The 115343-nt window shown below is 72.3% G+C and carries 99 protein-coding genes and 1 riboswitch (2 of these 100 only partly in view); of the genes, 57 read left to right on the top strand and 42 right to left on the bottom strand.

Features of this window, described 5'->3' with window-relative positions; all coding sequences use genetic code 11:
- The 6 genes from IE248_RS18305 to pulA form a co-directional block, all read left to right on the top strand.
- Positions 1 to 340: the end of a carbohydrate ABC transporter permease gene (locus IE248_RS18305; protein WP_037795276.1), read on the top strand. It extends 698 nt beyond the left edge of the window; the window shows 340 of its 1038 coding nt (coding positions 699-1038); the start codon falls outside the window, past its left edge; the stop codon is at positions 338 to 340.
- Complete coding sequence (locus IE248_RS18300) at positions 337 to 1194, top strand: sugar ABC transporter permease (protein ID WP_008743696.1); 858 nt, start codon at positions 337 to 339, stop codon at positions 1192 to 1194. Before IE248_RS18305 ends, IE248_RS18300 begins: the two co-directional genes overlap by 4 nt.
- Before the next feature lie 95 nt (positions 1195 to 1289).
- Complete coding sequence (locus tag IE248_RS18295) at positions 1290 to 2900, top strand: glycoside hydrolase family 13 protein (RefSeq protein WP_037795274.1); 1611 nt, start codon at positions 1290 to 1292, stop codon at positions 2898 to 2900.
- Positions 2888 to 3898 carry a LacI family DNA-binding transcriptional regulator gene (locus IE248_RS18290; RefSeq protein ID WP_100583898.1) on the top strand — a complete coding sequence of 337 codons (1011 nt, stop codon included), beginning with the start codon at positions 2888 to 2890 and terminating at the stop codon, positions 3896 to 3898. Before IE248_RS18295 ends, IE248_RS18290 begins: the two co-directional genes overlap by 13 nt.
- Positions 3899 to 4068: 170 nt before the next feature.
- The gene (locus IE248_RS18285) at positions 4069 to 5781 is read left to right on the top strand and encodes a carbohydrate-binding module family 20 domain-containing protein (protein WP_190031159.1); all 1713 of its coding nucleotides are present in this window, start codon (positions 4069 to 4071) and stop codon (positions 5779 to 5781) included.
- 94 nt (positions 5782 to 5875) lie between these two features.
- The gene (pulA, locus tag IE248_RS18280; RefSeq protein ID WP_373301538.1) at positions 5876 to 11239 is read left to right on the top strand and encodes a pullulanase-type alpha-1,6-glucosidase; all 5364 of its coding nucleotides are present in this window, start codon (positions 5876 to 5878) and stop codon (positions 11237 to 11239) included.
- A gap of 100 nt (positions 11240 to 11339) precedes the next feature.
- Here pulA and IE248_RS18275 read toward each other — a convergent pair whose 3' ends face one another.
- The 8 genes from IE248_RS18275 to IE248_RS18240 form a co-directional block, all read right to left on the bottom strand.
- The gene (locus IE248_RS18275) at positions 11340 to 11957 is read right to left on the bottom strand and encodes a hypothetical protein (RefSeq protein WP_190031158.1); all 618 of its coding nucleotides are present in this window, start codon (positions 11955 to 11957) and stop codon (positions 11340 to 11342) included.
- Between the two features lie 156 nt (positions 11958 to 12113).
- Positions 12114 to 12638 carry a GNAT family N-acetyltransferase gene (locus IE248_RS18270; RefSeq protein ID WP_008743690.1) on the bottom strand — a complete coding sequence of 175 codons (525 nt, stop codon included), beginning with the start codon at positions 12636 to 12638 and terminating at the stop codon, positions 12114 to 12116.
- Positions 12639 to 12662: 24 nt separating this feature from the next.
- On the bottom strand, positions 12663 to 13361 hold the full coding sequence (locus tag IE248_RS18265) for a TetR/AcrR family transcriptional regulator (RefSeq protein ID WP_037797498.1): 699 nt from the start codon (positions 13359 to 13361) through the stop codon (positions 12663 to 12665).
- Positions 13362 to 13435: 74 nt separating this feature from the next.
- Positions 13436 to 14482 (bottom strand): PDR/VanB family oxidoreductase, encoded by a 1047-nt coding sequence (locus IE248_RS18260; RefSeq protein WP_190031157.1) that lies wholly within the window; start codon positions 14480 to 14482, stop codon positions 13436 to 13438.
- Positions 14479 to 15375, bottom strand: a complete 897-nt coding sequence (locus IE248_RS18255; protein ID WP_100583877.1) for a metal-dependent hydrolase — start codon at positions 15373 to 15375, stop codon at positions 14479 to 14481. Before IE248_RS18255 ends, IE248_RS18260 begins: the two co-directional genes overlap by 4 nt.
- Positions 15376 to 15439: 64 nt before the next feature.
- Positions 15440 to 17371, bottom strand: a complete 1932-nt coding sequence (locus tag IE248_RS18250) for a hypothetical protein (RefSeq protein WP_373301537.1) — start codon at positions 17369 to 17371, stop codon at positions 15440 to 15442.
- Positions 17372 to 17427: 56 nt separating this feature from the next.
- Complete coding sequence (locus IE248_RS18245) at positions 17428 to 18222, bottom strand: tyrosine-protein phosphatase (protein ID WP_073796189.1); 795 nt, start codon at positions 18220 to 18222, stop codon at positions 17428 to 17430.
- Between the two features lie 39 nt (positions 18223 to 18261).
- The gene (locus IE248_RS18240) at positions 18262 to 18861 is read right to left on the bottom strand and encodes a rhomboid-like protein (protein ID WP_229895374.1); all 600 of its coding nucleotides are present in this window, start codon (positions 18859 to 18861) and stop codon (positions 18262 to 18264) included.
- 177 nt (positions 18862 to 19038) lie between these two features.
- Here IE248_RS18240 and IE248_RS18235 point away from each other — a divergent pair, with 177 nt between their 5' ends.
- The gene (locus tag IE248_RS18235) at positions 19039 to 19836 is read left to right on the top strand and encodes a hypothetical protein (RefSeq protein ID WP_190031156.1); all 798 of its coding nucleotides are present in this window, start codon (positions 19039 to 19041) and stop codon (positions 19834 to 19836) included.
- Between the two features lie 85 nt (positions 19837 to 19921).
- Positions 19922 to 21430, top strand: coding sequence for a PepSY-associated TM helix domain-containing protein (locus tag IE248_RS18230; RefSeq protein ID WP_190031155.1), 1509 nt, complete (start codon positions 19922 to 19924; stop codon positions 21428 to 21430).
- 54 nt (positions 21431 to 21484) lie between these two features.
- Here IE248_RS18230 and IE248_RS18225 read toward each other — a convergent pair whose 3' ends face one another.
- Together IE248_RS18225 and glnII are read right to left on the bottom strand one after the other, a co-directional pair.
- Positions 21485 to 22102 carry a winged helix-turn-helix domain-containing protein gene (locus tag IE248_RS18225; protein ID WP_190031154.1) on the bottom strand — a complete coding sequence of 206 codons (618 nt, stop codon included), beginning with the start codon at positions 22100 to 22102 and terminating at the stop codon, positions 21485 to 21487.
- A 524-nt stretch (positions 22103 to 22626) separates the two neighbouring features.
- On the bottom strand, positions 22627 to 23646 hold the full coding sequence (gene glnII, locus IE248_RS18220) for a glutamine synthetase (RefSeq protein WP_037797490.1): 1020 nt from the start codon (positions 23644 to 23646) through the stop codon (positions 22627 to 22629).
- Between the two features lie 252 nt (positions 23647 to 23898).
- Here glnII and IE248_RS18215 point away from each other — a divergent pair, with 252 nt between their 5' ends.
- On the top strand, positions 23899 to 24792 hold the full coding sequence (locus tag IE248_RS18215; RefSeq protein WP_073796194.1) for a Gfo/Idh/MocA family protein: 894 nt from the start codon (positions 23899 to 23901) through the stop codon (positions 24790 to 24792).
- Positions 24793 to 24821: 29 nt separating this feature from the next.
- Here IE248_RS18215 and IE248_RS18210 read toward each other — a convergent pair whose 3' ends face one another.
- Complete coding sequence (locus tag IE248_RS18210; protein ID WP_078899678.1) at positions 24822 to 25367, bottom strand: hypothetical protein; 546 nt, start codon at positions 25365 to 25367, stop codon at positions 24822 to 24824.
- A 116-nt stretch (positions 25368 to 25483) separates the two neighbouring features.
- Complete coding sequence (locus IE248_RS18205; protein ID WP_037797485.1) at positions 25484 to 25855, bottom strand: ArsC/Spx/MgsR family protein; 372 nt, start codon at positions 25853 to 25855, stop codon at positions 25484 to 25486.
- A gap of 131 nt (positions 25856 to 25986) precedes the next feature.
- Here IE248_RS18205 and IE248_RS18200 point away from each other — a divergent pair, with 131 nt between their 5' ends.
- A complete protein-coding gene (locus IE248_RS18200) occupies positions 25987 to 26247 on the top strand; it encodes a hypothetical protein (RefSeq protein ID WP_190031153.1) in 261 nt (86 codons plus the stop codon).
- A gap of 27 nt (positions 26248 to 26274) precedes the next feature.
- On the opposite strand, the gene IE248_RS18195 is transcribed toward IE248_RS18200, so the two are convergent.
- Entirely contained in the window at positions 26275 to 27366 is a 1092-nt protein-coding gene (locus IE248_RS18195; protein ID WP_073796196.1) for a PP2C family protein-serine/threonine phosphatase, read from the bottom strand.
- A 77-nt stretch (positions 27367 to 27443) separates the two neighbouring features.
- On the opposite strand from IE248_RS18195, the gene IE248_RS18190 reads away from it, so the two are divergent.
- The 3 genes from IE248_RS18190 to IE248_RS18180 all read left to right on the top strand — a co-directional run bounded on the left by IE248_RS18190 (position 27444) and on the right by IE248_RS18180 (position 30737).
- Positions 27444 to 28157, top strand: coding sequence for a VIT1/CCC1 transporter family protein (locus tag IE248_RS18190; protein ID WP_047960555.1), 714 nt, complete (start codon positions 27444 to 27446; stop codon positions 28155 to 28157).
- 261 nt (positions 28158 to 28418) lie between these two features.
- On the top strand, positions 28419 to 29321 hold the full coding sequence (locus IE248_RS18185; RefSeq protein ID WP_190031152.1) for a TIGR01777 family oxidoreductase: 903 nt from the start codon (positions 28419 to 28421) through the stop codon (positions 29319 to 29321).
- 159 nt (positions 29322 to 29480) lie between these two features.
- Positions 29481 to 30737, top strand: coding sequence for an NAD(P)/FAD-dependent oxidoreductase (locus IE248_RS18180; protein ID WP_037797481.1), 1257 nt, complete (start codon positions 29481 to 29483; stop codon positions 30735 to 30737).
- A gap of 45 nt (positions 30738 to 30782) precedes the next feature.
- Here the strand turns inward: IE248_RS18180 and IE248_RS18175 are convergent, their stop codons facing one another.
- On the bottom strand, positions 30783 to 32222 hold the full coding sequence (locus IE248_RS18175; RefSeq protein ID WP_037797480.1) for an NsdA family TPR-like regulatory protein: 1440 nt from the start codon (positions 32220 to 32222) through the stop codon (positions 30783 to 30785).
- 172 nt (positions 32223 to 32394) lie between these two features.
- Between IE248_RS18175 and IE248_RS18170 the strand changes: the two genes are divergently transcribed.
- From IE248_RS18170 to IE248_RS18150, 5 genes are all read left to right on the top strand, one after another.
- Complete coding sequence (locus IE248_RS18170; RefSeq protein ID WP_073796198.1) at positions 32395 to 32682, top strand: hypothetical protein; 288 nt, start codon at positions 32395 to 32397, stop codon at positions 32680 to 32682.
- A 77-nt stretch (positions 32683 to 32759) separates the two neighbouring features.
- Positions 32760 to 33557, top strand: coding sequence for a lipoyl(octanoyl) transferase LipB (gene lipB / locus IE248_RS18165; protein ID WP_073796199.1), 798 nt, complete (start codon positions 32760 to 32762; stop codon positions 33555 to 33557).
- A gap of 121 nt (positions 33558 to 33678) precedes the next feature.
- The gene (gene lipA, locus IE248_RS18160; protein ID WP_008743282.1) at positions 33679 to 34626 is read left to right on the top strand and encodes a lipoyl synthase; all 948 of its coding nucleotides are present in this window, start codon (positions 33679 to 33681) and stop codon (positions 34624 to 34626) included.
- 239 nt (positions 34627 to 34865) lie between these two features.
- The gene (locus IE248_RS18155) at positions 34866 to 35063 is read left to right on the top strand and encodes an SCO2195 family GlnR-regulated protein (protein ID WP_008743281.1); all 198 of its coding nucleotides are present in this window, start codon (positions 34866 to 34868) and stop codon (positions 35061 to 35063) included.
- Between the two features lie 10 nt (positions 35064 to 35073).
- Positions 35074 to 35772, top strand: coding sequence for a DUF4191 domain-containing protein (locus IE248_RS18150; protein ID WP_190031151.1), 699 nt, complete (start codon positions 35074 to 35076; stop codon positions 35770 to 35772).
- A gap of 116 nt (positions 35773 to 35888) precedes the next feature.
- On the opposite strand, the gene IE248_RS18145 is transcribed toward IE248_RS18150, so the two are convergent.
- Positions 35889 to 36356 (bottom strand): RDD family protein, encoded by a 468-nt coding sequence (locus IE248_RS18145; RefSeq protein WP_100583883.1) that lies wholly within the window; start codon positions 36354 to 36356, stop codon positions 35889 to 35891.
- 183 nt (positions 36357 to 36539) lie between these two features.
- On the opposite strand from IE248_RS18145, the gene glnA reads away from it, so the two are divergent.
- On the top strand, positions 36540 to 37949 hold the full coding sequence (glnA, locus tag IE248_RS18140; protein WP_008743278.1) for a type I glutamate--ammonia ligase: 1410 nt from the start codon (positions 36540 to 36542) through the stop codon (positions 37947 to 37949).
- 78 nt (positions 37950 to 38027) lie between these two features.
- On the opposite strand, the gene IE248_RS18135 is transcribed toward glnA, so the two are convergent.
- Positions 38028 to 38693, bottom strand: coding sequence for a TetR/AcrR family transcriptional regulator (locus IE248_RS18135; RefSeq protein WP_190031215.1), 666 nt, complete (start codon positions 38691 to 38693; stop codon positions 38028 to 38030).
- Positions 38694 to 38776: 83 nt separating this feature from the next.
- On the opposite strand from IE248_RS18135, the gene IE248_RS18130 reads away from it, so the two are divergent.
- On the top strand, positions 38777 to 39547 hold the full coding sequence (locus IE248_RS18130) for an SDR family NAD(P)-dependent oxidoreductase (protein WP_100583892.1): 771 nt from the start codon (positions 38777 to 38779) through the stop codon (positions 39545 to 39547).
- Positions 39548 to 39559: 12 nt separating this feature from the next.
- On the opposite strand, the gene IE248_RS18125 is transcribed toward IE248_RS18130, so the two are convergent.
- The 9 genes from IE248_RS18125 to IE248_RS18085 form a co-directional block, all read right to left on the bottom strand.
- On the bottom strand, positions 39560 to 40078 hold the full coding sequence (locus tag IE248_RS18125; RefSeq protein ID WP_037794884.1) for a DUF4240 domain-containing protein: 519 nt from the start codon (positions 40076 to 40078) through the stop codon (positions 39560 to 39562).
- A gap of 123 nt (positions 40079 to 40201) precedes the next feature.
- Positions 40202 to 42886 (bottom strand): pyruvate dehydrogenase (acetyl-transferring), homodimeric type, encoded by a 2685-nt coding sequence (gene aceE, locus IE248_RS18120; RefSeq protein ID WP_190031150.1) that lies wholly within the window; start codon positions 42884 to 42886, stop codon positions 40202 to 40204.
- 253 nt (positions 42887 to 43139) lie between these two features.
- Positions 43140 to 43763, bottom strand: a complete 624-nt coding sequence (locus tag IE248_RS18115) for a GntR family transcriptional regulator (protein ID WP_008743273.1) — start codon at positions 43761 to 43763, stop codon at positions 43140 to 43142.
- Between the two features lie 108 nt (positions 43764 to 43871).
- Positions 43872 to 44570 (bottom strand): CHAT domain-containing protein, encoded by a 699-nt coding sequence (locus tag IE248_RS18110; RefSeq protein ID WP_190031149.1) that lies wholly within the window; start codon positions 44568 to 44570, stop codon positions 43872 to 43874.
- The gene (locus tag IE248_RS38205; protein WP_190031148.1) at positions 44567 to 49594 is read right to left on the bottom strand and encodes a caspase family protein; all 5028 of its coding nucleotides are present in this window, start codon (positions 49592 to 49594) and stop codon (positions 44567 to 44569) included. Before IE248_RS38205 ends, IE248_RS18110 begins: the two co-directional genes overlap by 4 nt.
- Positions 49587 to 50978, bottom strand: a complete 1392-nt coding sequence (locus IE248_RS18100) for an esterase/lipase family protein (RefSeq protein WP_190031147.1) — start codon at positions 50976 to 50978, stop codon at positions 49587 to 49589. Before IE248_RS18100 ends, IE248_RS38205 begins: the two co-directional genes overlap by 8 nt.
- A 115-nt stretch (positions 50979 to 51093) precedes the next feature.
- Positions 51094 to 52845, bottom strand: coding sequence for a 2-oxoglutarate dehydrogenase, E2 component, dihydrolipoamide succinyltransferase (gene sucB / locus IE248_RS18095; protein ID WP_190031146.1), 1752 nt, complete (start codon positions 52843 to 52845; stop codon positions 51094 to 51096).
- 54 nt (positions 52846 to 52899) lie between these two features.
- Entirely contained in the window at positions 52900 to 54288 is a 1389-nt protein-coding gene (gene lpdA / locus IE248_RS18090; RefSeq protein ID WP_073780988.1) for a dihydrolipoyl dehydrogenase, read from the bottom strand.
- Positions 54289 to 54575: 287 nt separating this feature from the next.
- The gene (locus IE248_RS18085) at positions 54576 to 56117 is read right to left on the bottom strand and encodes a leucyl aminopeptidase (RefSeq protein ID WP_008743266.1); all 1542 of its coding nucleotides are present in this window, start codon (positions 56115 to 56117) and stop codon (positions 54576 to 54578) included.
- A 357-nt stretch (positions 56118 to 56474) separates the two neighbouring features.
- On the opposite strand from IE248_RS18085, the gene IE248_RS18080 reads away from it, so the two are divergent.
- From IE248_RS18080 to IE248_RS18060, 5 genes are all read left to right on the top strand, one after another.
- Positions 56475 to 58502 (top strand): hypothetical protein, encoded by a 2028-nt coding sequence (locus IE248_RS18080; RefSeq protein ID WP_073799000.1) that lies wholly within the window; start codon positions 56475 to 56477, stop codon positions 58500 to 58502.
- Between the two features lie 107 nt (positions 58503 to 58609).
- Entirely contained in the window at positions 58610 to 60151 is a 1542-nt protein-coding gene (gene pelF / locus IE248_RS18075; RefSeq protein WP_190031145.1) for a GT4 family glycosyltransferase PelF, read from the top strand.
- Positions 60148 to 61701, top strand: coding sequence for a hypothetical protein (locus tag IE248_RS18070; protein WP_190031144.1), 1554 nt, complete (start codon positions 60148 to 60150; stop codon positions 61699 to 61701). Before pelF ends, IE248_RS18070 begins: the two co-directional genes overlap by 4 nt.
- Positions 61702 to 61717: 16 nt before the next feature.
- Positions 61718 to 62398 (top strand): spherulation-specific family 4 protein, encoded by a 681-nt coding sequence (locus IE248_RS18065; RefSeq protein ID WP_229895373.1) that lies wholly within the window; start codon positions 61718 to 61720, stop codon positions 62396 to 62398.
- Positions 62395 to 63219, top strand: coding sequence for an endo alpha-1,4 polygalactosaminidase (locus tag IE248_RS18060; protein WP_073798998.1), 825 nt, complete (start codon positions 62395 to 62397; stop codon positions 63217 to 63219). Before IE248_RS18065 ends, IE248_RS18060 begins: the two co-directional genes overlap by 4 nt.
- 6 nt (positions 63220 to 63225) lie before the next feature.
- On the opposite strand, the gene IE248_RS18055 is transcribed toward IE248_RS18060, so the two are convergent.
- The 5 genes from IE248_RS18055 to IE248_RS18035 all read right to left on the bottom strand — a co-directional run bounded on the left by IE248_RS18055 (position 63226) and on the right by IE248_RS18035 (position 69570).
- A complete protein-coding gene (locus IE248_RS18055) occupies positions 63226 to 64455 on the bottom strand; it encodes a sensor histidine kinase (RefSeq protein WP_100583292.1) in 1230 nt (409 codons plus the stop codon).
- Positions 64456 to 64565: 110 nt separating this feature from the next.
- Positions 64566 to 65291, bottom strand: a complete 726-nt coding sequence (locus IE248_RS18050) for a hypothetical protein (protein WP_037797476.1) — start codon at positions 65289 to 65291, stop codon at positions 64566 to 64568.
- Complete coding sequence (locus IE248_RS18045) at positions 65288 to 67150, bottom strand: phosphatidylglycerol lysyltransferase domain-containing protein (RefSeq protein ID WP_079196356.1); 1863 nt, start codon at positions 67148 to 67150, stop codon at positions 65288 to 65290. Before IE248_RS18045 ends, IE248_RS18050 begins: the two co-directional genes overlap by 4 nt.
- Before the next feature lie 80 nt (positions 67151 to 67230).
- Positions 67231 to 68286 carry a nicotinate-nucleotide--dimethylbenzimidazole phosphoribosyltransferase gene (gene cobT, locus IE248_RS18040; protein WP_190031214.1) on the bottom strand — a complete coding sequence of 352 codons (1056 nt, stop codon included), beginning with the start codon at positions 68284 to 68286 and terminating at the stop codon, positions 67231 to 67233.
- A gap of 78 nt (positions 68287 to 68364) precedes the next feature.
- On the bottom strand, positions 68365 to 69570 hold the full coding sequence (locus tag IE248_RS18035) for a bifunctional adenosylcobinamide kinase/adenosylcobinamide-phosphate guanylyltransferase (protein WP_073798997.1): 1206 nt from the start codon (positions 69568 to 69570) through the stop codon (positions 68365 to 68367).
- 116 nt (positions 69571 to 69686) lie between these two features.
- Here IE248_RS18035 and IE248_RS18030 point away from each other — a divergent pair, with 116 nt between their 5' ends.
- Positions 69687 to 69899 (top strand): hypothetical protein, encoded by a 213-nt coding sequence (locus IE248_RS18030; protein WP_008738859.1) that lies wholly within the window; start codon positions 69687 to 69689, stop codon positions 69897 to 69899.
- A 104-nt stretch (positions 69900 to 70003) separates the two neighbouring features.
- Here the strand turns inward: IE248_RS18030 and IE248_RS18025 are convergent, their stop codons facing one another.
- On the bottom strand, positions 70004 to 70711 hold the full coding sequence (locus tag IE248_RS18025; RefSeq protein ID WP_008738858.1) for a class I SAM-dependent methyltransferase: 708 nt from the start codon (positions 70709 to 70711) through the stop codon (positions 70004 to 70006).
- A 116-nt stretch (positions 70712 to 70827) separates the two neighbouring features.
- Complete coding sequence (locus IE248_RS18020; RefSeq protein ID WP_008738857.1) at positions 70828 to 71466, bottom strand: DUF3043 domain-containing protein; 639 nt, start codon at positions 71464 to 71466, stop codon at positions 70828 to 70830.
- A 266-nt stretch (positions 71467 to 71732) separates the two neighbouring features.
- On the opposite strand from IE248_RS18020, the gene IE248_RS18015 reads away from it, so the two are divergent.
- Both IE248_RS18015 and pspAA read left to right on the top strand, forming a co-directional pair.
- On the top strand, positions 71733 to 72527 hold the full coding sequence (locus IE248_RS18015) for a PspA/IM30 family protein (RefSeq protein ID WP_073780919.1): 795 nt from the start codon (positions 71733 to 71735) through the stop codon (positions 72525 to 72527).
- 13 nt (positions 72528 to 72540) lie between these two features.
- A complete protein-coding gene (pspAA, locus tag IE248_RS18010; protein ID WP_008738854.1) occupies positions 72541 to 72819 on the top strand; it encodes a PspA-associated protein PspAA in 279 nt (92 codons plus the stop codon).
- 71 nt (positions 72820 to 72890) lie between these two features.
- Here pspAA and IE248_RS18005 read toward each other — a convergent pair whose 3' ends face one another.
- The gene (locus IE248_RS18005) at positions 72891 to 73664 is read right to left on the bottom strand and encodes a hypothetical protein (RefSeq protein ID WP_008738853.1); all 774 of its coding nucleotides are present in this window, start codon (positions 73662 to 73664) and stop codon (positions 72891 to 72893) included.
- A gap of 85 nt (positions 73665 to 73749) precedes the next feature.
- On the opposite strand from IE248_RS18005, the gene IE248_RS18000 reads away from it, so the two are divergent.
- From IE248_RS18000 to IE248_RS17990, 3 genes are all read left to right on the top strand, one after another.
- On the top strand, positions 73750 to 74571 hold the full coding sequence (locus IE248_RS18000) for an adenosylcobinamide-GDP ribazoletransferase (protein WP_073798995.1): 822 nt from the start codon (positions 73750 to 73752) through the stop codon (positions 74569 to 74571).
- 42 nt (positions 74572 to 74613) lie between these two features.
- Positions 74614 to 75315, top strand: a complete 702-nt coding sequence (locus IE248_RS17995; RefSeq protein WP_079196355.1) for a response regulator — start codon at positions 74614 to 74616, stop codon at positions 75313 to 75315.
- A 123-nt stretch (positions 75316 to 75438) separates the two neighbouring features.
- The gene (locus IE248_RS17990; RefSeq protein WP_190031143.1) at positions 75439 to 78567 is read left to right on the top strand and encodes an efflux RND transporter permease subunit; all 3129 of its coding nucleotides are present in this window, start codon (positions 75439 to 75441) and stop codon (positions 78565 to 78567) included.
- Positions 78568 to 78620: 53 nt separating this feature from the next.
- On the opposite strand, the gene IE248_RS17985 is transcribed toward IE248_RS17990, so the two are convergent.
- Complete coding sequence (locus IE248_RS17985) at positions 78621 to 79289, bottom strand: hypothetical protein (protein WP_124288709.1); 669 nt, start codon at positions 79287 to 79289, stop codon at positions 78621 to 78623.
- 109 nt (positions 79290 to 79398) lie between these two features.
- Positions 79399 to 80586 (bottom strand): quinolinate synthase NadA, encoded by a 1188-nt coding sequence (gene nadA, locus IE248_RS17980; protein ID WP_073798991.1) that lies wholly within the window; start codon positions 80584 to 80586, stop codon positions 79399 to 79401.
- 316 nt (positions 80587 to 80902) lie between these two features.
- On the opposite strand from nadA, the gene erpA reads away from it, so the two are divergent.
- Entirely contained in the window at positions 80903 to 81259 is a 357-nt protein-coding gene (gene erpA, locus IE248_RS17975; protein WP_008738845.1) for an iron-sulfur cluster insertion protein ErpA, read from the top strand.
- 82 nt (positions 81260 to 81341) lie between these two features.
- Here erpA and IE248_RS17970 read toward each other — a convergent pair whose 3' ends face one another.
- Together IE248_RS17970 and IE248_RS17965 are read right to left on the bottom strand one after the other, a co-directional pair.
- A complete protein-coding gene (locus IE248_RS17970; RefSeq protein WP_190031142.1) occupies positions 81342 to 82775 on the bottom strand; it encodes a hypothetical protein in 1434 nt (477 codons plus the stop codon).
- 89 nt (positions 82776 to 82864) lie between these two features.
- Positions 82865 to 83083 carry a hypothetical protein gene (locus IE248_RS17965; protein ID WP_008738843.1) on the bottom strand — a complete coding sequence of 73 codons (219 nt, stop codon included), beginning with the start codon at positions 83081 to 83083 and terminating at the stop codon, positions 82865 to 82867.
- Between the two features lie 132 nt (positions 83084 to 83215).
- On the opposite strand from IE248_RS17965, the gene IE248_RS17960 reads away from it, so the two are divergent.
- Positions 83216 to 84190, top strand: a complete 975-nt coding sequence (locus IE248_RS17960) for a carbohydrate kinase family protein (RefSeq protein ID WP_073798989.1) — start codon at positions 83216 to 83218, stop codon at positions 84188 to 84190.
- A 57-nt stretch (positions 84191 to 84247) separates the two neighbouring features.
- On the opposite strand, the gene IE248_RS17955 is transcribed toward IE248_RS17960, so the two are convergent.
- A complete protein-coding gene (locus IE248_RS17955; protein ID WP_190031141.1) occupies positions 84248 to 85630 on the bottom strand; it encodes a cysteine desulfurase/sulfurtransferase TusA family protein in 1383 nt (460 codons plus the stop codon).
- Between the two features lie 283 nt (positions 85631 to 85913).
- Between IE248_RS17955 and ctaC the strand changes: the two genes are divergently transcribed.
- From ctaC to IE248_RS17935, 4 genes are all read left to right on the top strand, one after another.
- Positions 85914 to 86888, top strand: coding sequence for an aa3-type cytochrome oxidase subunit II (ctaC, locus tag IE248_RS17950; RefSeq protein WP_008738840.1), 975 nt, complete (start codon positions 85914 to 85916; stop codon positions 86886 to 86888).
- On the top strand, positions 86885 to 88615 hold the full coding sequence (gene ctaD / locus IE248_RS17945) for an aa3-type cytochrome oxidase subunit I (RefSeq protein WP_008738839.1): 1731 nt from the start codon (positions 86885 to 86887) through the stop codon (positions 88613 to 88615). Before ctaC ends, ctaD begins: the two co-directional genes overlap by 4 nt.
- Entirely contained in the window at positions 88612 to 89010 is a 399-nt protein-coding gene (locus IE248_RS17940; RefSeq protein WP_008738838.1) for a cytochrome c oxidase subunit 4, read from the top strand. Before ctaD ends, IE248_RS17940 begins: the two co-directional genes overlap by 4 nt.
- 123 nt (positions 89011 to 89133) lie before the next feature.
- The gene (locus IE248_RS17935) at positions 89134 to 90381 is read left to right on the top strand and encodes a L,D-transpeptidase (RefSeq protein WP_008738837.1); all 1248 of its coding nucleotides are present in this window, start codon (positions 89134 to 89136) and stop codon (positions 90379 to 90381) included.
- Positions 90382 to 90532: 151 nt separating this feature from the next.
- On the opposite strand, the gene IE248_RS17930 is transcribed toward IE248_RS17935, so the two are convergent.
- Positions 90533 to 90937, bottom strand: a complete 405-nt coding sequence (locus IE248_RS17930; RefSeq protein ID WP_073780928.1) for a DNA-binding transcriptional response regulator — start codon at positions 90935 to 90937, stop codon at positions 90533 to 90535.
- A gap of 187 nt (positions 90938 to 91124) precedes the next feature.
- Here IE248_RS17930 and ctaE point away from each other — a divergent pair, with 187 nt between their 5' ends.
- The 6 genes from ctaE (at position 91125) to IE248_RS17900 (ending at position 98397) form a co-directional block, all read left to right on the top strand.
- Positions 91125 to 91745, top strand: coding sequence for an aa3-type cytochrome oxidase subunit III (gene ctaE / locus IE248_RS17925; RefSeq protein ID WP_008738823.1), 621 nt, complete (start codon positions 91125 to 91127; stop codon positions 91743 to 91745).
- A 76-nt stretch (positions 91746 to 91821) separates the two neighbouring features.
- Positions 91822 to 92631 carry a cytochrome bc1 complex diheme cytochrome c subunit gene (gene qcrC / locus IE248_RS17920; RefSeq protein WP_008738822.1) on the top strand — a complete coding sequence of 270 codons (810 nt, stop codon included), beginning with the start codon at positions 91822 to 91824 and terminating at the stop codon, positions 92629 to 92631.
- Entirely contained in the window at positions 92628 to 93686 is a 1059-nt protein-coding gene (gene qcrA / locus IE248_RS17915; protein WP_008738820.1) for a cytochrome bc1 complex Rieske iron-sulfur subunit, read from the top strand. The genes qcrC and qcrA overlap by 4 nt, the downstream gene beginning before the upstream one ends.
- Positions 93683 to 95311 carry a cytochrome bc1 complex cytochrome b subunit gene (gene qcrB, locus IE248_RS17910; protein ID WP_037791543.1) on the top strand — a complete coding sequence of 543 codons (1629 nt, stop codon included), beginning with the start codon at positions 93683 to 93685 and terminating at the stop codon, positions 95309 to 95311. The genes qcrA and qcrB overlap by 4 nt, the downstream gene beginning before the upstream one ends.
- A gap of 155 nt (positions 95312 to 95466) precedes the next feature.
- Positions 95467 to 96531: an anthranilate phosphoribosyltransferase gene (trpD, locus tag IE248_RS17905; RefSeq protein ID WP_008738818.1), complete on the top strand. Its 1065-nt coding sequence runs from the start codon at positions 95467 to 95469 to the stop codon at positions 96529 to 96531.
- 122 nt (positions 96532 to 96653) lie between these two features.
- Positions 96654 to 96770: riboswitch (SAM riboswitch) on the top strand.
- A gap of 217 nt (positions 96771 to 96987) precedes the next feature.
- Positions 96988 to 98397 carry an aminotransferase class V-fold PLP-dependent enzyme gene (locus IE248_RS17900; protein ID WP_229895372.1) on the top strand — a complete coding sequence of 470 codons (1410 nt, stop codon included), beginning with the start codon at positions 96988 to 96990 and terminating at the stop codon, positions 98395 to 98397.
- A 19-nt stretch (positions 98398 to 98416) separates the two neighbouring features.
- Here the strand turns inward: IE248_RS17900 and IE248_RS17895 are convergent, their stop codons facing one another.
- Both IE248_RS17895 and IE248_RS17890 read right to left on the bottom strand, forming a co-directional pair.
- Complete coding sequence (locus IE248_RS17895; protein ID WP_008738815.1) at positions 98417 to 98698, bottom strand: Lrp/AsnC family transcriptional regulator; 282 nt, start codon at positions 98696 to 98698, stop codon at positions 98417 to 98419.
- The gene (locus IE248_RS17890; protein WP_037791588.1) at positions 98695 to 99417 is read right to left on the bottom strand and encodes a rhomboid family intramembrane serine protease; all 723 of its coding nucleotides are present in this window, start codon (positions 99415 to 99417) and stop codon (positions 98695 to 98697) included. The genes IE248_RS17895 and IE248_RS17890 overlap by 4 nt, the downstream gene beginning before the upstream one ends.
- A 137-nt stretch (positions 99418 to 99554) precedes the next feature.
- On the opposite strand from IE248_RS17890, the gene IE248_RS17885 reads away from it, so the two are divergent.
- The 8 genes from IE248_RS17885 (at position 99555) to IE248_RS17850 (ending at position 108439) form a co-directional block, all read left to right on the top strand.
- Entirely contained in the window at positions 99555 to 99794 is a 240-nt protein-coding gene (locus IE248_RS17885) for a hypothetical protein (RefSeq protein WP_008738811.1), read from the top strand.
- Between the two features lie 39 nt (positions 99795 to 99833).
- Positions 99834 to 101198 carry an NYN domain-containing protein gene (locus IE248_RS17880; RefSeq protein ID WP_037791540.1) on the top strand — a complete coding sequence of 455 codons (1365 nt, stop codon included), beginning with the start codon at positions 99834 to 99836 and terminating at the stop codon, positions 101196 to 101198.
- A 265-nt stretch (positions 101199 to 101463) separates the two neighbouring features.
- Complete coding sequence (locus tag IE248_RS17875; protein ID WP_008738808.1) at positions 101464 to 102504, top strand: C40 family peptidase; 1041 nt, start codon at positions 101464 to 101466, stop codon at positions 102502 to 102504.
- A 265-nt stretch (positions 102505 to 102769) separates the two neighbouring features.
- The gene (locus tag IE248_RS17870; RefSeq protein WP_190031140.1) at positions 102770 to 103834 is read left to right on the top strand and encodes a C40 family peptidase; all 1065 of its coding nucleotides are present in this window, start codon (positions 102770 to 102772) and stop codon (positions 103832 to 103834) included.
- Between the two features lie 48 nt (positions 103835 to 103882).
- A complete protein-coding gene (locus IE248_RS17865; protein ID WP_190031139.1) occupies positions 103883 to 105007 on the top strand; it encodes a hypothetical protein in 1125 nt (374 codons plus the stop codon).
- 43 nt (positions 105008 to 105050) lie between these two features.
- Complete coding sequence (locus IE248_RS17860; protein WP_190031138.1) at positions 105051 to 105488, top strand: glutaredoxin domain-containing protein; 438 nt, start codon at positions 105051 to 105053, stop codon at positions 105486 to 105488.
- Positions 105489 to 105583: 95 nt separating this feature from the next.
- Positions 105584 to 106726, top strand: a complete 1143-nt coding sequence (locus IE248_RS17855) for a glycosyltransferase family 4 protein (RefSeq protein ID WP_037791538.1) — start codon at positions 105584 to 105586, stop codon at positions 106724 to 106726.
- Between the two features lie 96 nt (positions 106727 to 106822).
- Positions 106823 to 108439 (top strand): GMC oxidoreductase, encoded by a 1617-nt coding sequence (locus IE248_RS17850; RefSeq protein WP_229895371.1) that lies wholly within the window; start codon positions 106823 to 106825, stop codon positions 108437 to 108439.
- Positions 108440 to 108470: 31 nt separating this feature from the next.
- Here the strand turns inward: IE248_RS17850 and IE248_RS17845 are convergent, their stop codons facing one another.
- Positions 108471 to 110267, bottom strand: coding sequence for an AMP-dependent synthetase/ligase (locus IE248_RS17845; protein WP_073798982.1), 1797 nt, complete (start codon positions 110265 to 110267; stop codon positions 108471 to 108473).
- 229 nt (positions 110268 to 110496) lie between these two features.
- Here IE248_RS17845 and IE248_RS17840 point away from each other — a divergent pair, with 229 nt between their 5' ends.
- The 6 genes from IE248_RS17840 to IE248_RS17815 form a co-directional block, all read left to right on the top strand.
- Positions 110497 to 111288 carry a metallophosphoesterase family protein gene (locus tag IE248_RS17840; RefSeq protein WP_073798981.1) on the top strand — a complete coding sequence of 264 codons (792 nt, stop codon included), beginning with the start codon at positions 110497 to 110499 and terminating at the stop codon, positions 111286 to 111288.
- A gap of 142 nt (positions 111289 to 111430) precedes the next feature.
- Positions 111431 to 111874, top strand: a complete 444-nt coding sequence (locus IE248_RS17835) for an SRPBCC family protein (RefSeq protein WP_008738785.1) — start codon at positions 111431 to 111433, stop codon at positions 111872 to 111874.
- 259 nt (positions 111875 to 112133) lie between these two features.
- The gene (locus IE248_RS17830; RefSeq protein WP_190031136.1) at positions 112134 to 113339 is read left to right on the top strand and encodes an ArsA family ATPase; all 1206 of its coding nucleotides are present in this window, start codon (positions 112134 to 112136) and stop codon (positions 113337 to 113339) included.
- Between the two features lie 76 nt (positions 113340 to 113415).
- Positions 113416 to 113904 carry a DUF5304 domain-containing protein gene (locus tag IE248_RS17825; protein ID WP_073798979.1) on the top strand — a complete coding sequence of 163 codons (489 nt, stop codon included), beginning with the start codon at positions 113416 to 113418 and terminating at the stop codon, positions 113902 to 113904.
- A 61-nt stretch (positions 113905 to 113965) separates the two neighbouring features.
- Positions 113966 to 114907 (top strand): ROK family glucokinase, encoded by a 942-nt coding sequence (locus tag IE248_RS17820; protein ID WP_008738780.1) that lies wholly within the window; start codon positions 113966 to 113968, stop codon positions 114905 to 114907.
- A gap of 78 nt (positions 114908 to 114985) precedes the next feature.
- Positions 114986 to 115343, top strand: partial view of an endonuclease/exonuclease/phosphatase family protein gene (locus tag IE248_RS17815; RefSeq protein ID WP_073798978.1) — the 5' portion only. Its footprint extends 404 nt past the window's final position; the window shows 358 of its 762 coding nt (coding positions 1-358); its start codon is at positions 114986 to 114988; its stop codon lies beyond the right edge, outside the window.

Raw genomic sequence — 115343 nt, 5'->3', positions numbered from 1 at the left:
CCCCGGCGAGCTCTACGAAGCCGCCGAGATGGACGGGGCCTCCGCCTGGCAGCGCTTCCGGCACATCACCGTGCCCGGGCTGCGCTCGGTGAGCATGACGGTGATCCTGCTCTCCACCATCTGGACCTTCAACATGTTCCCGGTGATCTTCCTGCTCACCCGGGGCGGTCCGGGCGACGCCACCGAGATCCTGGTGACCCAGGCCTTCAAGGAGGCCTTCATCTCCAGCCCGCGCGACTTCGCAGGCTCCGCCACCTGGGGCGTGCTGATCCTCGCCCTGCTCATGATCTTCGCGCTGGTCTACCGGCGCTCGCTGCGCAAGCAGGGAGAGGTGTGGTGACCGTGACCACTCGTACGTCGCCGCCCGCGCGCGGCAAGCGCTCCCCGCTGGCCTCCGCCGGCCTGCACACCACCCTGCTCGCGGCCTCCGTGATCGCCGTCTTCCCGGTGCTGTGGGTCGTCCTGACCTCGCTCAAGCCCGCGAAGCACGCCATCACCACGGACTTCGTCAAGGAACCCACCTTCGACAACTACCGGTACCTGGTGGAGGAGACCTCCTTCTTCACCTGGTTCGGCAACTCCGTCCTGGTCGCCGGCATCACCACCGTCCTCGGCGTGTTCATCGCGGCCACCACCGGGTACGCCGTCAGCCGGTTCAAGTTCCCCGGCATGAAGCCGCTGATGTGGACCCTGCTCATCACGCAGATGTTCCCCATGGCCATCCTCATCGTCCCGCTCTACAACCTCATGGGACAGATGGGGCTGCTCAACCAGCCGCTCGGCCTGATCATCACCTACCTCACCATCGCGGTGCCGTTCTGCGCCTGGATGATGAAGGGGTTCTTCGACACCATCCCGGTCGAGATCGACGAATCCGGCCGGGTCGACGGGCTCAACCCCTTCGGTACCTTCTGGCGCCTCATCCTCCCGCTGGCCAAGCCCGGCCTCGCGGTCACCGGCTTCTACTCGTTCATCACCGCCTGGGGCGAGGTCGCGTACGCCTCCGCCTTCATGGTCGGCGACGAGAACCTCACCCTGGCCGGGGGCCTGCAGACCTTCGTGACCCAGTACACCGCCAACTGGGGTCCGATGACGGCCGCCTCGGTCCTCATCGCGATCCCCGCGGCGCTCTTCTTCCTCTTCGCCCAGCGTCACCTCGTCGCCGGGATGACGGCAGGCGCGACCAAGGGCTGACCCCCTTCGGGCGAGCGCCGACCGGCCGCTCGCGACCAGGGCTGACCTCCCTGCCTGCCCCCTCTCACCCCCGGCCCGATCTCTTCAAGGACGACATGACCCAGCACCTCGCCGACGCTCTTCCCACCACGACCGGCACCCGGCCCGGCTGGTGGAGAGAAGCGGTGATCTACCAGGTCTATCCGCGCAGCTTCGCCGACAGCAACGGGGACGGGATGGGGGACCTCGAAGGCGTCCGGCGCCGGCTCCCCTACCTCAAGGAACTGGGCGTCGACGCCGTCTGGCTCAGCCCGTTCTACGCCTCCCCGCAGGCCGACGCGGGCTACGACGTCGCCGACTACCGGGCCATCGACCCGATGTTCGGCACCCTGCACGACGCCGACGCGGTGATCCGCGAAGCCCATGCCCTGGGCCTGCGGATCATCGTGGACCTCGTCCCCAACCACTGCTCCGACCAGCACGAATGGTTCAAGCAGGCGCTGCGCGAAGGCCCCGGCACCCCGCTGCGCGAGCGCTTCCACTTCCGCCCGGGCCGGGGCGCCGACGGCGCCGAGCCGCCCAACGACTGGGAGTCCATCTTCGGCGGCCCCGCCTGGACCCGCGTCGCGGACGGCGAGTGGTACCTGCACCTGTTCGCCCCCGAGCAGCCCGACTTCAACTGGGAACACCCCGCCGTCCAGGACGAGTTCCGCTCCATCCTGCGCTTCTGGCTCGACCTCGGCACCGACGGCTTCCGCATCGACGTCGCCCACGGCCTCGTCAAGGCCCCCGGGCTGCCCGACCTCGGCCGCGACGAGCAGCTCAAGCTGCTCGGCAACCAGGTGCTGCCCTTCTTCGACCAGGACGGCGTCCACGAGATCTACCGCTCCTGGCGCACCGTCCTCGACGAGTACGCCGGCGACCGCATCGGCGTCGCCGAGGCCTGGACGCCGAGCGCCGACCGCACCGCGCTCTACCTGCGCCCCGACGAGCTGCACCAGGCGTTCAACTTCCACTACCTGAACACCGGCTGGGACGCCGAGGCGCTGCGCGCGGCGATCGACGAGTCCCTCGACGCGATGCGGCCCGTGGGCGCCCCGACGACGTGGGTGCTCTCCAACCACGACGTCGTACGTCACGTCACGCGCTACGGGGGCGGAGAGCAGGGGCTGGCCCGGGCGCGGGCGGCCGCGCTGCTGATGCTGGCGCTGCCCGGTTCGGCGTACGTCTACCAGGGCGAGGAACTCGGCCTGCCCGAGGTCACCGACCTCCCCGACGAGGTGCGCCAGGACCCCTCCTTCTTCAAGGAGAACGGCCAGGACGGGCTGCGCGACGGCTGCCGGGTGCCGCTGCCCTGGTCCGGCACCGAGGCCCCGTACGGCTTCGGCGACGGCGGCAGCTGGCTGCCCCAGCCCGCGCAGTGGGCCGGGCTGAGCGTCGAGGCCCAGACGGGCGACCCGGCCTCCACCCTGGAGCTGTACCGGGCGGCGCTGCGGATCCGCCGGGAGCGGGCGGACCTGGGCGCGGGCGACGCGGTGGAGTGGCTGGCGGCGCCGGCCGGCGTGCTGGCCTTCCGCCGGGGCGACTTCGTCTGCACCGTCAACACCACGGCCGAGGCCGTCCGTCTCACCCCGCCCGGGACGGCCCTCCTCGCCAGCGCCGCCCCGGCCGACCCGGCCGATCCCGCGGTCCTCGGGGCCGACACGGCGGTGTGGTGGCAGGTGTGACCTCCCCGCTACGGCTGACGGACATCGCCGCGCAGGCCCAGGTCAGCGAGGCGACCGTCAGCCGGGTGCTCAACGGGAAGACGGGCGTCGCGGCCGGCACCCGGCACAAGGTGCTGGCCGCGCTCGACCTGCTCGGCTACGAACGGCCGGTGCGGCTGCGCCGCCGCAGCAACGGCCTGGTGGGCCTGCTGATCCCGGAGCTGACCAACCCCATCTTCCCGGCGTTCGCGCAGGTCATAGAGCAGGCGCTGGCGGGCCACGGCTACACGCCGGTGCTGTGCACGCAGACCCCGGGCGGGGCCACCGAGGACGAGCTGGTGGAGCAGCTGGTGGAGCGGGGGGTCACCGGGATCATGTTCCTGTCCGGGCTGCACGCGGACTCGGCGGCGGACCCCTCCCGCTACCAGCGGCTCTCCTCCCGGGGCATCCCCTTCGTCCTGATCAACGGCTTCAACGAGCAGGTCAACGCCCCGTTCATCTCCCCGGACGACCGGGCGGCCGCGGACATGGCGGTACGTCACCTGGCGGACCTCGGGCACCGGCGGATCGGCCTCGCCATCGGGCCGACGCGGTACGTCCCCTCGGCCCGCAAGGAACAGGGCTTCGTGGCGGCCGTCCCCGGGGCGGAGGCCGAGGGGCTCATCCAGCGCACCCTGTTCACGGTGGAGGGCGGCCACGCGGCGGGCGGCGCCCTGCTCGACCGAGGCTGCACGGGCATCGTCTGCGGCAGCGACCCGATGGCCCTCGGCGTCATCCGCGCGGCCCGCGAGCGGGGGCTGCGGGTGCCCGAGGACGTCTCGGTGGTCGGTTTCGACGACTCCCCGCTGATCGCCTTCACGGATCCCCCGCTGACCACCGTCCGCCAGCCGGTCCGCGCGATGGCGACGGCCGCGGTCGGCGCCCTCCTGGAGTCGGTCGCGGGCACCCCGGTCCAGCGCACGGAGTACGTCTTCCAGCCGGAGCTGGTGGTCCGGGGATCCACGGCGCAGGCGCCGTAGCCCCCGGGCAGCCCCCGGCCCGTTGCCCGCCCGGCCGCCCCGGGCGGGGCCGAGGGGAGGGGATACGCCTCGGAAACAATTCTGCAATCTCTTGCGCAAAGTCTTGCAGCGCTCCTACCTGGCCCCTACGGTCGCTCCAATCCCCACCTCTTCCGCCAGGAGGCCCCCGCATGCCTGCCAGACCTGTCAGAGCTGCGACCCTGTTCGCCGCCACCGCACTCGTCTGCGCCACCCTGACCGCTGCCGGGCCGCAGGCCGTTGCCTCGCCGCCCGGGGAGAAGGACGTCACCGCCGTCCTGTTCGAGTGGCGCTTCGACTCCGTCGCCAAGGCCTGCACCGGCTCCCTCGGGCCCGCCGGGTACGGGTACGTACAGGTCTCGCCGCCGCAGGAGCACGTACAGGGCGGACAGTGGTGGACCTCGTACCAGCCCGTCAGCTACAAGATCGCCGGGCGGCTCGGGGACCGGGCCGCCTTCAAGGCGATGGTCGACACCTGTCACGCCGCCGGGGTGAAGGTCGTCGTCGACTCCGTCGTCAACCACATGGCCGGCCCGGCGGACGCGGGGGCCACCCTCACCGGGACCGGGGGGTCTTCGTACACGAAGTACGGCTACCCGGGGCTCTATTCGGGCGCCGACATGGACGACTGCCGGGCCACGATCTCCAACTACCAGGACCGCGCCAACATCCAGAACTGCGAGCTCGTGCAGCTCGCCGACCTGGACACCGGCGAGGACTACGTGCGCGGGCGCATCGCGGGATACCTGAACGACCTGCTCTCGCTCGGCGTGGACGGCTTCCGGATCGACGCCGCCAAGCACATCCCCGCCGCCGACCTCGCCAACATCAAGTCCCGGCTCACCAGCCCGGGCGCGTACTGGAAGCAGGAGGCGATATTCGGAGCCGGCGAGGCCGTCTCGCCCGGCGAGTACCTGGGGAACGGGGACGTACAGGAGTTCCGGTACGCCCGGGACCTCAAGCGGGTCTTCCAGAGCGAGGACCTCGCCCACCTGAAGAACTTCGGGGAGGCCTGGGGCTACCTGCCGAGCGCGCAGGCCGGGGTCTTCGTCGACAACCACGACACCGAGCGCGGGGGCGACACCCTCAACTACAAGGACGGTTCCGCCTACACGCTGGCCAGTGTGTTCGCGCTGGCCTGGCCGTACGGGTCGCCCGACGTGCACTCCGGCTACGAGTGGAGCGACAAGGACGCCGGACCGCCGAACGGGGGCACGGTGAACGCCTGTTACACTGACGGCTGGAAGTGCCAGCACGCCTGGCGGGAGATCTCCTCCATGGTCGGCTTCCGCAACGCGGCCCGCGGCCAGTCCGTCACCAACTGGTGGGACAACGGCGGCGACCAGATCGCCTTCGGGCGCGGCACCAAGGCGTACGTGGCGATCAACCACGAGGGTTCCGCGCTGACCCGGACCTTCCAGAGCTCGCTGCCGGGCGGCGACTACTGCGACGTGCAGAGCGGGCGGACCGTCACGGTCGGCTCCGGCGGGCAGTTCACCGCCACCCTCGGCGCCGGGACCGCCCTCGCCCTGCACACCGGGGCCCGTACCTGCGCCGGCACCCCGGCGGGGTCCGCGGGGGCCGCCTTCGGAGTCAGCGCCACCACCGTTCCCGGGCAGAACATCTACGTCACCGGTGACCGCGCCGAGCTCGGCGGCTGGAACACCGGGAGCGCCCTGAAGCTCGACCCGGCGGCCTATCCCGTCTGGAAGCTCGACGTGACGCTCCCGGCCGGCGCCGCGTTCTCGTACAAGTACCTCCGCAAGGACGCCGCCGGAAACGTCACCTGGGAGAGCGGGGCCAACCGCACCGCCTCCGTGCCCGCGAGCGGCAGGGTCACGCTGACCGACACCTGGCGCGGCTGAGCCGCCGCCCCACCGACCAGGGCCGCCCGGCACCATCATCCCCGCCACGCCGGGCGGCCCTCATCCGTGCGACACGTACACAAGGAGACCCGCCTTGATACGCCCTGCCGCAGGAGTGCTCGCCGCCGCCCTGGCCGTGACGCTCCTGCCCTCCCTCCCCGCCGCGGCAGCGGCCGCGGCGGCCCGGCCGCCCGCACCGCCCTCGGACGCGAAGCTGGCCGCGGAGCCGGCCCGGCACGACCTGACCCGGGAGCAGTTCTACTTCGTCCTGCCCGACCGGTTCGCGAACGGCGACCCCCGCAACGACCGGGGCGGGCTGACCGGCACCCGGCTGGAGACGGGCCTGGACCCCACGGACAAGGGCTTCTACCAGGGCGGTGACCTCAAGGGGCTGACCGACCGGCTCGACTACATCAAGGGGCTCGGCACCACCGCCATCTGGATGGCGCCGATCTTCAAGAACCAGCCGGTGCAGGGGAAGGGGGCCGATGCCTCCGCCGGGTACCACGGGTACTGGATCACCGACTTCACGCAGGTCGATCCGCACTTCGGCACCAACGCCGACCTGGAGCGTCTGATCGACAAGGCGCACGGGAAGGGGATGAAGGTCTTCTTCGACGTCATCACCAACCACACCGCCGATGTCGTGGACTACCGCGAGGCGTCCCACTCGTACCTGTCGAAGGGGGCGTTCCCCTATCTGACCAAGGACGGCGTGCCCTTCGACGACGCCGCGTACGCGGAAGGCAAGGGGAAGTTCCCCCGGACCGACGCCGGCTCCTTCCCGCGCACCCCCTTCGTCCCCGACGCGAAGAAGGACCTCAAGGTCCCGGCCTGGCTCAACGACCCGACGATGTACCACAACCGGGGTGATTCCACCTTCGCCGGGGAGTCCTCCGAGCAGGGGGACTTCGCCGGCCTCGACGACCTGTGGACCGAGCGTCCCGAGGTGGTGAGCGGGATGGAGAAGATCTACGAGAAGTGGGTCAAGGACTACCGCATCGACGGCTTCCGGATCGACACGGTCAAGCACGTCGACACCGGCTTCTGGACCCAGTGGGCGACGGCCCTCGACAAGTACGCCGCGCAGCGCGGCCGGAAGAACTTCTTCATGTTCGGCGAGGTCTACTCCGCCGACACCGCCGTCACCTCCCCGTACGTGACGCGCGGGCGCCTCGACGCCACCCTCGACTTCCCGCTCCAGGACGCGATCCGCGCGTACGCCTCCCAGGGCGCGGGAGCCGGCCGGCTGGCCTCCGTACTGGGCGAGGACTACCGGTACACCACCGACAAGGCCAACGCCTACGAGCAGGTGACCTTCCTCGGCAACCACGACATGGGCCGCTTCGGGACCTTCCTGAAGCAGGACCGGCCGGGGGCGGGGGAGCCCGAGCTGCTGGACCGCTACCGGCTCGCCAACGAGCTGATGTTCCTCTCCCGGGGCAACCCGGTGATCTACTCCGGTGACGAGCAGGGGTTCACCGGCGCGGGCGGCGACAAGGACGCCCGCCAGCCGCTGTTCGCCTCCCGGGTCGCCGACTATCTGGACGACGACCAGCTCGGAACGGCGCGCACCCACGCGAGCGACGCCTACGATCCGCGGCACCCGCTCTACCGGCAGATCAGTGCTCTCTCCCAGCTGACCAAGGAGCACCCGGCCCTGCGCGACGGCGTCCAGAGTGAACGTTTCTCCGATGGCTCGGTCTACGCCTTCGCCCGCACCGACAGCCGCACCGACACCCGCGGCCGCACCGAGTACCTGGTCGCCGCCAACAACGCCTCCGAGTCCCGGACCGTCGAGATCGACGCCCCGGCCGGCGCCCAGTACCGCACCCTGTACGGCGGCACAGCCCTGATCCGCGCCTCCGCCGCCGGCAAGCTCACCGTCGTCGTCCCCGCCCTCGGCTCGGTGGTCCTCCAGGGCCTCGCCCCGCTCGCCGTCCCCGCCACCGGGCCCGCCCTCACCCTGAAGGCCCCGGCGGCGGCCACCGGCACCGTCGAACTCTCCGCCGACGTCACCGCGGGCGGCCTGAACCGGGTCGTCTTCGCCGCCCAGGCCGGCAACGAGCCCTGGCAGGTGCTCGGTTCCGCCGACCACGCCCCGTACAAGGTCACCCAGCACGTCACCGCCACGGCCGGCACCGCCCTGCGCTACAAGGCCGTCGTCATCGACGCCGCCGGCCGCACCGCGAGCGCCCTCGCCGCTTCCGTCGCGGGCCAGACGCCGCCCGTCCCCGTCCCCACCGCCACCCAGCGCGACTACGCCGTCGTCCACTACAACCGCCCCGACGGCGACTACGCGAACTGGCGGCTGTACGCCTGGGGAGACATCGCCGACGGCGAATCCACCCCCTGGCCCGAGGGACACGGCTTCACCGGCCGCGACGCCTACGGCGCCTTCGCCCACGTCAAGCTCAAGCCCGGCGCCTCCTCCGTCGGCTACCTCGTCATCGACAAGGACGGCGCCAAGGACGTCGCCGCCGACCGTGCCATCGACGTCACCCGCACCGGCGAGATCTGGCTGGAGCAGGGCAAGGAAGCCGCCCGCACCGACCGCCCCGCCACCCCTCCGGCCGACCCGACCAAGGCCGTCCTGCACTACCAGCGCCCCGACGGCGCCTACGACGGCTGGGGCCTGCACGTCTGGACCGGCGCCGCGAACCCCACCGACTGGTCCAAGCCGCTGCCGCCCACCCGCACCGACTCCTACGGCGCGGTCTACGAGGTCCCCCTCGCCGCCGGCGCCACCAGCCTGAGCTACATCCTCCACAAGGGCGACGAGAAGGACCTCCCCTCCGACCAGTCCCTCGACCTGGCGGCCACCGGCCACGAGGTCTGGATGCTGGGCGGCCAGGCCGCCTACCTCCTCCCGCAGCCCGCCGGCTCCTCCGCCGCCCTGGACCTCACCAAGGCCCAGGCCGTCTGGATCGACCGCGACACCCTCGCCTGGAACGCCCCCGCGGCCGCCGCCTCCGTCCAGCTCCTGGCCTCCCGCGAGGGCACGGTCAAGGCCGCGAACGGCACCCTGACCGGCGGCGAGAGCGCCCGGTGGCTGCGCCTGTCCAAGTCCGCGCTCACCGAGGCGCAGCGGCGAAAGTTCCCGCACCTGGCCTCGTACACCGCCTACACCGTCGATCCCCGCGACCGGGAGCGCGTCCGCGAGGCCCTGCGCGGCCAGCTCGTCGCGAGCGCCCGCGCCGCGAACGGCGCCGTGCTCGCCGCGACCGGCGTCCAGCTCGCCGGCGTGCTCGACGACCTGTACGCGACGAACGCCCGGCTCGGCCCGGTCTTCGAGGGCGGCCGCCCGACCCTCTCCGTCTGGGCCCCCACGGCCCGGCAGGTCTCCCTCGAACTCGACGGCCGCACCGTCGCGATGCGCCGCGACGACGCCACCGGCGTCTGGTCGGTGCGCGGCGAGCGCGGCTGGAGCGGAAAGCCCTACCGCTACGCCGTCACCGTCTGGGCCCCGAGCACCGGGCAGACCGTGCGCAACCTGGTCACCGACCCGTACTCCACGGCCCTGACCACGGACTCCACGCACAGCCTGGTCGTGGACCTCGCCGACCCGAAGCTCGCCCCGCCCGGCTGGCGCGACCTGCGCAAGCCCGCCGCCGTCCCGTTCGCCTCGGCGCAGATCCAGGAGCTGCACATCCGCGACTTCTCGGTCGCGGACCGCACGAGCGGGCACCCCGGCCAGTACCTGGCCTTCACCGACACGGACTCGGCGGGCATGAAGCACCTGCGCTCGCTGGCCGCCTCCGGCACCTCCTACGTCCACCTCCTGCCGGCCTTCGACATCGCCACCGTCCCGGAGAAGCCCTCGGACCGCACCGAACCCGCCTGCGACCTCAAGGCGTACGCGCCGGACTCCGAGGAGCAGCAGGCCTGCGTCACCGCCGCCGCGGCGAAGGACGCGTACAACTGGGGTTACGACCCGCTGCACTACACCGTGCCCGAGGGCTCGTACGCGAGCGACCCGAACGGCACCGCCCGCACCGTCGAGTTCCGCAGGATGGTCCAGTCGCTGAACGGCGCCGGACTGCGGACCGTCATGGACGTGGTCTACAACCACACCGTGGCCTCGGGCCAGGCGGACAAGTCGGTCCTGGACCGCATCGTGCCCGGCTACTACCAGCGGCTGCTCGCCGACGGCAGCGTGGCCACCTCCACCTGCTGCTCCAACACCGCGCCCGAGAACGCCATGATGGGCCGGCTCGTCGTGGACTCCGTCGTCACCTGGGCGAAGGAGTACAAGGTCGACGGCTTCCGCTTCGACCTGATGGGACACCACCCGAAGGACAACATCCTGGCCGTCCGCGCCGCCCTGGACGCCCTGACCCTCCGCAAGGACGGGGTGGACGGCAAGAAGATCGTCCTCTACGGCGAGGGCTGGAACTTCGGCGAGGTCGCCGACGACGCCCGCTTCGTCCAGGCCACGCAGAAGAACATGGCCGGCACCGGCATCGCCACCTTCTCCGACCGGGCCCGCGACGCGGTGCGCGGCGGCGGCCCCTTCGACGAGGACCCGCGCGTCCAGGGCTTCGCCTCCGGGCTGTTCACCGCCCCGAACTCCTCGCCTGCCAACGGCACCGCGCAGGAGCAGCGGGCCCGGCTGCTGCACGACCAGGACCTGATCAAGGTCGGGCTGTCCGGGAACCTCGCCTCGTACGTCTTCACGGACACCTCCGGCCGCCGGGTCAAGGGCTCCGAGGTGGACTACAACGGCGCCCCGGCCGGGTACGCGGCCGCTCCCGGCGACGCGCTCGCCTACACGGACGCCCACGACAACGAATCCCTCCACGACGCCCTGACCTACAAACTGCCGCAGGGCACCCCGGAGGCCGACAAGGCCCGCCTGCAGGTGCTGGCGATGGCGGTGAGCACGCTCTCGCAGGGCCCGTCCCTGTCCCAGGCGGGCACCGACCTGCTGCGCTCGAAGTCCCTGGACCGCAACTCGTTCGACAGCGGGGACTGGTTCAACGCCATCCACTGGGACTGCGGCGACGGCAACGGCTTCGGCCGGGGCCTGCCGCCGGCGGCCGACAACCGGGCGAAGTGGCCGTACGCCAAACCCCTGCTGACCGGCCCCGCACCCGCGTGCGCCGACATCACGGCCGCCTCGGCGGCCTACCGGGACCTGCTGCGGATCCGTACGACGGAACCCGCCTTCGGCCTCACCACGGCGCAGGCGGTCCAGGCCGCCCTGGGCTTCCCGCTGTCCGGCAAGGACGAGACCCCGGGCGTGATCACCATGAGGCTGGGGGACCTGGTGGTGGTCTTCAACTCCACGCCCGCCGCCGGGCGCCAGCGCGTACCGGACCTCGCGGGCCGGGCCTACGCCCTCCACCCGGTCCAGGCCGCCGGCGCGGACGCCGCCGTGAAGCGGTCCGCCTACGACACCGCGACGGGGGAGTTCACCGTCCCGGCCCGTACGGTCGCGGTCTTCAAGCGGTCCTGATCCGAAGGACGCAGCGGCGGCGGCCATGGTCCGCCGCCGCTGCGTCACGGGCCGTCCCGCCGCCCGATGCCCTCGCCAGGTGGGGCATCGGGCCGGGGCGTCAGGCCCAGATGCGGACGGCCTCCATCTGGAGCGACTGGCCCGTGCTCCCCACGTACACCGGGTTGCCGGCCGCCGAGTTCAGCCAGCCGTAGTTCGCGATGTGCGCCTGCGCGGCCACGCCGCCGGAGCCGACCTGCACCCCGAGGGCCTCCATCCGCCGCGACTGACCGGTGGTGCCGACCGTCACGGCCGCGCCCTCACCGGCGCAGGCCCAGCCCTGCCAGCCGACTTCGGCGAGGTGGGCGTTGGCGCAGACGCCGCCGACCCCGCGCGTCGCGATCACGACGGCCTCCATCCGCCGGCCCTGCCCGGTCGTCCCGGCGACCTGGCCGTCGCACACCGCCGCCTGCCAGCCGATGTCCTGGACGTGCGCGGAGTAACAGACCACGCGGGCGTTCGGCGCGAACGCGTGCTGCCGCGCCGTCGCCGCCTCCACCTGGGCGATCACCGAGGCCGGCGCCCGTACGGCGGAAGGCCCCGCGACCGCCGTGCCGGCCGGAGCCGGAGCGGGCACCGACGGCAGCGCCTGGGCCTGCGCCACACCCGTGGCCCCCAGCACACCCGCCAGCGCCAGCCCTAAGACGGCGCCCGCGGCCTTGCTCATGGAATTCTTCACGGCATTCCCCTCCTGGTACCGACTGGTCGCGACCATCTGTACCGGCGGCGCGGAGCGGGGGGCAACAGATGGGGGGCGGCACGGCCGAGAGGGGACCCGACATGGCGCGCGCCGGGGGCTTGCGCGCGCTCCGGGACCTGTGCGTGCGACGGCCGGTCAGACGTCGAGACGGCGCTCCAGCAGGATCACGCCGTAGACCTTCCCGTCCTGGCCCTTCTTCGACGGAAATTCTCCGACGACCCGGTAGCCCGCGCCCTGGTAGTAGTCGACCAGCCGGGGGTTGGAGGAGACGCAGTCCAGCCGCGCCCGCTCCCGCCCGGTCCGGGCGATCCGCCACTCGGCGTGGTCGAGTATCCGGCGCCCCGCGCCCGCGGGCGCGGCCTCGCGCTCCACCATCAGCCGGTGCACGTAGCCCGCGACGGGCGGCTGCACGCCCCAGGCCTCCTCGTCGGACCACCAGAGTTCGTACGCCCCCACGACCCGGCCGTCGGCGTCCTCGGCGAGCCACACCTCGCCGTCGCGCATCCTCGCGCGGAAATGGGCGGTGTCCTTACCGCCCGGCTTCCACTGGTCGATGCCGTTCGCCCGCATCCACCGGGCCGCCTGGTCGTACAGCTTCACCAGCGTGCCGGCGTCCTTCTCCACGGCCTGCCGGAACAACATCCCGTCGTCAATGATCACGCGGGCATTATCGCGTGGGCACGCTCAGGCGGGCCCCGGAATCAGCGCCGCCATCCGCCCGACCAGCACCCCGAAGGGCCCGTCGGCGGGCTCGTCGGCGAGGATCCGCACCAGGATCTGGGCCATCTCCTCGTCGTACGCGGCGCTGACGGCAGCCAGCGCGGCGAAGTCGTGCACCAGCTGCAACTCCAGCTCGGCCCGCGGGATCTCCCGGCCGTCGAGCCAGATCAGCGCCGTGGACTCGGCGAGCGACACCCACGACCGCACGACGAGCGCGAGCCGCGCGGGCGGCCGCTCGATGCCGATGTGCTTGAGGATCTGCTCGTACGCCGCCTGCCGGACCTCGTCGATCAGCGCGTTGGCCCGGCTGCTCCCGGCGGCCGGCCCCCCGCGCATCAGCGCCGAGAAGCCCGGGCCGTGATCGTCGACGAACGCGAAGAACCGCCCCATGACCCGGAGCAGCCGCGATCCGAGCGGCCCCTCATGGGGCTCCACGAACCGCTGCGCCAGGTCGTCGGCCGCCCGGCGCAGCGCGGCCTCGTACAGGCTGAGCTTGCCCGGGAAGTAGTGGTAGACGAGCGGCCTGGATATCCCGGCCGCCGCCGCGATCTCGTCGATCGACACATCGTCGGGCGACCGGTGGCTGAACAGCTCCAGGGCTACCCCGATCAGCTGCTGCCGCCGCTCCTCGACACCCATCCTGCGTCGCACCCCGGTTGTCATGCGGACACCCTACTTCGCCCCTCCCCACCTCTGACCAGGGCGGCGCCCGCCGAATGCCCTCGGTGGCGGGGCCGTTACAGGTCCAGGGTCAGGTGGTCCGACGCGGCCCGGGAGACGCACAGCAGCATGGAGTCCTCGCGCTCCGCGTCCGTCAGGAGCTCGTCGCGGTGGTCCACCTCGCCCGCCAGCACCCGGTGTTGGCAGGTTCCGCAGAAGCCCTGCTCACAGCTGTACGGGGTGTTCGGGAGCTCCCGGCGGACGGCCGCGAGGGTGGTTTCGTCCGCCCCGACCCGGACGGCGGCGCCGCTGCGGTGCAGGGTCACCGTGAACGGGCGGGCGGGGCCGGCGGCCGCCGCCGGGGCGAAGCGTTCCAGGTGGACCGAGGCCGGGTCCGGGGCCGCCGCCAGGACCGCCGCCATCAGCGGTTCGGGGCCGCAGCAGTAGACCGGGGTGCCCGGCGCCACCCGGGCGAGCGGGCTCAGGTCGGGCAGGCCCGTCTCGTCCTGGGGGAGGACGGTGACCCGGTCCCCGTAGGCCGCGAGTTCGTCGAGGAACGGCATCGAGGCGCGGCTGCGGCCCCCGTACAGCAGGGACCAGTCCGCGCCGGCCGCCGTGGCCGCCCGGAGCATCGGGAGGACCGGGGTGATGCCGATGCCGCCCGCGACGAACACGTACGAGGCCGCCGGGACCAGCGCGAACCGGTTGCGCGGCGGGCGCAGTTCGAGGTCCGCGCCCTCCACCAGCCGCGCGTGCGCCTCGCGGGAGCCGCCGCGGCCGTCCTCGACCAGGCGGATCGCGATCGTGTACCGGCCCGCCTGCGACGGGTCCCCGCACAGCGAGTACTGCCGTACCAGCCCGGACGGCAGGACGACGTCCACGTGCGCGCCCGGGGTCCAGGCCGGCAGGTCCGCCGCCTCCAGCACCAGCCGCAGCACCCCTTCGGCCGGCTGGGTGCGCGAGACGATCCGGGCCCGCAGCCGCCGCCGCGGGGAGTGGCCCGAGACCGGGGTCTCCAGCGCCGGCAGGGGCCACAGCGGGGAGCGCCCGATGCGCCGGCGCAGGGCGCGCCGGGTCCAGAACGCGGCGCCCGCCACCGCCGTCACGGTCAGCGCGCGCCTCATGCCCGCACCCCGCCGTTCGCACCGGGGGAGGAGGCCAGGTAGGCCACCGCCTGGGCCGTGGAGCCCTCCTGCGAGGGGTGGTACGTACGGGAGAGGTACGTCGGGATCGAGCGCAGCATCGCTCCCGCGGAGGGCAGCACGCCCTGCTGCCCCGCCCGGAAGAACTGCCCCAGGGTGGCCTTGGCGGCGGGCAGTCCGGGGTCGTTCTCCAGGAAGAAGCGGGTCCCGCGCTGCCACAGGAAGACCAGCGCGCCGAAGGCGGTCGCCCAGGTCCGGGCCCGGCGCCGGTAGCCGCCGTCCACGTGCATGAACAGGTCGAAGGCGACCGAGCGGTGCTCCACCTCCTCCGCGCCGTGCCAGCGCAGCAGGTCCAGCATCATCGGGTCCGCCCCGCGCCGGTCCAGCTCGTCGGCGTTGAGCACCCAGTCGCCCAGGAACGCCGTGTAGTGCTCGATGGCCGCGATCAGCGCGACCCGCTCCATCAGCCACCACTCGCGCGCCCTGCCCGGCGGCAGCGTCCGGTCCCCGAGCAGCTTCTCGAACAGCCAGTCCACCTGCGCCGTGTACGGGGTCGGGTCCAGGCCGAGCCGCTTGAGGTGCGGGAGCACGTCGTCGTGCGCGGCGGCGTGCATCGCCTCCTGGCCGATGAAGCCGATGACGTCCGCGCGCAGCCGCTCGTCCGTGATGTACGGGAGCACCTGCTTGTAGACGTGCACGAACCAGCGCTCACCCGCGGGCAGCAGCAGGTGCAGCACGTTGATGGTGTGCCCGGCGAACGGATCGGAGGGCAGCCAGTGCAGCGGGGTGTCCTCCCAGTCGAAGGACACGTTCCGGGCGTTCAGGTCCATGTGTTCCGACGCCACGGGACCGGGCGCGGGCGGCGTATTAGACATGGCGTCAATGTACTGATGGGTAAGGCCGGGGAGAACCCCTCTGCACCCACTTCCTCAGCGCCTCTCAGCGCAGCACCCCCGCCTTCGAGCCGTCCGTCAGCCTGCCCGTCAGGTCCACCTGCGCGCCCGCCGGAGCCTTCACCGCCAGCCGGTTGGCGTTCACCGTCCCGTTCACCCCGCCGCCCGACACCGCCAGCGAGGCGAACTGCGCACTGCCCGCCGCCAGGACGTACCACTGCCCGGCCCGCGACTTCCACAGCACGCCCGCCAGCACCCGGGGCTCCCGCGGCCCGCACGCCGGCGAGCCCTCCGCCTTCGCCGCCTGGGCCGCCAGCGGCGCGCCCGGCGCCAGGAACTGCGCCTGCACCCGGTCCGCCGTGCCCTGCCAGGTCTCGGCCCGGGAGCACAGCCAGGTCGCGGTGCCGTCGCCCTCGGGCAGCGGCTGCTTCGCGTACGTCCAGGCGTTGACCGTACGGACCCCGTGCGAGCGCACCGACGGCAGCAGGCACGCGGTACGCGACCACTCGCCGAGCTCCGCCGCCTCCGTCACGTCGCGCTCCGCGCCCGGCGCCCCCGAGGTCAGCCGCGCCGGGGTCAGCTCCCCCAGGTCCGTGACCAGCCGGGTCGCCCCGTCGCCGGTCAGGGCCAGCGCGTTCCAGGCGGTGCAGCCGCCCGCCGGGGCGGGGCTCACCACCGGCGGAGTGACCCCGTCCGGGGTCAGCTTCAGCGCCGCCGGGCGCTCGGCCGGCTTGAGCAGGTCCCGCAGGGCCGCGCCCGTCACCCAGGGCGCCGTCAGATAGCGGGCGTTGCCGTCGACGCGGCTGAGCACCAGGGCGGTCGCGGTGTCCGCCGACGCCCCGTCGGTCCGGGCGAAGTCGAGGCCGACGAGACCGGTCCCGGTCAGCGGCTCGGCGTAGCGGACCACGCGCAGCCCGTCGTACAGCAGGACCACGACGGCCTGGTCGACGACGCCCGAGAACAGCAGCTGCGGCGGCCCCATCGGCGGGCCCGCCGGGGTGCCCGGCGTCGCCGAGACGACCACGGACGCGCCGGGCCGGGCCCAGGCGGCCAGCGCCCGGCGCAGCAGCTCGGTGTCGTCGGCCCGGTCGCCGCGGGCGGGCCACGCGGAGAAGTCGGTACGGGAGGAGGTCCGCCAGACGCCGGGCGAGACCCGCGTCAGCATCCCGGGGTCCAGGGCCTGCTCCGCCGCGGCGTTCAGCGCGTACGGCGGAGCCGCCGCCCCGTCCGCCCCCCAGCCCCCGCCCGGCAGCGCGAGCAGCGCCCCGCACACGGCGAGCGCCGCCCCGGCGGCCAGGGCGGCCCGTACGAAACGGCGCCGCCGCAGCAGATCGGTGGGCCGCGCCTGAAGGACGCACGGGTCGAACTCGGGGGAGGCGAACAGGGCGTCGTGCGCCGCGTCCCCGGACTCCGCGACCGCCGCCGCGGGGTCCGCCACCCCGGCCCGCGTCAGGACCCGCAGCACCTCCGGCTCCGGCAGCCGCTCCAGCGCGCGCAGCACGCAGGCGGCCCGGCCGGGCCCGGTCAGCGCGGCCAGCCACTGGTCCAGCGCCAGCTCCTCGGCCCCGCCCGAGCGCGGGAACAGCCGCAGCCCCCACACCTGGGGGAGCAGCACCGGCAACTGCCCGCGCAGCGGCAGCGCCCGGAAGGTCAGCGGGACACCGGCCTCCAGGGCGGCGCGCAGCACCCGCTGCCGGACGTACGCGTAACCCGACTCGGCCTCTTCCGCCTCGCCGCGCTGCGCCGGGACCCCGCCGCGCACCGGAGCCGCCCCGGCGCCCCGGCGCCCGCGCGGCAGGGCGCGCTGGGTCAGCGAATGGGCGGTGAGCACCCGTCGGCTCCGGCCGAGGGCAGGCGGCAGCACCAGGTAGGCGAGCCGCACCAGCCGCGGGTAGTGCTCGACGATGGCGGCCTCGGCCTGCTCGACGTCGGGCGGCACGGGAGACGAGGGGCGGGTGGCGGTATCCGGCGCAGTCACGTTCAGCAGAACGAGCGAATCGTCGGATGGTCACCCGCCCGCGGGACGCCCGGGGCTCAGGCCGTCAGCCGGTCCCGCAGCGCCCGCGTCGTCTCGTCGGGGACGCCCAGCCCCTCGCGCACGTACTTCTCCATCGACCCGTAGCGGGCGGCGACCTCGTCGAGCGCCGCCTCCAGGTACGAGGGGAACACCCCGATCAGCGCCAGCGCGAGCTCCGGGTCGCCGCCGGCCGCCGTGAAGCCCTCGATCATCGGGGCGAAGGCCTGCCGCACCGCCGGGTTGACCGAGAGGTACTCGGCCATCAGGGTCTCGTCGTCGGCGCCGAGCAGCGACAGGACGACGGTCGCGCCCCAGCCCGTACGGTCCTTGCCGGCCGTGCAGTGGAAGAGCAGCGGGCCGGCGGCCGGGTCGGCGGCCTCGGTGAGCAGCGTCCGGAACGAGGCCTGCGCCGATCCGGAGCGGACGAAGGACCGGTAGATGTCGGCGAACATGGCCTGCGCCTTGCCGCCGCCCAGGTGCTCCTCGGCGACGGCCGGGTCGGACAGCAGGTCCTTGAGCTGGGCCGCGGCGGGCGCCTTGCCCGCGCTCATCGTGTCGGCGAGGACGTCGGCGATCAGCAGCCGGGCCCCTTCCGGCACCCGGTCGGGGTGGGCGGCCCGCTCCCCGGCGGTGCGGAAGTCGATGACGGTACGGATCCCCAGGGCGGCCACCACCGGATCGGCGTCGAGGTCGAGCCGGTCGAGCTGGCCGGAGCGCAGGAGGAGACCGGGGCGCACGGTGCGGCCGCCCGCGAGGGGGGTACCGCCGAGGTCGCGGAAGTTGGCGACGGTGGTGGAGGGGGTGGCGGTCATCGTGGCAGCTCCAGCGGTGTGCGGGGTGACGCGTGTCATCTAGGCGATTTTCGGATGTTTCGCCCGGGAAAGGCAATCGAGGGCCATCGAGAGGCCGACTCCGAGCCCCAGCGCCACCAGATGGCCGGCGTCGGTGAAGGTCCGCTCCCGCTTCAGCACCGGGACGGCCGCGAGCGCCAGCAGCCCCACCCGTGCGGTGGTGCGCACCGCGCCCCGCGGCAGCGCCGAGGTCAGCGCGCCGAGCACGGCGTTGAACCCGTAGCTGCTGCCCACGTCCAGGGACCGCCGGGTGTGCGGACCGGCCGACCCGCGCAGGACCCCGTAGACGAGGAGCGAGGCGGCGGCGTGGCCGAAGAGGAACACCGCCGCGGTCCACCAGGCCCCGTACGCGTACTCGGCGTAGCCGAGGACCGCGACCAGCAGCAGCGCGTACGGCAGCGGCATCGGCTCCTCGACGACGAAGGCACTGCTCAGCAGCGTCTCCCAGCGCCCGGCGGCGAGGTTGTCGACATTCGTCGAGCAGCCGCGCAACACCCGCTCCCGCTCCGCCGGGTCCAGCCGCTCCAGGGCGAACGCGCCGCACTGGACGCCGCCGGCGTACACCACGCCCAGTGGGGGCGCCCATGGCAATGAATTCATCCGATCATGATGAGATACGGCCCTCTCATGGGTGGGCACCGGCCCCCGTGGGAGCATGTTCCGGCCATGCCTGACACTTTCGCGCCGATGCGCGCCACGCGGGCCGCGATGTTCGCGGCGGTGTGTGTCGCTTTGGCCGCGGCGGGGCATTCGTACATGTCCGGCATGGATATTCCGATGACAGGCCTTCTCTGCGCCTTTGGGGTGATCGGGGCCCTCGCCTGGCTCGCCGCCGGGCGCCGCCGGGGGCCCTACGGGATCACCGCCTCGCTGCTCGCCGCGCAGGGGGTCCTGCACCTCACCCTTTCCGGAAGCCAGACACCGGCGATGACGGCCGGCCACCCCCACCCGCCGACCCACGCACCCGGCACGCCGGCGGCCTCGTCGGGCGCATCGCCCCTGGAGGGCATGCCTCCCATGCCGGGCCTGTCGGCCTCGTCGGCGGTGGACGGCCTGAGCGGCGTTCCGGGCCTGTCGGCCCTGGGCGGCGTGCACCACATGTCTGACCCGTCGGTCATGGACGGCATGGGTGGCATGGGTGGCATGGGTGGCATGGACCACATGGCGGGCCTGTCGGGCTCGTCGGTCATGGACGGCCTGACCGGCATGGGCGCTCTCGACTGGCTGACCGGTCTGGTCGCGACGGCCGGGCACGGCGGCCTCGGAATGATCGCCGCCCACCTGCTCGCCGCCCTGTTCTGCGCCGGCTGGCTCGCCTGGGGCGAGGCCGCCGTCTTCCGGCTGGCCCGGGCCCTCGGTGCGACCGCGCTGCTCGCCGCCCGGCCGCTGGCCAGCGCGCTCGCGCTGGTACGCACCCAGGTGGCTCCCGTACCGCCGCGGCCCGCGCCCCGCCGGACCTGTGCGCGGCCGCGCCGGCTGCGGGGGGCCGTGCACGCCCATGCCGTCGTGCGGCGGGGACCGCCCGGGGGCCGTGCCCTCCGAGCCACGGCCCCCGGCCTGCCTGCCCGCGCCTGACGACCGGCGCACCTCCCGCCCCACGGCGAGAGGAGGCGAGACCCGGGGCTCATCACCCATGTCTTCGCCAATCCTGAGGACCACCATGTCTCTTGACGAGAGCCAAACCATCCGCCCCGCGGACACCACCCCCTCGCCCGCCGACGCCCCGGGCCCCGATGCCGGCGCGGTCCCTGAGGCCCCTTCCGACGGTGTCCGGCGGTCCCCGCGCTCCGGGGGGTGGGCGGCCGTGCGGCCGCTCGTGCTGCGGATGCACTTCTACGCCGGGCTGCTCATCGCCCCGCTGCTGTTCATCGCCGCCGGCACCGGTCTGCTCTACGCGCTGTCCTGGCAGGCCGAGAGCATCGTCTACTCCGACGAACTGACCGTCGACCGCGTCGGCGACGGCGCTGTGCCGCTCAGCACGCAGGTCCGGGCCGCCCAGGGCGCCGCCCCCACCGGCAAGGTGATCGGCGTCTGGCCCGCGCCCGAGGCCGCGGACACCACCCGGGTGATCATGGAGAAGCCGGGGCTCGCGGAGGGCGAGACCCTCACCGTCTTCGTCGACCCGTACACCGCCGACGTGCGCGGGCAGCTCACCACCGCGGGCGACGCGCTGCCCCTGCGCGCCTGGCTGAGCGAGTTCCACTCCAGCCTCCAGCTCGGCGAGTTCGGCCGGAACTACAGCGAACTCGCCGCCAGCTGGCTGTGGGTGGTCGCCCTCGGCGGCCTGGCCCTGTGGATCGGCCGCCGCCGCTCCCGCCGCGCGCTGCTCGTCCTGCCCGACCGCAAGGCCACCGGCCGCCGCAAGACCCTGTCCTGGCACGGGGTCGTCGGCCTCTGGGCCGTCGCCGGTCTCGTCGCGCTGTCCGCGACCGGCCTGACCTGGTCGAAGTACGCCGGTGAGAACATCGGGCAGCTCCAGGACCGCCTCGGCGGGGCCACCCCCGCCGTCTCCGCCACCCTCGGCGAGGCCGCGGACTCCGCCGGGGCCGACGAACACGCCGGGCACCAGATGCCCGGGGGCGCGGAGATGCCCCCGCCGCAGCCCACCGCCGACATCGGCATCGACAAGGCCGTCGAGGCCGCCCGGGCCGCCGGGGTCGGCGACCACGTGCGCGTCACGCTGCCCGCCGAGGGCAAGGGCTATGTGATCAAGGAGCAGGACAAGCAGGTGCCGGTGCACCTGGACGCCGTCGCCGTGGACCCCGCCGACGGCAAGGTCATGGACGAACTGCGCTTCGCCGACTACCCCGTCCTCGCCCAGCTGACCCGCTTCGGCATCGACCTGCACATGGGCCAGACCTTCGGGCTCGCCAACCAGCTCGCGCTGGCCGCGCTCGCCGTCGCGCTGATGTTCCTGGTGTTCTGGGGCTACCGGATGTGGTGGCTGCGCCGGCCCACCAAGGACCGCGCGCTCTCCTTCGGCCGCCCGCAGCCCCGCGGGGCCTGGCGGAAGGCGCCCGTGACCCTGCTGCTGCCGCTCGCCGCCGTGACCGCGGTGGTGGGCTGGTTCGTGCCGATGCTCGGCATCAGCCTGATCGCGTTCCTCGCGATCGACGTGCTGCTCGGCTTCGTGGCCGGCCGCCGCGCCGCCTCCGCCGCGGGAGCCTAGGAACGCCGAACGGGCCCGTACTCCCGCGCCGTTGGCGGGGTACGGGCCCGGGGCTCACGGCGCGTACTTGTAGCCCACCCGGCGCACCGTCTGGATCGCGTCGCGGTGGGCCGCGCCCAGCTTGCGGCGCAGCCGGGCGATGTGGACGTCCACGGTCCGGCCGTCGCCGACGTGGCCGTAGCCCCACACCGTGGTCACCAGCTGGTCGCGGCTGTGCACCCGGTGCGGGTGCGCCACCAGGTGGGCCAGCAGCTCGAACTCCAGGTAGGTGAGGTCGAGGAGCTCGCCCTCGACCTCGGCGGTGCGCCGCGCGGTGTCGATGCGGACCAGGGAGTCGCCGAGGGTCGCGGCCGGGGTCTCGGGCGCCGCCGCCGGGTGCCCGGCGACGGTCTGCGGGCCGCGGTGGAGCGCCGACGGCTGCGGCTGCGGCTGCGGCTGGTGTTCGGCGGGTACGAGGACCAGGTAGCCGATCATCGGCGGCTGGCCCGGCAGCGTCGGCAGGCTGTGCTGCGGCGCGGGCAGCCAGGTGGCGCCGGGCGGCAGGAGGTCCACGACCCGGGCGACCTCGTCCCGGTCCACGGCGCGCAGCCGGTGGCGCGGACTGGGCGGGAACGGCAGCGGCGCGGTCGCGGCGGAGGAAGGGGCGGAGGCGAGGGAACGGGTGTTGGTCATGAGTGGTCAGCTCTTTCACGCGGAGTGGTCGGCAGGAGACGTACGCATGGCGTCGTAAGTCGTCGTTGTCGTACCGCGCAGACCGAAGGCCCCGGGGCGGGTCTGGTGGAGGTCCCGGAAGGCTTTAGAGGGCCGGCGCGTTCTTCGCGCGGCGACACACCCGGTCGAAATCGTGGTCCTGACGGGACGGCCAGAACGGTTCGAGGTCGCTGCGACCTGACGGGGTGTGGTGCGGGTGGCTGGCCATGGCCTCATTGAAGCAGATGGTGGTGAACCTGGGCAGGGTATGTCTCACCTGGTGGAGCGGAATCTCAAATTCAGCGAGCGGCCCCGGATTCGCCCAGGACAATCCGGGCGAACCGTCAACTGGCCCGCCGCCTCCGGCGGTCCGTGGCGGTCGGCCGTATCGCATCGTGGGCACCGCCGTCCCACGACGGGGCCGCCCCCGGCGCCACCGGCGGCGCCCGCCGGGCCGCGGGGGCCGGGCGGGCGAACGCTCGGTGGAGCGGGAGGCTCCGGCGGTCTCAGACCAGGCCGTCCTTCTCCAGTCCGGTGCAGCAGGTGTCCACGATCAGGCGGGTCACCACGTACGGGTCCACGTTCGCGTTCGGGCGGCGGTCCTCGATGTACCCCCGGCCCTCCTGCTCGACCTGCCACGGGATGCGGACCGAGGCGCCGCGGTCCGAGACGCCGTAGCTGAACTCGTTCCACGGGGCCGTCTCGTGCAGGCCCGTGAGGCGCTCGTCGATGCCCGCGCCGTAGTTCTTCACGTGGTCCAGCGGCTTGCTGCCGTCGCCCAGCGCCTCGCACGCGGAGATGATCGCGCGGTAGTCCTCGCGCATCGCCTTGGTGGAGAAGTTGGTGTGCGCGCCCGCGCCGTTCCAGTCGCCCTTGACCGGCTTCGGGTTCAGGGTCGCCGAGACGTTGAAGTCCTCGGCGGTGCGGTAGAGCAGCCAGCGCGCGATCCACAGCTGGTCCGAGACCTCCAGCGGGCCGACCGGGCCGACCTGGAACTCCCACTGGCCGGGCATGACCTCGGCGTTGATGCCGGAGATGCTCAGGCCCGCCGCGAGGCAGTGGTCCAGGTGCTTCTCGACGATGTCGCGGCCGAAGATCTCGTCCGCGCCGACACCGCAGTAGTAGCCGCCCTGCGCCGCCGGGAAGCCGTTGACCGGGAAGCCGAGCGGGCGGGCGCCGTCGAAGAAGGTGTACTCCTGCTCGATGCCGAAGATCGGCTCCTGGCCGGCGAACTTCTCCGCGACCGGACGCAGCAGTGCGCGGGTGTTCGACTCGTGCGGGGTCATGTCGATGTTGAGGACCTCGCACAGCACGAGGACGTCGTCGCCGCCGCGGATCGGGTCCGGGCAGGAGAACACCGGCTGGAGCACGCGGTCGGAGGCGTGGCCCTGGGCCTGGTTGGTGCTGGATCCGTCGAAGCCCCAGATCGGGAGCGCGTCGCCGTCGCCGAGGATCCTCGTCTTGGAGCGGAGCTTCGCCGTCGGCTCGGTGCCGTCGATCCAGATGTACTCAGCCTTGTAGCTCACGGGCCCATCCTTCGGTGCGTCTCCGGCGCAGACTCCGCGGGTGCTGCGGCTGCGGTATGACCGCAGCGTGCCCCGCCGCGATTTCTCTTCCGTTGCCCTTGCGTGAACCCCGTGTTACCGACGTTTACACCGCAGGTGGGACCGGTTGTGCGGGTTGGTGGCCGTGCGTTCGCCCGGGTGGGGCAGACTGGGCCCGTGAGCCCTTCATACGATATGAACCCTTCCGGTGGTCCTGTCGGTGAGCCGGTCGGCATGCCCTCCCGCCCCCGGGTCGGGCTGCTCGGGACCGGTCCCTGGGCCCGGAGCACGCACGCGCCAGCCCTCGCGGCCCACACCGGCTCCGAGTTCGCCGGCGTATGGGGCCGGAGGCCGGAAGCCGCCGCCGCGCTGGCCGCGGAGCACGGCGTGAAGGTGTACGAAGACCCCGACGAGCTGTTCGCGGACTGTGACGCCGTGGCCTTCGCCCTGCCGCCGGACGTCCAGGCCCCGCTCGCCGTGCGCGCGGCCGCCGCCGGCTGCCACGTCCTGCTCGACAAACCCGTCGCCACGACGGTCGCGGACGCCCGGGCCGTCGCCGCCGCGGTGGCCCGGCACCGGGTCGCGTCCGTCGTCTTCCTCACCCTCCGCTTCGCGGAGCCGACCGCCGGCTGGGTCGAGGAACAGGCCCGGCGCACCGGGTGGTTCACGGCCGCCGCGCACTGGCTCGGCGCCGTCTTCCCGCCCGACGGGACGCCCGGCGCCTACGCCGACTCGCCCTGGCGCAAGGCCAAGGGCGGGCTGTGGGACGTCGGCCCGCACGCGCTGTCCGTCCTGATCCCGGTGCTCGGCGAGGTCACCGGGGTCAGCGCCACCCGGGGCCCCTCCGACGTGGTGCAACTCGCCCTGCGGCACGGCTCCGGCGCCGCAAGCACCGCCGTGCTGTGCCTCGGCGCGCCGCGCGCCGCCGCCGGGGTGGGCCTGGAGCTGCGCGGGGCCGACGGGGTGTTCTCGCTGCCCGACTGGAATGACGTACCGGGCGCCTACGGCCGGGCCCTGGACGCCCTGCTCGCCTCGGCCCGCACCGGGGTGCCGGATCCGCGCGGGGCGGAGTTCGGGGCCCGGCTGACCGAGATCCTGGCGGAGGCCGAGGCGCAGCTTCCCGGCTGAGCCCGGCGCGGGCTCCGGACGCGGCGGGTCTACTTCAGCACGGCGTTGGCCACGATGATGGCGAGGCCGATGGTGGCGTCCGCGAGCCCGATCAGCAGGGAGGGGCCGAGCCGGTAGCCGACCCGGAGCGCCACGAAGGAGCCCCAGGCGAACAGCAGCGCGGTGTTCAGGCCGAGCCCGATCGCCGTCACCCCGTACGAGTCCCAGCCGGCGATCCCGGCGGCTACCAGGAGCAGGACGGTGGGGAGGGTGGCCACGATCACCGGCCACTCGTTCCACAGCGCCCGGGCCAGCACGTGCCAGCGGTACGCGGCGGAGCCCGGCTGATGGCTGGTCATGTGGTGCGAGTAGCCGTGCGCGAGCGCGGCCGCGGCCGCCGTGACCAGGACCCAGCTGGCGTCGTAGAAGGGGGTGTACTCCCCGCCCTTCTGGTCGAGCGCGGCCAGCAGGCCGCTCGCGAGCACGGTCCCGTACACCCCGCCGAACATCCAGTCCGGGCCGCGCCGGGGCGGGGGGAAGGGGCGCCCGTTCGGGGTGGGCCGTGGTGCGGGCTGCGGCTGCTGGGTGTCGTTCACGGTGGGTCAGTCCCGGCCTTTTCGTGTCGTTTGTCCCCTTTGGTGGTGGGGCCACCCTACGAGGTGCCGGATGGGGGCGGGGCGAAGACCACCCCGGGCCGGGACGGCCCCGACGCCTAGGCCTTGCGGGAGAGGGCGTCGCGGACGGCCTCCTCGGAGCGGGCGACCACCGCCGTGCCGTCCTCCGCGGTGATGATCGGGCGCTGGATCAGCTTCGGGTGCGCGGCCAGGTGCGCGATCCAGCGCGCCCGGGCCTCCTCGGTCTCCTCGCGCGGCAGCTCCCGTACGCCGGTCTCCTTGGCCAGCGGGTCCGAGGTGCGGGTGATGTCCCACGGCTCCAGCCCGAGACGGCCCAGCACCTCGCGGATCTCGGCCTCGGAGGGGACGTCCTCCAGGTAGCGGCGGACGGTGTACTCGGCGCCCTCCGCGTCCAGCAGGGTCAGCGCGCCGCGGCACTTCGAGCAGGCGGGATTGATCCAGATCTCCATGGCGCCCAGGGTATGCGCAGGGGTGGCCGGCGGGCTCGTGGAAGCCGGTCTGGCCAGGGGTGATTGTCAGTGGGCGCCGGTAAAATCGAGGGAGAACGACAGGAAGCCAACTACCGTTTGGGAGGCTGTAGATGGCCGCTGCCGCTGTCATTGAGATGCCGAAGAAGAAGCCGCTGCCGGCGGGCCTGCCCCGCGAGTGGTACGAGAGCCACAACCGCCGTCTGAAGGCGATGCGGTTGGCGATATCCCTGCTCGACACGGGGACGTACGACCCCGAGCGCGCCACCAACCGGAAGATCCGGACGATGGCGGTCCGGGTGGGGATCCACCGGCCGTCGAACCTCACCTGCAAGATGGTGCGCTCCTTCATCCGCGACGGCAACGGGAGCTGAGTCCTCGGCCCGCCCGCCGCCGCCCCGTCACGGGGTGGCGGCGGGCGGGGGGAGCGAAAGGACCAGGAGGGCCACGTCGTCGCGCGGGCCGCCGTCGGAGAAGCCCTCCAGGTCCCGCCAGACCGCCGAGACCAGGCCCGCCGGGTCGGTCGTGAGCCCTGGGAGGCGCAGGGACAGCGGGTAGAAGTGCCCCGCCGCGTCCCGCGCCTCGGTGACCCCGTCGGTGTGCGCGAGCAGCCGGTCGCCCGGCAGCAGCCGCAATTCGGTCGGCTGCGGCAGCTCCGGCCCGGTCAGGCCCAGGCCGAGCGGGGGCCCCGGCTCGGCCGTCACCTCGGAGACGGAGCGGCCGCGCAGCAGCAGTACCGGAGGGTGCCCGCAGGACACGATCCGTACGAGGTCCCGCCCCGGCGGGAACTCCAGCAGCACCGCCGTCGCGAACAGCTCCGGGTGCTCCAGCGGGCCGTCCTGCGCGTCCTTCAGCAGCCTCCGGTCCAGCCGGGCGGCCACCGCGGGCAGCTCCCGGTCGTCCAGCACCGCCTCGCGGAAGGCGCCCAGCAGCGCCGCCACCGTGCCGACCGCCGCCAGACCGTGCCCCTGGACGTCCCCGACCACCGCCCGGACCCCGTAGGGCCCGGCCCGTACGTCGAACAGGTCGCCGCCGACGAGGGTGCCCTGCTGGGCCGCCCGGTACAGCCCGGTGCAGCGCACCGGACCAACCCGCTCCGGGACCGGCGGCAACACCGCCAGCTGCGCCGCCTCGGCCGCCGTGCGGACGCTGACCAGCTGGGCGTCCCGGCGGTGGCGCACCCAGGCGATCACCACGCTGAGCAGCCCGACCACCGCCACGGTCGCCAGGTCGGTGCCGCGGGCGTGTGCCACGCCGAGCTGGGGGATCCCGAGCAGGAGCAGCACCACGGTGGCGAAGACGGCCGTGCCGGTGGCGCCGTACGCGAACGCGGCGACGGCCGGGATCCCGGCCAGGAAGTAGCCCAGCTCGGCGCCCGGGGTCAGCCACTGGGCGAGGCAGAGCAGCACCGTGGCCGCCACGGGCGCGATCCGGGCCCAGCGCGGCGGCGGCTCACCGCGCAGCCAGCCCGGCTCCTCGCGTACGCGTCTCACCCCTCCACCCTGGTGCCGGGGTCCGGGGTGCGCACCCCGGGTGGCCCCGTACGCCGTAGCCCACGACAGTGGGGGGCGTGACGGAGGACGCGCCGCGGGGCGCCGGCAGCGCCGAAAGCGCGGGGATCAGCACTCGGCTGAACTGGTTGCGGGCGGGGGTGCTCGGGGCCAACGACGGGATCATCTCCACCGCCGGCCTGGTGGTGGGCGTGGCCGGGGCGACGACGTCGCGCGCGGCGATCCTGACGGCGGGGGTGGCGGGGCTGCTGGCGGGCTCGCTGTCGATGGCGGCGGGGGAGTACGTGTCGGTGAGCTCCCAGCGGGACTCGGAGCGGGCGGCGCTGGAGGTGGAGCGGCGGGAGCTCGTGGAGTCCCCGGAGGCGGAGCTGGAGGAGCTGACCGAGCTGCTGGAGGGACGGGGCCTGAGCCGGGAGGTGGCGCGGGAGGCGGCCGAGCAGCTGACGGAGCGGGACGCGTTGCGGGCTCACGCGCGGGTGGAGCTGGGGATCAACCCGGACGAGCTGGCGAACCCGTGGCACGCGGCGTTCGCGAGCCTGGTCGCGTTCACGGTGGGGGCGGTGCTGCCGCTGCTGGCGATCCTCTTGCCGGGGCCGTCGGGGCGGGTGCCGGTGACGGTGGCGGCGGTGGTCGCGGCGCTGGCGGTGTGCGGGGTGGTGAGCGCCCGGCTGGGCGGGGCGGAGCCGCGCCGGGCGGTCCTGCGGAACGTGGGCGGCGGGGCGGTGGCGATGGCGGTGACGTACGCGGTCGGAACGTGGCTGGGAACGGCCTGACCGGGGGGCCGTGGCCGGCGTCGGGGCGGGGGTGGGTCGTGGCCGGTGTCGGGGGTGGGGTGGGGTGTCGTCCGGGACTGCATGATTTATGGCGCCCGGTCGGGCTCATCCGCCGTGCGGCGGTACCCCGCGCCACAAATCACGTTTTACGTCCCGGCCAACACCCCACCCCACCCCCGACACCGACCGCGGCCTGTGAATCCAAGCCTCGCCGGCGTTTGAGGCGCGGGGTTCGGGGTGGGGAGGCGGCAGGATGGGGGGATGCGTATCGCGGTCACCGGGTCCAGCGGGCTCATCGGGTCGGCGCTCGTACGGAGCCTGCGCTCCGACGGGCATGAGGTCATGCGGTACGTCCGCCGCGAGCCCGCCGCAGGCGACGAGGCGCGGTGGGACCCCAAGCGCGGCTACCTCGACCCCGCCGGGCTCGAAGGGTGCGCGGCCGTCGTGCACCTGGCCGGGGCCGGCGTCGGCGACCGCCGGTGGAGCGCCGCGTACAAGCGGGAGATCCGCGACAGCCGGGTGCTCGGCACGGCGGCCGTCGTCCGCGCGCTCGGCGGTCTCGACCACCCGCCCGGGGTGTTCGTGAGCGGCTCGGCCGTCGGCTACTACGGGGACACCGGCGACCGCCCGGTCGACGAGCGGGCCCCGGCGGGGGAGGGGTTCCTGCCCTCCGTCTGCGTGGAGTGGGAGGCCGCCGCCTCGCCCGCCGCAGGCCTCGGCGTCCGGACCGTGCTCGCCCGCACCGGACTGGTCATCGCCCCCGACGGCGGCGCCTGGGGCCGGATGTTCCCGCTCTTCCGCGCCGGTCTCGGCGGCCGCCTCGGCGACGGCCGCCAGTACTGGCCGTACATCTCGCTGCACGACCACGTCGCCGCCCTGCGGCACCTCATCGACACCCCGCAGCTCTCCGGCCCGGTGAACCTCACCGCGCCCGAGCCCCTCACCAACCGTGAGATCACCGCCGCGATGGGCCGCGTCCTGCACCGACCGACCCCGTTCCCGGTACCGGCGTTCGCGCTGCGCCTCGCGCTCGGCGAGTTCTCGCAGGACGTGCTGCAGAGCCAGCGGGTGCGGCCCGCCCGGCTGCTGGAGTCCGGGTTCGTCTTCGAACACCCCGGGATCGACGGGGCCATCCGGGCCGCGCTCGCCGGCCGGTCCCGCTGACGGAGCGCCCGTGCGACCACTGTGCGACCGTTCATGACCCGTATGCGACCGCCGTGCGACCGGAGTTGTCCGTAATCGCTGCCCGAACTCGGGTTCTGGTCGAGCCCGTTGGGGGAAGGAGGATCCCCACACAGCCGCGCCGACCTCGGGGAGGGGCACGTGCTCATCAGCTCACACCATGCGGACGTCGTCATCGTAGGAGCCGGAGTCTCAGGACTCGCGGCCGCACAGCACCTGATCGCCGCGGGGGTCTCCGTCACCGTCCTGGAGGCCGCCGACGCCGCCGGCGGCCGGATGGCCACCGAGCAGGTCGACGGGTTCCGGCTGGACCGGATCGGTCAGCTGCTCAACACCGCGTACACCGAACTCGAACGCACCCCCGGCCTGGAGGCCCTGACGCTACGGCCCTTCGCGCCCGGCGTCCTGGTCCACAGCGACGGCAAACAGCACCGGGCCGGCACCCGCACCCCGGCCCGCGCCCTGGCCAGCGGTTCCTTCGACCAGGCCCGGCTCAGCGCCGTCCTCGGCCGGCTCGCCGCCCTGCCCGTCGAGCGGGTCCTGGCCCGCCCGGAACGCACCGCCCTGGCCGCACTGCGCTCCCGCGGCCCCGGGCTCGGCCTCGGCGCGACCCTGCGCCCGCTGCTCGCCACCCTGCTCTGCGATCCGGACCTGGGCACCTCCAGCCGGGTCGCCGACCTCGCCCTGCGCACCTTCGTCCGCGGCCGCCTGGCCGTGCCCGAGGGCGGCGCCGCCACCCTGCCCGCGCTCCTCGCCGCCGCCCTGCCGGCCGGCACCGTGCGCACCGGGGTGCGGGTCCGCTCGGTGGCGACCAACCTGGTCACCACCGAGGAGCACGGCGACTTCAGCTGCCGCTCCGTGCTCCTGGCCACCGGGGCCCGCGCCGCCGCCGGGCTGCTGCCCGGGCTGCGCGTGCCCCGCTTCCACGAGATGACCGTCCTGCACCACGCCACCGCCGCCCCGCTGCCCTGGGACGGCTCGCTGCTGCTGGACGGCGACCCCGCCTGGCCCGTCGCCCACACCACCGTGATGAGCGCCGTCGACCCGACGCGGGCCCCGGCCGGCCGCGCCCTGGTCACCACCACCGTGCTCGGCCCGCCGCCCCCGGCGCGCACCGTCGCCTCGCGCCTGGCCCGGCTCTACGAGACCTCCACCCGGGACTGGGAGCCGCTGGCCGTCCACCACACCCCGGAGGCGGTCCCGGCCATGCCCCCGCCGCACGACATGCGGCGGCCGGTACGGGTCCTGGCCGGGCTGTACGTGTGCGGCGACCACCGGGACACCAACACCGTCCAGGGCGCGCTGCACTCGGCCCGGCGCGCCGCCACCGCCGTCCTGCGCGATTTCGGCATCGCGCTCCCGGCCACCGCGGAGCCCTCCCTTCCGGCGGCGGCCTGAGACCCACCCGGCCCGGGGTCCGGTACCGCGAGGAACCGGACCCCGTCAGGACAGCGCCGCGACCCGGTCCCGGTAGGTCCGTACCGCCGAGGCGTCCCGGTACGGCTCCAGCCGCCGCTCGAAGTCCCGTACGTACTCCACCGCGCGCACCGAGCGCATCTCCGTCGCCTGCTGCGCCGCCTCCGCGCCGAGCGCGCACGCCTGGTCCAGCTCGCCCAGCCCCAGCCGGGCCGTGGCCAGCACCACCCGGCAGAACAGCCGCGAACGCGCGTACGCCGGCCCCCGCAGCTGGAGCGACCGCTCCGCGTGCTGCGCCGCTGCCCGGTACTGCTGGAGGTCCCGGTGGCAGTGCCCGAACTCGTCCGCCAGCTGCGCCTCGTCGAAGGACTTCGCCCAGTGCGGCACGTCGTCCCCCGGCCGGGCCGCGCCCAGCGAGCGCTCCGCCCGCACCAGCGAGGCCGTGGCCGCCCGGACCTCGCCCAGCACCGCGTGTCCCCGCGCCTCCGCCGAGTGCAGCAGTGCCTGGACGACCGGCGGCGGGCCCGAGCCGACGCCCTGCTGGGCGACCCGGGCCAGCTGGACCGCCTCCCGGCCGTGGCCGAGGTAGACCGCCTGCCGGCTCATCGTGACCAGCACGTACGACCCGTACGGCCGGTCCCCGGCGGCCTGGGCGAGCCGCAGTGCCTGGACGAAGTACCGCTGGGCCAGCCCGTGCGCCGCGATGTCGTACGAGGTCCAGCCCGCGAGCCGGGTCAGGTCGGCGGCGGCCGCGAACAGCCGCCGCCCGGTGCTCTCCCCGTAGGTCCCGCGGAGCATCGGCTCCGCCTCGTGCTCCAGGTACCGCACCAGGGCCTGCCGGGCGTGCCCGCCGCCGTACGCGTGGTCCAGGGTCCGGAACAGCTCGCTCACCGACCGCAGCGCCGCGATGTCCCCGCCGGTCACCCGCTGGCCGGGACCCCGGTCGACCTGCCGCTGGCGGGGGACCGAAGCCCGGCCCTGCAGCGGTACCCGGGCGGCGGCGGGCTCGGCGCCCCGCCCGACCCGTTCGTCGGCCCGGCCGATCAGCCAGTCCCGGCTGGGCACGACCAGCCCGGCCGGGGTGAAGGCGATCTTCCGCAGTTCGGCGTGGGAGCCGGAGTCCTTGCGCCACAGCCCGCTCGCGATGTCCACGGCCTCCTCCGGGGTCGCCGCGAACTCCAGACCCGCGTACACCGGGGCGCAGGCCTCCAGGCCCAGGTCCTGCGCCGACAGCCGCCGTCCGAGGCGCCGCGTGAAGACCTCGGCGATCAGCGCCGGGGTGGTCCCGCGCGGCTGCTGGCCGCGCAGCCAGCGGGTCACGGAGGTCTTGTCGTAGCGCAGGTCGAGACCGTGCTCCAGGCCGAGCTGGTCGACGCGGCGGGCGAGCCCGGCATTGGAGAACCCGGCTTCCGCGATCAGCGCCGCGAGCTGCCGGTTGGGGACGCGCTGGGCAGGTCGTTCCGTCATCGGCTCCACGGTTTCCTGACGTGACGGACCGGAGTCCCGGCCCTTGAACGGCGTGAATGTAGCGGCGAACTCAGTTCGTACCGTCCGCTCTGCCCCACATTCATCCGATCGTGTGCAGAACCGGTAGGGCCCTTTACGGATCGACCCCTTCCGCCCGCGTACGCTGCGGGCCATGACCCGTTGGCCCACCCGGCCGGACCCCCCTCGCGAGTCCACCACCCCGCTGACCGCGCCCGAGCTGACCGAGGCCGAGTGCCGGCGGTGCGGCACGTACATCGCGGGGCTCGACGGGCGGTACGCGTGCGGGGTGTGCGGCTGGGTGAACGACCACGCGGAGGGGCACCGGCGGCTGCCGAGGGCGGACGAGGACCCGGACCGCCCGGCCCGGGGCCGGCGCCGCCCGCGCCGGCCTCAGGGGCCGCCGCCCGGGTCCCCGCCGGAGTCCCCGCCGGGCGCCTGAGGGGGCCCGCGCGGGCCGCCGTACTCTTGGCTGGGTGCGATACGTGCACGCAGCAGGTTCAACGAGGAGGCGCCGCGGTGTCTGAGCTTCGGTTTGTCCATCTGGGCTTCGGGCCGGAATCCGTCGAGTACACCCAGGCCTGGGAGGAGCAGCGGCGCGTCCACGCCGCCCGCTTCGAGGACGCGATCGCCGACACCTGCCTGCTGGTGGAGCACCCGCCCGTGTACACCGCCGGGCGCCGGACCGACCCCAGCGAGCGGCCCCTGGACGGCACGCCCGTCGTGGACGTGGACCGCGGCGGCAAGATCACCTGGCACGGCCCCGGCCAGCTCGTCGGCTACCCGATCATGAAGCTGCCCCGGCCGGTGGACGTGGTCGCCCACGTCCGCCGCCTGGAGGAGGCGCTGATCCGCACCGCCGCCGAGTTCGGCCTGGAGACCACCCGGGTGGAGGGCCGCTCCGGGGTCTGGGTGCTCGGCGACCCCGTGGAGGAGCGCCCGAGGATCGGCGGTCTCTCCCTCGACTTCGACCCGCGCCTGACGGACGAGGAGTTCGACGCGCGCCTGAACGGCCCCGAGTACGCCCCCTCCAACGCCGGCCAGCGCCGCGAGGACCGCAAGCTCGCCGCCATCGGCATCCGCGTGGCCAAGGGCGTCACCATGCACGGCTTCGCGATCAACGTGAACCCGGACAGCACCTGGTTCGACCGGATCATCCCCTGCGGGATCCGCGACGCCGGTGTGACCTCCCTCTCGTACGAACTGGGCCGGGCGATCACCATCGCCGAGGTGCTGCCGGTCGTGGAGAAGCACCTGAAGGACGTACTGGAGCAGGCCGAGCTGCGGCCGCGGGAGATCGAGCCCGCGGCGGGCTGAGCCCCGGGGGAGCGGCCCGGGAATGGGTCCGGCCTCCCCCAGGTTGGCCGACGTAAGAGCGTATGAAATTACGGGCGTACCCTGGTGGGCGCCGAAGAATCGAAGTCACAGGGAGCCGGTCGTGTCCGCAGTCGCACCCGACGGACGCAAGATGCTGCGCCTGGAGGTCCGTAACAGCCAGACCCCCATCGAGCGCAAGCCCGAGTGGATCAAGACCCGGGCGAAGATGGGTCCCGAGTACACGAAGATGCAGGCCCTGGTGAAGGGCGAAGGACTGCACACGGTGTGCCAGGAAGCCGGCTGCCCCAACATCTACGAATGCTGGGAGGACCGCGAGGCCACCTTCCTCATCGGTGGCGACCAGTGCACCCGGCGCTGTGACTTCTGCCAGATCGACACCGGCAAGCCCGAGGCGCTGGACCGGGACGAGCCGCGCCGTGTCGGTGAGTCCGTGGTCACCATGGACCTGAACTACGCCACCATCACGGGCGTCGCGCGCGACGACCTGGCCGACGGCGGCGCCTGGCTGTACGCGGAGACCGTGCGCCAGATCCACGAGCAGACGGCGGGCCGCGAGGCCGGCCACACCAAGGTCGAGCTGCTGGCGCCCGACTTCAACGCGGTCCCGGAGCTGCTGGAGGAGGTCTTCGCCTCCCGCCCCGAGGTCTTCGCGCACAACGTCGAGACGGTGCCGCGGATCTTCAAGCGGATCCGCCCGGGCTTCCGCTACGAGCGCTCGCTCGACGTGATCACCAAGGCGCGCGAGTACGGCCTGATCACCAAGTCGAACCTGATCCTCGGCATGGGCGAGGAGCGGGAAGAGGTCAGCGAGGCGCTGCGCGACCTGCACGAGGCCGGCTGCGAGCTGATCACCATCACCCAGTACCTGCGGCCCTCGCCGCGGCACCACCCCGTGGAGCGCTGGGTCAAGCCGGCCGAGTTCGTCGAGCTGGCGAAGGAGGCCGAGGAGATCGGCTACTCCGGTGTGATGTCGGGCCCGCTGGTCCGCTCCTCGTACCGTGCCGGCCGCCTCTACACCCAGGCGATGGAGAAGCGCGCGACCGTCTGACGGGTGTGTGACGCGCACTACGCGGTGAACTCTGTGAAGTCACGCACAAAGTCTTACTAACGAGTAACACCGTATCGACGCGGCCCCTAGGCTCTTTCAGTGAAGAGAGCCCGGCGGGCCGCGTCAATATTTCATCACGTTTGACCGGCTGGTCATGCCCTGGTAACACCAGTCAGTGACGCTGGGTCCACGCACCGCACACACCCGGCCGATGCGAATACCGAGAGAGGGATCGACTTATGCAGGCCGCGCCCGTTCGCGCCATCGCCATCCCGTCCTTCACCGACGCCTTCCGCGGTATCGAGTCCCTGCTCATGAGCGGTGCCCGGCGCAACGCCTGGACCGCGGTGCTCGAAGACCGCCGCAGGGCCCAGGACCGGGTCGAAACCGAACACGTACTGGAGGCCGCGGCCACCCGTACCCCGCAGGCCACGTAAACTTCGCCTTATGGCGAGGAAGTCAAACGCAGAGACTGCTGCGAACACAGGGCGACTGAAGCAGATCGCCCTCACGTACAAGATGACGCGCAAGGCCGACCCGAAGGTCGGTCTGATCGTCGCGGGCGTGGGAATCGTCACCTTCGGTGTCTTTCTTGCGATCGGCTTCCTGATCGGCCACCCGGTCTACCTGGGCATCCTGGGCTTCCTGGTGGCTTTCCTCGCGATGGCGATCGTCTTCGGGCGACGGGCCGAGCGGGCTGCCTACGGGCAGATGGAGGGGCAGCCGGGCGCTGCCGCGGCGGTACTGGACAACGTGGGCCGGGGCTGGACGACCACCCCCGCCGTCGCGATGAACCGGAACCAGGACATCGTCCACCGCGCCGTCGGCAAGGCGGGCGTGGTGCTGATCGCGGAGGGCAACCCGAACCGGGTCAAGACCCTGCTCGCGGCCGAGAAGAAGAAGCTGGCCCGGATCATGCCCGACGTTCCCGTCCACGACTTCATCGTGGGTACGGGCGAGGGCGAGGTTCCGCTCAAGAAGGTCCGTACGACGCTGCTGAAGCTGCCGCGCGTACTGTCCGGCCCGCAGATCACGCAGGTCAACGACAAGCTGCGCGCCATGGGTGACCTCATGAGCAACATGCCGCTGCCGAAGGGCCCCATGCCCAAGGGCATGCGGATGCCGCGCGGCGGGAAGATGCGCTGATCAGCCGAACGGCTTAATCCACTTTCCGTTTTTCGTATACGAAGCCTGACCGTACGCACAGGGGCGCCCCCGAAGCCTTCGCTTCGGGGGCGCCCCTGTTCGTCGTCCGCCAGACCTCAGATCCGCACCTGCACGGCGCGGGCCAGCCGGTCGTGCAGGCCGCGGCCGTCGCGGTCCCAGATCAGCGCCGGCACGACCAGCGCCAGCAGCAGGGTGCGGACCACCACGCGGAAGAAACCGAGCCGGCCGCCGTCCTCCGCGACCACCCGCAGGCCCACGATGCGCTTGCCGGGCGTGGAGCCCACGGTGCCCACCGTCAGGATGCTCAGGGCCACGAAGAGCAGCAGGGTCCAGTTGGCGGCCGCCTTCAGGTCCCCGCCCGTGATCAGCCCGTATGCGATCAGCTGGCAGCCGATCCAGTCGAGGGCCACGCCGCCGAGGCGGCGCCCGAAGCGGGCCGCGGAGCCGGGGCCCTGCTGGGGCAGACCCAGCCGCTGGCCCGGGTATCCGAAGTCCGCGCCCATCTCCTCGGCGGTCGCACGAGGGCCGGAGAGCCAGGATCCGATTGCTTGCCTGTTGTCCACCCGAACACGGTACCGGTGCTGCCTCCGGCGGCTTCGGCGGGACCCTGGTTAACTTGGGCGAAACAAATGGGTCATGCTTGAGAAATCCCGCTTGCTTATGGTCGGGTCAGCGTGCGGCACCGCACTGACGCACCACGAGCTATAAAGCCCGCCCTGCCCCGGGCCGGGAGTAGGAGGAGTTGGATGTTCCAGAACGCCGACGAAGTGAAGCAGTACATCGAGGAGAACGACGTCAAGTTCGTTGACGTCCGTTTCTGCGACCTGCCTGGTGTGATGCAGCACTTCACCATCCCGGCGCGGGCGTTCGACCCGGCGGAGGAGCTCGCCTTCGACGGCTCCTCGATCCGCGGCTTCCAGGCGATCCACGAGTCCGACATGGCGCTGCGCGCCGACATCACCACCGCGCGCCTGGACCCGTTCCGCAAGGACAAGACGCTCAACGTCAACTTCTTCATCCACGACCCGATCACGGGCGAGGCCTACAGCCGCGACCCGCGCAACATCGCGAAGAAGGCCGAGGCGTACCTGGCCTCCACCGGCATCGCCGACACCGCGTACTTCGGCCCCGAGGCCGAGTTCTACGTCTTCGACAGCGTGCGCTTCGCGACCTCCGCGAACGAGGGCTTCTACCACATCGACTCCGAGGCCGGCGCCTGGAACACCGGTTCCGAGGAGAACAACCGTGGTTACAAGGTCCGCTACAAGGGTGGTTACTTCCCCGTAGCCCCGGTCGACCACTTCGCCGACCTGCGCGCCGAGATCTCCCTCGAACTGGACGCCCAGGGCCTCCAGGTCGAGCGCCAGCACCACGAGGTCGGCACCGGTGGCCAGGCCGAGATCAACTACAAGTTCAACACGCTGCTGGCCGCGGCCGACGACCTGATGCTCTTCAAGTACATCGTGAAGAACGTCGCCTGGCGCAACGGCAAGACCGCGACCTTCATGCCGAAGCCGATCTTCGGCGACAACGGCTCGGGCATGCACGTGCACCAGTCGCTGTGGGCGAACGGCGACCCGCTGTTCTACGACGAGGCCGGCTACGCGGGCCTGTCGGACACCGCCCGCTACTACATCGGCGGCATCCTCAAGCACGCCCCGTCGCTGCTGGCCTTCACCAACCCGACGGTGAACTCGTACCACCGCCTGGTGCCGGGCTTCGAGGCGCCGGTCAACATGGTGTACTCGCAGCGCAACCGCTCCGCCGCCATGCGCATCCCGATCACGGGCTCGAACCCGAAGGCCAAGCGCGTCGAGTTCCGCGCCCCGGACCCGTCCTCGAACCCGTACCTGGCGTTCGCGGCCCTCCTGCTGGCCGGCCTCGACGGCGTCAAGAACAAGATCGAGCCGATGGAGCCGATCGACAAGGACCTCTACGAGCTCTCCCCCGACGAGCACGCGAGCGTCCCGCAGGTCCCGACCAGCCTGGAGGACGTCCTCAAGGCGCTGGAGGCCGACCACGAGTACCTCCTCGCCGGCGGTGTCTTCACCCCGGACCTGATCGAGACCTGGATCGACTACAAGCGCACGCACGAGATCGCCCCGATCGCCCTGCGCCCGCACCCGCACGAGTTCGAGATGTACTTCGACATCTAAGCCGTAGCGGCCCGCTGGTCTGCCGAAGCCCCGCCCCTCTCACTGGAGAGGGGCGGGGCTTCGTCGTTGCGGTCCGCCTCAGGCGGAGGGGTGCAGGAGCGTCATGCCGCGGGTGAGTTCGCGCAGGCAGTGGACCGCCAGTTCGGGCGGGGAGCCCGGGCCCGAGACCGGGGCTTCGGTGGTGGACCAGAGTTCCAGGGCGATGCGGATCGCGTCCGTCGCCGCCGCCGCGAGGAGGCGGATCGCCATCGGTTCGGCGTCCTCGCCCGCCAGCCGGGCGATGACCGGGACCAGGCGCTCCTCGGAGTCCTGGTTCACCCGGTACCAGACCCCGCGCAGCGCCTCGTCCGAGGCGGCCGCGCGGAGCAGGCCGCGGGTGACCTCCAGGCCCTCTTCGATCGCCTGGAGGTCGCTGAGCGAGCGGGTGACGGCGCGTTCCAGTGCCTCGGCGAGCGGGGTGCCGGGGTCTTCCTCCGCGAGCAGTGCGCGCCAGGCGTCGCCGCCGCCCGCCAGCAGCGGGGCCACGGCCTCCTGCTTGTTGCGGAAGTAGCGGTAGAAGGTGCGCAGTGCCACGCCGGCGCGGTGGGCGATGTCCTCGGCGGTGGTGCCGTCGGGACCGTGTTCGGCGAAGAGTTCGCAGGCCGCGCGGGCGATGTCGAGCTGGGTGGCGGCCTTGCGGCGCTCGGTCAGGGAGGGGGCTCCGGGGCCGGGCTGGGGAGAGTACGGACGAGGGGATCTCACCAGTGAAGGGTACCGCTCGTGAGCATGCGGGATTGCACGCTTTGACACTCTGGCAAAACGTGTCACTCGCTCGGTACGCTCGCCCCATGAACCGTTACGAAGGACGACGCGTCCTCATCACCGGCGGTGGCTCCGGCATCGGCCGGGCCACCGTCCACCGCATCCTCTCCGAGGGCGGCCGCGTCCACACCGTGGACGTCAGCGAAGCGGGCCTGAAGGCCACCGCGGACCGCGCGCTCGCCGACGGGCACGGCGAGCGGCTGACCACCGCCGTGCTCGACATATCCGACGAGGCCGCCGTACGGACCGGCGTCGCCGCCGCCGTCGAGGCCCTCGGCGGGATCGACGTACTGGTCAACGCGGCCGGCATCCTGCGCTCCGCGCACACCCACCAGACCACCCTCGACCTGTGGAACCAGGTCATCTCGGTCAACCTGACCGGCACCTTCCTGGTCATCCGCGAGGCGCTCCCGGCGCTGCTGGAGGGCGACCAGCCGGTCGTCGTGAACTTCAGCTCCACCTCGGCCTCGTTCGCCCACCCCTACATGTCCGCCTACGCGGCCAGCAAGGGCGGCATCCAGTCCATGACCCACGCCCTGGCCGCCGAGTACAGCAAGCAGGGTCTGCGCTTCGTCGCCGTCGCCCCCGGCTCCATCGAGTCCGGGATGACCACCGGCAACGGCCCCGGCCTGCCCGAGGACACCGACTGGAGCCTGTTCACCAAGCTCGCCCCCGCCCTCGGCCAGGGCTTCGCCGGCCCGCAGACCGTCGCCGGCGTCGTCGCGATGCTGGGCTCCGAGGACGGCGCCTTCATCACCGGTACGGAGATCCGCATCGACGGCGGCACGCACTGCTAGGCGGCGTCGCGCTCAGCCCCTGAAGCGGTCCCACAGCCGGGGGAAGCGCTCCGCGAGCACGGCTTCGTTCTCGAAGTCCAGCGGGGCGCCCTCCGGCTCCGCCGGCGCCATCGGAATCCCCAGATCCGGTGCCACGGCGCCCGTCAGCTGCTCGTACGCCTCGTCCGCCGCGTACCCCAGCTCCTCGCCGTCCCCGTCGATCTCCTCGTCGAACTCGCCCAGCAGCTCGGCCAGCTGGTCCGGGTCGTGCACCCCGCCCTCGAAGACCTCCCGCCCCTGGCCGATCAGCCAGCACCGGAAGTAGTCGAACGCGTCGTCGCTCGCCCCGTCGAGCAGCACCCACGCCGCACCCCACAGGTCCCAGCTGTACGCCCGGTTGTACCGGGACTCGAAGTGCCGGGCGAAGTCCAGTACGGAGTCCGGGTCGAGCTGCGCCAGCCGCTCCACGAGCAGCTCGGCGTGCTCCTCGGGGTCGCCCTCGGCGGCCTCGCGGGTACGGTCGACGATCTCCCAGAACTCCGTCTCGTCCATCACCGCTCCAGCATCACGGCTCCACCCCCGCGCCGCCACCGCGCATACGGCGAAAGGCCGGTGTCCGACCCCCTTGGCGGGGTGGACACCGGCCTTCGCCGTGCTGCGCGCGGGCGCGGGGCCTTACAGGCCGTAGCGCTCCCGGGCCTCCTTGACGGAGGACGCCGGTACTTCGCCGCGGCGGGCGAGCTGCGCCAGCGCGGCCACCACGATCGACTGGGCGTCGACACCGAAGTGGCGGCGGGCGCCGTCGCGGGTGTCGGACAGGCCGAAGCCGTCCGTGCCCAGCGAGGTGTAGTCCTGCTCGACCCACTGGCTGATCTGGTCCGGGACCTGACGCATCCAGTCGGAGACGGCGAGCACCGGGCCGGCGACGCCCTCCAGCGCGCGGGTGACGTACGGGGTGCGCAGCTCGCCGCGCAGCAGCGCCTCGTCGCACTCCAGCGCGTCGCGCCGCAGCTCGCCCCAGGAGGTGGCGGACCAGACGTCGGCGGCCACGTTCCAGTCGGCGGCCAGGAGCTTCTGGGCCTCCAGGATCCAGTGGATCGCGGTGCCCGAGGCCATCAGCTGGATCTTCGGGGCGTCGGCGGCCGGGGCCGCCTCCGCCAGGTCGGCCGCCGTGTTGAAGCGGTACAGACCCTTGAGGATGCCTTCCTCGACGCCCTCGGGCATCGCGGGCTGCACCTTCGGCTCGTTGTAGACCGTCATGTAGTAGAAGACGTCTTCGGGCTTCTCGCCGTACATCCGGCGCAGACCGTCCTTGACGATCACCGCGATCTCGTACGCGAAGGCCGGGTCGTAGTTGAGCGACGCCGGGTTCGTGGACGCGATCAGGTGCGAGTGGCCGTCCGCGTGCTGGAGGCCCTCACCGGTCAGCGTGGTGCGGCCGGCGGTCGCGCCGACGATGAAGCCCTTGCCGAGCTGGTCGGCGAGCTGCCACATCTGGTCGGCGGTGCGCTGCCAGCCGAACATCGAGTAGAAGATGTAGAACGGGATCATCGGCTCGCCGTGCGTCGCGTACGACGTACAGGCGGCGATGAAGTCGGCCATGGCGCCGGCCTCGGTGATCCCCTCGTTGAGGATCTGGCCGTCCTTGGCTTCCTTGTAGTACATGAGCTGGTCGCGGTCGACCGGCTCGTACGTCTGGCCCAGCGGCGAGTAGATGCCGGCCGACGGGAAGAGCGACTCCATGCCGAAGGTGCGGGCCTCGTCGGGGACGATCGGCACCCAGCGCTTGCCGGTCTCCTTGTCCCGCATCAGGTCCTTGACGAGCCGGACGAAGGCCATCGTGGTGGCCATCTCCTGCTTGCCGGAGCCCTTGAGCAGCGGGGCGAAGGAGCGGTCCGCCGGAGCCGGCAGCGCCACGTGCTTGACCTTGCGGGCCGGGGCCGGGCCGCCGAGCGCCGCGCGGCGCTCGTTCAGGTACTGGACCTCGGGGCTGTTCGCGCCCGGGTGGCCGTAGGGGACGACGCCGTCGGCGAAGGCGCTGTCCGGGATCGGGAGGCCAAGGAGGTCACGCATGTCCTTGAACTCGTCGATCGTCAGCTTCTTCATCTGGTGGTTCGCGTTCTTCGACTCGAACCCGGAACCCAGCGTGTAGCCCTTGACGGTCTGCGCGAGGATGACCGTCGGCGCGCCCTTGTGCTCCAGGGCGGCCTTGTACGCGGCGTAGACCTTGCGGGGCTCGTGGCCGCCGCGGGAGCTGTGGAAGCACTCGGCGATCTTCGCGTCGGACAGCAGGCCCGCCAGCCGCACGAGCTCGGCGTTGGCGCCGAAGAAGTGCTGGCGGATGTAGGCCGCGTCGCGGGTCGCGTACGTCTGGAACTGCGCGTCGGGCACCTCGCGCAGGCGGCGCACCAGGGCGCCCGTGGTGTCGAGCTGGAACAGCTCGTCCCAGGCGGAGCCCCACAGCGACTTGATGACGTTCCAGCCGGCGCCGCGGAACTGGGCCTCCAGCTCCTGGACCACGCGGAAGTTGGCGCGGACCGGACCGTCGAGGCGCTGCAGGTTGCAGTTGATGACGAAGGTCAGGTTGTCGAGCTGCTCGCGGGAGGCGAGGGCCAGGGCGGCGGTCGACTCGGGCTCGTCCATCTCGCCGTCGCCCAGGAAGGCCCAGACGTGCGAGTTCGCGGTGTCCTTGATGCTGCGGTTCTGCAGGTAGCGGTTGAAGCGCGCCTGGTAGATCGCGGACAGCGGGCCGAGGCCCATGGACACCGTCGGGAACTCCCACAGCCACGGCAGGCGCCGCGGGTGCGGGTAGGACGGCAGGCCGTTGCCGCCGGACTCCTGGCGGAAGTTGTCGAGCTGCTGCTCGAAGATGCGCCCGTCGAGGAAGGCGCGGGCGTAGATGCCGGGGGAGGCGTGGCCCTGGATGTAGAGCTGGTCGCCCGATCCGTCGGCCTCCTTCCCGCGGAAGAAGTGCTGGAAGCCGGTCTCGTAGAGCCAGGCGGCGGAGGCGAAGGTGGCGATGTGGCCGCCGACGCCGTACTTGGAGCCGCGGGTCACCATGGCGGCCGCGTTCCAGCGGTTCCAGGCGGTGATCTTGGCTTCCATCTCCATGTCGCCCGGGAACTCGGGCTCGGCGGAGGTGGGGATGGTGTTGACGTAGTCCGTCTCCAGCAGCTTGGGCAGGGCGAGGCCGGCGGCCTCGGCGTGCTGGAGCGTGCGGCGGAGCAGGTATTCGGCGCGGCGCGTACCGGCGGCCTTGGCGACGGCGTCGAGGGAGGCCGCCCATTCGGCGGTCTCCTCCGTGTCGCGGTCCGGGAGCTGGTCGAGCTCGCTCGGAAGCTTTCCTACGGGGTCGGACATCGGTGTGCGCCGCCTTCCGGTCAAAGGAGAGGTGGTGAAAAAATCCCTGACGGGCAGGACAGGGTCGGTGGGCCCGGTTGGGGCCCGCCGATGACTGTAAATCGCTGATCGATGATCGATCAAACGAATGTGACGAATAAACGTCCATATGACGAAAGTCGGCACCGCGTGCCATGAAAAAAGGCACCCGGTGCCGGGCAAATCAGGTCAGGACGGGCGGTCTGTCGTGCGCCCTCAAGGGGCTACGGCAGGCTCAGGCGCGGGGCGCGCACCCCAGCACATGCCGCTTCACGAGCAGCCCGATCTCCGGATCCTGGCCGCGGAACGCCTCGACGAGGGCCGCGTGCTCCTCCGCGTACGACTTCTGCACCGTCCCGAGCCAGCGGATCGACAGCGCGGTGAAGACCTCGATGCCCAGGCTCTCCCAGGTGTGCAGCAGCACGCTGTTCCCGGCCGCCCGCACCAGCTCCCGGTGGAACCCGACGGTGTGGCGCACCTGCGCCGTCCCGTCCTCCGTCCGGTCGGCCTCCCACAGCGCCGCCACGTGCGGCTCCAGCGCCGAACAGTCGGCCGCCAGCCGCGGCGCCGCCAGCTCGGCCGCGATCTGCTCCAGACCGGCCCGGACCGGGTAGATCTCCTCCAGATCGGCCGCCGACAGGTTCCGTACGCGCACGCCCTTGTTCGGCGCCGACTCGATCAGCCGCAGCGTCTCCAGCTCCCGCAGCGCCTCGCGCACGGGCGTCTGGCTGACCTCCAGCTCCACGGCGATCCGCCGCTCGACGATGCGCTCGCCCGGCTTCCAGCGGCCGCTGACGATCCCCTCCACGATGTGCTCGCGGATCTGCTCGCGCAGCGAGTGCACGACGGGTGGGGTGATCATCGGCGGTTCATCTCCTGGAGGCGCGCAGGGGGGTGATGCGTAGACAATACGGCGCGGTAGGCCACAGAGAAGTGTTCCCGACGGGCACTGCCGGGGTGAGGCTGGTTACAGGCGCCGCTTTCTGGCGAACTGCAACCAGCCGGGCGCCCCACCACGTGGTTTGACCGGGGTCCGGGCCGGCGGAACGCGAAACTCCGGGCCGATCAGGTACACCGCTTCGGGGATGGTGCCCGGGGAGCCGCGCAGGCTGGGGAGGTAGTCGGGGTCGGCCCCGGAAGCGTCCGCCGTGGCCCGGGCGATGGCGTGCGACTGGCCGACGGACCGCCCGTGCGCGAGCGAGCTGTAGAGCGTGCGGGAGTACGTACGGCAGTCCTGGTCGCCGATGGGCCCGGCGGTCCCGATGACACAGGGGACGGCCACCGCCAGCAGCTCCGCCAGCTCCGAGGTCCAGCAGGCCCCCAGCACCACCAGGCGCAGCCCCTCGGCGACGAACTGGCCCAGCAGGTCGCTCAGCCCCCGGTCCCGCACCGGGGCGTCCGCCCCGTCACCGGTCAGGAACCGCAGGCCGCCGCCGTCGGGGGTGCCGCGCGCCGAGAAGTGCAGCACGGCGGGCACCTCCTTGATGAGCCGGTCGCTCAAGTCGGCCAGCCGCGCCGCCGGAAGACAGTCCAGGGCGACGGCGTGCCGGTACTGGGAGCCCTCGACGCTCCGCTGGATCTCCCGGTACTCGGCGCCGGCGTCGGGCGACCCGGCCACGCGCGGCGAGGCCGCCTGGACGACGAGGATCCGGGAGGGTTCGGTCACGCGGCGGCGCTCGCCGCCAGGATGCTCCTGATGAGCGCGCTCAGGGCCGGAGCCTGTTGGGGCTGACGCCCGATGAGGTCGGCGACCTCGGAGATCACCCGGTCCCGGTCGGCGGGCTCGGCGGGCGGCCAGACGGTGTCCGTGGCGGGCGGTGCGCCGGTGAGCGCTGCGGCGAGGGCGAGGTGGGCGGCGGCCGTGAACTGCTCTTGGTAGACGAAGAGCTCCAGGAGGGCGAGGGCCTGGAGCAGGTCGGGCTGGGGCTCGGGGGAGGCCAGAAGCTGCTGGAGGCGGGTGTGCAGGGTGGATCGGTCGTCGGCGTACCCGTAGGCAGCGGGGATGCCGTCGGCGCGCGCCAGCGCGATCAGCGCGAAGTGCAGCGCGGTGTCAGCCGTTTCGAGCCCGGCCCCGAGCAGTTCGAGGGCTTGGTCATGCAGGAGCACCGCCTCGTGGTCCGTGAGGTAGGTCAGCGATTCCTGCCAAGTGGGGAGGCCGACCCAGGCGTGGAGGACTTCGCCGGTGAGGTACGGGCGGAACGCGTCGTCGGGGCCCTCGGCCGCTGCCGTGCGGACGATCTGGAGATGCTCTGCGGCGGCGGCCGTGACCAGGGCGATTTCCTCCAAGGCCAAAGCGGTGTCGGCGGACCGGAGGTCGTGGGAGTGCGCGTCCCAGAACGCGCGGGAGGCGGTCCAGGTGGGGCAATTGATCCACTCGACGGCGAGGTCGAGCGCGGTCTCGGGGAGCGCCAGCCAGGCCGGGGGAGCGATGCCGGTCTCCTCTCTCCAGAGCGCGACGACCTGGTTGGGGCCCTCTTGTGCCGCGTGGGCCCGGAGCACCTGCCGGGCCCGGAACGCGACGACATCGGCTGTCTCGGAGGGCTGGGGCTGGGACGCCCGCGCAAGGGGGATCAGGGCCCGGATCCCCACGTCGGTGCCCACGTGGGTGAGCTGGAATGTCGCGCGCTGTACGGCGATGTACCCGGCGGCCTGAGTGTGATCGGAGAGCGATCGCTCCGTGTCGGAGTAGGCGTCGAGGGTCTGACGGGCCGGGGCCATGTGGGCGAGGGCGTTGAGCGAGCTGACGAGGTTGGGGAGGTGGGCGGCGGGGTTGGTCTTGGCGAGGTCTCGGCGGATGGTGACGGCTTCGGTGATGGTGGTGAGTGCGCCGGGTCGGTCGCCGGTCTCGGACTGGCAGGCGGAGAGGTTGTGGAGGGAGTCGGCGAGGTCGGGGAGGTGGGCGGCGGGGTTGGTCTTGGCGAGGTCTCGGCCGATGGCGACGGCTTCGGTGATGGTGCTGAGTGCGCCGGGTCGGTCGCCGGTCTCGGACTGGATGTTGGCGAGGTTGTTGAGGGAGCCGGCGAGGTTGGCCAGGTGGGCGGCGGGGTTGGTCTTGGCGAGGTCTCGGCGGATGGTGACGGCTTCGGTGATGGTGGTGAGTGCGCCCGGTCGGTCGCCAGTGGTGGACTGACAGGTGGCGAGGTTGTGGAGGGAGCCGGCGAGGTCGGGGAGGTAGGCGGCGGGGCTGGTCTGGGCGAGGGTGCGGTAAAGGTCGGTGGCTTCGGTGATGGTGCTGAGTGCGCCCCGTCCGTCGCCGGTCCCGGATTGAAAGGCGGCGAGGTTGTTGAGGGACATTGCCAAGTCGGGGAGGTAGGCGGCGGGGCTGGTCCGGGCGAGGGTGCGGTAGAGGTCGGTGGCTTCGGTGATGGTGGTGAGTGCGCCGGGTCGGTCGCCGTTGTCGGACTGGCAGGTGGCGAGGTTGTTGAGGGAGCCGGCGAGGTTGGGGAGGTAGGCGGCGGGGCTGGTCCGGGCGAGGGTGCGGTAGAGGTCGGTGGCTTCGGTGATGGTGGTGAGTGCGCCGGGTCGGTCGCCGGTCTCGGACTGGCAGGTGGCGAGGTTGTTGAGGGACGTGGCGAGGCTGGGGAGGTGGACGGCGGGGCTGGTCCGGGCGAGGGTGCGGTAGAGGTCGGTGGCTTCGGTGATGGTGGTGAGTGCGCCCGGTCGGTCGCCGACCAGGGACTGGATGTTGGCGAGGTTGTTGAGGGAGCTGGCGAGGTTGGCCAGGTGGGCGGCGGGGTTGGTCTTGGCGAGGTCTCGGCGGATGGTGACCGCTTTGGTGATGGTGGTGAGTGCGCCCCGTCCGTCGCCCGTCTCGAATTGGACGTTGGCGAGGTTGTTGAGGGAGCTGGCGAGGTTAGGGAGGTAGGCGGCGGGGTTGATCCGGGCGAGGGTGCGGTAGAGGTCGGTGGCTTCGGTGATGGTGGTGAGTGCGCCCGGTCGGTCGCCGGTCTCGGACTGGATGGTGCCCAGGTTGTTGAGGGAGCTGGCGAGGTTGGGGAGGTGGGCGGCGGGGTTGATCCGGGCGAGGGTGCGGTAGAGGTCGGTGGCTTCGGTGATGGTGGTGAGTGCGCCGGGTCGGTCGCCGTTGTCGGACTGGCAGGTGGCGAGGTTGTTGAGGGACGTGGCGAGGTTGGGGAGGTAGGCGGCGGGGTTGGTCTTGGCGAGGTTTCGGCGGATGGTGACGGCTTCGGTGATGGTGGTGAGTGCGCCCGGTCGGTCACCAGTGGTGGACTGGCAGGCGGCGAGGTTGTTGAGGGAGCCGGCGAGGTCGGGGAGGTGGGCGGCGGGGTTGGCCTTGGCGAGGTTTCGGCGGATGGTGACGGCTTCGGCGATGGTGGTGAGTGCGGCCTGCCCGTCGCCAGTGGCGGACTGGACGTTGGCTAGGTTGTTGAGGGAGCCGGCGAGCTCGGGGAGATATGCCGCGGGGTTGTTGAGCGCGAGTGCCCGGTAGAGGTCGGCCGCTTCCTGTGCCGGTGCCAGGGCTTCCTCGCGGCGACCGGCATGGGACAGCGAGACCGCCACGTCGCCCAGTACCTCAGCGAGATCGGGACGAAACACCTCCTCCTGGGCGTAGGTGAGCTCACGGACCATTGAGGTTCCCCGTTCTCCGGCCATGACCGCGTGCGCCGCCAATGACGCTCGCAGGTAGGGGTTCGCGTTCTCGCTCACCGTGGCGTCGGAGGTCTGCCCACGCAGGAGATCCACCACTGCCCGTGCCACGTGGTATGCCCCGTCCGAATGCCCCGAGGCGTGCCGAAGGTGGGCGACGAACTCCCGGTGGTACAGCCGGTAGACCGCCTGGGTACCGTCGCTGTCCTCCACCACGTAGCGGCCGTACTCGTTGAGCAGCCAGTCCACGTCCTCCGGGCCGTACTCGATTCCGTCCCCGCTGAGGGCCGAGGCCGCTGCCTCCCAGACGCCCCGGGCTGGCATGCCGTTGCCGCCGCTCCAGGCGAGGGCCGTCAGCAGGTCCTCGGCCGCGCGGGGCAGGACAGCGCCGTCGCGTTCACGGACCGGACCGCTCTCCAGGTCCTCAGTGAAGGCGGCGCTGATCGAGGACGGGATGGCCTCCGCCCAGTCCCAGCCCTCCGCACCGGCGGCGGAGAGCCGCCTGATCACCGAGTCGGTCGCCATCCTGGCGAAGAGGAACCCGCCGCTGTTGGGCGATGCCCGGCGCGCGACGAGCTCTGCGGCGGTCGTGGCGTCCGCCATCGGAAGGGCCCGCGCCAGCAGTCGCCGACGGCAGTACTCCTGGATATCGCGCTCGGTGTCGCTCTCGTCGTCCAGGTCGGCCGCCCGCGCCCGGATACCCAGGATGCGGCTCAACGCCCGGTCCAGGGACTCTCCCGGTTCCTGCTGGGGCCGGAACGGACGGTCCCGGGAGCCCAGCAGGACGCAGGACAGGCGGCTCAGCGGGGCGAGGAGCTGTTCCACGACCGGGTGCGCCTGGTCCGGGGCCGCCTCGTCGAGGCCGTCCAGGACCAGGACGAGGCGGCGGCGGGATTCGGGCCAGCCCTTCTCGACCTCCGCGATCAGGGCCGCGGGGGTCTGGGGGCGGGGGAGTGACAGCCGGCGGGCGATGGCCTCCGCCAGCTGCTGCACCGTGAAGCCCCGCAGGTGCAGGGCGACGTCCACCGAGTCCTCGCCCGGGTCCGGGTCCCGCGGGGTGAGCGGCTGGTGGGCCAGGACGTCCGCCCGGTGCGCCGGGTCGGACAGCGTCGCGATCCGCCCGAGCACCGCGGACTTGCCGCTCCCCGCGCTGCCCGTCACCAGGAACAGCCCCGGCCGGCGGGCCTCCAGCCACTCGGTGATCTCCCCGAGCACCCGGCGGCGCCCGCTGAAGAACCAGCCCTCGTCGTCCGGGGCGGCGCCGCGGGCCGCCTGCACCAGGTGCTCCACCAGCTCCGGCTCCGTCGCGGCCGCCCTGAGCGGATTGGCGAACATCAGCCGGTCCCGGCCGGTCATGGCGTTGAGCGGGCGGTGGTCCACCTCCGCCGGCCACTCGGCCAGCACCGCCTGGATGACCGTGTTCCCGCTGACCTGCCCGTTGCGCCGGCTCCACTCGTGGCGGTACTCGTCCGTCCGGGGCCCTTCGCGCAGCACCCGGGCGAAGGCGTCCAGCAGGACGCCCCCGGCCTCGGCCTTCTCCTGGGGGCGGCAGCTCGCGATCACCCCGAACCACGCCCACCGGCCCGGCGGGAGGTTCCGCTGGGAGAGCCTGTCCAGCGCCTTCTTCAGGGACGGCACCACACCCGCGCCCGCGTGACAGGTGTCGATGAGCAGCAGCACTTGGTCCGCGCCGCTGAGCGACGCCGTCGAAGCGAGCAAGTTGGCCGAATGTACCTCCCCGTCGAACTCCGGATCGACGGTGTCGCGCACGATCAGCCGCAGCTCCCGGTCGTCCAGCACGCCGTGCCCGGACCACAGGACGACGGCGGGGCCGTGGCCGCCCGTCGCCCTCCATTTCCTCGCCCAGTCGCCCAGGGGCTTGTTGACGTCGTTCCATTCGGGGTCCTCGACCACCGTCGTGCCGTAGCCGCGTTCCTCCAGCAGCTCGCACAGCTCCCGCATCTGCTCGGTCGCCCCGGTCAGCTGCCGGAATCTGCCGCTCTGGTAGTTCTCGACGACCACGCCGAGGGCCGTGCCCCGGATCTCCTCGGGCGTCTCCGACTCCGTCCCCGTATCACTCACCGGCCCCTCCCACCACGGTCAGCGCCGTCACGGTCGTCTCCGCCCGCGCGGTCACCCGTACGGCCAGCCGGTACGCGCCCGGCTCCGGGTCCGGGAACGTCGCCGTGTAGCGGCCCTCGCCCTGCGGGATGACCGTGCGGGAGAGCGCCGGGGAGCCGTCGGCCGGGCGGAGCTCCGCCGTGAGGTGGAGGGCGTCGTGGTCGCGGACCTCCGGCGGGATCGTCACCTCGACCTCGTACGGGTCGCCCGGGGCCGGCAGGGACGGTGCCAGGACGCACAGCGGGACGTCCCCGTCCTCCTCGCCCCGGTGGAACGGCCGCTCGTGGCCCAGCAGGCCGCTCAGGGCGTCCCGTACGCCCTTGTTGTTCTGGAGGGAGCCGTGCTGCTCGCAGGGGGTGTGGGCCTCGGGCACCGCGTAGCCCGTCGCGTCGGTGTTCGCCGGGCGGGCGGCGAGGCGGGGGACCGTGCCGTCGCCGCGTTCGTCCGAGTCGCCGATGAGCCACAGCGGGGTCAGCCCGTCGCCGGTGATCTCCGCGGTGGTGAGGGTCGGCTGGCGGATGCCGGTGACGGCGTGCAGCTCGGCCGCCGGGGCGGCGGCGCGCAGGGCCTCGTGGAACTCCGCCGCGTCCGCCAGCAGGGCCTGGTCGACGCCCGGGAGGCCCGGCAGGTCGCGGGCGTACGCGAGGCCGCCCGGGCCCTTCACGCACGCGTAGTCGGGGGCCAGCTGGTGCAGGGAGGGCAGGCTGCGGGCGAAGGCGCTGAGGTCCACGCCGAGCCGGCCCCAGCCCTTGTGGAGGCCGTTGACCAGATGGACGAGGCCGTCCAGGGAGCCGCGGTGCGGGGTGCCCAGGGTGATCACCCGGCGGGCGGTCTCGTGCCCGCCGAGGCGCTCGACGTAGTGGCGGGCGATCAGGCCGCCCATGGAGTGGCAGACGAAGACGACCCGGGCGTCCCGGCGGTCCGGGGCGGAGGCCCGCCAGCGCTCCAGTTCGCGGGTGACGGCTCCTTTCAGCCGCTCCGCGTTGTAGCGGCAGGACAGCCGCCAGTCGTACGGGAAGGGGAGGAGGTTCTCGCCGCGGGCCAGGGTGAAGGACCGCTCCAGCCAGCCCAGCAGTTCCGTGTAGCCGTCGACCGGCCGCCAGATCCCGGGGATGGCGTGCACGTCGCGCATGAGGCCGACGGGCTCCACGCCGTCGCCGGGATGGCCGTCGCCGATGTCCTTCGGCAGCCGCAGCCGGTTCACCGAGCCGCCGAAGGTGCGCAGGCCCCGCCACAGGGCGCCGCCCGACAGGTCCCAGACCGGCTTGCCGTCGGCGTCCGCCAGCCTGCTCCCCATGATCCCCGGCAGTACCACCACAAGATCGTTCACATGCGCCCGTGCCATGTCCGCCCCGTCCGTTCGGTCCTTGACCGGCCAGATTATGACGACGGCGCCCTCGCCCGGAGTGGTTCCGGACAAGGGCGCCGTTGACGAGGTGGCTACCGCGTGGGCGTGAGCCTTACAGGCCGAGCTCGACCTCGAACTCGCCGGCCTCCAGGATCGCCTTGACGGCGGTGAGGTACCGGGCCGCGTCCGCGCCGTCCACCAGGCGGTGGTCGTAGGACAGGGTCAGGTACGTCATGTCGCGGATGCCGATGTTCGTGCCCTCGGCGGTCTCGATGACCACCGGGCGCTTCACCGTGGCACCGATGCCCAGGATGGCGACCTGGTTCGGGGGCACGATGACGGTGTCGAACAGCGCACCGCGCGAGCCGGTGTTGCTGATGGTGAAGGTCGCGCCCGACAGCTCGTCCGGCGTGATCTTGTTGCCGCGGACCTTGGCGGCCAGATCGGCGGTCGCCTTGGAGATACCCGCCAGGTTGAGGTCGCCCGCACCCTTGATGACCGGGGTCATCAGGCCCTTCTCGGAGTCCACGGCGATGCCGATGTTCTCCGAGTCGAAGTAGGTGATGGTGCCCTCGTCCTCGTTGATCCGGGCGTTGACGACCGCGTGGGCCTTCAGCGCCTGGGCAGCGGCCTTGACGAAGAACGGCATCGGCGAGAGCTTGACGCCCTCGCGGGCCACGAAGGAGGCCTTGGCCTTCTCGCGCAGCTTCATGATCTTGGTGATGTCCACCTCGACCACGGAGCTGAGCTGAGCCTGCGAGTGCAGGGCCTTCATCATGTTGTCGCCGATGACCTTGCGCATGCGGGTCATCTTGACCGTCTGACCGCGCAGCTCCGAGACCTCGGCGGCGGCCGGGGCCTTGGCGGCCGGGGCTGCGGCCGGAGCCGGAGCGGCGGCGGCGGCCTTGGCGGCCTCGGCGGCGGCCAGGACGTCCTGCTTGCGGATACGGCCACCGACGCCGGAGCCCGAGACCTCGGACAGGTTGACGCCGGACTCCGAGGCGAGCTTGCGCACCAGCGGGGTCACGTACGCGCCCTCGTCACCGGCCGGGGCCGGGGCGGCGGGAGCGGCGGGAGCCACCGGGGCGGCAGGCGCGGCCGGAGCCGGAGCGGCCGGAGCCGGAGCGGCGACCGGAGCCGGAGCGGCCGGAGCCGGAGCGGCGGGGGCAGCCGGGGCGGCCGGAGCGGCCGGAGCGGCCGCGGCCGGAGCCGGGGCAGCGGCGGGCGCGGCGCCGGCGACACCGATGACGGCCAGACGGGCGCCGACCTCGGCCGCCTCGTCCTCGCCGACCAGGATCTCCAGCAGCGTGCCGGAGACCGGCGCCGGGATCTCGGTGTCGACCTTGTCCGTGGAGACCTCGAGCAGCGGCTCGTCGGCCTCGACGGACTCGCCGACCTGCTTCAGCCAGCGGGTGACGGTGCCCTCGGTGACGCTCTCGCCCAGGGCGGGGAGAACGACGTCCGTGCCGGAGGCGGCGGACGCCTCGGCAGCGGGGGCCTCGGCGGCCGGGGCCGCAGCCGCGGGGGCCTCGGCGGCCGGAGCCTCGGCGGCGGGGGCCTCAGCCGGGGCCTCGGCCGCGGGGGCCTCAGCGGCGGCCGGAGCCTCGGCAGCGGCCGGCGCGCCCGAGCCGTCGTCGATGACGGCCAGCTCGGCGCCGACCTCGACGGTCTCGTCCTCGGCGACCTTGATGGCGGCCAGGATGCCCGACACGGGAGAAGGGATCTCGGTGTCGACCTTGTCGGTCGAGACTTCGAGCAGCGGCTCGTCGGCCTCGACGCGCTCGCCCTCGGCCTTCAGCCAGCGGGTGACAGTGCCCTCGGTAACGCTCTCTCCGAGCGCCGGAAGGGTTACGGAAACCGACATGGTTTCAGTTGCTCCTAACGAATGTGCGGAAGTGGTCGTCGCGCCCGTGACGAATTAGTCGTGGGAGTGAAGCGGCTTGCCGGCGAGGGCCAGGTGGGCCTCACCCATCGCTTCGTTCTGGGTCGGGTGCGCGTGGATGAGCTGCGCGACCTCGGCCGGCAGGGCTTCCCAGTTGTAGATCAGCTGGGCCTCGCCGACCTGCTCGCCCATCCGGTCACCGACCATGTGGACGCCGACCACGGCACCATCCTTGACCTGGACGAGCTTGATCTCGCCCGCGGTCTTCAGGATCTTGCTCTTGCCGTTGCCAGCCAGGTTGTACTTCAGGGCCACGACCTTGTCCGCACCGTAGATCTCCTTGGCCTTGGCCTCGGTGATGCCGACGGAAGCGACCTCGGGGTGGCAGTACGTGACGCGCGGAACGCCGTCGTAGTCGATCGGCACGGCCTTCAGGCCGGCCAGCCGCTCCGCGACGAGGATGCCCTCGGCGAAGCCGACGTGCGCCAGCTGAAGGGTCGGGACGAGGTCACCGACGGCCGAGATGGTCGGCACGTTGGTCTGCATGTACTCGTCGACCAGGACGTAGCCGCGGTCCATCGCGACGCCCTGCTCCTCGTAGCCCAGACCCTGCGAGACCGGGCCGCGGCCGACGGCGACCAGGAGCACCTCGGCCTCGAAGGTCTTGCCGTCGGCCAGCGTGACGCGCACGCCGGTCTCGGTGTACTCGGCCTTGTCGAAGAAGGTGCCGAGGCTGAACTTGATGCCGCGCTTGCGGAACGCGCGCTCCAGCAGCTTGGAGCTGTTCTCGTCCTCGACCGGGACGAGGTGCTTGAGGCCCTCGATCACGGTGATGTCGGAGCCGAAGGACTTCCACGCCGAGGCGAACTCGACGCCGATGACGCCGCCGCCCAGGACGATGGCCGACTCGGGGACGCGGTCCAGGACCAGCGCGTGGTCCGAGGAGATGATGCGGTCGCCGTCGATGTTCAGGCCCGGCAGCGACTTCGGCACGGAGCCGGTCGCCAGCAGGACGTGGCGGCCCTGGACACGCTGGCCGTTCACGTCGACGGAGGTCGGCGAGGACAGGCGGCCCTCACCCTCGATGTAGGTCACCTTGCGGGAGGCGACCAGGCCCTGCAGGCCCTTGTACAGGCCCGAGATGACCTCGTCCTTGTACTTGTGGACACCCGCGATGTCGATGCCCTCGAAGGAGGTCTTGACACCGAACTGGGCGGCTTCGCGGGCCTGGTCCGCGATCTCGCCCGCGTGCAGCAGAGCCTTCGTGGGGATGCAGCCGTTGTGCAGGCAGGTGCCGCCGAGCTTGTTCTTCTCGATCAGGGCAACGTCCAGACCCAGCTGGGATGCGCGCAGAGCCGCGGCGTAACCGCCACTGCCACCGCCGAGGATCACTAGGTCGAAAACGGTGCTGGCGTCGTTCGCCACGTCACGTCCTCCATGCATGTGCGCCGGGCACCGGTCCTCTGTGACCGGGCGGCGGCTGGTAATCGGCCGCTAGTTTCTTCGGCCCTGTGGTGGGGGCCCTGTCCTGCCGAGAACCCATCTTCGCATTTGTCGGGGGAACGCGGGACGCCGGGCCCGGACTCCGGCAGGTCGTTCTGCCCGAAGTAAGGGTTACCAGTGCGTAGAAACGTACGGATTTCGTTGTAGGTGAACGCACCCCGGGAACTCGGCCGAGTTCCCGGGGTGCGCCACGTCACATTCGAGGTACGTCAGCCCAGGTCGCCCGTGGCCGTGCGCTCGGCCAGCCGCACCAGGGTGCGCACGGCCGAGCCGGTGCCGCCCTTGGGGGTGTAGCCGTACGGAGCGCCCTCGTGGAAGGCCGGGCCGGCGATGTCGAGGTGGGCCCAGGTGATGCCCTCGCCGACGAACTCCTGGAGGAAGAGGCCGGCCACCAGACCGCCGCCCATCCGGACACCCATGTTGGCGATGTCGGCGGTGGGGGAGTCCATCGACTTGCGCAGGTCCTGCGGGAGCGGCATCGGCCAGGAGGCCTCGCCGACCTCCTCCGCGATCTCGTGGATGGAGGTGCGGAACGCGTCGTCGTTGGCCATGACGCCGAAGGTGCGGTCACCCAGGGCCAGCACCATCGCGCCGGTCAGGGTGGCGACGTCGACGATCGCGTCCGGGTTGTCCTCGGAGGCCTTGGTCAGCGCGTCACCGAGGACCAGCCGGCCCTCGGCGTCCGTGTTGAGGACCTCGACGGTCTTGCCGCTGTACATGCGCAGCACGTCACCGGGCTTGGTGGCGGAGCCGGACGGCATGTTCTCGGCGAGCGCGAGCCAGCCGGTCACGTTGACCTGGAGGCCCAGCTTGGCGGCCGCGACGACGGAGGCGAAGACGGCGGCGGCGCCGGCCATGTCGCACTTCATCGTCTCGTTGTGACCGGCCGGCTTCAGGGAGATGCCGCCCGAGTCGTACGTGATGCCCTTGCCGACGAAGGCGAGGGTCTTCACGGCCTTGGGGTGGGTGTAGGTGAGCTTCACCAGGCGCGGCGGGTTCTCGGAGCCCTTGCCGACGCCCATGATGCCGCCGTAGCCGCCCTTGACCAGGGCCTTCTCGTCCAGGACCTGGACCTTGACGCCGTTCTCCTTCGCGGCCGCGGACGCGACGGCGGCGAAGGCCTCGGGGGTGAGGTCGTTCGGCGGGGTGTTGACGAGGTCGCGGGCGATGTTGACCTCGGTCGCGACGACCGTGGCGCGCTCGGCCGCGGCCTTGTGCTCCTTGTCGCGCGGCTTGGCGCCGAGCAGGGCCACCTCGGCGAGCGGCTGCTTCGGGCCGCCGTTCTTGTCGGCGTTCTTGGAGGTCTTGGTCTCGCCGCCCTGGTAGGCGGTGAAGGCGTACGCGCCGAGCAGCGCGCCCTCGGCGACGGCGGTGACGGCGGAGGCGTCGTCCAGGGGGAGCGCGAAGGCGGCCTTCTTGGTGCCGTGCAGCGCGCGGGCGGCGGCGCCGGCGGCGCGGCGCAGCGTCTCCTCGTCGTAGGACTCGTCCTTCTCCGGTACGGAGCCCAGCCCGACCGCCAGCACGACCGGGACCTTGAGGCCGGCCGGCGCGGGCAGCTTGGTGATCTCGCCTTCGGCGCCCGAGGCACCGAGCGCTTCGAGCACGGAGGCGAGCTTTCCGTCGAAGGCCTTGTCCACGGCCTCGGCGCCGGCGGCGGCGACGGGGCCCTTGGGGCCCTTCGCCACGCCGACCACGAGGGCGTCGGCGCGCAGCGTCGCGGCGCCGGCAGTGCTGAGAGTCAGAGCAGTCACGGTGGTGAGGTCTCGCTTCCGTTTGTGTGTGTGGGCGCTTCGGTCGCGTCGGGGTCGCCGGCCGCTCCGGAGCGATCGTATGAGAGCCCGACGGCCGCCGGAAATGAGCCTACGCGCAGGCGCTCATCCGTACGGCACTCGAATGGTTTGGCAAGTTGTTCGATCATCGGGTCATCAGGTTCACCCATCTGTGGCCTCTGTTCCAGGTTTGCCTCTCAGACCTGACGCAGTCCTAGAGACTCGACCCACTCTCGCAAGGGGACGCGGGGTCCCTTTGCATGATTTCCACAGAGCCTCTCCGGCCCGGCCGCACCGCCAGTGGCCCGCCCGGAGGAGCCTGCGGGGGGAAAGGCCGAAATGGTCAACAAGAACCGGATGAACAGGGTCGCCGCCGCCATGGCCGCGGCAGCTTTGATGTCCGTCGCAGTACCCGCCGCGGCCGCCGAGGCGGTCGTGACACCACGCGTCGACCTGAAGGTGCTGGTCGTCGACGACGGCGGCAGCTCGGTCGAGGCGATCACCGCGGAGCTCCGGGACACCGGAGTCCCGTTCACCCGCGTCGTCCTGGGCAGCGGCAGCCGCCCGGTGATCAACGCCGGATTCCTCAGCGACACGGTCGACGGCCGGCCGCGCGCGAAGTACCAGGGCGTGGTCCTGCCGAACGAGAACCCGTTCGGGGACGGTTCGGCCGAGATGGCCGCGCTGACCGCGTACGAGACGACGTACGGGATCCGCCAGGTCGACGCCTACACCTGGGCCCACCCGGGCGTGGGTCTGGAGTACACGGACAACGGGGGGTACAGCGGTCAGCTCGACGGCACCCAGGCGGCCGTCACCGCGGCCGGCAAGGCGGGGCCCTTCGGGTACCTCGGAGGTCAGGTCACCTTCGAGGACAACTCCGCTCTCGTCCCCGAGAGCTACGGGTTCATGGGCAAGCCGCGCGCCGGCTACACCAGTTACCTCGACGCCCCGGTCGGCGGGGGCCGGGCCTCGCTGGTCGGCGAGTACGCCCACGACGGGCGCAGCGAACTGGTGGTCACCTTCGGCTACAACCAGTACCAGCAGCAGTTCCGGCTGCTGGCCCGCGGCATCGTCGACTGGCTCACCCAGGGGGTGCACCTCGGCCAGAGCCGCAACTACTTCGCGGTCCACGTCGACGACGTCTTCGCGCCGGACGCCCGTTGGAGCAAGTCGCTCAACTGCACGCCGGGCGACTACGCCTGCGCGGGCGGCGAGGGCCAGGAGAGCTCCATCCGGATGACCGCCGCGGACGCCCAGTACGCGGTGCAGTGGCAGCAGAGCAAGGGCTTCAAGCTCGACATGCTCTTCAACGCCGGTGCCGGGGAGGAGTGGAAGGCCGAGAACGGCGGCACCGACGCCCTCACCGCGCAGCTGATCGCGGACCGGGCCAAGTTCCGCTGGATGAACCACACGTACACCCACCTCTTCCTGGGCTGCACCCAGGACACCTCCGCCTCGCCGTGGACCTGCACCAAGAACGCCAACGGCGCCGTCAACTACATGAGCCGGGCCGAGATCTCCGCCCAGATCCGCGACAACAACAACTGGGCGGCGTCCAAGGGCATCGCCACCGACCGGACCGAGCTCGTCACCGGCGAGCACTCGGGCCTCAAGACCCTCCCGCAGCAGCCCCAGGACAACCCCAACCTGGCCGGCGCGCTCGCCGACAACGGCGTCAAGTGGGCGGGCAGCGACAACTCCCGCGAGCCCGCGCAGCGTGCGGTCGGCGCCGCCCTGACCGTTCCCCGCTACCCGATGAACGTGTACTACAACACGGGCACCAACGCGGAGATGGCCGACGAGTACAACTGGATCTACACCAGCCGCGCCGACGGCGGCAGCGGCCTCTGCGAGGACAACCCGGCGACCTCCACCTGCCTGCCGGCCCCGCTCGACGTCAACACCGGCTACCTGAACACCATCGTCCCCGCCGAGGCCCGCACCGCCCTGCGCCACGTGCTCGCCAACGACCCGAAGCCGCACTACGTCCACCAGGCCAACCTCGCCGAGGACCGCACCCTCTACCCGGTGCTCAACCAGGTCCTCGACACCTACGGCACCCTCTTCGCCCCCAGCGCGCCGATCGTGAACCAGAGCATGAAGGACACCGGCGTCGAGCTCAGCCGCCGCGCCGCCTGGGACAAGGCCGTCGCCGCCAACAAGGTCACCGCCTACCGCATCGGCACCACCGTCACCGTCAAGGCCCCCTTCGGCGTGGTGGCCCCGGTCACCGCCCCCAACGGCACCAAGAAGCAGCTCCTGCTCGGCACCGCGGACTTCGGCACCGCGTACGCCGGCAACCGCTCCGCCTGGACCTCGCCCGATCTGCTCCAGTCCGCGGTCACGCTGAGGCTGCCCAGCTGATCCCCGCTCCACCAGCCAGCCGAGCCACCACCACGTAGCACCCAGAGCCGGCGCTCCACGCAACCCATGGGCGCCGGCCCCTTTTCCGTCCTGGGGGGACTCACCGCATGAGCCATGGGCGCCATGTCACCATGCTCACCGAAGGCACCTATCCACACGTCCACGGCGGCGTCAGCACCTGGTGCGACCAGCTGGTACGCGGTATGCCGGAGGTCGACTTCAACGTCATAGCCCTGACCGGCTCCGGACGCGAGCCGGTCACCTGGGACCTGCCGCGCAACGTGTACCGGCACACCGCCGTACCGCTCTGGGGCCCGCCGCCGGGCCGCAGCCGCCGCCGGGCGCTGCGCGGCAGGGCGCACCGCCGCTTCACCAGGACGTACGAGAACTTCCTGCTCTCCCTGCTCGACCCGGCCCCGGCCACCGCCGGGGGCGCCCCCGCGCAGGGCGGCTTCTCCGCCGCCCTGCGCGAGCTGGCCGTACTGGCCCGGGCGGGCACCCTCGCCCAGGCGCTGCGCTCCGAATCGGTCCTGCGCCTGCTGATGGCCGTGTGGACCCGCCCCGGCCTGTCCAGCGCCGGCGCCGCGCCCACCATCCACGACGCCCTCACCGCCACCGACCTGCTGGAACACGCCCTGCGCCCGCTGTCGGTGCGGATCCCGCCCGACTGCGTCGCCCACGCCGTCAGCAGCGGCCTCGCCACCCTCCCCGCCCTCGCCGCGAAGTACCTCGACGGGGTGCCGTTCCTCCTCACCGAGCACGGCATCTACCTGCGCGAGCGCTACCTCGGCTACCGCACCGCCGAACAGCGCTGGCCCGTCAAGGCGCTGATGCTCGGCTTCTACCGCGAGCTCAACTCCGAGGGCTACCGGCAGGCCGATCTGATCACCCCCTGCAACCAGTACAACCGCCGCTGGGAGGAGCGCGGAGGCGCCGACTCCGAGCGGATCCGCACCGTCTACAACGGCGTCGACCCGCACGTCTTCCCCGAGGCCGGACCCGAGCCCGAGGTCCCCACCCTCAGCTGGTGCGGCCGCATCGACCCCATCAAGGACCTCGAAACCCTCATCCGGGCCTACGCGTTCATGCGCGAGGAGCTGCCCGCCCTGCGGCTGCGCCTCTTCGGGCCCGTCCCGGCGGGCTGCGAGGACTACCGGGTCGGCCTGGAGAAGCTCGCCGCCGAACTCGGCGTGGCCGACGGCATCACGTACGAGGGCCGCATCGACAAGGTCGCCGACGCCTACGCGGCGGGCAGCGTCGTGATGCTCTCCTCCATCAGCGAGGGTTTTCCCTTCAGCATCATCGAGGCGATGTCCTGCGGCCGCACCACCGTCTCCACCGACGTCGGCGGGGTCCGCGAGGCCGTCGGGGACACCGGCCTCGTCGTCCCGCCCCGCGAGCCCGAGACCATGGCCCGCGCCACCCTCGCCCTCCTGCGCGACGGCGAACGCCGCGCCGAACTGGGCCGGCGCTCGCGCGAACGGGTCGTGGAGAAGTTCACCCTCCACCAGTCCGTCGACGGCTTCCGGCACATCTACCGGGAACTCGCCGGCCAGCCCGTCCTGCCCGTCCACGCCGACGACGCGTGGACCCAGCGCCTCGCCGCCCCCTGGTACCGGGAGCTCGCGGCCGACGGGAGCCCGTGGTGAGCGGATCCCTCTGGCTGAAGGTGCCGGGCGGCAACACGCTGCCCGCCGTCCCGCGCCCCCGGCGCACCGGCGCCACGGCCACCACGGCCCCGGACGGCGCCGCAGCCCCCGACCCGATGGACGAACTCGTCGACCGCCTCGACGACCTCGTCGCCGCCGCCGTTCACCCGGACGAGATCGCCGCCATCCTCGAATCCGACGGCATGACCGACGAGTACATCCGGCTCACCTACGGCCGCCACGACTCCTTCGGGCTCGCCGAGGAGCTCTTCGCCCGCGTGCCCCGCTCCTTCCCGGAGCCCGAACGCACCCCCGACCCCTGGAAGGTGTCCCTCACCGCCTGCCTGCTGCGCGGGCTCGTCTTCGCGCTGCCGGGCCTGGCCTACCTGCTCGGCGCGCCCCTGCTGGAAGGCCCGCCGGACCGGCTCGGACTGCCCGCCGGGACACTGACCCTGCTGGCCGGGGCCCTCATCGGGTGGGTCTGGGACCAGACCCTGTCCCACCGCGCCTACTCCTGGCTGGGCCTCGGCGACCGGGCCGCCGCCGGGCGGACCCTGCTCGTCGGGGCCCCCGCCGGGGCCCTGCTGGGCACCGCCGCCGCGCTGCTGGTGCCCGGCGGCCCGCCGTTCTCGTACGCCTTCGCCGCCGGACAGGCCTTCTACGTCGGCGCCGCGACCGTCCTGCTGGTCCTCGGGCGGGAGCGGATGCTGTTCGCCGCACTCGCCCCCATGGCCGCGGGCGCGGTGCTCACGCCGTTCGTGGACCTGCCCGTGCCGCTGCGGGTGGCCCTGCTGGCACTCTCCCTGCTGGCCGCCTGCTCCCTGGCGGTACGGGAACTGCCGCTGGCCGAAGGGGTACGGGCCGCCCTGCGCCGGATCCGCGGCCGGCCCGGGCGCCGGCCCGGCGAGGGCCCGGTGCGCTGGCGGATGCTGCGCGGCGCCGAGGAGGAGCACGGGCCGCGCGGGCCCCGGCTCGGGGACTCCGTCCCGTACGGGGTGTTCGGCCTCGGCACCGGCCTGCTCGTGCTGTACGCCGCCCTCGGGGAAGTGCTCGCCGGCGGTCCCGCCGAAGCGGTCGCCGCCCCCTCGGCGGTGGCCCTCACCCTCAGCATGGGTCCCGCCGAATGGCTGCTGCACCGCTTCCGCAGCGGCAGCCTCGCCGGGCTCCGGGCGGCCCGCTCGCCCCGGGCGTTCCGGCGCCGGATGCTCGCCGCGCTGAGCCGCTGCGTCGCCGTGTACCTGGTGGTGCTGCTGGCCCTGGGCGTCGCCGGCACCCTGCTCTGGCCGGGCGCGCCCGGCCTGACCGTCGTCCGGGCCGCCACGCTGCTGCTGCTCGGCGCGGTCATGTGGACCGGGCTGCTCCTGCAGTCCTTCGGGGCGGTCCGCCCGGCCGCCGCCGTCTGCGCCTCGGCGGCCCTCGCCCAGAGCCTCGCGCTGCTGACCGGGCTGGGGCAGCCGCGGGTGGTCCAGCTGGCCGTCGCGGGCACGGCCGCCGCGGTACTGGCCACGCTGGTCTGCCTGCTGCTCGGCCGCGCGACGGCGCACCGCTGACGCGTTCCCGTACCTCATGGAGAAGAAGGACCTCATGCTGCTGGTGCCCCTCTACGAGCACCCCGCCGACCGGCCCGAGGCCTGGGAGCTGCTGATCCGCTCGGCGGGCCGGCTGCACTCGGTCGTGCTCAACCCCGCCAGCGGTCCCGGGGACGCCCCCGACGAACGGTTCGCCGCCGTCGCCGGGCGGCTCCGGGACGCCGGGGTGTCCGTCCTGGGGTACGTGGACACCGACTACGGGCGCCGCCCGCACGCCGCCGTCGTCCAGGACCTGCTGCGCCACCGGGACTGGTACGGGACCGACGGCACCTTCCTCGACCAGGCCGCCGCCACCGCGGAACTGCTGCCGCACTACGGCCGGCTCGCCGTCGCGGCCCGGGCGGCGGGCGCCGGCACCCTCGTCCTCAACCACGGGATGCACCCGCACCCCGGGTACGCCGCGCTCGCGGACCTGCTCGTCACCTTCGAGGGCCCCTGGGACGCGTACCGGGACGCGGCCGCCGCGCCCCCGTGGACGGCCGAGCATCCCGCCCGGCGGTTCTGCCACCTCGTGTACGCCGTCCCGCGGGGGGCGCCCGCCGCCGAGCTGGCCGAGCGGCTGGCGACGGAGCGGGGGGCCGGGGTGCACTGCGCGGTCCCCGGCTCCGGCGCACACCCGTGGGGGACCCTCCCGTACGCCCTGGAGGCCACCGGATGAGGCGTGTGCGCACCCTGCTCGCCGGGGCGCTGCTCGTGGGCCTCGGCGCCCTGGCCGGCTGTACCGTCGCCGAGCCCGAGGAGGAGGCGCCGGCGCCCGACCCGGCGCCGGGGGAGCGCTGGCAGCCCCGGCCCGGGACCGGCTGGCAGTGGCAGCTCACCGGCCGGCTCGACACCTCGGTGAAGGTGCCCGTGTACGACGTCGACGGGTTCAACACGACCAAGGAGCAGGTCGCCCGGCTGCGCAAGGACGGCCGCAAGACGATCTGTTACGTCTCCACGGGCGCCTGGGAGGACTTCCGGCCGGACGCCGACGCCTTCCCGAAGCAGCTGCTCGGCGCGGGCAACGGCTGGAAGGGCGAGCGCTGGCTGGACATCCGGCGCCTCGACTCGCTGGAGCCGCTGATGGGCAAGCGCTTCGACATGTGCCGCGACAAGGGCTTCGACGCGGTGGAACCGGACAACATGGACGGCTACCTGAACACGTCGGGCTTCCCGCTGACCGCCGCCGACCAGCTGAAGTACAACCGGCTGATCGCGAAACTGGCGCACGACCGGGGCCTGTCGGTCGGGCTGAAGAACGACCTGGAGCAGATCCCGGAGCTGGTCGGGGACTTCGACTTCGCGGTCAACGAGCAGTGCGCCCAGTACCGGGAGTGCGAGCGGCTGACCCCGTTCGTCAAGGCGGGGAAGGCCGTCTTCCACGTCGAGTACGAGCTGCCGACGAGCCGGTTCTGCGCCGCGACGGGCGCGCTGAAGCTCAGCTCGATGCGGAAGAAGTACGAACTGGGCCCCTGGCGCGAGGCCTGCCCCCGTCCCTAGCCGCTGCTAGGCGACCGGCAGGATCGCGTGGACCCGGTAGCCGCCGCCGTAGCGGGGGCCGGCGAAGCAGGAGCCGCCCAGGGCGGTGGCCCGCTCGCGCATGCCGAGCAGGCCGTGCCCGCCGCTCTCCTCGCCGTCGCCGCCTCCGTCTGCGCCGCCGCCGGGCCCCGCTGCGGCCGGCGTGCCCCCCGCCGGCAGCGGGTCCGGGCCCGCGCCCCCGTCGTCCAGTACGGTCACCTCCACCGAGGCCCCGACCCGCACCACGCTGACCTCGGCCTTCGCCCCCGGTCCCGCGTGCTTGCGGACGTTGGTCAGGGCCTCCTGGATCACCCGGTACGCGGCCAGGTCCACCGCCGACGGCAGCGGGTCCCGGCTCCGGTCCAGCTGCACCATCACCCGCACCGGCAGCCCGGCGTGCCGGAACGTGGCCGTCAGGTCGTCCAGTACGGCCAGCCCGGGCGCGGGCTCGGTCGGCGCCTCCGGGTCTCCGGTCTGCCGCAGCAGCCCGACCGTCGCCCGCAGCTCGTTCAGGGCAGAGCGGCTGGCGTCCCGTACGTGGGCGAGGGCCTCCTTGGCCTGGTCGGGCCGCTTGTCCATGACGTGCGCGGCCACCCCCGCCTGCACGTTGACCAGGGCGATGTGATGGGCCACCACATCGTGCAGGTCCCGGGCGATCCGCAGCCGCTCCTCGGCGACCCGCCGCCGCGCCTCCTCCTCACGGGTCCGCTCGGCCCGCTCGGCGCGCTCCCGGATCGCGTCGACGAACGCCCGGCGGCTGCGCACCGCGTCACCGGCGGCCGCGGCCATGCCCGTCCAGGCGAAGATGCCGATGTTCTCTTGCGCGTACCACGGCAGCGGGCCGACCAGCATGGCCACACCGGTCAGCGCGGCCATGGTGAGCACCCCGATCCGCCAGGTGGTGGGCCGGTCGGTGTGCGCGGCCACCGTGAACAGGGCGATCACCGCGCTCATCGCGACGGGTGCCCGGGGCTCCCCGGTGGTCAGCTCCAGCAGCGACAGCCCGGCGGTCACGGCGAGCACCACCCGGGGCCGGCGGCGCCGGAACACCAGGGCGGCCGCGCCCAGCACCATCAGCAGCAGCGAGAACGGCTCCGGGGTCCGGGTGCCGAAGGTGGGGCCGTGCGGCCCGTGGGGATCGGCGAAGGAGCCGACGACCATGCAGAGCAGCGCCCCGAGCGCGAGTACGGCGTCGGTGGCGAGCGGATGGGCCCGCATCCACTGCCAGGTGGGGGCGAAGGGCTGCCCGAGGTGTGTCGTCACCCGGATACGGTACGGCCTGCTCCGCGGCGGGGGCCGCCCCGAGCCGGGCCCGGGAGGGCGGGCCGTCAGGTGCCCGGCGGCACACCGGCCCCGGGCGGCGGCCGGCGCCCCAGCGGGATCCGGGCCGGCCGCGGACCCCACTTCGCCCGCACCACGCACATCACCATCACGGCGGCGATGGCCGCCAGGTGTTCCTTGCCCGCCAGGTTGTCCTTGACCAGGACCTCGCCGGTCATCGCCAGCACCACCAGCGCCCCGGTCAGGTACGCCCGGTAGCGCCAGCAGACGTAGATCGCGAGCCCCACCACCGCCGCCGAGGGCCCGGTGTCGTTGACGATCCGGTCGGACACCGGCAGGCCCAGCGGATGGTCGGGGCCCAGCGCGAGCCCGATCCGCGCGTACGTGGTCCCGGCGAGGGTGGCGACGTAGCCGACGAGCAGGGTGCGCCACCAGCCGACGCAGATCTCCGAGATCCCGAAGACCAGCAGGATCTGGGCCAGCGCGCCCCACACCGGCAGGTCGAGCGCGGGCACGAACAGCGACAGCGGGGTCCGCAGCAGGGCCAGCCACAGCGGGTCGACTGCCTTGACGGAGCCGAGGTTCTGGACCGGCTGGAAGCCCCAGGAGGTGTTCTGGACGATCTGGAAGACCGAGGTCAGGCAGACGGCCCCGATGGTCATCGGGATCGCCCGCCAGCCGTCACGGGCGAGCGCGCCGCGGACCGTCCGGAACAGGGGCCCCCACTCGCGGCGGGCGAACCGCCGCGGTGGGGAGTCGGTCCAGGCTGTCAACGACGGGTCTCCAGATGTCTGCGGTGCAGCCACTTCGGCAGGCCGGGAGCCTCCAGGAAGCCTTCGGCCCGGCCCGCCGCGATGCCGATCCGCAGCAGGTCCGCACTCTTCTCGAAGAGCATGAACCGCGGTTCCCAGATCGGCCGGTATTTGGCGTTGGCCCGGTAGAGGGACTCGATCTGCCACCAGCGCGAGAAGAAGCTCAGCAGGGAGCGCCACATCCGCAGCACCGGACCCGCACCGAGCTTCGACCCGCGTTCGAAGACGGAACGGAACATCGCGAAGTTCAGTGAGACCTGTGTGACGCCGATCTCCTTTGAGCGCTCCAGGAGTTCGATGACCATGAACTCCATCAGGCCGTTCTCGGAGTCACGGTCACGGCGCATCAGGTCCAGCGACAGGCCCTTGGGGCCCCACGGCACGAAGGACAGCACGGCGCGCAGCTCGCCGTTGCCGTCGGTGCACTCCAGCATCACGCACTGGCCGTCGGCGGGGTCGCCCAGTCGGCCCAGCGCCATCGAGAAGCCGCGCTCGGTCGCGCCGTCGCGCCAGTCGTCGGCGCGGCGCACCAGCTCGTCCATCTCCTCGGCGGGGATGTCCGCGTGGCGGCGGATGCGGACGGTGTAGCCGGCCCGCTTGACCCGGTTGAACGCCTGGCGGACGGTCCGCATGGCGCGGCCCTCCAGGGTGAACTCGGCGGTCTCGACGATCGCCTCGTCGCCCAGCTCCAGCGCGTCCAGGCCGTGCCGGGCGTAGATCTGCCCGGCTTCCTCGCTGGCCCCCATCACGGCCGGCACCCAGCCGTGCTCGCGGGCTTCCGCCAGCCAGGGCTCGATGGCGCCGGGCCAGGCCTCGGGGTCGCCGATGGGGTCGCCGGAGGCCAGCGAGACCCCGCCGACGACGCGGTAGGTGACGGCGGCCTTGCCGGTGGGGGACCAGATGACGGACTTCTCGCGGCGCAGCGCGAAGTAGCCGAGCGAGTCGCGGTCGCCCTGCTTGGCGAGCAGGGCGCGCAGGCGGTCCTCGTCCTCCTCGGTGAGCGGGTCGACGGCGCGGCGCGAGCGGAAGGCCGCGAACAGCACGGCGAGGAGCAGCACCATCGACATGACGTTGACGGTGACGTCGACCCAGCCGGGCGTGGTGATCGCCTTGAAGTCCACGTCGTTCGGGGCCAGCGTGACCAGCCGCAGCACGCCGTACTTCCAGCGGGCCATGAACGAGGCCTTGGAGGCGTCCGGGTCGATGTTGGCGGCGCCGACGAGCAGCGCGGCGACCAGCGAGGTGATCAGCAGGCCCACGGCGGCGACGACCACGGCCAGCTTGGGGTTGGAGCGGTCGCCCTTGGCGTAGAACTCGTGGCGGCCCAGTACCAGCGCGCCGACGAAGGCCGCGGTCAGGACCAGCGAGACCCAGTTCTGGGCGTGCTCCCGGAACTCCGGGTAGTAGCCGGTGAACGCCGAGACGGCGAAGGCGAGCAGCAGCAGCCCGCCCACCACCAGGTTCAGGATCCAGGCGGCCCGCTTGCGGCGGCCCATGGTGACCGCCAGCAGCAGCGAGAACAGGGCCGAGGCGAAACCGGCCGTCAGCAGGTAAGGGGTGTAGAAATCGGCGCTGTTGTGCCGGCGCAGGTCCTGCCCGAACGAAACCCACACCGCACTGAGCAGGTTGATGAAGGTGACGGCGCGCAGGTACCAGACCGCGAACCCGGCGGCGCGGCGTGAGCGCGCGCTCCCTCTGCCGGTCTCCCGGCCGCCCCCCTGCTTGCCGGCGGTGTCCCCGCCGGTCTCGATCCTGTTCCTACCGGATGCCGGTACGGCTCCCCGGTCGGTGTCTGCGCTGGTCAAGCGGACCTCTCCCATGAGACGCGATGATATGGGGCGTCACCGTCCACGGGCGGTCCAGGCGCCGCGGACCGGTCGGGTCCGGGGCGCCGGTTCGCCTATTGCGTCGGCTGCTCCACGGCCCGCTCCGGGAGTTCCGCCGCGAGTGCGGCGGCCGCCTGGACCAAGGGGAGCGCCAGCAAGGCCCCGGTTCCTTCTCCCACAGTGACGCCGTGGTCGAGCACAGGGTTGAGTGCCATCCGGTCCAGGGCCTTCGCCTGCCCCGGCTCGCCGCTGGCCTGGCCCGCGAGCCACCAGTCCGGCGCCCGGAACGCGGCGCGCTGGGCCACCAGTCCGCAGGCCGCGGAGACGACCCCGTCGAGGATGACGGGCGTACGGCGCACCGCGCACTGGAGCAGGAACCCGGTCATCGCGGCGACGTCCGTACCGCCGACGGCCGCCAGCAGCGCGACCTGGTCGCCGAGGACGGGCCGGGCCCGGCGCAGCGCGTCGCGGATCGCGGCGCACTTGCGCATCCAGGCGAGGTCGTCGATGGGCGTCCCGCCGCGGCCAGTGACGACGGAGGCGTCGGTTCCGCAGAGCGCGGCGACCAGCGTCGCCGCGATGGTGGTGCCGCCGACGCTCAGATCGCCGAGGACCACCAGGTCGGTGCCGGAGTCGGCCTCCTCGTCGGCGATCCGCATCCCGAGCCGCAGCGCCGCCTCGGCCTCCTCGACCGTCAGCGCGTCCTCGACGTGGATCCGCCCGCTGCCGCGCCGCACCCGGTGGCGGACGATGTCCTCGGGGAGCAGCTCCGGTTCGCAGTCCAGGCCCGCGTCGACGATCCGTACGGTGGCGCCGAGGCGGCCGGCCAGGATCGAGACGGGGCTGCGCCCGTCCAGGACGGAGCGCACCAGCTCGTGGGCGGTGCCGGCGGCCCGCCCCGACACGCCCTCGGCGGCGATGCCGTGGTCGGCGGCGAACAGCACGACGCGGGGCCGCTCGATCGGCCTGACGGGAACCTGCCCCTGCGCGGCGGCGAGCCAGTCGGCGAGCTCGTCCAGCCGGCCCAACGCCCCGGGCGGCACGGCCAGCCGCTCACGCCGCTCTTCGGCGTCACGCCGAACGCCCCCGTCGGGGCGCTCGATCAGATCGGAGAAGTCGTCGAGATTCAGCGTGGTCATCTGCCAGAGCGTACAGCCGGTGAGGCCCTCCCCAAGCCCCGCCGGCGGCGCGCGTCCGCGCCTGCGCGGTCAGTCCTTCAGGACCAGCGCCTGCCCGGCCAGCACCAGCAGGACGTGCTCGCACTCGGCGGCCACCGCGTTGTTCAGGCGGCCCAGTTCGTCGCGGAACCGGCGCCCCGAGGCCGTCGCGGGGACGACCCCGGAGCCCACCTCGTTGCTCACCGCCACCACCGTCCGCCGCGTCGACCGGACCGCGGCCACCAGCTCCGCCACCCGCTCGGCCAGCTCCTTGCGACCCGTCGCCGCCCAGACGGCGTCGTCCCAGGCCCCGGCCCGGTCCATCGCGTCGGTCAGCCACAGCGCCAGGCAGTCGACCAGCAGCGGCGGCCCGCCCTCCACCAGCAGCGGGACCAGTTCGCAGGTCTCCACCGTCCGCCAGGACGACGGCCGCCGCTCCCGGTGCAGTCCCACCCGCGCCGCCCACTCCGCGTCCCCCTCGCGGGAGCCGCCCGTGGCCACGTACACGACCTCCGGGAACCCGGCGAGCCGGCGTTCCGCCTCGTACGACTTCCCGGAGCGCGCCCCGCCCAGCACCAGCGTGCGGCGCGGCAGGTCCGGTACCGCGTGGTACTCGCCGACCAGCACCGTGGTCCCGTCCGGCACCGCGCGGGCCCCGGCGGCGGCGCACCGGCGCTCCAGCTCCCGGCCCGGCGGGGTGTCGTGGTCCAGGTGCACGGCGATCACGTCCGTGGTCGGGCCCACCGCGCCGCTCGCCCGCAGCCGGGCCAGCGCCTCCGGCCGCCCCAGTACGTCGGCGAGCACCATGTCGTAGGGCCGCGGGGCGAGCATGCCGGCCGTCCCGGCGGGGGCACCGCCCGGCGGCAGGTACAGCAGCCGGCTGCCGTCCGGCCCGGTCACCTCGTACCCGGTGCCCGGCGCGTCCATCGGTACCGCCCGGACCCGGTGCCCGCTGATCACCGCGAGCTCCTGGCCGTCCGGCACCCGCCCCGCCGCCGGCAGCCCGGGCGGCAGCTCCACGGCCGGCCCGTCGTGCGGGTGCGTCAGCAGGACCTGCCGGACACCGGCCAGCGAATGCCCGGCGCGGGCGCCCGCCAGCACCGCGCCGGGGGTCAGGTCGAGCAGCAGCGCCCCGTCGACCAGGACGGCGGTCGCGGCCCGGGCCCGGGGGCCCACGGAGACCGCGCAGGCCGCGCAGGGACAGCCGGGGCGGGGCAGTCCTTCGGGTGTTCCGGTGCCGAGCAGAGTGAGTTCCACGGGATGATCCTCCCGCGTCGCCGCGAGTGATGCTCGCCCGGCTACTCTGCGGGGCAGACTCAAGGCGAGCAACAGCACGGCAGCAGCACAGCGACGGACGAGCAACGGAGGCGGACATGGCGTGGACGTGGCGGTTCGAGAAGGCCGACGGCGACGAGACGACCCCGTCGGTGGTTCCCGAGGAGTTCACCACGCAGGGGGACGCGGAGTCCTGGATCGGTGAGTACTGGAAGGACCTGCTGGAGGGCGGCACCGAGCGGGTGAAGCTGTCGAACGACTCCGGCGAGGAGCTCTACACGATGAGCCTGCGCGAGGCGCTGGACGCCTGAGGCGTTCGGCGCCCGAGGCGCCCGGCGCCCGGACACGAAGCGACCCGGACCCCTCGCGGGGGCCCGGGTCGCTTCGTACGGCGGTGATGACGCGCGCGGCCGGTTCAGCCCCGGACGCCGCACAGGTGCAGCAGCGCGGCCACGCCGCGGTACGGATCGCTGCGCCCGGCGCGCTCCTCGGCGGCCAGCAGCCGCTCCAGCTCGTCCTCCGGCGGGAGCTGCTCCCCGGCCTCGGTGCCGTCGGTGAAGACCCGGACGCCGTACCAGGACTGAAGCGGCGCCCCGATCCCGGACAGCGTGGCGGTCAGCCCGGACAGCCGGTCGGCGCGCACGTCCAGGCCGAGCCGGTTCGTGTAGTCGGTGGTGTCGAACGCGGCCAGCGCGCCCGACCAGTCGCCGTCCAGCCCGGGCCGCATGGCGAGCGCGTCGCCGTTGCGCACCAGCAGGGACAGCAGACCGCCCGGCGCCAGCATCCGGGCCAGCCCGGCGAGCATCGCGTCCGGCTCGGGTACGTACATCAGCACGCCGTGGCAGAGCACGATGTCGAAACTGCCCGGCAGGAAGTGCGCGCCGGTCTCGCGGCCGTCGCCCTCGATCAGCTCGACGCGGTCCTGGATCCCGGCGGGCTCGCCGGCCAGCGCCGCGCGGGCGACGTCCAGCATGCCCGGATCCTTCTCCAGGCCCGTGACCTTGTGCCCGGCGCGCGCGAGGCGCAGTGCCTGGGTGCCCTGGCCCATGCCGACGTCGAGGACGCGCAGCCGCTGCCCCACCGGGAAGCGCTGCGCGATCTGCTCGTCGACCTGCCGGCCCACCAGCTCCTGGCGGACGGCGTTGCGCAGTCCGCCCAGGCCCTCCAGCCACAGCCTGGCTCCCCCCGAGGCCCAGCCTTTGGAAACATTCCCCCCCGACGCCCCGGGCGTCCCTCCGCTCAGGGCCGTTCCCCGCGCTTGACCTGCGGCTTCGGCAGGCGGAGCCGGCGCATCTGGAGGGTGCGCATCAGGCCGTACGCCACCGCGCCGCGGCGCGGCTCGTCCGGGAAGCGCTGGCTGAGGGCCTTGCGGAGGCGGAACAGCAGGCCGACGGAGTCGACGATGATCAGCGCGATCACGGCGAGCCACAGGATCAGCGCGATGTTCTGGATCGAGGGCACCCGCACCATGCTGAGCACCAGGATGATCACCGCGAGCGGCAGGAACATCTCGGCGACCGAGAAGCGGGAGTCGACGAAGTCGCGGACGAAGCGGCGCACCGGGCCCTTGTCACGGGTGGGCAGGTAGCGCTCGTCGCCGCTGGCCAGCGCCTCGCGCTGCTTGGCCATCTCCACGCGACGGCGCTCACGGGCTCGCTTGGCATCCTCCTTGCGGTTTCCGGTCGAGGCCACCACGCTCTTGCGCTGCGACTGGGCCACAGCACGCTTCGGCGTAGGGCGGCCCTTGGGGGCCTGCGGGTCACGGGGCTGCGAGAGGTCGGCGCTCACCTTGTCGGTGGCGGCGGCCTTCTCTTCCTTGGAGGAGCGGCTACCAAACACAAAACCCAAGCCTACGTGGTTGCGGGCGCGGGCCCCCACCCCGGCCGGGAACGATCCGGCAACGGCGGGCGTCTTCCCCCTGTGAGGACCGCGAGGTCTTCACCGCGCGGCCGCCCTCCCCGGAGCGCACCCGGACCGGATCGGGGGGCCACCTACTCCTTACGCCTGACACGGCGAAGGATCAGTCGTCCTGGAGGAGGAGCGCATCCGTACTCGAACAGTGCGGTAATGGAAGCAGGGCCCGTACTGTGGGTCCTGTCGGTGACCTGGAGCACAGTCCGTCTAGAAGGGGGCGCGCGAAGCCCATGAGCGGTGTCATGAAGCGTATGGGGATGATCTTCCGCGCGAAGGCGAACAAGGCCCTGGACCGGGCCGAGGACCCGCGCGAGACCCTCGACTACTCGTACCAGAAGCAGCTGGAGCTGCTTCAGAAGGTGCGCCGCGGCGTCGCCGACGTGGCGACTTCCCGCAAGCGCCTGGAGCTGCAGCTGAACCAGCTCCAGGGACAGTCCGCCAAGCTGGAGGACCAGGGCCGCAAGGCCCTCGCCCTCGGCCGCGAGGACCTGGCCCGCGAGGCCCTGTCCCGCCGCGCCTCGCTTCAGCAGCAGGTCAGCGACCTGGAGGTGCAGCACCAGACCCTCCAGGGCGAGGAGGAGAAGCTGACGCTGGCCGCCCAGCGGCTCCAGGCCAAGGTGGACGCCTTCCGCACCAAGAAGGAGACCATCAAGGCCACGTACACGGCCGCCCAGGCGCAGACGCGGATCGCGGAGTCCTTCTCCGGCATCTCCGAGGAGATGAGCGACGTCGGCCTGGCCATCCAGCGGGCCGAGGACAAGACCGCCCAGCTCCAGGCCCGCGCCGGCGCGATCGACGAGCTGCTGGCCTCCGGCGCGCTCGACGACCAGAGCGGGCTGGGCTCCAAGGACGACATCCAGGCCGAGCTGGACCGCCTCTCCGGCGGTACGGACGTGGAGCTGGAGCTCCAGCGCATGAAGGCCGAGCTGGCGGGCGGCCCGTCCGCCCAGCAGCAGGCCATCGAGGGCGGCGCCCCCGGCACCGGCCAGCCGTCGCAGACCCAGCACCGGTTCGACAAGCAGTAGGACGGGGCCCGTCATGATTGTCCGCATCATGGGGGAAGGGCAGCTGGACGTCGCCGACGGCCACTTCGCCGAACTGAACGCGCTGGACGACGAACTCCTCGCGGAGCTGGAGTCCGGTGACGAGGAGGGCTTCCGGCGGACGCTGGGCGCCCTGCTCGACGCCGTGCGCAGGCTCGGCGCACCGCTCCCGGACGAGGTCCTGGAACCGTCCGAGCTGATCCTCCCCGGGCAGGACGCGAGCCTCGGCGAGGTCAAGGAGATGCTCAGCGACGACGGCCTGATCCCGGGCTGAACCGGCGTACGGCCACCGACACGGCGGACGGACGGGCCCGCCCCTTCCCGGGGCGGGCCCGTCGCGCGTGCTCACGGCTTGTCGGCGGGGGGTTTCTCCAGGGCCACGGCCGGATCCGGGGTCCCGCCGATGAAGTTCTCGAACCTGCGGCGCGGAATCGCCCAGCGCCGGTCGTGGTGGAAGGCGCGCAGCCCGGCCTTGGCCCGGGCCCGGGGACGGTTGGAGTAGAAGCGCTTGGCGTACGGGGAACCGGGCCGGGCCAGCCGGACCGCGCCGACCAGCGCGACGAACGGGATGACCGTCCCGAAGAAGGCGGTGCGGGCCTTGCCCTTCCACAGGGCGATCAGGGCCAGGAAGAAGTTCGTGGCCATGTTCATCGCCACCAGCCCGCGGCTCTGGCGTTCCGCGCTGGTGAGGTCGTTGACCCCGAAGGGCAGGAACCCGCCGAGCACCAGCGCCACCAGCGCGGCGGTCAGGACCACGATCTCCACGCTCTTGCGGCCCTGCTCGCTCCAGTAGACGTCGTCGAGGTGCAGGATCAGCGCGAACTCGTCCAGCACCAGGCCCGCGCCCAGCCCGAAGATCACCGCGGAGGCCAGCCCGCCGAAGCTGTGCCGGCCGCTGCCGATCGCGCCGAAGCCGCCGATGATCACGAGGATCACGCCGGGCACCACGTGGTGGACGTGCATCCCGCCCGGGGTGATGTTCTTGAAGGGCCCCCGCCCGGCCCGGATCAGCCGGGTGATCACACGGGTGACCAGGAACGACGTCACGAACGAGAGCAGCGCGAGCAGGAGCGGCAGCTTCTCCGGTTCGACGATGTTCCGATACCACCAGTGACCCATGCGCCGGCTCCCCTGTCGTGGCGACTCCCCTTTGGTCCGTAATGGGTAATTTACCGTCCGGAACCAGCGGGTACCGTTCTCGCCGATGACAGATTCGTTCGATGATCCGCCGCCGGTCCCGCCCTCGGAGCGCGCCTCCCTCGCCGACGGGCTCCGCTTCGCGTTCGGCACGCTCACCGTGCTCCCGGCCCGCGTCACCCGCTGGGACCGCCCGGCCGCCCGTACCGGCATGGCCTGCGCCCCGCTCGCCGGGCTGGCCGTCGGGCTGCTCGCGGCCGCGGCGGGGGCGCTGCTGCTGGTGGCCGGCGGCGGCCCGCTGCTCGCGGCGGCGGTGACCGTCGCCGTACCGGCCGCGCTGACCCGCGGCCTGCACCTGGACGGGCTGGCCGACACCGCCGACGGGCTGGGCAGCGCGAAGCCCGCCGAGGACGCGCTGCGGATCATGAAGCAGTCCGACATCGGGCCGTTCGGGGTGGTGACCCTGCTGCTCGTCCTGCTGATCCAGGCCGCGGCCCTGGCGGACGTGTACGCCGACAGCTGGGTCCGGGGGGCGCTCGCCGCCGTCCTGGCCGCCGTCACCGCCCGCCTCGCCCTGACCCTGGCCTGCCGCGACGGCGTTCCGGCGGCCCGCCCCGAGGGCCTGGGTGCGGCGGTCGCGGGCGTGGTCCCGCGCCGCCGCGCCGCCGTCGTCACCGCGCTCACCCTGGCGGCCGCCACGGCCGCCGCCCTCCCGCTGGGCCTGCCCGCCGCCGCGCGGACCGCGCTCGCGCTCTGCGCCGCGCTGTCGGCCGCGCAGCTCCTGCTGCGCCGCTGCGTGCGGCGCTTCGGCGGGGTCACGGGCGATGTGTTCGGCGCCCTCGCGGAGGTCGCGGCGACCACCACCCTGGTCGTCCTCGCCCTCGGCTGAACGCGCACCGGCCGGTCCGGGGCGGCGGGTAGGGTCAGCCCCGTGGAAGAGACGCCGACGACCATCAGGGTGCTGCTCGCCGACGACCAGGCGCTGCTGCGCAGCGCCTTCAAGGTGCTCGTCGACTCCGAATCCGACATGGAGGTCGTCGGGGAGGCCTCCGACGGGGCGCAGGCCTACGCCCTCGCCCGCGAACGCGGCGCCGACGTCGTGCTCATGGACATCCGGATGCCCGGCACCGACGGGCTCGCCGCCACCCGCATGATCAGCGCCGACCCCGAACTCGCCGGCGTCCGCGTCGTGATGCTCACGACCTTCGAGGTCGACGAGTACGTGGTCCAGTCGCTGCGCGCCGGCGCCTCCGGCTTCCTCGGCAAGGGCGCCGAGCCCGAGGAACTCCTCAACGCCATCCGCGTCGCCGCGGCCGGCGAGGCCCTGCTCTCCCCGGCCGCCACCAAGGGCCTGATCGCCACCTTCCTCGCGCAGGGCGGCCGCGAGGAGCGGGCCGCCGCCACCGGCGCGCACGCGCAGCGGCTCGCCGCGCTGACCGTCCGGGAACGCGAGGTCCTCGTCCACGTGGCCGCCGGTCTCTCCAACGACGGGATCGCCGGCCGGCTGGAGGTCAGCCCGCTCACCGTCAAGACGCACGTGAACCGGGCGATGGCCAAGCTCGGCGCCCGCGACCGCGCCCAATTGGTGGTCATCGCCTACGAATCGGGACTGGTCCGGCCCCGGGCGGAGTAGATCCGCATACTGCGGACGCGGTATGTGCCAGATAAGGACAGGACCTGGGGGCGACGCCGTGGCGTCCCGGCGTGAGCCAGGCTGAAGGCCCGCGCTTTCGTCACTGCAGAGAGATCCACGACCATGTCCTGGCTGTCCCGCTTCAGCCTGTCCCAGCGGGCGTTGATCGGCCTCGTGTCGATCGTCGCGCTCGTCTTCGGCGCCATCGCCATCCCGCAGCTCAAACAGCAGCTGCTGCCCTCCATCGAACTGCCGATGGTGTCCGTGCTCGCTCCGTACGAGGGCGCCTCGCCCGACGTGGTCGAGAAGCAGGTCATCGAGCCGATCGAAGCCACCCTCAAGGGTGTCGACGGCATCACCGGCATCACCTCGACCGCCAGCGAGGGCAACGCCCTCATCATGGCCACCTTCGACTACGGCGACAGCGGCACCAAGCAGCTCGTCGCCGACGTGCAGCAGGCCGTCAACCGGGCCCGCGTCCGGATGCCCGCCGACGTCGACCCCCAGGTGGTCGCCGGCTCCACGGACGACATCCCGACCGTGATCCTCGCCGTCACCGCCGACAAGGACCAGCAGGCGCTCGCCGACCAGCTGGAGAGCTCCGTCGTCCCCGTCCTGGAGGACATCGACGGCGTCGCGCAGGTCAGCGTCGACGGCGTCCGGGACCTCCAGGTCTCCGTCACCCCGGACAACGCCAAGCTCGCGGCCGCCGGCCTCGACGGCGCCTCCCTCGCCAAGGGCATCCAGGCGGGCGGCGCGACCGTCCCCGCCGGTTCCTTCGACGAGGCCGGCAAGAACCGGACCGTCCGCGTCGGCGGCGGCTTCACCTCGCTCGCCCAGGTGGAGGACCTCCGCCTGAGCCCCGGCCCCGGCAAGCCGGCCGTCCGCCTCGGCGACGTCGCCACGGTCAAGCAGGAGCCCGCCAAGGCCGTCTCCCTCACCCGTACCAACGGCAAGCCCAGCCTCGCCCTCGTCATCACGATGGACAAGGACGGCAGCGCCGTCGCCATCTCCGACGCCGTCAAGGACAAGCTCCCCGAGCTGCGTTCCACCCTCGGCGCCGGCGCCGACCTCGCCGTCGTCAGCGACCAGGGCCCGGCCGTAGCCAAGTCCATCTCCAGCCTCACCACCGAAGGCATGCTCGGCCTGCTCTTCGCCGTGATCGTGATCCTGGTGTTCCTGGCCTCGCTGCGCTCGACGCTGGTCACGGCGGTCTCCATCCCGCTGTCCGTCGTCCTCGCGCTGATCGTGCTGTGGACCCGCGACCTGTCGCTCAACATGCTGACCCTGGGCGCGCTCACCATCGCCATCGGCCGGGTCGTCGACGACTCGATCGTGGTCCTGGAGAACATCAAGCGCCACCTCGGCTACGGCGAGGAGCGCGAGGCCGCGATCATCACCGCGGTCAAGGAGGTCGCCGGCGCGGTCACCTCCTCCACGCTGACCACCGTCGCCGTCTTCCTGCCGATCGGCCTCACCGGCGGCATGATCGGCGAGCTGTTCGGCTCCTTCTCGCTCACGGTCACCGCTGCCCTGCTGGCCTCGCTGCTCGTGTCGCTCACCGTCGTACCGGTGCTCTCGTACTGGTTCCTGCGGGCCCCCAAGGGCGTGACGGCGGGCGACGCCGAGAGCGCCGCCAAGGCGCGCCGCGAGGCCGAGGAGAAGGAGGCGCGCAGCCGCCTCCAGCGCTTCTACGTACGGGTGCTGGGCTTCGCGACCCGGCGCCGGCTGACCAGTGTGGCCATCGCGGTCGTCGTCCTGTTCGGCACCTTCGGGATGACCCCGCTGCTGAAGACCAACTTCTTCGACCAGGGGGAGCAGGACGTCCTGACGGTCAAGCAGGAGCTGGCCCCCGGCACCTCCCTCGCCGCCAGCGACGAGGCGAGCCGCAAGGTCGAGAAGGTGCTGGCCGACGTCAAGGGCGTCAAGGACTACCAGGTCACCATCGGCTCCTCCGGCTTCCTCGCGGCCTTCGGCGGCGGTACGGGCTCCAACCAGGCCTCGTACCAGGTCACCCTGGAGGACTCCGGCGAGGGCGACGCCGTCAAGAAGGAGATCGAGGGCAAGCTGGCCGGTCTCGACGGCATCGGCGACACCCGCATCGTCGCCGGCAACGGCTTCGGTAACCAGAACCTCAGCGTGGTCGTCAAGGCCGGTGACGGCGAGGTCCTCGCCAAGGCCGCCGAAGAGGTCCGCGCGGAGGTCGCCAAGCTCAAGGACGTCACCGACGTACAGAGCGACCTCTCCCAGTCCGTGCCCCGGATCTCGGTGACCGCCACCCCCAAGGCCGCGGAGGCCGGCCTCGACCAGGCCGCGCTCGGCGCGATCGTCGCGCAGGCCGTCCGGGGCAACCCGGTGGGCAAGGCCGTGCTCGACGACAGCGAGCGCGACATCGTCATCCGCTCCGCGCAGCCGGCCACCACCCTGGCCGAGCTCCAGGCGCTCCCCGTCGGGCCGTCCAGGCTCGGCGACATCGCCGAGGTCAAGGAGGTCGCCGGCCCGGTCGCGACGACCCGGATCGACGGCGCCCGCGCCGCCACCATCACCGCCCGCCCGACCGGCGACAACACCGGCGCGGTCAGCGCCACGCTCCAGACGAAGCTCAAGGCGCTGAAGCTGCCGGACGGGGCCTCGGCCACCATCGGCGGTGTCTCCGAGGACCAGGACGAGGCCTTCGGCTCGCTGTTCCTGGCCATGTTCGCGGCCATCGCGATCGTGTTCATGCTGCTGGTCGCGACGTTCCGCTCGCTGGTCCAGCCGCTGATCCTGCTGGTCTCGATCCCCTTCGCGGCCACCGGCGCGCTCGGCCTGCTCATCGTCACCGGCACCCCGATGGGCGTCCCGGCGATGATCGGCATGCTGATGCTCATCGGCATCGTGGTGACCAACGCGATCGTTCTGATCGACCTGGTCAACCAGTACCGCCGACAGGGCCTCGGCGTCGTCGAGGCGGTCATCGAGGGCGGCCGCCACCGGCTCCGCCCGATCCTGATGACGGCCCTGGCGACGATCTTCGCCCTGCTCCCGATGGCGCTGGGCGTCACCGGCGAGGGCGGGTTCATCTCGCAGCCGCTGGCGGTCGTGGTCATCGGCGGACTGGTCAGCTCGACGCTGCTGACGCTGCTGCTGGTGCCGACGCTGTACACGATGGTCGAGCTCCGCAAGGAGCGCCGCCGCGCGAAGCGGGAGGCCCGCCGCGCGGCCGTCCCGCCCCAGGCGACCGACGCCGCCGAAACCCCGGCCAAGGCCTGACCCGTTCCGTAGGCCCTGGGCCCCGGTAGCCGCCTCGCGCGGCGACCGGGGCCCTACTCGTACTGGTGGTAGCAGCCGTCCTTGGCCGCCTCCGGAATGTCCGACCTGAACTCGTCAGGGAAGTTGTTGTCCTTGTTCCGGACCAGGTCCGTGATGGCGTCGTGCGAGAGCACGAGGCAGAACGGCTTCCTGAGCGGTTCGCGGTGGCTTGCGCGGTACACCGTCAGATTGCCGGTGTACCGCCCCGGCGCGAGGCGCCACTCCTCTGCCGTGAATCGGATGAACGGCTGGTGGATCTCTTCCTGTGTGACCGTGAACGGTCCGGGGTCGGAGAGGAACTCCCACCAGACCGCGTTCCTGTCCTCACGGAAGATCCATTGGACGGTGTCCTCCCAGTTGAACCGAGGCGTCATGGCCGGAGAGCCGAAGGTGTTGTCGGACCGGAGGCTCAGTTCGACGTCATTGATCATCTCCACGTTCTTCGTGTCGAAGCGCGTGGACACGGTCGGCTGGATGAAGACCGATGTGAAGCTCTCGTGCCAGCGCACCTTGATGACCCTGGGAAGGCTGACCTCCGTGTCGGGTTCGTCCGGAGGGAGCGCCGAGTACGTCAACCAGGAGAAGACCAGCGCGGCCGTCGCGGCGAGGGTGTTGATCCAGGGGTGCAACGTCTGCGCCCGAAGCCGGCGGCGACTCGGCCCGGTCTTCTTGAGACGGGTCATGGGACCACCCTCCGTGTCGGCGGAGGGGGCCGCACATCCGGCTGGGCCGCGTGGAGGAACGGAAAAGGGGGCGCCCGGAGGATCCCGGGCGCCCCCTCTCGGCGTAGGGCTACGGAAGGGCGAGCATGCGCTCCAGCGCGAGCTTCGCGAAGCTCTCCGTCTCCTTGTCGACCCGGATCTCGTTGACGAGGTTGCCCTCGGCGAGGGACTCCAGGGTCCACACCAGGTGCGGCAGGTCGATGCGGTTCATCGTCGAGCAGAAGCAGACCGTCTTGTCGAGGAAGACGACCTCCTTGTCCTGCGCGGCGAAGCGGTTCGCCAGTCGGCGGACCAGGTTCAGCTCGGTGCCTATGGCCCACTTGGAGCCGGCCGGGGCCGCCTCCAGCGCCTTGATGATGTACTCCGTCGAGCCGACGTAGTCCGCGGCGGCCACGACCTCGTGCTTGCACTCGGGGTGGACGAGGACGTTCACACCGGGGATCCGGGCGCGGACGTCGTTGACCGAGTCCACCGAGAAGCGGCCGTGGACCGAGCAGTGGCCGCGCCACAGGATCATCTTGGCGTTCCGCAGCTGCTCGACGGTCAGGCCGCCGTTCGGCTTGTGCGGGTTGTAGAGCACGCAGTCGTCCAGCGACATCCCCATGTCGCGGACCGCGGTGTTGCGGCCGAGGTGCTGGTCCGGCAGGAAGAGGATCTTCTCGCCCTGCTGGAACGCCCACTCCAGGGCCCGCTCGGCGTTGGACGACGTACAGATCGTGCCGCCGTGCTTGCCGGTGAAGGCCTTGATGTCGGCGGAGGAGTTCATGTACGAGACGGGCACCGTGACATCGGCCACGCCGGCCTCGGTCAGCACGTCCCAGCACTCCGCGACCTGCTCGGCGGTGGCCATGTCGGCCATGGAGCAGCCGGCGGCCAGGTCGGGCAGGACCACCTTCTGGTCGTCCGAGGTCAGGATGTCCGCGGACTCGGCCATGAAGTGCACGCCGCAGAAGACGATGTACTCGGCCTCCGGCCTGGCGGCCGCGTCCTTGGCCAGCTTGAAGGAGTCGCCGGTGACGTCGGCGAACTCGATGACCTCGTCACGCTGGTAGTGGTGGCCGAGGATGAAGACCTTGTCGCCGAGCTTCTCCTTGGCGGCACGGGCCCGCGCCACCAGGTCCGGGTCCGACGGCGAGGGCAGGTCGCCGGGGCATTCCACCCCGCGCTCGCTCTTCGGGTCGGCCTCGCGGCCGAGCAGCAGCAGGGCGAGGGGCGTCGGCTGGACGTCCAAGGGCTGGGCGGTGGTCACGACACGCACCCTTTCTGTTCTGCGACTGGGGACTTCTCTGAAGACATCGCTTCGACGCTTCGACTTCTCGTCTATTTGACGCTATCTATCATAACCGCTTCACGTCACTTTGACGATGGCGATAGTGTCGATGTGACGAATTCGCACCCGGAACCGGCCGTGCGTCCGGCGGGTCCACTCCTCCGCGCCGGTGTGCGAGCATGAATATCTGGAACAAGCGTCGGGTCAGGAATGAAACCCCGGCCCCGCTGGTTGCCATCGACGGCAAGAGTCCGACGTTTCCCCGCTCCCGGCGGGGAGCCGCCCACTTCGGGAGTGAATGCAGATGTCCGTACAGGACGACAAGACCACCGTGAGCGACGGCATCCTCCTGTCCGACGCCGCCGCCGAGAAGGTCAGGACCCTGCTGGAGCAGGAGGGCCGTGAGGACCTGGCGCTGCGCGTCGCCGTCCAGCCCGGCGGCTGCTCCGGCCTGCGGTACCAGCTCTTCTTCGACGAGCGCTCCCTCGACGGCGACGTCGTGAAGGACTTCGACGGCGTCAAGGTCGTCACGGACCGGATGAGCTCCCCGTACCTGCACGGTGCCTCGATCGACTTCGTCGACACCATCGAGAAGCAGGGCTTCACGATCGACAACCCGAACGCCACGGGCTCCTGCGCCTGCGGCGACTCCTTCAGCTAAGCCCGAAGACACGGAAGGGCCCGGCCACCGCAAGACGGTGGCCGGGCCCTTCCGCGTTCGTGTCTCCCGCCGGCCTGCCGGCCTACTGGCGGGGGAGCGGCTTGCCCGAGGTCGCGTCGAGGACCTTCCGGTCGCCCAGCGGCTGCTGGAGCGTGGCCGTGACGGTCATCTCCTGCGCGAGCATGATGCAGGACTGCCCCGGCTTGTTCGGGGTGTCGACGATCTTGACCATGACCGAACCGGACTCCTCCCGCGCCTCCAGGGCGTACGTGCTGCACGCGCTGCCCCAGAAGTTCACCGTCAGCTTCCGGTCGGCCTGCGCGTACGAGAATCCGGGCACGCTCCGTCCGTTCCCGGGCGCCGGGGCGTCGTCCCCGGCCGCCGCCGGCTGGACCACCGTGTGGTTCGGGGCGCCGTCCTTGCCGGCCACCTCGAACAGCCAGGCCGGCACCAGACCCCGCGCCCCGTCCACCGTCCCGGGCGTCAGCCCGAGCACGGCCCCCCGTACGGTCTCGGTCCGCGGCGGCTTCATCGGCCGGGGCTCCGGGTTGCACGGCGGGGTCTGCCCGGACCCGGCCGGGGCGTCCGGCTCCAGCGGGACCGAGGTCGCGCAGCCGCTCGGGCCGGGGCCGCTGTCGTCAGGGCCCTTCCCCTTGGCGTTCAGCCGGGTCAGGGCCTCGGCCGCGCCGACCAGCTTCTGCTCGCCCGCGCGGACCGGGGCCTTCAGCTCGCCGGACGCCGCCAGCACCTCGGAGCCGGGGCCGACGGTGATCTTCGTGGACCAGCCCCGCGTGGGCAGTCCGCCGACCACCGGGTCCGCCGTGACGACCCGGGCCGAACCCTCGGTGGCGCGGGCGTCCAGCGCGGCGCCGTCCTGGCCGGCGGCCGCGAGTACCGGGCCCGCGGCGGTCTTGGCGGCCTCCTCGGTCACCGGCCCGCCCTTCGGCGCCTTGCCGGGGCCCGCCTCCAGGGGGAGCGTGCCCGGACCACAGGTGTCCTTGCCGCGCGCGCAGTCGTCCCCGGCGCCGTTGCCCGGCTGGTAGCGGCTGAAGTTCCAGGTGCCCGGGGCCTTGAGGTTCACCGTCAGCCGGGGGCCGGAGCCGTCGCCGCCCTCCCCGGCCTGCCACATCTCGCCGGACAGCCGCGGGGCGCCCTCGATGCCGAGGGCCGCCGCGAGCCGGGCCACCTCCTCCGAGCCGGTCTCGCCCGTGGAGGCGTAGGCCGGCGCGCTCGCCGGGGCCTTCGGCAGGTCGCCCTCGGCCCGGTACGTCACCCCGGCTCCGCCCGGGTCCGGCTCGCCGGGGGCGATGCCCGGGCCCGAGGGCGCGACACGGGGCGCGGAGGCCGCGTTGTCACCCGTACGGCCGCCGCTCCCGCCGTCGCCGTGGGCCGTGGCCGCCCAGTACGCCGTACCGCCGCCCGCGAGCAGGACGGCGGCCGCGATCGAGCCGATGGCCCAGGCCGGCCGCCGTCGTGCGCCGCGTGTCGTGTCGGGTTGGGGTTCTTCGCTGGTCACCGCATCGCTCCTTCGCCTGTCCCGCTGGTCGCTTCGGGCTTGATGCGGGTGTGACGGAACCGGAGCGTTTCTGGTTCCCTGCCGTGGATCTACTGGTCGCCGTACGCGGCCGTGGCGGCGATCAGGCGGGCCGAGGCGGGCGGCACGCTGATCCCGTGGATCTGCGAGGGCGCCACCCGGTCGGGCCGGGGCCCGGCCGGGACCGCCCAGTGCGGGGCCATCCGGGCGCAGTCGCCCAGCAGCCGCGCGAACCCGGGGCGCCCCTCGGAGGCGTACTCGGTGTACCCGAACTCATCCGTGTAGGTCATGGAGGCACCGTAGGCACCCCGTCGGTGACGAAGAAAGAGCTACTACGGGGTAGTTTCATACGTTCGGTATCGACGCTGGTACCGGGTAGTTTTGACTGTCAGCTTGCCTTCCTTCGCAGGAGCGTCCACGCCGTGCGTATCGCAGTCACCGGCTCCATCGCCACCGACCACCTCATGACCTTCCCCGGCCGTTTCGCCGACCAGCTGGTCGCGGACCAGCTGCACACGGTCTCCCTCTCCTTCCTTGTCGACAACCTCGACGTCCGCAGAGGCGGTGTGGGCCCGAACATCTGCTTCGGCATGGGGCAGCTCGGCACCCGCCCGATCCTGGTCGGCGCGGCGGGCTCCGACTTCGACGAGTACCGCGCCTGGCTGGACCGGCACGGCGTCGACACCGAGTCCGTGCGGATCTCCGAGGTGCTGCACACCGCGCGCTTCGTGTGCACCACGGACTCCGACCACAACCAGATCGGCTCCTTCTACACGGGCGCGATGAGCGAGGCCCGGCTGATCGAGCTGAAGTCGGTCGCCGACCGGGTCGGCGGACTCGACCTCGTCCTCATCGGCGCGGACGACCCCGAGGCGATGCTCCGCCACACGGAGGAGTGCCGGACCCGGGGCATCCCCTTCGCGGCGGACTTCTCGCAGCAGATCGCCCGCATGGACGGCGAGAACATCCGCACCCTGATGGAGGGCGCGACGTACCTCTTCTCGAACGAGTACGAGAAGGGGCTCATCGAGTCGAAGTCCGGCTGGACGGACGAAGAGATCCTCGCCAAGGTCGGCACCCGGGTGACGACGCTGGGCTCCAACGGCGTCCGCATCGAGCGCGTCGGCCACGACCCGATCGTGGTCGGCTGCCCGGAGGAGACCGCCAAGATCGACCCCACCGGCGTCGGCGACGCCTTCCGCGCCGGTTTCCTCACCGGGCTGGGCTGGGGCGTCGGCCTGGAGCGGGCGGCGCAGGTCGGCTGCATGCTGGCCACGCTGGTCATCGAGACCCTGGGCACCCAGGAGTACACGCTGGCCCGCGCCCACTTCATGGAGCGCTTCACCAAGGCCTACGGCGAGAGCGCGGCCACCGAGGTCCGCGCCCACCTGGCGTAGCCCCCTCGGAGCGGGGCGGGGCGCCGGCCGGCGCCCCGCCCCACCCCGAAGCCGGCGTCAGCGCAGCCGGCGCACCGCGTACGCCACGCCCTGCCCGCGGGGGGACTCGCCCAGGTACGCGTGGCCCCGCAGCGCGCACCACGCCGGGATGTCCAGCCGCGCGACCTCGTCGTCCGACAGGACGGTCACGGTCCCGCCGACCGGCACCGAGGTGATCACCCGGGCCAGCTCGATCACCGGCTGCGGGCACCGCAGCCCCAGCGCGTCGACCTCCAGGGACTCCGCCACCGGCTCGGCCGCCGCCACCGGCTCCGCCACGCCCAGCTTCTCCCGGACCCCCGCCACCACACCCGGCAGCAGCTCCAGGAAGCCGTTGACCTCCTGCGCCGTCGTCCCGGCCGGCAGCGAGACCCGTACGTTGCCCTCCGACAGGACCCCCATCGCCCGCAGCACATGACTCGGGGTCAGGGTCGAGCTGGTGCAGGAGGACCCCGAGGACACCGAGTACCCCGCGCGGTCCAGCTCGTGCAACAGGGTCTCCCCGTCCACGTACAGGCAGGAGAAGGTGACCAGGTGCGGCAGCCGCCGCTCCGCGTCGCCCACCACCTCCACGTCCGGCACCAGCCGCGCCACCCGCCGCCGGATCCGGTCCACCAGCACCCGCAGCCGGGCCGCCTCCGCCTCCGCCTCGGCCCGTACGGCCCGCAGCGACGCCGCCGCGGCGACGATCGCCGGGAGGTTCCCGAAGCCGGGGGAGCGCCCCGACTCCCGCTCGTCCGCCGGACCTTGGGGCGAGAAGCGGACCCCCTTGCGCACCGCCAGCAGACCGACCCCGGGCGGGCCGCCCCACTTGTGCGCGCTGCCCGTCAGGATCGACCAGGCCCCCTCCACCGGCCCCCAGCCCAGCGACTGCGCCGCGTCGACGAGCAACGGCACCCCGGCCGCCCCGCAGAGCTCAGCCACCTCCGCCACCGGCTGGACCGTGCCCACCTCGTGGTTGGCGGACTGGAGGCAGGCCAGCGCCGTCCCGGAGGCCAGCGCCGCCGCGTACCCCTCCGGCGCGACCGCCCCCGTCCGGCCGACCGGGACCTCCGTCACCGAGCCGCCGGACGCCGCGTGGAGCTCCGCCGCGTGCAGTACGGAACTGTGTTCGACCGCCGACACGATCAGATGCCCGCCGACCCGCCGGCGCCCGGCGAGCGCCCCCGCGACGCCCGAGTGAACCGCGTGCGTCCCCGAAGGAGTGAACACGAGCTCGTCGGGACGACAGCCCACCGCCTCGGCGGCCGCCTCCCGCGCGGCGTCCAGCAGCAGCCTGGCGCGCCGTCCCTCCCGGTAGAGCCGGGCCGGATCGGCCCATCCCTCGTCCAGGGCGGCATGCAGCGCCTGACGGGCCACGGGGTGCAGCGGGGCGGCGGACGCGGTGTCGAAGTACGGCATCCGGCCACGCTAGCCGCCGACGGGTGACCTTCGAGGTCAGGGGCCGTCAGAAGGCCACCGGAGCCCACCATTCAGGGCTGGATGGACCGTCCCCCAGACGGCGGATCCATCCCTTCGGGGGCAGTAGCGGCGCGTTGGGCACCCTCCCCGCGCGACCCCAAATAGCGTCCAGTAGGGTTTGGTCCGCATAAACATCCAAACCCCTGCCTGCGTCAGGGCCGGCGACCGACCCGAATACGGCCGCGCCCGGCCGCGCGGGCCGAGACTCTCGGGAAGGCGCTACGTGAGTCCCTACGGCTCCGACCGCTCGCCGCGGCGCCCGATGCGGCGGAAGCTGCTCCAGGCGCTGACTGCGGGCGCGGTCCTGGCGACCGCCACTGGTTGCTCGTACAACTGGCAAGACTTCCCCCGCCTCGGAATGCCCTATCCGGTCACGGAGGAGGCGCCTCGCATCCTGTCCCTGTGGCAGGGGTCGTGGGCAGCTGCTCTCATCACGGGCATCCTGGTCTGGGGCCTGATCATCTGGAGCGTCATCTTCCACCGGCGCAGCCGGACGAAGGTGGAGGTCCCCCCGCAGACCCGGTACAACATGCCCATCGAGGCGCTGTACACCGTGGTCCCGCTCATCATCGTCTCGGTGCTCTTCTACTTCACCGCTCGTGACGAGTCGAAGCTGCTCGCGCTCACCCCGAAGCCGGCCCACACGATCAACGTGGTCGGCTACCAGTGGAGCTGGGGCTTCAACTACATCGAGAACGTCGACGGTGACGCCGTGACCCCGAAGGCGGGCGAGGTCCCCAAGGAGCTCGCCTCCATCCCGGACCGCTTCACCAAGGACTTCCCGGCGGGCGCCGAGGGCGTCTACACCAAGGGTGTCCCCGGTGAGCGCAACCCGGACACGAACAACCCGGGTCCGACCCTCTACCTGCCCAAGGGTGAGAAGGTCCGCTTCATCCTGTCGTCGAACGACGTCATCCACTCCTTCTGGGTGGTCCCCTTCCTGTTCAAGCAGGACGTCATCCCGGGCCACACCAACGTCTTCGAGGTCACGCCCAGCCAGGAAGGCACCTTCGTCGGCAAGTGCGCCGAACTCTGCGGTGTCGACCACTCCCGGATGCTCTTCAACGTGAAGGTCGTCTCGCCGGAGGAGTACCGGGCGCACCTGAAGGAACTGGCGGAGAAGGGCCAGACCGGCTTCCTCCCCGCCGGCATCAAGCAGACCGACCCGGCCCGGAATGCGGAAGTGAACAAACTGTGAGCATCCTCAACGAATCCCAGGGTGCCGCCGCCGACTCGTATGAGAACGAGCTGCCGGTGCGGCGCAAGCAGCCGGGCAATGTGGTCGTGAAGTGGATGACCACGACCGACCACAAGACCATCGGCACGATGTACCTGGTCACGTCGTTCGTGTTCTTCCTCATCGGCGGTCTCCTCGCGCTCTTCATGCGCGCAGAGCTGGCCCGTCCGGGCACGCAGATCATGTCGAACGAGCAGTTCAACCAGGCCTTCACCATGCATGGCACGATCATGCTGCTGATGTTCGCCACCCCGCTGTTCGCCGGCTTCGCGAACTGGATCATGCCGCTGCAGATCGGCGCGCCCGACGTGGCGTTCCCGCGGTTGAACATGTTCGCGTACTGGCTGTACCTCTTCGGCTCGTCCATCGCGGTGGCCGGCTTCGTGACGCCGAACGGCGCCGCCGACTTCGGCTGGTTCGCCTACTCCCCGCTGTCGGACGCCGTCCGCTCGCCGGGCATCGGCGCCGACATGTGGATCATGGGTCTGGCCTTCTCCGGCTTCGGCACGATCCTCGGCTCGGTCAACTTCATCACCACGATCATCTGCATGCGCGCGCCCGGCATGACGATGTTCCGCATGCCGATCTTCACCTGGAACGTGCTGCTGACCGGTGTCCTGGTCCTGCTCGCCTTCCCGGTGCTCGCCGCCGCGCTGTTCGCGCTGGAGGCCGACCGCAAGTTCGGGGCGCACGTATTCGACGCCTCGAACGGCGGAGCATTGCTCTGGCAACACCTCTTCTGGTTCTTCGGGCATCCAGAGGTGTACATCATCGCCCTGCCGTTCTTCGGAATCGTCTCGGAGATCATCCCGGTCTTCTCCCGCAAGCCGATGTTCGGTTACATCGGTCTGATCGGTGCGACGATCGCGATCGCCGGCCTGTCCGTGACCGTGTGGGCCCACCACATGTACGTCACCGGCGGTGTGCTGCTGCCGTTCTTCTCCTTCATGACCTTCCTGATCGCGGTACCGACCGGTGTGAAGTTCTTCAACTGGATCGGCACCATGTGGAAGGGCTCGCTGTCCTTCGAGACCCCGATGCTCTGGACGATCGGCTTCCTGGTCACCTTCACCTTCGGTGGTCTGACCGGCGTCATCCTGGCCTCGCCCCCGATGGACTTCCACGTCTCCGACTCGTACTTCGTCGTCGCGCACTTCCACTACGTCGTCTTCGGCACCGTGGTCTTCGCGATGTTCGCCGGCTTCCACTTCTGGTGGCCGAAGTTCACGGGCAAGATGCTGGACGAGCGCCTGGGCAAGATCACCTTCTGGACGCTGTTCATCGGCTTCCACGGCACGTTCCTGGTCCAGCACTGGCTGGGCGCCGAGGGCATGCCGCGTCGTTACGCGGACTACCTCGCGGCCGACGGCTTCACCACGCTGAACACGATCTCGACGATCAGCTCGTTCCTGCTGGGCCTGTCGATGCTGCCGTTCATGTACAACGTCTGGAAGACGGCCAAGTACGGCAAGAAGATCGAGGTCGACGACCCGTGGGGCTACGGCCGCTCGCTGGAGTGGGCGACGTCCTGCCCGCCGCCGCGGCACAACTTCCTCACCCTGCCGCGGATCCGCTCCGAATCCCCGGCGTTCGACCTGCACCACCCGGAGATCGCGGCCCTCGACCACCTTGAGGACCACAGCGTGGCCACCACGGCAGTCACCGGTGGCAAGGAGGCCGGCAAGTGAAGATCCAGGGCAAGATGTTCCTCTGGCTCTCCTTCTTCATCCTGATCATGGCCGTCGTGTACGGCGTGTGGTCGAAGGAGCCCGTAGGCACCACCGCGCTCTTCCTGGCCTTCGGCCTGAGCGTCATGATCGGCTACTACCTGGCCTTCACGGCCAAGCGCGTGGACGAGATGGCCCAGGACAACCTGGAGGCCGAGGTCGCCGACGAGGCGGGCGAGCTGGGGTTCTTCTCCCCGCACAGCTGGCAGCCGCTCTCGCTGGCCATCGGCGGTGCGCTCGCGTTCAGCGGCGTCATCTTCGGATGGTGGCTCATGTACTTCTCGGCCCCGGTCATCCTGGTCGGTCTGTGGGGCTGGGTGTACGAGTACTACCGCGGTGAGAACCAGAACCAGTAGGACCCGCAGCACCTAGGCAGCACCACCACGTGGGGCCCGGATACCTCGAACAGAGGTACCCGGGCCCCTCGTTTGCAGTCATCCCGCGCGCCGGATTTCTCATACCTTCATAGCGTTGGCTCCATGAAGCACTCACCGCGTCTTTGGACGGTACTCAGCTGCTCCCTGCTGGTCGCGTCCCTCGGGGCCGGCGCCACCGCATGCGGGTCGTCCGCCGACAACCCGCTGTCCGCCCGCCCGTACGACGCGGGCGATCACGTCGCTTTCAACCAGGTGGCCGGCAGCCGCCCCGTGGACCACACCAAGCCCCTGGAGATCACCGCCAAGAGCGGTGGGGGTCGGATCACCGACGTCACCGCCGTGGACACCCACGGCAGGCGCCTCGCGGGCGAGCTCTCCGCCACCGGGGACCGCTGGCACAGCACCGTCCCGATGGCCGCGGGCGTCCGCTACAACGTCATCGTGGGCACGGAGGACGAACGCGGGGCCCCGGGGCAGCGCACGATGTCGTTCGACACCACCCCGGCCAAGGGGGTCCTCAAGGTCGAATTCGGCCCGGAGGAGGGCAAATACGGCGTCGGACAGCCCCTCACCGCCGAGCTCAGCGAACCCGTCAAGGACAAGGCCGCCCGCGCCATCGTCGAACGGGGCCTGGTCGTCGACATGCCGGCCGGCGTCGTCGGCAACTGGTACTGGGTGGACGACAAGACGCTGCACTTCCGCCCGAAGGATTACTGGCCCGCCCACAGCACTGTCTCCGTACGGAGCAATCTGGAGGGCATCAAGGTCACCGACGAGCTCTACGGCGTCGCCTCCAAGCCGCTGACGCTGGAGATCGGCGACCGCGTCGAGGTCACCACGGACGCCTCCTCGCACTACCTGGAGTTCAAGCGCAACGGAGAAGTGATCAACACCATTCCGGTGACCACCGGAAAGCCCGGCTTCTCCACCCGCAACGGCATCAAGGTGGTGCTCGGCAAGCAGTACTTCGTCCAGATGCGCGGCGACACCGTCGGCATCGGGGGCAGCGAGTACTACAACCTGCCGGTGTACTACGCCACACGGGTGACATGGAGCGGTGAATACGTACACGCCGCGCCGTGGTCCGTCGGCTCCCAGGGCTACGAGAACGTCAGCCACGGCTGCACCGGGATGAGCACCGGCAACGCCGCCTGGTTCTACGAGAACATCACCGAGGGCGACATCGTCAGGGTGATCAACAGCATCGGCGACGACATGGACAACTTCGGCAACGGCTACGGGGACTGGAACCTCGACTGGAAGGACTGGCGCGAGGGCAGCGTGCTCCTCAAGGGCACCGAGGAAGGCCGCACCCCGACGGACCAGGCGCGCCTGCGCCCGCAGGTCTGAGCCCCGCCCAGGGCCCCCAGGACGGCCGCGGGGCCGGGCCGGGGGCCCTGCGGGCGGGTACGGCGGACACCGGTGCACGGGCGCCCCACAGCCTCACGGGCCCCGTGCACCGAGCCGTCCCCAGCCGCCGGGCCCGGGCGGCCCGGGCGGCTCAGGCGGCGGAAGAGGACAGCCGCGCCCTCAGCAGCCCCGCCAGGGCCCCCGCGAAGTCCACCGGGTCCACCGGAAGGGTGACCGCGGCGTCCGCCCGGCTCCAGGTGGCCAGCCAGGCGTCCTGCGGGCGCCCCATCAGCAGCAGCACCGGCGGACAGCGGAAGATCTCGTCCTTGATCTGACGGCACACGCCCATGCCCCCGGCCGGGACCGCCTCGCCGTCCAACACGCAGACGTCGACACCGCCCGCGTCCAGTTCGCTCAGGACCGCCGGAAGCGTCGCGCACTCCACGAACTCCACCGGCGGCAGGTCCGCCGCCGGCCTGCGCCCGGTCGCCAGCCGCACCTGCTCCCGGGTACCCGCGTCGTCGCTGTAGACCAGAACCCGCGCAGTCGCCCGCATTTCGTCCTCCACGTGTCACGTGAATCACGTTGATGTTGCGCGGGATGCTACTCCGTCCGACCCGGTGTCAACATCGCTTCGGACAGCCTCGCGACCGACGATCTGATGGGCCGTTCGGGCCTTGCACACGCCCTGGACACTCCGAACGGCACCCCCCGGGGTGAGGGCGGGATAAGCGACCGACATAATGTCGGTCGTGGCGACAGCAACGACAGTAGATACCGGGCACGCGCACCCGACGGTCAACCGGCCGAACCTCGTCAGCGTCGGAACCATCATCTGGTTGAGTTCCGAGCTGATGTTCTTCGCGGCCCTCTTCGCGATGTACTTCACCCTGCGATCCGTGACGGGTGCCGAGTACTGGACAGAACAGGCTTCGGCCTTGAATCTGCCCTTCTCGGCGACGAACACAACGATCCTGGTGCTCTCCTCGCTCACCTGCCAGCTCGGCGTTTTCGCCGCCGAGCGCGGTGACGTGAAGAAGCTCCGGACGTGGTTCATCATCACGTTCGTCATGGGTGCGATCTTCATTGGCGGCCAGGTGTTCGAGTACACCGAGCTGGTCAAGCACGAGGGCATGAGCCTCTCGTCCGGTCCGTACGGCTCGGTGTTCTATCTGACCACCGGGTTCCACGGGCTGCACGTGACGGGCGGTCTCATCGCCTTCCTGCTGGTCCTCGGCCGGACGTACGCGGCCAAGAGGTTCACCCACGAACAGGCCACGTCGGCCATCGTCGTGTCCTACTACTGGCACTTCGTCGATGTCGTCTGGATCGGCCTCTTCGCCACGATCTACCTGATCAAGTAGCGAATACGTCACCGGGCTCGGCCCGGCACTCCATCCAGAAACACCGACGCAGAAGATCCTGACACCGGGGTAATCCGTGAAAAAGCTCTCCGCACGACGACGCCATCCGCTGGCGGCGGTCGTCGTTCTACTCTTCGCGCTGGCGGTCACTGGGGGGCTGTACGCCGCCTTCGCGCCCGCGGGCAATGCGCAGGCCGACGAAACCGCCCAGTCCCTCGCCATCGAGGAGGGCAAGAAGCTCTACGCCGTGGGTTGCGCAAGCTGCCACGGAACCGGCGGTCAGGGTTCCTCTGACGGCCCGAGCCTGGTCGGCGTCGGCGCTGCGGCGGTCGACTTCCAGGTGAGCACGGGCCGCATGCCCGCCCAGCAGCCCGGCGCCCAGGTGCCGAAGAAGCCCGTCATCTACACCCAGGCCGAGACGGACCAGCTGGCCGCGTACATCGCCTCCCTCGGCGCCGGCCCGAGCACGCCGACCGAGAAGCAGTACGACCCGGCGGGTGCCGACATCGCCAGGGGTGGTGAGCTGTTCCGCAACAACTGCGCGCAGTGCCACAACTTCACCGGCGAGGGCGGCGCGCTGACGAACGGCAAGTACGCCCCCAACCTCGAGGACGTCTCGCCGAAGCACATCTACGAGGCCATGCTCACCGGCCCGCAGAACATGCCCTCCTTCCCGGACAGCACCATGCCGGAGAAGCAGAAGAAGGACATCATCGCGTACCTCCAGAACGTCAACGGCGAGAAGGCGACCAGCCCCGGCGGCCTCAAGCTCGGTGGCCTCGGCCCCGTCTCCGAGGGTCTGTTCGGCTGGATCTTCGGTCTGGGTACGCTGATCGCTGTCGCCGTCTGGGTCGCGGCCCACACCGCTAAGGCCAAGAAGTCATGAGTAGCCAAGACATTCCCGAAGAGAAGCACCTGCCGAGCGAGCAGGGCGACGCGCACCACGGCGGTGTCGCGGTGGCGGACGACCCGTTCGCCGACCCGGGCCTGCCGGTCCACAAGCCGCGCATCCAGGACATCGACGAGCGGGCCGCGAAGCGCTCCGAGCGCACCGTGGCGATGCTTTTCACCCTGTCGATGCTCGCCACGATCGGCTTCATCGCCTCCTACGTGACCTTCCCGGTCGACAAGATCGTTTTCATCTTCCCCATCGGGAAGGTGAGCGCGCTCAACTTCGCCCTGGGCATGACCCTGGGCACGGCCCTCTTCTGCATCGGCGCGGGCGCGGTCCACTGGGCCCGCACCCTGATGTCCGACGTGGAGGTCGCCGACGAGCGCCACGCGATCGCGGCGCCCGCGGAGGTCAAGGCGAAGGTCCTCCAGGACTTCGCCGACGGTGCGAACGAGTCCGGCATCGGCCGTCGCCCGCTGATCCGCAACACGATGCTCGGCGCGCTGGCCCTGCTGCCGCTGTCCGCCGTCGTGATCCTGCGCGACCTGGGCCCGCTGCCCGAGGTCAAGCTCCGCAAGACGGTCTGGGCGAAGGGCAAGATGCTCATCAACCAGAACACGATGGAGCCGCTGCGTCCCGAGGACGTGCAGGTCGGGTCGCTGACCTTCGCCATGCCGGAAGGCCTGGAGGAGGACCAGCACGACTTCCAGGTCCAGATCGCCAAGGCCGCCCTGATGATCGTCCGCATCCAGCCGGAGAACATCAAGGACAAGAAGGAGCTGGAGTGGTCCCACGACGGGATCGTGGCCTACTCCAAGATCTGCACCCACGTCGGCTGCCCCATCAGCCTGTACGAGCAGCAGACGCACCACGTGCTCTGCCCGTGCCACCAGTCCACCTTCGACCTCTCCGACGGCGCCCGAGTCATCTTCGGCCCGGCTGGTCACGCGCTTCCGCAGCTGCGGATCGGCGTCAATGACGAAGGTTTCCTCGAGGCGCTCGGCGACTTCGAAGAGCCCGTCGGTCCTGCATTCTGGGAGCGCGGATGAGCACTGCCACTGACACCAAGGCACGCAAAGCGCCGGCCGGCGAACGCGTAGCTGACTGGGCGGACGGCCGCCTGGGCATCTACTCGCTCGCGAAGTCGAACATGCGCAAGATCTTCCCGGACCACTGGTCCTTCATGCTCGGTGAGATCTGCCTCTACAGCTTCATCATCATCATCCTCACGGGTGTGTACCTGACGCTGTTCTTCCACCCGAGCATGAACGAGGTCGTGTACCACGGCTCGTACGTGCCGATGCAGGGCGTCACGATGTCCGAGGCCTTCGCCTCGACCCTGGACATCAGCTTCGACGTCCGCGGCGGCCTGCTCATCCGGCAGATCCACCACTGGGCCGCGCTGATCTTCGTCGCGGCCATGCTCGTGCACATGATGCGCGTGTTCTTCACCGGCGCGTTCCGCAAGCCGCGTGAGGTCAACTGGGTCTTCGGCTTCCTGCTGCTGGTCCTCGGCATGTTCACCGGTTTCACCGGTTACTCGCTGCCGGACGACCTGCTCTCGGGCACCGGTGTCCGCTTCATGGAGGGCGCGATCCTGTCCGTGCCGATCGTCGGCACGTACCTGTCGTTCTTCCTCTTCGGCGGAGAGTTCCCCGGCGGCGACTTCGTCGCGCGGTTCTACTCGATCCACATCCTGCTGCTGCCCGGCATCATGATGGGCCTGCTGGTGGCCCACCTGATCCTGGTCTTCTACCACAAGCACACCCAGTTCGCGGGTCCCGGCAAGACGAACAACAACGTCGTCGGCATGCCGCTGCTGCCGGTCTACATGGCCAAGGCCGGAGGCTTCTTCTTCCTGGTCTTCGGTGTCATCGCGGCCGTCGCGGCGATCGCCTCGATCAACCCGATCTGGGCGCTGGGCCCGTACCGTCCGGACCACGTGTCCACCGGTGCGCAGCCCGACTGGTACATGGGCTTCTCCGAGGGCCTCATCCGTGCCATGCCCGGCTGGGAGATCAACCTCTGGGGCCACACGCTCGTCCTGGGCGTGTTCGTCCCGCTGGTGATCTTCCCGCTGATCCTGGCGGCGATCGCGGTGTACCCGTTCATCGAGTCCTGGGTCACCGGGGACAAGCGCGAGCACCACATCCTGGACCGCCCGCGCAACGTCCCGACCCGTACGGGCTTCGGTGTGGCATGGCTGACGTGGTACGTCATCCTGCTGATCGCCGGTGGAAACGACATGTTCGCGCAGTACTTCCACCTGTCGATCAACGCGATCACCTGGTTCGCCCGCATCGCGTTCTTCGTCGGCCCGGTCGTCGCGTTCATCATCACCAAGCGGATCTGCCTCGGCCTCCAGCGCCGGGACCGGGACAAGGTGCTGCACGGTCGCGAGACCGGCATCATCAAGCGCCTGCCGCACGGTGAGTTCGTCGAGGTCCACGAGCCGCTGTCGCAGGGCAAGCTGCACTCCCTCACCGCGCACGAGCAGTACGCGCCGGTCGAGATCGGCCCGACGGTCGACGAGAACGGTGTCGAGCGCAAGGTGAAGATGACCGAGAAGCTGCGCGCCAAGCTCAGCAAGGGCTACTACGGGGAAGACAACTTCATCCCGAAGGCCACGGTCGAGGAGTACAAGGAGATCCAGAGCGGCCACGGCCACCACTGATCCCCCGCACCATCGCATGAGGGACTGACTCCGGTCGGTCCTGGTGTCGCCACGGTGAGAGCCCCGTCCAGTGTCCGGACGGGGCTCTCTGCCGTCCCGGGGGCTGGATAGGCTTGCCCCCTTCCCCTTTCCACGTGGACCCTCAGGAGCGGACCATGAACGTTGTGACCCCGGCAGGCGGCGACAGCGTGGCGGCCCGCGGCTGGCCGGGCCTCCTCGACGCCCTGCTGACCGGCCACGACCTCGGCGCGGACGACACGGCGTGGGCCATGGACCGGATCATGCGCGGGGAGGCCACCGACGCCCAGATCGCGGGCTTCGTGGTCGCGCTCCGCGCCAAGGGCGAGACCGTCGAGGAGATCAGCGGCCTCGTCGGGAGCATGTACGAACACGCCAACCTGATCGAGGTGCCGGGCCGGACGGTGGACATCGTCGGCACCGGCGGCGACGGGGCCAAGACGGTGAACATCTCCACGATGTCGGCGATCGTCGTGGCCGGCACGGGCGCCAAGGTGGTCAAGCACGGAAACCGGGCCGCGTCCTCCGCGAGCGGGTCCTCGGACGTCCTGGAGAAGCTCGGCGTCAACCTGGACCTGACCCCCGCCCGGGTGGTGGAGGTCGCGGCGGAGGCGGGCATCACCTTCTGCTTCGCCGTGAAGTTCCACCCGGCGCTGCGGCACGTGGCCGCCGCCCGCAAGGAGCTGGGCATCCGGACCCTGTTCAACTTCCTCGGCCCGCTCACCAACCCGGCGCGGGTACGGGCCCAGGCGACCGGGGTGGCCGACCCCCGGGTCGCGCCCATCGTGGCGGGCGTGCTCGCCGAGCGGGGCTCCTCCGCGCTGGTCTTCCGCGGCGACGACGGCCTCGACGAGCTGACGACCACCGCCACCTCCCGGGTGTGGTGGGTGCGCGACGGCGGGGTGGAGGAGCGGCCGTTCGACCCGCGCGACGTGGGCATCGGCCTGGTCGACGTCGCGGCGCTGCGGGGCGCGGACGCCTCGTACAACGCGGACGTCGCCCGCCGGCTGCTGGCCGGGGAGACGGGCGCCGTGCGCGACGCGGTGCTGCTGAACTCGGCGGCGGCGCTGGTGGCGCTGGACCCGGGCACCGCCTCGCTGGAGGAGCAGATCGCCGCCGGGATCGCCCGTGCGGCCGAGTCCATCGACTCGGGTGCGGCGCGGGCCGCGCTGGAGCGCTGGGTGGCGGCGAGCAACGCCTAGCGGCGCGCAGGCCGGGTCGGCCGCGGCGGAGCGGTACGAGAACGGCGTGAAAGAGCAGGCCCCGGTCCACGATGCGGACCGGGGTCTTGCGCGTGGGAGATCTTGTGGCAGGATGCTGAACAGGTCACGAGTGACAGCGTTTAGGCCCCGGCTTGCTGTCCGGCAACCCTCCTTCCGTGGCGGGGTGCCCCGGGTGATGACCAGGTCGTAGGCAGCAAGGCCTACGGCAAGCGCGGATCCCTCGACACCAGGGGTCCTGGTCTTTCGAGGAGCTTTTTCCGTGAGCAAGCGAATGCGATAGGGCGACTCCGCCCCTTCTTCACCCCTCGGAACAGGGTCACTTCCGTGTACCCCCGTTCATTCCGAGGCACTTCCCGTACCCGGACGGCCGCTGAGCCGTACCCGCGTGCGGGCACACCGAAGCCATTCACCTCTGCCCCGCCGGGAGATTCCGCCATGTCCGCATCCCTGAACACCGCCTGCGCCACCACCGCGACCACCGCCGCTGCCGCCCCGCCGCTCGCAGCCCAGCCGCTGGCCGCCGCGCCGCTGGCCGTCCTCGGCCGTGACGTCACCGTCCCGCTCGTCACCGGCGGCGAGGTCAGCTACGCCGCCCTCGACTACGCGGCCAGCGCCCCCGCGCTCCAGCGGGTCTGGGACGACGTGGCCGCGTACGCCCCGTACTACGGCAGCGTGCACCGGGGCGCGGGCTACCTCTCCCAGCTGTCCACGGACCTCTTCGAGCAGAGCCGGGTCACCGTCGCCGAGTTCCTCGACTGCCGCCCCGGCGACCAGGTGGTGTTCACCCGCTCCACCACCGACTCGCTGAACCTGCTCGCCTCCGTCCTGCCGGCCGACTGCCAGGTCTTCGTCTTCGAGACCGAGCACCACGCCTCGCTGCTGCCGTGGACGAACGCCCGGGTCACCTACCTCAACGCGCCGCGCACCCCGGCCGAGGCCGTCGCCACGCTGGAGCGGGCGCTCGCCGGCCGCGACCCCCACGGTCCGGCGCTGGTCTGTGTGACCGGCGCGTCCAACGTCACCGGTGAGTTGTGGCCGGTCAAGGAGCTCGCCGCCGCCGCGCACGCCCACGGCGCCCGGATCGTGCTCGACGCCGCCCAGCTGGCCCCGCACCACCCCGTCTCGGTGCGGGAGCTGGACGTGGACTGGGTCGCCTTCTCGGGGCACAAGCTGTACGCGCCGTTCGGCTCGGGCGTGCTGGCCGGCCGGGCGGACTGGCTCCAGGAGGCCGAGCCCTACCTCGCGGGCGGCGGCGCCTCGCGGAAGGTGGCCCGGCGCGAGGACGGCGGCGTGGAGGTCGAGTGGCACACCACGGCCGCCCGCCACGAGGCCGGCTCCCCGAACGTCATCGGCGTCTACTCCATCGCCTCCGCCTGCCGCGCGCTGACCGAGGCCGGGTTCGAGAGCCTCGTCGAGCGGGAGCGCCACCTGATCGCGAAGGTCCGCGAGGGCCTGGCGGAGGTTCCGGCGGTCCGCGTGCTGTCCCTCTTCGGGGACGACGCGCCGCGCGTCGGCGTCATCTCGTTCGTGGTGGACGGCTGGAACAGCTCCCACTTCGCCGCCGCGCTGTCCGCGGAGTACGGGATCGGCGTCCGGGACGGCCTGTTCTGCGCCCACCCACTGGTGCGCACCCTGCTCGGCAGCGAGCCGCAGGCCCAGGGCGAGTGCGGGGCCCCCGAGGCCGCTCCGGGCGAGCGCTCCCTGAACGCCATCCGCGTCAGCTTCGGGGCCGGCACCCCCGACGAGCACGTCGAGCGCTTCGTCCGCGCGGTGGGGGAGCTCGTCGCGGACGGCGCCAAGTGGCAGTACCGCACCGAAGAGGGCCGCTGCGTGCCGGCCGTCTGACCCCGCGTCCGGCGGGAGGCTACGCGTCGAGGCCGATGGCGAAGGCCGCTTCCAGGTCGTGCTGGGAGTACGTACGGAACGCCACGTGGGTGTCCGTGGCCTCGACGCCCGGGATCTTGCTGATGCGGCCGGGGATGATGTCCGCGAGGTTCTCGTGGCGGGCCACGCGGACCAGGGCGATCAGGTCGTACGTGCCGGTGACGGAGTAGACCTCGCTGACGCTGTCCAGCGCGGCGATGGACTCGGCGATCTCGGGGATGCGGTCCACGCTGGTCTTGATGAGCACGATCGCGGTGATCACGGTTGGCTGTCTCCCTCGCTGGCCGTCGCTGGTCGCCTCACTCTAGTCGTACGCCGGTATCGCACCCACGCGTAGAGGAAGCCCAGCGAGAAGCCCACCAGGTGGGCGAGGTAGGCCACCCCGGGGCCGCTCTCCGCGCGGTGCGCCGCCAGCCACTGGAGGGCGAACCAGAACAGCAGTACGAGCCACGCCGGGAAGCGGAGGGGGAGGAAGAGCAGGAAGGGGAACAGGCTCGTCACCCGCGCCCGCGGGAACAGGCACAGGAACGCCCCCAGCACCGCCGAGATCGCCCCGGACGCCCCGACGAGGGTCTGGTCCGAGGAGGCGTTGGCCGCCGCGTACGCCGCGAGGGCGAGGTAGCCCGTACAGATGGTGAAGCAGAGGAACTCCGGTCGGCCCATCCGCTCCTCCGTCATCGCGCCGAAGACGTAGAGGAACAGCATGTTCCCGAGCAGGTGCAGCCAGCTGCCGTGGACGAACAGCGCGGTCAGCGGGGTCAGCAGGGCTCGCGGCGATCCCTCGAAGAGCTCCTGCGGGACCACGCCCCACTGCCGGAAGTAGGCCGTCCCCGTCTCCAGCAGCCGGTCACCCGTCCCGTACGACGGGTTCAGGCCCGAGGCCGGTCCGATCAGGAACACCACGCAGCAGCCCGCGATGAGGGCGTGGGTGATCACCGGGCCCCGCGCGGCCTCGCGGACGGCCCGCCACCTTACGATCATGCGACCGAGCATGACGCAACCGGCCCCACCCGGAGCGGTGGCAGGCCGTAGGGTTACGAGCTGCGTGCGCGGACACCTGAGCGGACGAGCCGGGCGACGGCTTTAATTGAATGAGCTACGAAGGAGAGAGCGGCCTGATGACGGTTCCCCTGCCGACCGACACCACCCGGTGGCGCTGCACCCTGTGCGGCAACCTCACGCGGTTCGATGTCACCCGTTCGTCGAAGGTCGTCGAGTACGTTCACCTCGACCTGGCCGGGGAGCCCAAGGTCGAGGAGCGCGAGGTGGTCAATGAGACCATCGAGTCGGTGCGCTGCCGCTGGTGCAACGCGGTGGACCAGATCGAGCTCGTCGACAGGCCGGGCGCGGACTCCTGAAGGAGCCGGGCCCACAGTAGATCACGCTAGGGGTGACGGATCGTGGAGCCAGAAAGCGGCGCTGAGCCGGCCGACGCGGCCGGCGACCGCGCCGACGCGCTCGACCGCCCGCTGCCCGAAGGCGTGCGGCGCCGGGTCATCGCGCTCGTCTCGGACGCCTTCGGCGCGCTGACGGTCGCGGACCTCCCGGCGCAGCTGCGCCAGTACGCCCGCTTCACCCCGACCCGGCGCGCCAAGTTCGCCGGCAACGCGATGGCGGCGGCCGTGGAGAGCGACGCCGTCTTCCGGGGCCGGGTCGCCGAGAAGCTCCGCGAGGCGCAGGCCGAGCTGGCCACCGCGCTGGAGTCCGGCGCTCCGCCCGCCGCCGCCGATCCGCTGGACGTGGCGGCCGCGGCGTACGTGCTGCGGCCGGCCGGCTGGGTCAAGCTGGTGGCCGCCGCGGGCGAGGAGGCCCAGCGGGCCGACGCCGAGCGGGCCGACGAGGAGAGCCGGCGCGAACTGGACCGGCTCCGCGAGGAGCTGGCCCACGTACGGGAACTGCAGCGCACCGGCGGTGAGCAGGTGCGCGGCGAGCTGGAGGCCGCCCGCAAGGAAGCGGAATCGCTTCAGCGTAAATTGCGCAGCGCCCTCAGTGACGTCAAGCGGGGCGAGGCCGCGCTGCGCAAGGTCACGGCCGAGATCGACGGCTTCCGCGCGGAGGCCGCCGCGCAGGTGGCTTCGGCCGAGAGCGAGAGCCGGCGGCTCAAGTCCCGGCTGGCGGAGGTGGAGACGGCGCTGGAGACCTCCCGCCGGGCCACCCGCGAGGGGCGCAGCATCGAGGACATGCGGCTGCGGCTGCTGCTGGACACCGTGCTCGACGCGGCCGCCGGGCTGCGCCGCGAGCTGGCGCTGCCGCCGGTGTCGACGCGGCCCGCGGACACGGTGGACGCGGTGGAGCCGGGCCGGATGACCCCGAAGGACATCGCGGCGCGTGCCCTGTCGGAGACCGATCCGGCGCTGCTGGACCAGCTGTTGGCGCTGCCCCAGGCCCATCTGGTGGTCGACGGCTACAACGTGACGAAGACGGGCTATCCGACGATGCCGCTGGAGAAGCAGCGGCTGCGGCTGCTGGGCGGGCTGTCGATGCTGGCCGCGCAGACGGGCGCGGAGATGACCTGTGTCTTCGACGGGGCGGAACTGGCGGCCCCGGTGCTGCTCGCGCCGCCGCGCGGGGTGCGGGTGCTGTTCTCCAAGGCCGGGGTCACGGCGGACGAGCTGATCCGCCAGCTGGTGCGCGCCGAGCCGGCGGGCCGGCCGGTGGTGGTGGTCTCCACGGACCGCGAGGTCGCCGACGGGGTGGCGAAGGCCGGGGCCCGGCCGGTGACGTCCGCTTTGTTGCTGAAGCGGCTTTCGCGCGTTTCATAACTGCTGGGCTCAATGCCGGAATTGGCCACACCTGTGGGGGACGTACCGTCAAGTGCCTTGCACAGAGCGTGCTGTATAGGTAAAGAAGCTGGTCGGGGACCGAGTTTTTGCTCACCAGGATTTGAACTGATCACAGCCTGGTCACTAGGGTCTGGTCAAACCTTCGTACGGTAGGTCACTCATTCGGGGTGTCGGCGGAGGTGCTGCCGAGCGCGCCCGGTTCCGCGCGCCGTTCGGTGGCCAGAGGAAGAAGGAGCTCGCCTTCGTGGCGTCCCACCGTCGACCCAAGCAGCCGAACCGCGCCCGCGTGACCGTCCTCACCGCCACGGCGGCAGCGGCGGTCGTCCTCTCCGCCCAGGGCGCCAGCGCCGCCCCGGCGAAGCCGAGCAAGGACGAGGTCAAGGCCCAGGTCGACGCGCTCTACGAAGAGGCGGAGCAGGCCACCGAGAAGTTCAACGGGGCCAAGGAGCGCCAGGAGAAGCTCGAAAAGGAGATCGGGCAGCTCCAGGACCAGGTCGCCCGCGGCCAGGACGAGCTCAACGAGCTGCGCAACACGCTCGGTTCGATGGCGAGCGCCCAGTACCGCAGCGGCGGCGTCGACCAGTCCATCGCCCTCTTCCTCTCCGCGGACCCGGACGACTACCTCGACAAGGCCTCCACGCTCGACCAGTTGAGCGACAAGCAGGTCGAATCGGTCACGAAGATCCAGGCCAAGCAGCGCAGCCTCGCGCAGCAGCGCCAGGAGGCCTCCGGCAAGCTCGCCGACCTCGACGCCACCCGCAAGGAGCTCGGCGAGAAGAAGAAGGCCTCGGCGGACAAGCTCGCGGAGGCCCAGGCCCTCCTCAACACCCTGACGGCGCAGGAGCGCGCGCAGCTCAAGGACGACGAGGCCAAGTCCAGCCGCGCCAGCCGCAGCGAGGGCGAACGCACCCCCGACCTCGGCGACGTGAAGCCCTCCGGCCGCGCGGGCGCCGCGCTCGCCGCCGCCAAGACCAAGCTGGGCAGCGCGTACATCTCCGGCTACGAGGGCCCCACCGCCTTCGACTGCTCCGGCCTGACCCAGTGGGCGTACAAGCAGGCCGGCGTCAACATCAGCCGCACCACCTTCACCCAGGTGAACGACGGCACGCGCATCGGCCGCAGCCAGCTCCAGCCGGGTGACCTGGTGTTCTTCTACGGAGACCTGCACCACGTCGGCCTGTACGCGGGCAACAACATGACGCTGCACGCCTCGAACCCGCGCGGCGGCGTCAAGTACGAGTCGATCGACAACATGCCGTTCCAGTTCGGCGTCCGCATCGGCTGACCGCCGCATCGGCCGACCCTCCGCACGGAACGAGCGCCGGGGGCACGCCGTACACCGCCCATCCGGGCGAATTCCGAGGCCCCGCCCTGACCACACGCCCCGCCGGTGACCTGCGTCTCCGGCGGGGCGTCGTCGTGCGTGCCCCGCGGCGGTCGTTGGCCGGTGCGTGACCGCGCCGCTACTGTCTGCCAGCGCGGAGACCCGGCACACGGCCGTCCACGGAGGGCGGACCCGGGCCGCGCACAGCGGAAGGGAGCGGTTTCACGTGTCGTCCCATCGCCGGCCCGGCCCCAGCGGCCTCACCGGCCTCGACCGGAACACGAAGCTCACCGCCTTCACCGCAGCGGCGGCCACCGCCGCGGCCTGCGCCGCCGTCGCCATGGCCGGCGCGTCCGCCAGCGCGGCCCCCGGTCTCCCGCACGACCCCCCGGCGGGCGCCCACGCCCAGGTCGACCGGCTCTTCGAAGAGGCCGAACAGGCCACCGAACGCTTCAACCGGGCGGGGGAGCGGGCCGACAGGCTCCGCGCCGAGATCAGCCGGGCCCAGGACGCGGTGGCCCGCGGCCAGGACCGCATCAACACCATGCGGGGCCTCCTCGGCCACTTCGCGGGGGCCCAGTACCGCTCAGGCGGCATCGACCCCGCCGTCGAGCTGATGCTGTCGGAGAACCCCGACGACTACCTGGAAGGGGCCGCCGCCCTGGAGCGGCTGACGGGCAGCCAGGCCCGCCGGCTCGACGCCCTGCGCGAGGAGCAGCGCCGGCTCGGCCTGCAACGCCACGAGGCCTCCCGCAAACTCGCCGAACTGGAGACCCTGCGCACCGAGGCGGCCCGCGACAAGCGCGCCATCACGGCGAAGCTCGCCGCCGCCCGCCGGCTCCTGAGCGCCATGCCCGCTCCGGAACGCGCCGACTTCGAGCGCTCCTCGCGTTCCGACGGCCGCTCCGAGGCGCTGCCCGACCTGCCCGCCTTCGGCCCCTCCTCCGGGCGCGCCGCGGCCGCCGTGATGGCCGCCCGGTCCGCGGTCGGCCGCCCGTACGTATGGGGCGCCACCGGCCCGTCCGGCTTCGACTGCTCCGGGCTGATGGTGTGGTCCTACCGGCACGCCGGCGTCGCCCTGCCGCGCACCTCGCAGGCCCAGCGGCACGCCGGCCGGCGGGTCCCGCTCTCGCAGGCGCGCCCGGGCGACCTGGTCACGTACCGCTCGGACGCCAGTCACGTCGCCATGTACGTGGGCAACGGCCAGGTCGTGCACGCCCCGTACCCCGGGGCCCGGGTGCGGTACGACCCGGTCGGCATGATGCCGGTCTCCGCGGTGACGCGGCCCTAGGCTCCGGCGCCGCGGGCCCGGCGCCGCGGGCCTGCGTACGATCGGCGGATGTCCCTCGCCCGCCGTGCCGTGCTCCGCGCCCTGCCGCTGCCGCTGCTGTGGGCGCCGCTCGCCGCCTGCGGGGCGCCCGCCGGTACGGGCGACGCGGCGGAGGGCGAGATCCGCGGGGCGGTGGCCCGGTGGTCCGCGGCGCCGCCCGCCGGGCTCGCCGGGATCCCGCTGGAGGACTGGGCGTACGAGGTCACCTCGGTCCGGCGGGAGGGCGTACGGGCCTTCGCGCGGGCGGAGCTGCGCTACCGGCTCGCCGGATACGACACGGCCCCGTCGGGGTCGGCGCGCGAGGTGGAGCTGGTCCGGGACGGCACGGCCTGGCGGGTCACCGGTGACCGGCCCGCGCCGGGCGCGCTCCCGCAGCCGTGGGACCAGGGGCCGGTGGCCGCGGCCCGGGGGGCGCACTCCCTGGTGCTCGGGGCCGGCGGGCAGGAGCGGAACCTGGCCGGGATCGCGGCCGGGGCCGACCGCGCGGTGGCGGCCGTCACCGCCGCCTGGCCGCAGCGGTGGGCCGGGCGGGTGGTCGTACTGGTCCCGGACACGCTGGACGCCATGGCGGCGCTGCTCGGCCACCCGGCCTCCGACTACCGGGGCCTGGGCGCCGTCACCACGGGCCGGGTGGGCGCCGGACCCGCCCCGGCCGACCGGGTCGTCGTCAACCCCGAGGGGTACGCGGAGCTCTCCGAGGAGGGCCGGCGGATCGTCCTGACCCACGAGACCACGCACGTCGCGACCCGCGCCGCGACCTCGCCGCGGACCCCGCTGTGGCTCTCCGAGGGCTTCGCGGACTGGGCGGCGTACCGGGGGACGGGGCGGACGGCGGCCGAGGCCGCGCCCGAGCTGGCCCGGGCGGTCCGGCGCGGCGAGCTCCCGGGCGCGCTGCCCGCCGACGAGGCGTTCGGCTTCGGCGGGGATCCGGAGGCGCTGGCGCGCGCGTACGGGGGCGCCTGGCTGGCCTGCCGGCTGATCGCGGACCGGTGGGGCGAGGCGGCGCTGGTCCGCCTCTACCAAAGGGCCGGCCGCGAGCCCCTGGCCACGGCCCTGCCCGAAACCCTCGCCCTCGACCCCGCCGGCCTCACCCGCGCCTGGCAGACGTACCTGACGCAGGAGCTGAAGCCTTGAAGGGTTCGAGGCCCCTTTCGACTCATCGGTAGCCTGCGTCACCATGACGCGTCTTTGGATCTTGCCGGTACTGCTGGTGCTCTGCGGCTCTGCCTTCGCGACCGGGCTGGTCTTCGCGGGCAGCTCCGGCACGGCCACGACCGTCCTGGTGGCGTTCCTGGCGCTGGCCGGTGTGAACTCGCCCCTGATCTTCCCGAGGTCGACCGGCGCGCGGGAGGCACAACGCAGCAGCGCGGTCGACGGCCGGCCGGTCGTCTTCTGGCGGCCGGGCTGCACGTACTGCATACGCCTGCGCATCCGGCTCGGCCGCAGCGCCGGGCGGCTGCACTGGGTCAACATCTGGCGCGACCCGGCAGGAGCCGCAGCGGTGCGGGCGGCCAACGGCGGCAACGAGACCGTGCCGACCGTCGTCGTGGCGGGCCGGCCACACACCAATCCCGATCCCGAGTGGGTGCGCGCGCAGCTCCCCCCTTCCGCGTGACGGAAACCGTGCCCCGGCGGCGGGTTCGGTCGGCGCGCGGCTTGTGCGACACGCCCTGGCGGCCCGCGGCGGGGGTTCGGGTACTTTGGCTGGCGATGCACAAGACGCTGATCGTGACCAACGACTTCCCGCCGCGACCCGGTGGCATCCAGGCCTTCCTCCACAACATGGCGCTGAGGCTGGATCCCGACCGGATCGTCGTCTACGCCTCCACCTGGAAGCACGGTGAGGAGGGCCGCGCGGCGACCGCCGCCTTCGATGCCGAGCAGCCGTTCCAGGTCGTCCGCGACCGTACGACGATGCTGCTGCCGACCCCGCGGGTGACCCGGCGGGCGGTCGGCCTGCTGCGCGAACACGGCTGCGAGTCGGTGTGGTTCGGGGCGGCCGCGCCGCTCGGGCTGATGGGTCCGGCGCTGCGCCGCGCGGGCGCGCGCCGGCTGGTCGCGACCACGCACGGGCACGAGGCGGGCTGGGCCCAGCTCCCGGCCGCGCGGCAGCTGCTGCGGCGGATCGGTGAGGGCACGGACACGCTGACGTACCTGGGCGAGTACACCCGCTCGCGGATCGCCTCGGCGGTGACCGACCGGGCGGCCGCGCGGATGACGCAGCTTCCGCCGGGGGTGGACGAGAAGACCTTCCACCCGGGCTCCGGCGGCGACGAGGTCCGGGCCCGGCTGGGACTGGCCGACCGCCCGGTCGTGGTGTGCGTCTCGCGCCTGGTGCCCCGCAAGGGCCAGGACACCCTGATCGAGGCCATGCCCCGGATCCTCGCGAAGGTCCCGGACGCGGTGCTGCTCATCGTCGGCGGCGGCCCCTACGAGGCGGACCTGCGGGCCCTGGCCGAGTCCACCGGAGTCGCCCGGTCCGTGGTGTTCACGGGGGCGGTCCCGTGGGCGGAGCTCCCCGCCCACTACGGCGCGGGGGACGTCTTCGCGATGCCGTGCCGGACCCGGCGCGGCGGTCTGGACGTCGAGGGGCTCGGCATCGTCTACCTGGAGGCCTCGGCGACGGGCCTGCCGGTGGTCGCGGGCGACTCCGGCGGGGCGCCCGACGCGGTGCTCGACGGCGAGACGGGCTGGGTGGTGCGGGGCGGCTCCGCCGAGGACTCGGCCGACCGGATCGTCGCCCTCCTCCAGGACCCGGAGCTGCGCCGCCGGATGGGCGAGCGGGGCCGGGAGTGGGTCGAGGAGAAGTGGCGCTGGGACCTCCTGGCCGAGCGGCTGCGCGAGCTGCTCTGACCCGGGCGGCCCCGGGGCCGCCACGCCTGACTGTCCCTCAGATGTCTGTCACTACCGCGTATGGGCGGACGGCGCGAATCCGCTCATGATGCGGCCATGACATCCAACCTGACGCGCCGTCAAATGCTGGGGCTCGGCGCGCTCTCGACCGCCGCGGCCCTCGGCTTCACCCGGATCGGCGCCGCCTCCGCCGCGGCCCTCGAACCCCCCGCCGCCTCGTACGCACCCGCCATCGTCGTCGGCTCCGGGTACGGCTCCGCCGTCGCCGCCCTGCGCCTGGGGCAGGCGGGCGTCCGTACCGTCGTCCTCGAAATGGGCCGGCTCTGGGACACCCCCGGAGCCGACGGGAAGGTCTTCCCCTCCACCTCCGCGCCCGACCAGCGCTCCATGTGGTTCCGCAACCGCACCGAGGCCCCGCTCGCCCAGTTCCTCTGGCTCGACGTCGTCAACCGCGACATCAGCCCCTACCCGGGCGTCCTGGACCGGGTGAACTACGGCGACATGTCCGTCTACGTCGGCCGCGGGGTCGGCGGCGGCTCCCTCGTCAACGGCGGCATGTCGCCGACGCCCCGCCGCTCCTACTTCTCCGAGGTGCTGCCCCGGGTCGACGCCGACGAGATGTACGGCACCTACTACCCGCGCGCCCGCGCCATGCTCGGCGTGGGCGACATCGACCCGGCCTGGTTCGAGTCCACGGAGTGGTACCGCTTCGCCCGGATCTCCCGCAAGCACGCCCAGAACACCGGCCTGAAGACCGTCTTCGTCCCCAACGTCTACGACTTCGAGTACATGAAGCGCGAGGCGGCCGGCACCGCCACCCGCTCCGCACTCGCCGGCGAGGTCATCTACGGCAACAACCACGGCAAGAAGAGCGTCGACAAGACCTACCTCGCGGCCGCGATCGGCACCGGCAACGTCACCATCGAGACCATGCAGCGGGTGGTCGCGGTCCGGCAGGACCCCGCCGGGGGGTACGTGCTGACCGTGCGGACCAGCGATGTCACCGGACGGGTCACCCAGGTCCGCGAACTCGGCTGCCGCCAGCTCTTCCTGGGCGCCGGCAGCCTCGGCACCACCGAGATCCTGCTCCGCGCCCGGGAGACCGGCACGCTGCCCGCCCTCAGCGAGAAGGTCGGGCTCGGCTGGGGCCCCAACGGCAACGTCATGACCGCCCGCGCCAACCACCTGTGGGACACCGTCGGCTCGAACCAGGCCACCATGCCCGCACTGGGCATCGACGACTGGGACAACGCCGCCAACCCGGTGTTCGCCGAGATCGCCCCGCTGCCCATGGGGTTCGAGCACTGGATCTCGATGTACCTGGCCATCACGAAGAACCCGGAGCGCGGCCACTTCACGTACGACGCCGCGAGCGACTCGGCGCGGCTCCGGTGGCGCCGCGACCAGAACACCCCGGCCGTGCGGGCCGCCAAGAACCTCTTCGACCGCATCAACCGGGCCAACTTCACCATCTACCGGTACGACCTGTTCGGCGGCAACAAGAACTTCGCCGACGACTTCACGTACCACCCGCTCGGCGGCTGCGTCCTCGGCGAGGCCACCGACGACTTCGGCCGCGCCAAGGGCTACCAGGGGCTGTACGTGGTCGACGGCTCCCTGGTGCCCGGCTCGCTCGGCGTGAACCCGTTCGTCACGATCACGGCCCTCGCCGAGCGGAACATGGCGCGGATCCTGGCCCAGGACCCGCACTGACCGAGGTCACCGAAGCCATCGAGGCCCCCGGTCAGCCGCGGTAGAGCGCCTCGATCTCGTCCGCGAAGTCCTTCGCCACCACATTCCGCTTGAGCTTCAGCGACGGCGTGATGTGGCCCGACTCCTCCGTGAACTGGGAGGGCAGAATGCGGAATTTCCGCACCGATTCCGCCTTGGAAACCGCCGCGTTGCCGTCGTCCACGGCCTTCTGGACGGCGGCGATGAGGTCCGCGTCCTCCCGCAGTTCCGCCGCCGTGACACCGGCCGGCTTGCCGTTCTCCGCCGCCCAGCGGCCGAGGAACTCCTCGTCGATCGTGACCAGCGCGGCCACGAACGGCCTCGCGTCGCCGACCACCATGCACTCCGCGACCAGCGCGTGCGCCCGGATCCGGTCCTCGATCACCGCGGGGGCCACGTTCTTGCCGCCCGCCGTGACGATGAGCTCCTTCTTGCGCCCGGTGATCGTGAGGTAGCCGTCCTCGTCGAGCGTGCCGACGTCGCCGGTGTGGAACCAGCCGTCGGCCAGCGCCTCCGCGGTCGCCGTCTCGTTCTTCCAGTACCCCGTGAAGATCTGCTCGCCGTGCAGCAGCACCTCGCCGTCGTCCGCGATGCGCACCACGGAACCCGGCATGGGCTGGCCGACCGTACCGATCTTCTGCTTGTCCCACGGGTTGAAGGTGGTCGCGGCGCAGGACTCCGTCAGGCCGTAGCCCTCCAGCACCGTGAAGCCGATGCCGCGGAAGAAGTGACCCAGCCGCTCGCCCAGCGGGGCGCCGCCGGAGATCGCGTACTCGCCGCGGCCGCCGAGGACCGCGTGCAGCTTGCTGTAGACCAGCTTCGTGAAGATCTTGTGCTTCAGCTTCAGGCCGAAGGACGGGCCGCGCGGGGTGTCCAGCGCGCGGCTGTAGGCGATGGCCGTGTCGGCCGCCGCGTCGAAGATCTTCCCCTTGCCGTCGGCCTGCGCCTTGGCGCGCGCCGAGTTGTAGACCTTCTCGAAGACCCGGGGGACGCCGAGGATCAGCGTGGGCCGGAAGGACTGCAGCTCCTCGGTGAGGTTCTTGATGTCCGGTACGCAGCCCAGCCGGATCGGCGCCAGTACGGCGGCCACCTCGACGAGCCGTCCGAAGACGTGCGCGGCCGGCAGGAACAGCAGCACCGAGCACTCGCCGGTCTTGAACAGCGGGCTCAGGCGCTCCACCGCGTTGCCGCACTCCGCGAAGAAGTTGCGGTGGGTCAGCACACAGCCCTTGGGGCGGCCGGTGGTGCCCGAGGTGTAGACGATGGTGGCCGGGTCGTCGGCGTTGGCCAGGTCGCTGCGCTCGTCGACCTCGGCGTCGGTGACGACCGCGCCGGCGGCCTTCAGCGTCTCCAGCCCGCCCCGGTCGATCTCCCAGACCTCGCGCAGATCCGGCAGCCGGTCGCGCAGGGAGGCCACGGCCTCGTGGTGCGCGGGGCTCTCGACGATCACGGCGACCGCGCCGGAGTCGCCGAGGATCCACTGGATCTGCTCGGGGGAGCTGGTCTCGTACACCGGGACGGTGACGCCGCCGGCGCTCCAGATCGCGAAGTCGAAGAGCACCCACTCGTAGCGGGTACGGGAAATCAGCGCGACCCGGTCACCGGGCCGGACACCGGCCGCGATCAGGCCCTTGGCGGCCGCGCGGACCTCGGCGAGGAACTCTCTCGCGGTCACGTCCTGCCACTTGCCGTCGGCCTTGCGGCTCATCACGGCGGTGTCTGGATGCTGAGCGGCGTTGCGGCGGATGAGATCCGTCAGGTTCCCGTCCGACGGGACCTCGTACAGGGCCGGAAGGCTGAACTCGCGCAAGACTGCTGCTCCTCTGGGCGCCATCGCCACGTGTGGACCGACCGGACGTTACCCACCGGTAGTGGGTTCCGGATAGAGGGAACCGGCCATTGTTCCGTGCGTCACACCGACGCGGCCGTGCCGTACCGACCCTAGTCGACCCCGTTTGGGACTTGGAAGTAACCGCAGGTCCGGATGGCTGTCCGACCCGCACTACCCCGACTCCCCAGGCGCCCCTAGGGTGGCGGGCATGGGTGGCAGCAAAACCGGCCGGGCCGGTACGCGGGTTCACGTCGTCAGCGACGTCCACGGCAACACGGAGGCGCTCGCGCGGGCCGGAGAAGGCGCCGACGCGCTGATCTGCCTCGGTGACCTCGTCCTCTTCCTCGACTACGCCGACCACTCGCGCGGCATCTTCCCCGACCTGTTCGGCGTCGAGAACGCCGACCGGATCGTGGCGCTGCGGACGGCGCGCAGGTTCGCGGAGGCCAGGGACTTCGGGCGGGCCCTGTGGGACGGGCTCGACCGGGAGCAGCTCATCGAGGGCGCGGTACGGCGGCAGTACGCGCAGATGTTCGCCGCCCTGCCCACCCCGACGTACGCCACCTACGGCAACGTCGACATCCCCGGGCTGTGGCAGGAGTACGCCGGACCCGGCACCACCGTCCTCGACGGGCAGCGGGTGGAGATCGGCGGCCGCGTCTTCGGCTTCGTCGGCGGCGGGCTGCCCTCGCCGATGCGGACCCCGTACGAGGTGTCCGAGGAGGAGTACGCGGCCAAGGTGGAGGCGCTGGGGGAGGTGGACGTGCTGTGCTCGCACATCCCGCCGGAGGTCCCGGAGCTCTGCTACGACACGGTGGCGCGGCGGTTCGAGCGGGGCAGCGAGGCGCTGCTGGCGGCGATCCGGCGGACCCGGCCGCGCTACGCGCTGTTCGGGCACGTGCACCAGCCGCTGGCGCGACGGATGCGGATCGGGGGGACGGAGTGCGTGAACGTCGGCCACTTCGCGGCGACGGGGCGGCCGTGGGCGCTGGAGTGGTGACCGGTTCCGGCCGTGACCGGCGGTATCCGACGCGGTCGTGGGGTCCGCTGGAGTGGCGGGGTCCACACGCGCGGTAGCCTTCACGCGGCGGCCGGGGGCCGCCCGCACACTTCCTCGAACTCTCCACGGAGGAGCGCCCGCGATGGCGGAACACACCAAATCGAGCATCACGATCGACGCGGCGCCGGCCGACGTCATGGCCGTGATCGCCGACTTCGCCCGCTACCCCGAGTGGACCGGCGAGGTGAAGGAGGCCGAGGTGCTGGGCACCGACGCCGAAGGCCGGGCGTCGAAGGTCCGCCTGCTGCTCGACGCGGGCGCGATCAAGGACGACCACACCCTGGCGTACAGCTGGGCGGGTACGGACGAGGTCAGCTGGACCCTGGACAAGTCCCAGATGCTGCGGCAGCTGGACGGCTCGTACAGGCTCGCCCCGCTGGAGGGCGGCAAGCGCACCGAGGTCACCTACCAGCTGACGGTGGACGTCAAGATCCCGATGCTGGGGATGATCAAGCGCAAGGCGGAGAAGGTCATCATCGACCGCGCCCTGGCGGGCCTGAAGAAGCGCGTGGAAGCCACCGCCTGACCGGCCCCCGCCCCTGGCGCGGGAGGAGTGGCCCGGCGGAGCCGGCCTCCGGCCCGTGCGGCGTTGGAGGTCGGCGTCCGCGTGGAGTCGGTTCTCCGGCCCGGTCGGGTTCGGGGTCCGGTGGGGCCCGTGCCCTCCAGCCTGTCCGGCGTTTGAGGGCCGGGTCCGGGTAGGGGCCCGGTCGGCGCCGGGCCGGGTCAGCACACATCGCCCGGGCGGAGCCCAGAGGCGGTCCCCCGCGTTCAAGGAGCACCGCACCATGCACACCCTGCTCGTCACCGGCCCCGGCGGCGCCGGGCGGACGACCGCCGCCGCCGTGACCGCCCTCGCCGCGGCCCGCGCCGGGCGGCGCGTGCTGCTGCTGTCCGGTGACCCGGGAGACCCGATGGCCGCTCTGGTCGGGCCGGCCGCCGGCCCGCCCGAGGACGTCGCGCCCGGCCTGCGGGCCGTGCCCGCCGCCGGCGGGGTGCTGGTCGCCCGCATCGACTCCGGCGAGGAGTTCCGGGCCGAACTCGTCGCCCTCCAGGACCGCGGCGCCGCGCTCCTCAGCATGCTCGGCGGCCGCGCCCTCGGCGCCGAGGAACTCACCGAGCTCCCCGGCGCCGAGCAGTTCGCACTGCTGCGGGCCCTGCGCCGGGCCGCCACCGCCCCCGGCGTCGACCTCGTCGTCGTGGACATGCCCCCGCTGCACCAGGCCGTGGCCACCCTCGCCCTCCCCGCCCAGCTGCGCCGCTACCTCGCCCGCCTGCTCCCCGCGGAGCGCCAGGCGGCCCGCGCGCTGCGCCCCGTACTCGCGCAGCTGGCCGGCGTGCCCATGCCCGCGCAGTGGCTGTACGAGGCCGCCGCGCGCTGGGACGAGGAGCTGGCCGCGGTCCAGGCGGTCATCGAGGCCGGCTCCACCGCCGTGCGGCTCGTCGCCGAGCCGGGCCCGGCCGCCGACGCCACCCTGCGGACCGGCGGCCTCGGGCTCGCCCTCCAGCGGCTGCGCGTCGCCGACGTCGTCGCCAACCGGACCCTGCCCCCCGGCTCCGCCGACCCGTGGCTGGCCGGCCTCGCCGCCCAGCAGGAGAAGTACGCCGCCCAGTGGGCCGCCGACGGCCCGCCCGTCCTCCCGCTCCCGCACCTCGGCCGCGACCCCCAGGGCCCCGACGACCTCGCCGCGCTCGCGGACGTCGCGGCCCAGGCTCCGGACGCCCCCGGGCGCCGCCCCGACTGGCCCGTCGAGGACCGGATCGCCGAGGACGGGGTGCTCGTCTGGGTGGTTCCGCTGCCCCGGGCCGAGAAGCGCGAGCTCGACCTGATCCGGCGCGGCGACGAGCTCCTGCTCACGGTCGGCCCGTACCGCAGGATCGTTCCCCTGCCCTCCGCGCTGCGCCGCTGCACCGTCTCCGGCGCCGCCCTCGCCGACGGTGAGCTCCGCATCCGCTTCACCCCCGACCCGGGGCTCTGGCCCCGCGCGCACTGAAGCCCGTACCCCCGTTCGGGTACCGTCGAAGGTAGTCCGTACCGCACGCCCCGCAGCTGCCGCAGGAGAGTCCGCCATGAGCGAGGCCACCGACCGCCCCACCGACGAAGACGCCTGGGCCAAGGCCTGTGCCGAGGACCTCGCCGCCGAGAAGGCCCGCCGCCGGGCGGAACAGGGCGCGGGCGGCGGCGGGGCCACCGGGACCGCCGCCGAGGAGCTGTTCAAGCTCTTCGAGGCCGTCGCCGACAAGGTCTCCGGGCTGAACAACCCGCTGATCGGCGTTGCCGCCCAAGGCGCGGTGCGGCAGTTCGTCGACCAGGCCAAGACCGCCGCCAAGCCCGTCATCGAGCGCAATCCCGAGGTCTTCGACCACCTCGCGGCCGCCGGTTCGGAGCTCCTCGCCGCCTACCGCTCCGCCGTGGAGGGCCACGAGCGCCGCTGGACCCGGGACGAGCCGCCCGCCCCGCGCCGCGCCCCGGCCGAGGAGAACCACCCGCGCGACCCACGCGACGAGGGCGACGGCCCCGGGGACGAAGGCCCCGCCGGGCGGATCGATCTCGACTGAGGCGCCGCCGCCCTCGGGTACCGTTGCCCGTGGCGGGGTTTGACCGGAAACCGAGGGACTAATGGGACTCACCATCGGCGTCGACATCGGCGGCACGAAGATCGCGGCCGGCGTGGTCGACGAAGAGGGCACCATCCTTGAGACGTACAAGGTGCCCACCCCGCCGACCGCGGACGGAGTGACGGAGGCGATCTGCTCCGCCGTGTCCGAGGTCAGCAGCAACCACGCCATCGAGGCCGTCGGCATCGGCGCCGCCGGCTACGTGGACGACAAGCGGGCGACCGTACTCTTCGCGCCCAACATCAACTGGCGGCACGAGCCGCTCAAGGACAAGGTCGAGCAGCGCATCGGCCTGCCGGTCGTCGTCGAGAACGACGCGAACTGCGCGGCCTGGGGCGAGTACCGCTTCGGCGCCGGCCAGGGCCACGAGGACGTCATCTGCATCACCCTCGGCACCGGCCTCGGCGGCGGCATCATCATCGGCAACAAGCTGCGGCGCGGGCGCTTCGGCGTCGCCGCCGAGTTCGGGCACATCCGGGTCGTCCCGGACGGCCTGCTGTGCGGCTGCGGCAGCCAGGGCTGCTGGGAGCAGTACGCCTCCGGGCGCGCGCTCGTCCGGTATGCGAAGCAGCGCGCCAACGCCACCCCCGAGAACGCGGCGGCCCTGCTCGCCCTCGGCGACGGCACCCCCGACGGCATCGAGGGCAGGCACATCAGCGAGGCCGCGCGGGCCGGTGACCTGGTGGCCGTCGACGCCTTCCGCGAGCTGGCCCGCTGGGCGGGCGCGGGTCTCGCGGACCTGGCCTCCCTCTTCGACCCGTCGGCGTTCATCGTCGGCGGCGGCGTCTCCGACGAGGGCGACCTCGTCCTCGACCCGATCCGCAAGTCCTTCAAGCGCTGGCTGGTCGGCGGCGCGTGGCGCCCGCACGCGCAGGTGCTGGCCGCGCAGCTCGGCGGCAAGGCCGGGCTGGTCGGCGCGGCGGACCTGGCCCGCCAGGGCTGACACCGGCCGTTCCGCGTTCTGCGCAGCTGCCCGCCGCGCCCCCTGGGGGAGCGGCGGGCAGCTGCGTATCTTGCGGACATGGACCTGCCTGTGCTGCCTTCGCTGCCGAAGTCCCAAACGGAGCCCGACGGTTCTGCCGTGATCCGGGTGCTCAGCTACAACATCCGCTCGTTGCGCGACGACGAGGACGCGCTGGCGAGGGTGATCCGCGCGTGCGCCCCCGACCTGGTCTTCGTCCAGGAGGCCCCGCGGTTCTTCCGCTGGCGCAAGCACGCGGCGCGGCTGGCGTCGAAGAGCGAGCTGGTGGTGTTGAGCGGGGGCGCGACGGCCGCCGGGCCGCTGCTGCTGTGTTCCCTGCGGGCCTTCGTGGAACGCACCGAGGACGTACTGCTGCCGATGACGCCAGGCCTGCACCGGCGGGGCTTCGCGACGGCCG

The organism is Streptomyces goshikiensis, assembly GCF_014650555.1.
GTDB lineage: Bacteria > Actinomycetota > Actinomycetes > Streptomycetales > Streptomycetaceae > Streptomyces > Streptomyces goshikiensis.
This window is presented reverse-complemented; position numbering and strand designations above follow the sequence as displayed.

Coding starts and splice junctions, on each gene's coding strand:
- IE248_RS18295 (WP_037795274.1), top strand. CDS start 1,290: ATGACCCAGCACCTCGCCGACGCTCTTCCCACCACGACCGGCACCCGG.
- IE248_RS18285 (WP_190031159.1), top strand. CDS start 4,069: ATGCCTGCCAGACCTGTCAGAGCTGCGACCCTGTTCGCCGCCACCGCA.
- IE248_RS18265 (WP_037797498.1), bottom strand. CDS start 13,361: ATGACAACCGGGGTGCGACGCAGGATGGGTGTCGAGGAGCGGCGGCAG.
- IE248_RS18260 (WP_190031157.1), bottom strand. CDS start 14,482: ATGAGGCGCGCGCTGACCGTGACGGCGGTGGCGGGCGCCGCGTTCTGG.
- IE248_RS18255 (WP_100583877.1), bottom strand. CDS start 15,375: ATGTCTAATACGCCGCCCGCGCCCGGTCCCGTGGCGTCGGAACACATG.
- IE248_RS18245 (WP_073796189.1), bottom strand. CDS start 18,222: ATGACCGCCACCCCCTCCACCACCGTCGCCAACTTCCGCGACCTCGGC.
- IE248_RS18240 (WP_229895374.1), bottom strand. CDS start 18,861: ATGAATTCATTGCCATGGGCGCCCCCACTGGGCGTGGTGTACGCCGGC.
- IE248_RS18235 (WP_190031156.1), top strand. CDS start 19,039: ATGACAGGCCTTCTCTGCGCCTTTGGGGTGATCGGGGCCCTCGCCTGG.
- IE248_RS18230 (WP_190031155.1), top strand. CDS start 19,922: ATGTCTCTTGACGAGAGCCAAACCATCCGCCCCGCGGACACCACCCCC.
- IE248_RS18225 (WP_190031154.1), bottom strand. CDS start 22,102: ATGACCAACACCCGTTCCCTCGCCTCCGCCCCTTCCTCCGCCGCGACC.
- IE248_RS18215 (WP_073796194.1), top strand. CDS start 23,899: ATGCCCTCCCGCCCCCGGGTCGGGCTGCTCGGGACCGGTCCCTGGGCC.
- IE248_RS18205 (WP_037797485.1), bottom strand. CDS start 25,855: ATGGAGATCTGGATCAATCCCGCCTGCTCGAAGTGCCGCGGCGCGCTG.
- IE248_RS18200 (WP_190031153.1), top strand. CDS start 25,987: ATGGCCGCTGCCGCTGTCATTGAGATGCCGAAGAAGAAGCCGCTGCCG.
- IE248_RS18185 (WP_190031152.1), top strand. CDS start 28,419: ATGCGTATCGCGGTCACCGGGTCCAGCGGGCTCATCGGGTCGGCGCTC.
- IE248_RS18175 (WP_037797480.1), bottom strand. CDS start 32,222: ATGACGGAACGACCTGCCCAGCGCGTCCCCAACCGGCAGCTCGCGGCG.
- IE248_RS18170 (WP_073796198.1), top strand. CDS start 32,395: ATGACCCGTTGGCCCACCCGGCCGGACCCCCCTCGCGAGTCCACCACC.
- IE248_RS18155 (WP_008743281.1), top strand. CDS start 34,866: ATGCAGGCCGCGCCCGTTCGCGCCATCGCCATCCCGTCCTTCACCGAC.
- IE248_RS18150 (WP_190031151.1), top strand. CDS start 35,074: ATGGCGAGGAAGTCAAACGCAGAGACTGCTGCGAACACAGGGCGACTG.
- glnA (WP_008743278.1), top strand. CDS start 36,540: ATGTTCCAGAACGCCGACGAAGTGAAGCAGTACATCGAGGAGAACGAC.
- IE248_RS18130 (WP_100583892.1), top strand. CDS start 38,777: ATGAACCGTTACGAAGGACGACGCGTCCTCATCACCGGCGGTGGCTCC.
- IE248_RS18125 (WP_037794884.1), bottom strand. CDS start 40,078: ATGGACGAGACGGAGTTCTGGGAGATCGTCGACCGTACCCGCGAGGCC.
- aceE (WP_190031150.1), bottom strand. CDS start 42,886: ATGTCCGACCCCGTAGGAAAGCTTCCGAGCGAGCTCGACCAGCTCCCG.
- IE248_RS18100 (WP_190031147.1), bottom strand. CDS start 50,978: ATGGCACGGGCGCATGTGAACGATCTTGTGGTGGTACTGCCGGGGATC.
- sucB (WP_190031146.1), bottom strand. CDS start 52,845: ATGTCGGTTTCCGTAACCCTTCCGGCGCTCGGAGAGAGCGTTACCGAG.
- IE248_RS18080 (WP_073799000.1), top strand. CDS start 56,475: ATGGTCAACAAGAACCGGATGAACAGGGTCGCCGCCGCCATGGCCGCG.
- pelF (WP_190031145.1), top strand. CDS start 58,610: ATGAGCCATGGGCGCCATGTCACCATGCTCACCGAAGGCACCTATCCA.
- IE248_RS18065 (WP_229895373.1), top strand. CDS start 61,718: ATGGAGAAGAAGGACCTCATGCTGCTGGTGCCCCTCTACGAGCACCCC.
- IE248_RS18060 (WP_073798998.1), top strand. CDS start 62,395: ATGAGGCGTGTGCGCACCCTGCTCGCCGGGGCGCTGCTCGTGGGCCTC.
- IE248_RS18055 (WP_100583292.1), bottom strand. CDS start 64,455: ATGCGGGCCCATCCGCTCGCCACCGACGCCGTACTCGCGCTCGGGGCG.
- IE248_RS18045 (WP_079196356.1), bottom strand. CDS start 67,150: ATGGGAGAGGTCCGCTTGACCAGCGCAGACACCGACCGGGGAGCCGTA.
- IE248_RS18030 (WP_008738859.1), top strand. CDS start 69,687: ATGGCGTGGACGTGGCGGTTCGAGAAGGCCGACGGCGACGAGACGACC.
- IE248_RS18015 (WP_073780919.1), top strand. CDS start 71,733: ATGAGCGGTGTCATGAAGCGTATGGGGATGATCTTCCGCGCGAAGGCG.
- pspAA (WP_008738854.1), top strand. CDS start 72,541: ATGATTGTCCGCATCATGGGGGAAGGGCAGCTGGACGTCGCCGACGGC.
- IE248_RS18005 (WP_008738853.1), bottom strand. CDS start 73,664: ATGGGTCACTGGTGGTATCGGAACATCGTCGAACCGGAGAAGCTGCCG.
- IE248_RS18000 (WP_073798995.1), top strand. CDS start 73,750: ATGACAGATTCGTTCGATGATCCGCCGCCGGTCCCGCCCTCGGAGCGC.
- IE248_RS17990 (WP_190031143.1), top strand. CDS start 75,439: ATGTCCTGGCTGTCCCGCTTCAGCCTGTCCCAGCGGGCGTTGATCGGC.
- IE248_RS17985 (WP_124288709.1), bottom strand. CDS start 79,289: ATGACCCGTCTCAAGAAGACCGGGCCGAGTCGCCGCCGGCTTCGGGCG.
- erpA (WP_008738845.1), top strand. CDS start 80,903: ATGTCCGTACAGGACGACAAGACCACCGTGAGCGACGGCATCCTCCTG.
- IE248_RS17965 (WP_008738843.1), bottom strand. CDS start 83,083: ATGACCTACACGGATGAGTTCGGGTACACCGAGTACGCCTCCGAGGGG.
- IE248_RS17955 (WP_190031141.1), bottom strand. CDS start 85,630: ATGCCGTACTTCGACACCGCGTCCGCCGCCCCGCTGCACCCCGTGGCC.
- IE248_RS17935 (WP_008738837.1), top strand. CDS start 89,134: ATGAAGCACTCACCGCGTCTTTGGACGGTACTCAGCTGCTCCCTGCTG.
- IE248_RS17930 (WP_073780928.1), bottom strand. CDS start 90,937: ATGCGGGCGACTGCGCGGGTTCTGGTCTACAGCGACGACGCGGGTACC.
- ctaE (WP_008738823.1), top strand. CDS start 91,125: ATGTCGGTCGTGGCGACAGCAACGACAGTAGATACCGGGCACGCGCAC.
- qcrA (WP_008738820.1), top strand. CDS start 92,628: ATGAGTAGCCAAGACATTCCCGAAGAGAAGCACCTGCCGAGCGAGCAG.
- qcrB (WP_037791543.1), top strand. CDS start 93,683: ATGAGCACTGCCACTGACACCAAGGCACGCAAAGCGCCGGCCGGCGAA.
- trpD (WP_008738818.1), top strand. CDS start 95,467: ATGAACGTTGTGACCCCGGCAGGCGGCGACAGCGTGGCGGCCCGCGGC.
- IE248_RS17900 (WP_229895372.1), top strand. CDS start 96,988: ATGTCCGCATCCCTGAACACCGCCTGCGCCACCACCGCGACCACCGCC.
- IE248_RS17890 (WP_037791588.1), bottom strand. CDS start 99,417: ATGATCGTAAGGTGGCGGGCCGTCCGCGAGGCCGCGCGGGGCCCGGTG.
- IE248_RS17885 (WP_008738811.1), top strand. CDS start 99,555: ATGACGGTTCCCCTGCCGACCGACACCACCCGGTGGCGCTGCACCCTG.
- IE248_RS17865 (WP_190031139.1), top strand. CDS start 103,883: ATGTCCCTCGCCCGCCGTGCCGTGCTCCGCGCCCTGCCGCTGCCGCTG.
- IE248_RS17860 (WP_190031138.1), top strand. CDS start 105,051: ATGACGCGTCTTTGGATCTTGCCGGTACTGCTGGTGCTCTGCGGCTCT.
- IE248_RS17855 (WP_037791538.1), top strand. CDS start 105,584: ATGCACAAGACGCTGATCGTGACCAACGACTTCCCGCCGCGACCCGGT.
- IE248_RS17850 (WP_229895371.1), top strand. CDS start 106,823: ATGACATCCAACCTGACGCGCCGTCAAATGCTGGGGCTCGGCGCGCTC.
- IE248_RS17840 (WP_073798981.1), top strand. CDS start 110,497: ATGGGTGGCAGCAAAACCGGCCGGGCCGGTACGCGGGTTCACGTCGTC.
- IE248_RS17835 (WP_008738785.1), top strand. CDS start 111,431: ATGGCGGAACACACCAAATCGAGCATCACGATCGACGCGGCGCCGGCC.
- IE248_RS17830 (WP_190031136.1), top strand. CDS start 112,134: ATGCACACCCTGCTCGTCACCGGCCCCGGCGGCGCCGGGCGGACGACC.
- IE248_RS17825 (WP_073798979.1), top strand. CDS start 113,416: ATGAGCGAGGCCACCGACCGCCCCACCGACGAAGACGCCTGGGCCAAG.
- IE248_RS17820 (WP_008738780.1), top strand. CDS start 113,966: ATGGGACTCACCATCGGCGTCGACATCGGCGGCACGAAGATCGCGGCC.